Source organism: Variovorax sp. FG153 (assembly GCF_057809595.1).
In genome coordinates this window covers 166,796-272,985 of record NZ_JBMDKG010000005.1, presented here as the reverse complement: position 1 = coordinate 272,985, position 106,190 = coordinate 166,796, and the positions used below count along the sequence as shown (strand labels likewise).

Here is a 106,190-nt window from a genome sequence, read left to right as displayed (position 1 = left end):
GAGGCCGCAGGCCGGGGGACATTCGCGGAGGGGAGTACCCCGTCGGCGTGAGCCCCCTCACAACGGTAGAAAGCACGTTCCACCCTAAACCTCCAGCGTATCGAGCCGCGCAGTCCAGTCCCCGAGCGAATGCGTCACCAGATACGGATCGGGATACACGGCACGCGTAGCCTGCCGAACGATGGTGAACTGCCCCTGCGCATCCACACGCCCGATGCGCGGATAGAGACAGGTGTGGTGGTTCGACGGGTCGATCTTCACCCGCCCCTGCGGCGCATCGAACTCGGCCCCCAGGATGTGCGGCAGGATCTCCGCGATGCCGTCGCTGCCCGCCTGCGCGAAGGCATTGGCGTAGATGTGCATCTGGAAGTAGGCCGCTTCCCAGCACAGGTTGGGTACGCAGCCGTCGCCGAAGCGCGCGCGCAGTTGCGCCAGGCAGCGCTGGTTGGCCGGCGAGTCGATCGACTGGAAGTAGGGTGCCGCCGTGAAGTGCCCTGTCGCCACCCCGCGCCCCATCTGCGAGATTTCGGCCTCGGAGGTCGTGAGGCTCGCGATCGGCATGCGCTTCGGGTCGAAGCCGGCCTCGGCATAGGCGCGGTACAGGCTCGCGGTGGAGTCGCCCACCACCGTCGAGAAGATGAAGTCGGGCTGCTTGTCGCGGATGTCGGCCATGATGGCCCGGTAGTCCTTCTCGGTCGCGTCGAGCGCCGCATAGTGCTCGCCGAGTTTTTCGCTGCCGGGGCGCTGCATCACCAGCTCGCCCATGATCCGGTTCGACTCGTAGGGGTAGATGTAGTCGGAGCCGATCAGGTAGACCCGCGCGCCGAAGTTCGTCGTCATGAACTCCGCGAGCTGCACGCTGTTCTGGTTCGGCGCCGCGCCCGTGTAGATCACGTTGCCCGAATACTCGAAGCCCTCGTAGAGCGTCGGGTAGAACAGCAGCTTGTTCCACTTCTCGATCACCGGGATCACCGCCTTGCGGCTGCTCGACATGTAGCAGCCGAAGATCACGTTGACCCGGTCCTGCACGATCAGCTTCTCGGCCAGCTGCGCATAGCGCGCCGGGTTCGACTGCGGGTCGTGGCGCACGGCGACCAGCTCGCGGCCGTCGATGCCGCCGGCCGCGTTGATCTCCTCGATGCCGAGCAGCGCGCCCTGCAGCTGCGACAGGCCGATGGTCGAGGTGACGCCGGTTTCCGAATAGAGGATGCCGACGCGGATGGGATCCTTGTCAGCCATGGGCGGTCGTCCGTGAGGGGTGAGGGGCCGTCATGTCTTTTCTGTCTCGTGTGGAATTCGTTCGGGGCTCCACCCTATCGCAGTTCGATGCTTTCGTCAGTGGGCCGCGGCCAGCCGCGCGCTCATGCGCGCGAGCCGCGCCGGCAGGCTGCGCGCATCGTCGGCGATGCAATAGTTGCGCCAGCCGAAGATGCGCCGCACATAGGCGTCGGCCGCGGCATCGACCGCGATGCAGGCAGTGCGCACGCCCGCGCCGCGCGCCTCGGCCACCGCTTCGCGCGCATCCTCGACGAGGTACTTCGGATCGTGCACGTCGATGTCGGCCGGCGCGCCGTCGGTCACCAAAAGGATCGCGCGCTGGCCCGCGGGCTCGTCCTCGAGCAGCGCCGCCGCATGCCGCAGCGCAGCGCCCATGCGCGTCGAGTAGCGGCCGCGCACCGCGCCGATGGTCGCGCGCGCGGGCGGCGAGAGCGGCTGGCCGAACTCGAGCAGCCGGTAGTAGTAGACCTCGGCGCGCGTGTTCGACGAGAAGCCGTGCACCGCGAGCCGGTCGGCGCCGCGCAGCCGCGCGGCGGCGAGCATCAGCGCGGCCTGCTTCTCGATCTCGAGCAGCGACAGTCCGTGCGGGCCCGCATCGTTGGCCGAGGCCGACAGGTCGAGCAGCACCAGCACGCTCGATGGCCGCGGCGCCTTGCCGGGGCGCATGAACAAGCGCGCGTCGGGACGCAGCCGCTGGCGCCGCTCGACCAGCACCTCGATCGCCGCATTGAGGTCGATGTCGTCGCCCTCCCATTGCCGGCGCAGCCGGAGCCGGCGGTCGAGGTGGCGCGCGCGCGGCAGCGCCAGCGGCGGCAGGCTCTCGGCGCGCAGGGCGGCCTGTGCCTGCGCTGGCAGCAGGCCCTGCCACCCGGGAAGCTTCTCGATCACCGTGCACCAGTCGGGGCGCAGGCGCTCGAGGCGGCGGTCCCATTCGGGATAGGTGTAGCGGCCCAGCTCCATGTCGCCGAATTCGGGTGGCGCGCCGGCGGCCGCATCGCCCGCGTCGGAGGGCGGCGGCATGCGCGCGCCCGACTGCTGCAGTGCGATCGCCTCGTCGGGCGGTGGCGGCGTCGCGTCGGCGCCGAAGTCCCAGAGCCAGCTGTTGTCGTCGCGCCAGGGCGCGGGCACCGCGTAACCCTGAGGCTCGAAGCGCACGCGCATCTGGCCCAGGTCGTTGGCGAGGATCGAGGCGATCGCGCGGAAGGCCTCGTAGTCCGCGAGACCCGCGCGCGCCGCGGTGTCCTCGAACAGCCGGCGCGCCTTCTCGACCCAGTGGCTGCCGTCGTGCAGCTCGGGCCGCAGCAGCAGCCGGTCCATGCGCAGCAGCAGCGCCTCGAAGCGCAGGTCGAGCGGATCGGGCGCGGGCGGCAGCGCGTCGGCGAACCAGCCATGCAGGCCGGGGAAGTCGCGCACCAGCAGCCGCTCGACGCGCGCGTCCTCGATCGCCGACACCAGCGCGATGCCCATCGGCCGCAGCGTGTTCGCGCGGCGCGCGGGCGTCGAATGCCGCAGGTGCGCCACCGCATGCGCGACCATCGCGCGGCGCAGTGCCGGCGGGCTGTCCTCGGGAACCAGCAGCCGCCCGGCCGCGAGCACCGCGCGCGTGCCCGGCTTCGCGCCGGCCACCAGCGGCTGCACCTCGAGCGCCATGCCGGCGAGCCCGCGCGCGAGCAGCCCCAGCGCGGCGAAGCTGCCGGTGTCGCGCGTCATCCGAACTGGGCCTCGACGAAGCCCTGCAGCGCGCTCGCCATGTCGGGGTCGTCGGTCAGCGCGCGCGTCATCGTCATCTCGCAGCTCTCGCGCGGCGTCACGCCGTCGCGGATCAGCACGCCCGCGTAGATCAGCATGCGCGTCGACACGCCCTCGTCGAGCCCGCGGTGCTTGAGTTCGCGCGAGCAGTGCGCGACCGCCACCAGCTTCGCGGCCAGCGCGGTGTCGATGCCGGCCTCGTGCGCCACGATCTCGGCCTCGAGCACGGCGTCGGGGTAGTCGAACTCCAGCGCCGCGAAGCGCTGGCGCGTCGAGGGCTTGAGGTCCTTGGCGCTGCTCTGGTAGCCGGGGTTGTACGACACCACGAGCTGGAAGTCTGGATGCGCGCGCACCAGCTCGCCCTTCTTGTCGAGCGGCAGGATGCGGCGCGCGTCGGTCAGCGGATGGATCACCACCGTCGTGTCCTGCCGCGCCTCCACCACCTCGTCGAGGTAGCAGATGCCGCCATGGCGCACCGCCAGCGTCAGCGGCCCGTCGTGCCAGGCCGTGCCGTCGGCGTCGAGCAGGTAGCGCCCGACCAGGTCCGAGGCCGTCATGTCCTCGTTGCAGGCCAGCGTCACCAGCGGCCGGCCCAGCGACCACGCCATGTGCTCGACGAAGCGCGTCTTGCCGCAGCCGGTCGGCCCCTTGAGGATCAGCGGCATGCGGTGGCGCCAGGCCTGCCGGTACAGCGCCACCTCATTGCCCGCGGGCCGGTAGAAGGGCTCGGACTCGATGCGCCAGGCCGCGAGCGGATCGTGCACGGGTGCGTTCATGGCGTGTCGTGGCTCCCGCTCAACGGTGCTTCGCCGGCTCGTTCGGAATCCCCTCGATCGGGCATTCGGGCGTGCCCACCGTGCTGCGCGTGAACGACTCCACCATTTCGCGCGTGCCCTCGGGGTCGTTGATCCACTGGGTGTAGAAGTTGTAGGGGCAGGCCGCCACGCCCTTGTCGCCGTCGCCCGAGTTGATGGTGCCGGTGTAGCCGCGGTGCACCAGCTTGAACAGGTGGTTCTGCGACTGGCCGTTGCGCCGCGCGTCGCGGATCAGGCCCATCGAGAGCTCGGCGTAGTTGATGCCCATCTCCTCCTCGCCGCATTCGCCGAGCGTGCGGCCGTCGAAGCCGATCAGCGCCGAGTGGCCGAAGTACGAGTACACGCCGTCGAAGCCGGCCGCGTTGGCCACCGCCACGTAGGTGTTGTTCATGAAGGCCATCGCCTTCGACACCAGGATCTGCTGCTCCTTGGCCGGGTACATGTAGCCCTGGCAGCGGATGATGAGCTCGGCGCCGCGCATCGCGCAGTCGCGCCAGATCTCGGGATAGTTGCCGTCGTCGCAGATGATCAGGCTCATCTTCATGCCCTTGGGGCCTTCGCTCACGTAGGTGCAGTCGCCCGGGTACCAGCCCTCGATCGGCACCCACGGCATGATCTTGCGGTACTTCTGGACGATCTCGCCCTGGTTGTTCATGAGGATCAGCGTGTTGTAGGGCGCCTTGTTCGGATGCTCCTCGTGGCGCTCGCCGGTCAGCGAGAACACGCCCCAGACGTTGGCGCGCCGGCAGGCGTCGGCGAAGATCGCGGTCTCCTCGCCGGGCACCGAGGCGGCCGTGTCGTACATCTCCTTGGCGTCGTACATGATCCCGTGCGTGGAGTACTCGGGAAAGATCACCAGGTCCATGCCGGGCAAACCTTTCTTCATGCCGACCAGCATCTCGCCGATCTTGCGCGCGTTGTCGAGCACCTCGGCCTTGGTGTGAAGGCGGGGCATCTTGTAGTTGACGACCGCGACGCCGACGCAATCGTTGCTGCTCGAAATATCACCATGTCTCATGACGCTGCTCCTGAAGGGGTGGTTGGGAAGGGAAGGGGTTCAGACAGTGAGGAAAGAGCGGACCTTGTCCTGGTCGAGCGTGGCGCGCGCCTCGTCGTGCACCAGGCGGCCGCGGTCGATCACGAGGAAGCGGTCGGCCAGCGCGAGCGCGAAGCTCAGCACCTGCTCCGACACCACGATCGCGAAGCCGCGCTCGCCGCGCAGCACGTTCAGCGTCTGCGCGATCTCCTTGATGATCGAAGGCTGGATGCCCTCGGTGGGCTCGTCGAGGATCAGCACCCTGGGCTCGGAGATCAGCGCGCGCGCGATCGCCAGCATCTGCTGCTGGCCGCCCGAGAGGTTGCCGGCCTTGCGCTGCTTCATGTCCTGCAGCACCGGGAAGAAGCGGTAGAGGTAGTCGGGCACCGTGCGGTGGCCCGAGCGCGCGGCACCCGAGAGGATGTTCTGTTCCACCGTGAGGTGCGGGAACACCATGCGGCCCTGCGGCACGAAGGCCAGGCCATGCGCCACGCGCTGGTGGCTCGGCAGCCGGGTGAGCTCGGTGCCGTTCAGGCGGATGCTGCCGCCGCGCGCGGGCAAGAGGCCGATCAGCGACTTCAGCAGCGTGGTCTTGCCCATGCCGTTGCGGCCCATGACGGCGACCGCCTCGTCGGGCGCGACGCGCAGCGAGACATCGTGGATCACGTGCGACTCGCCGTAGGCGACATCGAGTGCGGAGACTTCGAGCATGCGTTGGGCTCCTTCAATGGCCGAGGTAGACGTCGATCACGCGCGGGTCGGCCTGCACCTCGGCGGCCGTGCCCTCGCTGAGCAGCCGGCCCTGGTGCAGCACGGTCACGCGGTGCGCGATGCGCTTGACGAAATCCATGTCGTGCTCGATCACCACCACCGACTTGCCCACCGAGATGCGGCGCAGCAGGTCGCCGGTCTGCTCGCGCTCGCGCGGGCTCATGCCGGCCACGGGCTCGTCGAGCAGCAGCAGCTCGGGCTCCTGCATCAGCAGCATCCCGATCTCGAGCCACTGCTTCTGGCCGTGGCTCAGCTGGCCCGCGCGGCGGTCGAGGCGCTCGAGCAGGAACACCTCGGTGGCCATCGCCTCGATGCGCTCGCGCAGCGCGCGGGTGCGGCGGAAGCTCAGCGACTGCCACAGGCCGTGCATGCGCGGCAGCGAGATCTCGAAGTTCTCGAGCACCGTGAGGTCCTCGTAGACCGAGGGCGTCTGGAATTTGCGGCCCACGCCGGCGCGCACGATCTCGTGCTCGTTCATGCGGCCCAGGTCCTGGCCGTTGAACAGCACCCGGCCCGCGCTGGGCCGGGTCTTGCCGCAGACCATGTCGAGCAGCGTGGTCTTGCCCGCGCCGTTCGGGCCGATGATCACGCGCAGTTCGTTGCGCTCGACCGAGAGGCTCAGGCCGTCGACCGCCTTGAAGCCGTCGAAGGAGACCGTGAGGTCCTCGACGCGCAGGATCTGCTCGTTCGAGGGCGGCACGGCCGAGGCCGCCTGCGGCAGGCCGCCGTTGGGCATCGCCAGCGTCGCGTTCATGGCGCGGCCTCCGCGCCGCGGCGGCGCAGCAGCTTCTCGCCCAGGCCCGCCAGGCCGTTCGGCATCGCCCACACCACGAGGATGAAGACCGCGCCGAGGAAGTAGAGCCAGCCCTCGGGGAAGGTCTCCGACAGGTAGGACTTGAGGAAGCCGATCAGGAGCGCGCCGATCACCGCGCCGGGAATCGAGAGCCGCCCGCCCACGGCCGCGTAGATCACCATTTCGACCGAGGCCACCACGCCGATCACGCCGGGCGCGATCAGCCCCACCTGCAGGCTGTAGAAGGCGCCCCCGATGGACGACAGCAGGGCCGCCACCGCGAACACGAAGGCCTTCATGTGCGCCGTGTTGTAGCCGCTGAAGCGCACGCGGTCCTCGCGGTCGCGGATGGCGATCAGGATCTTGCCGAAGCGGCTGCGCACGATCAGCAGCGCGCCCACCATGGCGAGCGCGACGGCCGCCACCTCGATGAAGTACATGGTCCGCTTGGCCGCGTCGCCCGCGATGTCCCACCCCAGCAGGGTGCGGAAGTCGGTGATGCCGTTGGCGCCGCCGGTGTCGCCCTGCTGGCCGATCACCACCACGGTGAGCGTGAGCGCCAGCGACAGCGTGACGATCGCGAAGTAAACGCCGCTCACGCGCCGCTTGAAGATCGCGTACGAGAACACGTAGGCGAGCACGGCGGGGATCGCGAGGATGCCGACCAGGGTCCAGCCCAGCGAGTGGAAGGGGATCCACCACGAGGGCAGCTGCTCGACGCTGCTCCAGACCATGAAGTCCGGCAGCTCGGGCGCCGAGGCCTCGAGCTTGAGGAACATCGCCATCATGTAGCCGCCGAGGCCGAAGAACAGGCCCTGGCCCAGGCTCAGCACGCCGCCGTAGCCCCAGGTCAGCACCACGCCGATCGCGACGAAGGCGAAGGCCAGGTACTTGCTCACGAGGTTGAGGCGGAACGGATCGAGCGTGGCCGGCAGCACCACGGCCAGCAGCAGCAGCACGGCCGCCAGCCCGACGAGGTCGCCGCGGCGTTGGGGAGAAAGCTTCATGCCCATGCGCTCAGCTCCTCGAGCGGGTCGCGAACAGCCCGTTGGGCCGCACGTAGAGCACCGCGATCACCAGCAGCAGGATCGTGGCCTTGGCCATCGAGCCGCTCATCAGGTACTCGAGCCAGGTCTGCGACTGCGCGATGGCGAAGCCCGAGAGCGCGGTGCCGATCAGGCTCTGCACGCCGCCGAACACCACCACGATGAAGGAGTCGACGATGTAGAGCTGGCCGGTGCCGGGGTTGGTCGAGCCGATCATCGTGAACACCGCGCCCGCGATGCCCGCCAGGCCCGCGCCCAGCGCGAAGGTCAGCGCATCGACGCGCTGCGTGTCGATGCCGACCGCGCCCGCGATCGCACGGTTCTGCGTCACCGCGCGCACCTTCAGCCCCCAGGAGGTGCGGTAGAGCAGCAGGTAGACGCCGATGGCGACGATGGCCGTCAGCCCCACGATGAACAGGCGCGTGAGCGGCAGCTGGATGCCCGGCGTCGGCTCCCACGCGCCGGCGAGCCAGGAGGCCAGCGGCACGCTGACTTCCTGCGCGCCGAACAGCGAGCGGTAGGCCTGCTGCAGCATGAGGCTCAGGCCCCAGGTCGCGAGCAGGGTGTCGAGCGGCCGGTCGTAGAAGAAGCGGATGAAGCCGCGCTCCAGCACATAGCCGAACGCGAAGGTCACGGCGAACGCGAACGGGATCGCGGCGAACAGGTAGAGGTCCATGAAGCCCGGCGCGTAGTGCTCGAAGAAGCGCGACGCCAGGTAGGTCATGTAGGCACCGAGCGCCATCAGCTCGCCGTGCGCCATGTTGATGACGCCCATCAGGCCGAACACGATGGCCAGCCCGATCGCCATCAGAAGCAGGATGGTGAACAGGCTCACGCCGTTGAACACCTGCATCACCGCGATGTCGAAGTTCATCGCGTTCAGACCTTCGGGAACGGGTTGGGCTCGACCAGCTGCGGCGATTCCCAGACGATGTCGAACTGCCCGTCGGGCCGCGCGCGGCCCACGCGCACCTTCTTCCACACGTGGTGGTTGGTGGCGTGCACGCGCACCGTGCCCTCGGGCGCCTCGATCTCCACGCCCGCGGCGGCGGCCGTGACCTTGTCGACCTCGAAGGACCTGGCCTTCTCCACCGCCAGCTTCCAGAGATGGACGCTGTTGTAGGCCACCTCCATCGGGTCGCCGATCACGCGGTCCTGGCCGTACCTGGCCTTGAAGGCCTTCACGAACTTCTCGTTGGCTGGCGACTTGATGCTCTGGAAGTAGCCCATGCAGGCGTAGTAGCCCGCGGCGTTGTCCTTGCCGATGCCTTCGATCTCGTTCTCCGACACCACGGTCGACAGCAGCACCTGCTTGGTGCCGTCGAGCCCGGCCGCGCGCAGCTGCTTGTAGAAGGCCACGTTCGAGCCGCCGACCACCGTGCTGTAGATGCAGTCGGGCCTGGCGGCCTTGATCTTGTTGATGATCGAGGAGAACTCGGTGTGGCCCAGCGGCGCGTATTCCTCGCCGAGCACCTTGCCGCCGGCCTTGGCGATCGCGGGCTTGGCGATCTTGTTGCAGGTGCGCGGATAGATGTAGTCCGAGCCCACGAGGAAGAAGTTCTTGCCCTTCTCGCGCGCCATCCATTCGACCGCCGCGATCACCGACTGCGTGGCTTCCTGCGAGGGATAGAACACGCGCTTGTCCTGCTCCTGGCCCTCGTAGTAGGTGGGATAGAACAGCAGGCCCTTGGCCTGGGCGAGCACCGGCAGCAGCGCCTTGCGCGAGGCCGAGGTGTAGCAGCCGATGATGGCCGCCACCTTGTCGCGCTCGAGCAGCTTGCGCGCCTTCTCGGCGAACACCGGGTTCTCGCTCGCGCCGTCTTCCACCACGGCCTCGATCTTCTTGCCGAGCACGCCACCGGCGGCGTTGATCTCCTCGATCGCGAGCTTCTCGGCGTCGACCAGCGAGGCCTCGGCGATCGCGATCGTGCCCGAGAGCGAATGCAGCAGCCCGAGCTTCACCGTGCCGCCGTCCTGCGCGAAGGCCAGCGGCGCCATGCCGCCCGCGGCACCCAGCACGATCATCGAGCCGCCGGTCTTCACGATCTGGCGGCGGTTGAAAGCGTTCGTCATGTCAAATTCCTTTGTGGTTGTGCGAGTCGTCAGGAAGATCCGACCTTCGGAACCGCGCTCGGGGTGTCTCCTCCCGCCACGCGGCCCTGCAAACGGGCGCTTCGTCGCCAGTGCTTTCGCTTCGGGCAAAGCTCCGCCAGCGGATGCATGCATCCGTTTCGACGAAAGCCCTGTTGCGACCGAAAAAACAAAAAGGCCCGAACCGGTGTTCAAACCGATTCGGGCCTTGTTGCCCGACACCTCGCTGGCAGCATTGGCAGCGGGCGTCGCATGACTGGTAACGATTGCTCGTTGCGGCGGATTCTTCTCAACCCGCGCCGGTCTGCAAATACGTTGTTGTGCGGATTGGCGTGGCGGCGGGGACTGTGCTATTTGCGCGCACAGGCGCGCCTGGGGCCACTTCGACGGAGGTCAGCGCGGCCGCGCGAAGTCCGCGTCGATCCAGGCCGAGGCGCTGGTGGCGCTGAGCTTGAACGAGGCCGGCACGTTCACGCGCGCGAGCTCGCTGTCGTCGGCGTCGTCGAAGGCGCTCAGCGTGGCCGAGGGGTTGTCCTCGTCGGGCACGATGGCCAGCGTGACGCGGATGCGCCGCTCGCCGGCGCTCACCGTCACGCTGCGGTTGAGCGTGGCGTGCAGCTGCTGCTCGTGGCGGCGGATCACCTCGGCCGCGGTCTTCACCAGCGTGGAGAAGGCGGGGCCGTCGAGCGGCTTGGGGTTCTTCTTGTCGCGGCCCATGGTCCAGGGGCCGACCAGCGCGGGCTCGGGATCGCCATGGCGCGTCATCTCGACGGCCCAGCCGTCGTCTTCCTCGTTCTTGATGATGCGGGCGGTCCAGCGCTCGTCGCGCCAGAGACGGTCCTGTTGCAGCGGGAGGGTGTCGTCGGATTCGGTGGTCGGGGTCGTGTCGGTCATTCGGGAGCGGAGGTTCTTGCGCGTGCCATTGTCCCCTGGCCGGCGATGTAGGCCTGCAGCCCCTCGGCCAGCGCGTCGAAGGCCACGCGGCAGCGCGGGCTCGCGCGCAGGTCCTCGTGCATCGTGACCCAGGTCTCGAGCTTCAGCGACAGCGCGCGCGGCAGCAGCCGCACCAGCGCCGGGCCGCGCCGCGCCAGCGCGACCTGGCACACGCCGATGCCGGCGCCCGCGCGTATCAGCGCCATCTGCGCGAGGTCGCTGTCGGTGCGCAGCGAGAAGGCGTCGCGCGTGAAGCCCTTGAAGGACTTGATCGCGTCGCGCACGAAGGCCGTAGGCTGGTCGTAGCCGATCAGCGTGTGGCGCATCAGCTCCTCGGCCGTGCGCGGCGTGCCGTGGCGCGCGAGGTAGTCGGGATGGGCATGGAAGCCCAGCTCGATGTCGCCGATGCGGCGCGCCACCAATTGTTCCTGGCGCGGGCGCACCATGCGCACCGCGATGTCGGCCTCGCGGCGCAGCAGGTCCTGCACGCGGTTGGTCGACACCAGCTCGACCTTGAGCGCCGGATGGGCCTCGCGCAGCTTCGCCACGATCGGCGGCAACACCTCCACCGCGACCACCTCGCTGGTCGATACCCGCACCACGCCGCGCACGCCTTCGCCCTGGCCGCTGGCCGCGCGCTGCAGCGAGGCGGCGGTGCTCTCCATGGCCTCGGCATGCGTGCGCAGCGCCAGCGCCACCTCGGTGGGCAGCAGCCCGACCTGCGAGCGCGTGAAGAGCACCACCTCGAGCGCTTCCTCGAGCGCCGCGATGTGGCGCCCGACGGTGGGCTGCGTGATGCCGAGCGCGCGCGCCGCGCCCGAGAGGGAGCCCTCGCGCAGCACGCCGAGGAAGGAGCGGTAGAGCTCCCAGCTGATGGTCCAGGTCATGCATAAATGTATGGCTGATGGCTCATGTTCGGCAATTCCATTCCAACCCCGGCCTGCCCAGAATTCATCCATCGATCACTGTTCTGGAGATGTTTCATGGCAAGCAACGACACGGTTCTGGTTCTGGGCGCGACGGGCGGCGTCGGCGGCGAGATGGCACGCCAGCTGCGCGACGCGGGATGGCGGGTGCGCGCGATGAAGCGCGGCGCGGTGCCGGAGCGGCGCGACGGCATCGACTGGGTGGGCGGCGACGCGATGGATGCGCGGGACGTGCGCGAGGCCGCGCGCGGCTGCGCCGTCATCGTGCATGCGGTCAACCCGCCCGGCTACCGCCGCTGGTCGGAACTGGTGCTGCCGATGCTCGACCACACGATCGCGGCAGCCAAGGCCGAGGGCGCGACCATCGTGCTGCCCGGCAACGTCTACAACTACGGCGCCGACGCCTTCCCGCTGCTGGCCGAGGATGCGCCCCAGCATCCGGCCACGCGCAAGGGCGCGATCCGGGTCGAGATGGAGCGCCGCCTCGAGCTGGCCAGCCGCGAGGGCGCGCGCGTGCTGATCGTGCGCGCCGGCGACTTCTTCGGTCCGAAGGCCGGCAACAACTGGTTCTCGCAGGGGCTGGTGAAGGCGGGGCAGCCGGTCACGGGCGTGAGCTATCCCGGCGACGCCGGCGTGGGCCACCTGTGGTCGTACCTGCCCGACGTGGCCCGCACCATGGTCGAGCTGCTGGCGCGGCGCGATCGGCTCGAGCCCTTCGCCAGCTTCCACATGGCCGGCCACTGGGACGCCGACGGCACGCGCATGGCCGATGCCATCCGCCGCGTGGTGGCGTGCCGCACCGGCACGCAGGTGCGCGTGTCGGCCTTCCCGTGGTGGCCGCTGCTGCTGGCCTCGCCCTTCGTCGCCACCTTCCGCGAGCTGCGCGAGATGCGCTACCTGTGGCGCACGCCCGTGGCCATGGACAACGCGAAGCTGGTGGCGCTGCTCGGCCGCGAGCCGCACACGCCGCTCGACGAGGCGGTCGAGGCCGCGCTCGAAGGCATGGGCTGCCTGCAGGCGGCGCCACGCGCGGCGCTGGCCTGAGCGCGGCGCGGGGGCGTCGTTTTCGACCATCGGGCCGGGATGCTGATAGCCTGAGTTGCCGCGCTCAGCCACCGCAACCCAGCCCTTCCTGCCATGCCCGACTTCCGCTCGCCCGACTTCCTGATCGGCCACGTGCAGCACACGCTCGCGTTCTACGATGGCCGCAGCCTCGATCCGAGCGGCGGCTTCTTCCACTTCTTCAAGGACGACGGCACGGTCTACGACCGCCGCACGCGCCACCTGGTGAGCAGCACGCGCTTCGTCTTCAACAACGCCACCGCCTGGCGCCGCTTCGGCCGGCCCGAGCATCTGGCGGCGACGCGCCACGGCCTCGATTTCCTGCAGCGCGCCCATGCGCATCCGCAAGGCGGCTACCTGTGGGAGCTCGACTGGCACCAGGGCCGTGCGCAGGTGCGCGACGGCACCCACTACTGCTATGGCCTGGCCTTCGTGCTGCTAGCGCATGCGCATGCGGCGATGGCCGGCGTGGACGAGGCACGCGCGGGCATCGAATCGACCTGGCAGCTGCTCGAGCGGCATTTCTGGGAGCCGCGCCACCAGCTCTATGCGAACGAAGCCACCGCCTACTGGGCCGTGTCTCCCTACCGCGGCCAGAACGCCAACATGCATGCCTGCGAGGCGATGATGGCGGCCTTCGAGGCCACAGGCGACGCGAAGTACCTCGACCGCGCGGCGACGCTGGCGCAGGCGATCGCGCTGCGCCAGGCCGACCTGACCGACGGCCTGGTCTGGGAGCACTTCCACGAGGACTGGTCGGTCGATGCCGACCACAACCGCGGCAACCGCGCCGACATCTTCAAACCCTGGGGCTTCCAGACCGGCCACCTGACCGAGTGGGCCAAGCTGCTGCTGCAGCTCGAGGGCCTGCTCGCCGGCCGGGGCGTGGAGACCGGCTGGATGCTGCCGCGCGCGCAGTCGCTGTTCGAGGCGGCGATGCGCCACGGCTGGGACGACGAGTTCGGTGGCCTGGTCTACGGCTTCGATCCCGAGGGCGCGCTCTACGACGGCGACAAGTACTTCTGGGTGCAGGCCGAGAGCTTCGCGGCCGCCGCGCTGCTCGCGGTGCGCACCGGCGAGCCGCGCTACTGGGACTGGTACGACCGGATCTGGGACTACGCCTGGCGGCACATGGTCGACCATCAACACGGCGCGTGGTTTCGCATCCTGTCGCGCGACAACCGCAAGCTCGGCGACGAGAAGAGCCCGGCCGGCAAGACCGACTACCACACGATGGGCGCCTGCCACGACGTGCTGCGCGCGCTCGGCGCCTGAAGCAATTCAGAACACCGACAGCCCCGTGCGCGCCACGAACATCTCGAGCGCCTTCATGCCCAGCAGCGAGTTGCCGGTGGCATCGAGCGCGGGCGACCATACGCTGAGCGTGAGCCGGTCGGGCACCACGGCCACGATGCCGCCGCCCACGCCGCTCTTGCAGGGCAGGCCGATCGAGAAGGCCACGTCGCCCGCGGCGTCGTAGGTGCCGCAGGTGAGCATCAGCGCGTTGATGCGCCGGGTCTGGCGCTCGCTGGTGATCGCGGCCTCGCCGTCGATCGGGTGCGCGCCGTCGCGGCACAGGTAGCCGGCGGCGCGCGCGAGCTGGCGGCAGCTCATGCGCAGCGCGCACTGGTGGAAGTAGGTGTCGAGCACCTCGGCCACGTCGTTGTCGAGCTTGCCGAAGCTCTTCATGAAGTTGGCCAGCGCCACGTTGCGAAAGCCGGTCTCGGCCTCCGAGCGCGCGACCTCCTCGTCGAAGCCCACGGGCTCGCCCGCCAGGCTGGCCATGAGCGCGAGGATGCGCGCCTTGGCGCTGCCGCCCTCGGCGCGCGCATGGCTCACGAGCCGGTCGGCGACCGCGATCGCGCCGGCATTGATGAAGGGATTGCGCGGCTTGCCCTGCTCGTTCTCGAGCTGCACCAGCGAGTTGAACGGATTGCCCGAGGGCTCGCGGCCGATGCGCTCCCACAGCGCGTCGCCCACGGCCTGCATCGCGAGCGTGAGCGTGAACAGCTTGGACACGCTCTGGATCGAGAACGGTGTGTCGGCATCGCCGGCCGCGGCCTCCTCGCCGTCGCAGGTGCGCAGCGCGATGCCGAACTGCCGCGCGTCGACGCGCGCGAGCGCCGGAATGTAGCTGGCCACCGTGCCGGCCTGGCCCAGCAGCGGTTGCATCGCGGCCGCGATCTCGTCGAGCACGGGCTGGAATCGGGTGGATGTCGCCATGTCGCTCGTTCCTTCAGGCGCGGCGCGCGCCGCCGCGGTTGACCAGCACGATGCCCACCGCCACGCCGGCCAGCGCCACCACCAGCTGCGGCGTGAGCGGCTCGGACAGCAGCAGCACGCCGAACACCAGCGCGAACAGCGGCGTGAGGAAGGTGAAGGAGGACATCTGCGTGGCCGGGTAGTGGCGCAGCATCCACATCCACGCGAGGTAGCTCGCGAAGGCGCCGATCACGGTCTGCAGCGCGATCGAGGTCCAGGCCCAGGCCGAGTAGTGCGTGCCCCAGGTCTCGCCGAGCAGCAGCGAGATCAGAGGGCAGACCGCGGCCGTCACGGCAACTTGGTAGAACAGCGTCTTCTCGGCGCTCGCGGTGGCGAGTCTGGTGGCGCGCAGCGTCAGCGTGGTCAGGCCCCACAGCATGCCGGCGGCCAGTGCCAGCGCGTCGCCGCGCAGCTGCGACGAGGAGGTGTGGCCGAAGCCTTCGCTGAAGGCCAGCACCACGGCCGCGAAGGCGATCGCGAGCCCGGCCCACTGCAGGCCGCGCAGCCGCTCGGCCGGCACCCAGCGCGGCAGGAACAGCGAGACCCAGAACGGCGCCGTGTAGAGGAACACCGTGAGCCGCGAGGCGCTGGTGAGCTGTAGGCCCAGGTAGATGCCCGCGAACTCTCCCGCGAACAGCAACCCCGCGAGCAGGCCGCCGGGCAGCGTGCCGTCGCGCTCGAACAGCGGCACCTTGCGCCAGGCGCACCACAGCCCCAGCAGCACGACCGCGCCGGCCATGCGCATCGAGGCCTGCCACATCGGCGGCACCTCGGCCACGGTGGTCTTGATGAGGATCTGCTGCAGGCCCCAGAAGGCGCAGCAGACGACGAGCAGGCCGATGGCGAGCGCGTCGAGGTGGGTTTTTCTCTGGATCATCTGTTGTTCGTTCTTCGCAAGGCGGCGCGCCCGCATCGCGCGGGGGCGCCGACGATCCTAGCGCGCGGGCGCTTCCCCGCTACCATCCGGGTTTCGTTCCCGGGTACCGCCCCTCCCGTTCCTGGTTCCGCATCCGGTATAGATGCGGGGCCCGGGAGGCATGCATGGGCATGCGGAATTTTTCGTGGCTGCTGCTCGCGGCCAGCATCGCGGCGGAGGTCGTCGGAACCATCGCGCTGCGTCACGCCGACGGCTTCACGCGCGCACTGCCCTCGGCCGTGGTGGCGGCGGCCTATGCGCTCGCGATCTGGCTCATGGCGCTGGCGGTGCGGCAGCTCGAGGTCGGCCTGGCCTACGCGGTCTGGGCCGGCGCCGGCACCGCGCTGATCGCCGTCTGCGGCGTCTTCCTGTTCGGCGAAGCAGTCACGCTCGCGCGCTGCCTCGGCGTGGCGATGATCGTGCTCGGCGTGGTCGTGCTCCACCTCGACCCGCGCTGACTCGATCCGCGCCGAGGCTTCAGCGCCCCGCGACCGGGTACGGCGGCTTGCCGCGCGTGCCCACCATCAGGTCGGGCACCACCGCCTCGACGTCGGGCAGCGCGCGCGCCGCGCGTTCGAGCTGGCGCGCCAGCGCGGGCGAGGGCACGCAGCCCTGCAGGTAGACCCAGCGCCGCTGCACCATGACCCACACGCTGCCCCGGCGCAGGCCCGGCACCGCCTCGAGCGCGGCGCGCACCTTGGGCGCGAGCGGCTTGTCGTAGCGGTAGGCGTTGCTGTCGCTGCATTTGCCCGCGAGCCAGCAGCTGGTGCCGCGCTCCAGCCGCGAATGGATCTGGATGCGGCGCTCCTCGGCCGTGTAGAACGGGCCTTCGGGTTCGGGGCAGCCCGGCAGTCCGGCCGAGACGCGGAAGAACGGATCGTCGAACCAGTTCTGCTTGGCGGGCGAGGCGGCGTCCTGCGCGTTCGCCGCATGCGGCGCGGCAACGGCGCACAGCAGGGCGAGCATCGACGCCGCGTGCTTCACAAGGGATGTTCCGTGTAGAAGCGGCCGCCGTGGAACAACAGCGGCGAGGCGCCGGCGTCGTGGCTGCAGCGCTCCACCTCGCCGACGAAGATCACGTGGTCACCCTCGTCGTAGCGGCTGCGGTTGAAGCACTCGAAGCTCGCCGCGGCGCCCGCGAGCACCGGCGCGCCGCCCAGGCCCTCGGTGAAGGCCACGTCGGCCCAGCGGTCGATGTCCTTGGTGGCGAAGCGCTCGGCCAGCGTCTTCTGGCTGGCCGCGAGGATGTTCACCGTGTAGTGAGAGCCGGCCCGCAGCGCGGCCATCGAGGCGGCGCTGCGCGACAGGCTCCACAGCACCAGCGGCGGCGACAGCGAGACCGAATTGAAGGAATTGGCGGTGAGCCCGACCAGCGTGCCGTTGGCCGCGCGTGCCGTGACGATGGTCACGCCGGTGGCGAACATGCCGAGCGCCGCGCGGAATTCAGCGGACGAGAAGGTGGGCGGCTGGGCGCGGCGCAAGGTGGTCACGAGGGAGCGGGAACGGTGGAGGGCAGGGGCCTATTCTGGCGCACCCGTCCTTCCCGTCCCCGGCGCGGCCGACATCACCTCGGTCACGAAGCGGGTGTAGGCCGCCGCGGCCGGCGAGGGCGTGCGGCCCGCGAGCCTGACCAGGCCGTAGTGGGTGCGCATGCCGTCGAGGCCCGCGATGGGCAATGGCACCAGCGGCTGGGTCTCGTGGCGGAAGGCCGGCGCATCGGGCGCCAGCACCACGGCGCGTGCCGTGAGCGCGAGATGGCGCAGGGTGCCGGTGTCGTCGCAGACCAGGTTGAACACGCCGCGGCCGGTACGCTTCGCCTGGCGCTCGAACTGCGCGGCCACGCGCGCGGGCAGCCTGGGTCCGGCGACCGGGTAGTCCATCGCCTGCTCGAGCGTGACCGAGGCCAGCCTGCGCAGCGGATGGCGCGGCTGCACGAAGAACGAGACCGGCACGTCGGGCAGTCGCATGGTCTCGAGGCCGCCCTGGCGCGCGAGATCGCGCGTGTCGGCGATGAACAGGTCGATCTCGCGCCGGTGCAGCCGCTCGGCCAGGGTGGCGGTGTCGGCCACCTCGGTGCGCACCGAGAGCTGCGGATGCCGCTGCACCAGCAAGGTCAGCGCCGCGCGCCCGAGCATGCCGGCCGCGAACGGCCCCAGGCCCACCTGCAGGCTGCCGGCGGCCAGGCCCTCGAGCTGCAGCACGTCCTCCTTGAGCTGGCGCGCGTCGATCAGCAGTTCGCGGGCGCGCGCCAGCACCAGCTCGCCGGCCTGCGTGAAGCGCACCGTGCCGTAGGCGCGGTCGATCAGCCGGACCTGCAGGCCCTCCTCGAGCGCCTCGATGCTGCGCGAGAGCGCGGGCTGCGAGAGGTGCGAGGCCTGGGCCGCGCGGCCGAAGCTGCCCTGCTCGGCGAGGGCGACGAGGTGCTGGAGCTGGCGCAGCTGCATCGTGATCTTGTGTTTTTCTTCAAATCGATCGACGTATTTTGCATTTGCCAATGGTTTGGGGGCTGCCCAGAATCGCGCCACTTTCCGCTTCGCGCCAGGCCGCACCATGCATCTCCTCCACGTCTTCCCACGCGCGCATCGCGCCGCCGCCGCCTGCACCGCGCTGGCCTGCGCCATGGCCTTCGCGCAGCCGGCAACGCCCCTCGCGCCCAAGCCGCCGGAGCCCGCCACGCTGGCCGCCAACGCCGAATTCGCGAAGACGCTGCCCTTCGCCGACCGGCGCGATTTCGAGGACGCGATGCGCGGCTTCATCGGCACCGTGCCCGACGCGCTGGTGCCCGGCGCCGGCGAGCGCCCGGCATGGAGCATGAAGCCCTACGGCTTCCTGCAGGCCGACGCGCCGGCCGACAGCGTCAACCCGAGCCTGTGGCGCCAGGCGCAGCTCAATGCGATCCACGGGCTGTTCCGCGTGACCGACCGGGTCTACCAGGTGCGCGGCTTCGACATCGCGAACATGACCATCGTCGAGGGCGACGGCACGCTGATCGTGATCGACCCGCTGCTCGCCGCCGAGACCGCGCGCGCCGCGCTCGCGCTGTACTACCAGCACCGGCCGCGCAAGCCGGTCGGCACCGTGGTCTACACGCACGGCCATGCCGACCACTTCGGCGGCGTCAAGGGCGTGGTCGACGAGGCCGACGTGGCGGCCGGCAAGGTGCAGGTGATCGCGCCCTCGGGCTTCATGGAGACCGCGGTGGCCGAGAACATCCTCGCGGGCAACGCGATGAGCCGGCGCTCGCAGTACCAGTTCGGCTCGCTGCTGCCGCCGGGCGTGCGCGGCCAGGTCGACACCGGGCTGGGCAAGGCGCTGGCGCGCGGCACCGTCACGCTGATCGCGCCCACCGCCACCATCGACAAGCCGACCGAGGAGCGCACCATCGACGGCGTGCAGTTCGTGTTCCAGCTCGTGCCGGGCTCGGAGGCGCCGTCCGAGATGCTGATGTACCTGCCGCAGTTCCGCGTGCTCGACATGGCCGAGGACGTGACGCACACCATGCACAACCTCTACACCATCCGCGGCGCCGAGGTGCGCGACGGCAGCCTGTGGTCGAAGTACATCGACCAGGCGCGCGTGGCCTTCGGCGACAGGACCGACGTGCTGATCGCGCAGCACCACTGGCCCACCACCGGGCGCGAGCGCATCGTCGAGCTGCTGAAGAAGCAGCGCGACATGTACAAGTTCATCAACGACCAGTCGCTGCGCCTGCTCAACCACGGCTACGCCGCGGCCGACATCGCCGAGACCCTGCGCATGCCCGCGAGCCTCGAACAGGAATGGTCGGCGCGCGGCTACTACGGCACCCTGCGGCACAACGCGAAGGCGGTCTACCAGAAGTACCTGGGCTGGTACGACGCCAATCCCGCCAACCTGAATCCGCTGCCGCCCGTGGCCCAGGCCCGCAAGACGGTGGAGTACATGGGCGGCGCCGAGGCGGTGATCGCGCGCGCCCGCGGCGATTTCGCCAGGGGCGAGTACCGCTGGGTCGCAAGCGCGATGAGCCAGGTGGTGTATGCCGATCCCACGAACCGCGCGGCGCGCGAGCTCGGCGCCGACGCGCTCGAGCAGCTGGGCTACCAGTCGGAGGCCGGCACCTGGCGCAGCGCCTACCTGGTGGGCGCGATGGAGCTGCGCAACGGCGTGCCGAAGATCCCGTCGGGCGGCACCGCCAACGCCGACACGCTCAAGGCCGTGAGCAACGACCTGTTCTTCGACTACCTCGGCGTGCGCCTCGATGCCGCGAAGGCCGAGGGCAAGCGGCTGGTCATCAACTGGAACTTCACGGATTCGAAGCAGCAGTTCGTGCTGACGCTCGAGAACTCGGCCCTGACCCACATCGCCGGGCGGCAGCCGGATGCCGACGCCACGGTGACGCTGAGCCGCGCCGCGCTCGACGCCGTGACGCTGAAGCAGACCAGCTTTCCGGCCGCGGTGCTGGCCGGCCAGGTGCGCATCGAGGGCGACCGCGCGAAGCTGGCCGAGCTGATGGCGATGCTCGACAGCTTCGAGCCGATGTTCCCGGTGGTGGAGCCGCGATGAACGCGGCTCAGGGCAGGTCGGGTAGCGGCATGCCGCCGACGACGACCTGGCCCAGCGCGTCCAGGTAGGTCTGCCAGAAGCGCGTGGGCTGCTGGCCCTTGCCGGGCCGGCCGAAGTCGCACACGCCGGTGGGGAAGGCGGCCTTCAGGCGCGACCATTGCGCGTCCGAGAACACCACCGTGCCGTAGCTCGCGCGGTCGAGCGGCGCGAGCTGGCACTCGAGCACGTCGCCCGTGATGGCCTCGCCGGCCGCCATGCGCGTCGAGCCATCGGCCAGGCCGGTGCATTCGAGCATCGAGAGCCCCGTGCCGTCGGCGCTGCCGCAACGGTCGTTGGCGCTGGCCGGGCGATGGGCGATCACCTTCTGCGCGAGCGGCGTGGCGCCGCCGTCCCGCTCGATCGCGCCGAGCCAGGCATCCATCGTGTCGTAGGCCTCGCGCTGGCTGCCGGCCTGGTACCAGATCGCCTGGTTGGCGTGGCCGCCGTTGGCGCGGTCGAGCCGCGCGCGCAGGGTCCACGAGCGGTGCTGGTGATGGATACCGCTGATGTCGAGCGTGCGGATGTCGATGATCGCCACCTGGCCCAGGCCGTTGGCCTGGTTGAACGAGCCCGAGCGGTACGAGGCCTCGATCGCGCCCGGGTCGGCCGCCACGCGCGGCGCCTGCGGAGCGTAGTCGATGGTGTGCGAGCCGATGTTCGCGTTGAGGTCCACGAACTGCTCGGCGCTGATGCGGCCCGCCTTCAGCGCGAGCAGGCCGTACTGCAGGCCCACGTTCGAGTAGGGCCGGTTGGCGAAGCCGTCGGGCCGCTTGCCGAAGATCGAGATCGCCGAGTCGGCCGAGGTGCAGCGCGCGCCGCCGGGGTTGAAGGTGGCGTCGTAGCGCGCGCCCGGGGGCGCGTCGCAGCCGCCGAGCGCGGTGGGCGAGGTGCCGGGGATGTTCGCGATGTTGGTCGCGTAGGGGTTCAGGTTGTTGTTGAACTTGTAGAAGTCGATCCACTCGGTGCACACGGCGGTGTTCAGGTGGCCCGAGGCGGCGGCCTGCTGGTCGGGCGTCCACGCGGTGGCGGTGCGGCCGAAGTAGTTGCGCAGCAGCGCGCAGTCCTCGACCTCGTTGCCGGTCGATCCCGCGTCGGGGAAGGAGGCGCCGACGATGATCCCCTGGTAGAGGCCCGGGTAGGCGTTGGCCATCCACTGCTGGGCGATGGCGCCGCCCGAGCTGCCGTAGCCGAAGGTGTAGCGCAGCTCGCCGTAGGCCTCGACGATGCGCTCCTTGGCCATCATCGTGGCCTCGGCCTGCACGGCGATGTTGCAGTTGTGGCCCGAGTCGTTGAGCGACACGGCCAGCACCGCGAAGCCGCGCGAGAGCGCATCGCGGTCGAGCACGCGCTGCGAGGACAGGGCGTTGGACTGGCCGTAGCCGTTGCCGCAGCCCGAGCCATGCTGGATCAGCAGCTTGCGGTTCCACGCGGCCTGCGGCTGCCACGGCGCCCAGGGCTTCGCGGGATCGAACAGCACCGCCACGTCGTAGTAGTCGCGGTCCTGCACGCCGGTCTCGATGCGCACCACGAAGGGCACGGTGCGGCCCTGGTCGGTGGTGGTGGTGGCGATGTCGGCCGGCGGCCGGGCCGGGTCGTAGGGCTGGAAGCCCGCGACGGCCGGATCGCTCGACAGGTACTTGAAGCTGTAGCTCACGGGGCGATTGCAGTCGGCGTCCTGCGCGCCGGCATCGCAGGCCCAGGGCTGGATCTGCGGGCCGTAGAGGATGCGCCCGCCGTTGGCGTGGTTGGTGATCACTAGCGACGACAGCGCCGTGTCGCCGGCGCGCGCGGTCAGCAGGTGGCGGCCCTCGCTCATGCCGGTGACCAGCCCCATGAAGCGCTCGCCGGGCCGCATCGCGAACGCGGACGACACGTCGGTGCCGTCGAGCTCGATGCGCAGCGCGCTCGCCGCGATGCCCGCGGCCGGCACGATCTCGACCAGCGCGTCGCCGCCGCTGACGAGGTCCGCGCGGTTCGACAGCACCTTGATGTCGGCCGCCTTGGTCGTCGTTGCGGGCGGCTGCGCGGGGTTGCCCGTGCTCGCGGGCGGAAGGCCCGCGAAGCGCGCGCCGCCATCGCCGCCCCCGCAGCCGGCAAGCAGCGCGCCGCCGCCGATGCACCACGCCGCCAGCAGCACGCCGCCGCGGCCGCTCCATGTCTTCTCGCTCATCGTGTCTCCAGGTATTGATTGGCGGCGCGATGCTAGGCAGCGCGCGCGGCCATGGCTTCCACGAAACGGCGCGGCTTTTCAGAATCTTGCAATTGCTTGCGGGCGCTGCGGGCAAACCTGCATGCCCGCGGCGGGCCGCGCGCCGGACACTCGTGTTTTCCCTCTCCGACAGAAAGACAAGACGCCCGTGCAGACCTTCGCCGAGCGATTCGACACCACGACCGCGTCCCGCACGAAGTTCGAACCCGAGGCGGTCCTGCTGCAGGACCAGGGCCTCTGGCCCGGGCTGCGGCTCGAGGAGTGGCGCGGCTCGGGCGGGGAGATGCCCGAGACCGTGCTGTTCCAGCACGGCGTGATGCTTCACCACGAGGCACTGACCTCCGCGCGCATCCACTGGTCGGGGCACCGGCCGGTGACGGGCGACTTCGCGCCGGGCAGCTTCGGCATCTTTCCCGCCGGGCTGTCGTACAGCGGGCATGCGCGCGGCCGCTGGCGCGGCGTGGTGCTGGGTCTGACGCCGGGCCTGGTGCAGGCGGTCTCGAGCTCGCCGGGCGCGAGGACGGTCGAGCTGGTGCCGGGCAACGGCATCCGCGACGGCTTCGTCTGGCAGGCCAGCCTCGCGCTCGCCGCCGACATCCGCGAGGGCTATCCGGGCGGCGCGATCTACGGGGAAAGCATCGCGGTGGCGCTGGCGGCCTACCTGCGGCGGCACCATGCGGCCGATCCGCGGCTGCAGGTCGAGCGCATCGATGCCGGCGACGCGCTGCGCCGGCGCGTGCAGCAGTTCATCCTCGACCAGTTGCACGAGAAGCTCACGCTCGCCGAGATGGCGGCCTTCGTGCAACTCGATGTCTATTCGTTCGCGCGCTGGTTCAAGCGCGCCTTCGGCATGCCGCCGCACCGTTACCTGATGGCCGCGCGGATCGCGCGCGCGAGGACGCTGTTGCTGCGCACCGAGCTGAGCCTGGTCGAGATCGCGCTGCAGTGCGGCTTCAGCAGCCAGAGCCACCTGTCGAGCGCGTTCCGGCGCTTCGCCGGCATCGCGCCCGGCAGCTACCGGGCGCGCGGGAGGGAATGAGGCGGCGGAGCTGCGCCGCTCACGCCTTCAGCAGCTGGAGCCGCACCAGGCTCTCGGCCGTGGCGACGATCGCTTCCTCGGCCGAGCGCGGATTCCATCCGAGCAGCCGCCGGGCCTTCTCGCTGGTGGCGTTCATGTTCACGCCGAGCATCGGCACGACGGCCTTCATGCGCGGATCGGTCTTCGCGCCGAGCCGCACCAGCCAGTTGGGCAGGGCCCGCGTCGACACCTTCTGCGCCGCCGCGCCCATGCGCTCGCGCAGGATGCCCGCCACGTCGGCCAGCCACAGGCTCTCGCCCGCGATCGCGAGGAAGCGCTCGCCCTTGCCGGCCGGATGCGTCATCGCGAGCAGGTGCAGGTCCGCCACATCGCGCACGTCGACGAAGCCCGAGTTGATCTTGGGCGAGCCGGGCTGGCCGTCCATCATTCCCTTGATGATCTGGATCGAGTGCGAGAAGTCGGCGCCGAGCGCGGGGCCCAGCACCGCGGTCGGGTTGACGGCCGCGAGCTCGAGGCCGCGGCCTTCCTTCTCGACGAAGGCCCACGCGGCGCGCTCGGACAGCGTCTTCGACTTCTGATAAGGCGCGACGTCGCCCGCGAGGTTGCTCCAGTCCTCTTCGTTGAAGGGCCGGTCCATCGGCCCATGGCCGACGCCGACCGCGCCGAAGGCCGAGGTGAGGACCACGCGCTTGACGCCCGCATCGCGCGCGGCGCGCAGCACGCGCAGGTTGCCGTCGACGGCCGGCCGGACCCAGTCCTCGTCGGTGGCATAGCTGCCCGATGGCGTGGGCGAGGCGCCGTGGATCACGTAGGTGCATCCCTTCGCGGCCTCGGCCCAGCCGGCGTCCGCGCCCAGGTCCGCGACCACGAAGCCCAGCCGCTCGCCCGGCTCGGCGCCGCCCGTCCTGAGGTGCTCGCGGACCTCCGCTTCCCGTGCGAGCGTGCGCACGGTCGTGCGGACGCGAAATCCCTGGGCCAGCAGTGCGAGGATGCAGTGCTGCGCGATGAAGCCGGTGCCGCCGGTGACCAATACCAAAGCCTGTTCCATGTCCGTTCCTTGTTCGTCCTTGATTCGAGATGGGGAACGATATTTCGAGGGGGTCGGACTGTGAATGCTTGGGAGTACGCTTTGCTTGCGCGATAGTACGAAGATGAGCGCCGATCCCTTCTCCGACATCCTCAAGCTGACCCATGCGCAGAGCCTGGTGACCGGCGGCTTCACGGCCGGCGGCACCTGGGCCATCCGTTTTCCGGCGCCCGACAAGATCAAGTTCTTCGCCGTCGTGAAGGGCCACTGCTGGGTCCGCATCGAGGGGGAGCCCGAACCCGCGCGCTTCGAGACCGGCGACGTGGGGCTGCTGTCGGCGCACCGCTGGTCGATCCTGTCCAGCGATCCCGAGGCCGAGCCCGTCGATGCCATGGGCCTGTTCTCGGGCGCGGGCCGCTCCTCGGCGCAGCTCGGCGACGGCAGCGAGTTCGCGCACATCGGCGGCCATGTGCTGCTCGATCCGGTCAGCGGGCCCTTGTTGCTGAATGCGCTGCCGCCGTGGATCCATGTCCGCGCGTCGGCGCCGCAGGCCCCGGTGTTCCGCTGGCTGCTCGATCACCTGATGGAGGAGCGCACGCAGGCACAGCCGGGTGCGCAGCTCGCCGCGGCCCAGCTCGCGCAGCTGCTGTTCATCCAGATCCTGCGCGCGCACCTGGGAACCTCGGGGCCGCTGGTCGCGGGCTGGCTGCGCGCCCTGAGCGAGCCGCGCATCGCGCCGGCCCTGCGGGCGATGCACGACGATCCGGCGCGGTCCTGGCACCTGGAGGAGCTGGCCAGCGCCTGCGCCATGTCGCGCACCACCTTCGCTTCGCACTTCAAGGCCGTGGCCGGCATCGCTCCGCTGGGCTACCTGACCGAGTGGCGCATGCGCCTGGCCGAGCGCGCGCTCGGCGAGGACGACACGCCGGTCGCGCTCGTGGCACAGAGCCTGGGCTACAGCTCCGAGAGCGCGTTCAGCCATGCCTTCAAGCGCGTCACCGGGAGTTCGCCGACGGCCTACCGGCAGGCGCTGCGCGCGGGGGCGAGCCGTGCCGTGGTGGAACTGCCGGGCCGCGAGGCGGTGCCGCAGGAGTCCTAGCCGAAGAACCAGTAGCAGACCGCGATCGCCGCGACCACCCCCGCCAGCTCGGCCAGCAATGCGCAGGCCACCGCATGCCGCGCGCGCTGGATGCCGACCGCGCCGAAGTACACGGCCAGCACGTAGAAGGTGGTCTCGGTGCTGCCCTGGATGGTGGCGGCCACGAGCGCGGGGAAGCTGTCGACGCCCTGGCTCTTCATGGTCTCGATCAGCATCGCGCGCGCCGCGCTGCCCGAGAAGGGCTTGACCAGCGCGGTGGGCATGGCGTCGACGAAGCGCGCGTCGAAGCCGCCCGCGTCGACCAGCCAGCGCAGGCCGTCGAGCGCGAGGTCGAGCGCGCCCGAGGCGCGCAGCACGCCGATCGCGCACAGCATCGCGACCAGGTAGGGCAGCAGGTTCTTCGCGATGTCGAAGCCTTCCTTGGCGCCCTCGATGAAGCATTCGTAGACCTTCACGCGTTTCAGCGCGCCGGCCAGCAGGAACGCGACGATCACGCCGAACAGCACGAGGTTGCCCAGCAGCGAGGAGAGCGCGGCGATGGCGGCGGCCGAGAGCGTGCCCAGCAGCGCCATGAAGCCGCCGAGCAGCAGCGCGCCCGGCAGCAGGTAGGCCAGCACCACCGGGTCCCACAGCTTGAGCCGCTGCGCCACGGCCACCGCGAGCAGCCCGACCAGCGTGGAGGCGCTGGTGGCCAGCAGGATCGGCAGGAACACCAGCGTGGGATCGGCCGCGCCCTGCTGCGCGCGGTACATGAAGATGGTGACCGGCAGCAGCGTGAGCGAGGAGGCGTTGAGCACCAGGAACAGAATCTGCGCGTTGGTGGCCGTGACCGGGTCGGGGTTGAGCCGCTGCAGCTCGCGCATCGCCTTCAGGCCGATCGGCGTGGCGGCGTTGTCCAGGCCCAGCGCGTTGGCCGCGAAGTTCATGGTGATCAGGCCCAGCGCCGGATGGCCGGCCGGCACGCCGGGCATCAGCCGGCGGAACAGCGGGCCGAGCATGCGCGCGAGCCAGCCCACGAGGCCGGCCGCCTCGGCGATGCGCAGGAAGCCCAGCCACAAGGTGAGGGTGCCGAACAGCAGCACCATGACCTCGACCGCGAGCCTGGCCATCGCGAACAGGCTCTCGACCAGCGCCGCGAAGACGGCCGGGTCGCCGCCGAGCAGCCAGCGGCCGAAGGCGGCCAGCGCCGCCACCAGGAAGAAACCCAGCCACAAGCCGTTGAGCACCCTTTTCTTACCCCTTTTCTTAGCCTTCTCTTACCCCGCATGCTGCCGTGCCGCCGCGCCGATCATAGGGGTGCCTTTCGTCATCGCCGCGAGCTACATTTCGAGCCATGCCCGCCACCCCGCTCCGCCGCCTCGCCGCGCTCGCCCTGTGCGCGACTGCATGGCTCGCGGGCTGCGCGAGCCTGCCGCCACCGCCACCCGAGAAGCCGCCGACCCTGGCCTTCACCGACGTGGCGCAGACCGAGCTGGGCCAGCTCGCCTACAAGGACGCGCCGGGCGGCAGCGAGACCCCGCTGTCGGGCTTCCGGCTGCTGCCCGAGGCGGCCTTCGCCTTCGACGCGCGCATCTCGCTGGCGCGCCATGCCGAGAAGTCGCTCGACGTTCAGTACTACCTGATCCAGAACGACGACGTCGGCCTGCTGTTCCTCAAGGAGCTGCGCGAGGCGGCCGCGCGCGGCGTGCGCGTGCGCCTGCTGGTCGACGACCTCTACACCGGCGGCGCCGACGAGGTCTTCAGCACCTTCTCGGCCTTCCCGAACGTGGAGGTGCGGCTGTTCAATCCACTGCCCTCGCGCGCGAGCTCGCTGGCCACGCGGCTGGCGCTGTCGATCACCGACTTCGGCCGCATCAACCACCGCATGCACAACAAGCTGCTGATCGCCGACAACAGCTTCGCGGTCTCGGGCGGGCGCAACATCGCCAACGAGTACTTCATGCGCAGCACGGCGGCGAACTTCATCGACATGGACGTGATCTCGTGCGGCCCGGTGGTGCGCAAGATGTCCGAGGGCTTCGACCGCTACTGGAACAGCCCGCACGTGCGCCCGATCGAGAACATCGCGCCGCTGGCCATGACGCCCGAGGCGGCGCAGCGCCGCTTCGACGAGATCGCGCGCACCGCCGTGCCCGACGTGCCGATCCGCCCGCGCGACATCCTCGACAAGTCGCCCGTGGGCGAACAGCTGATCACCGGCAAGCTCGACCGCTACTGGGCGCCGTTCACGCTGTTCGTGGACGATCCCGAGAAGATCGCGCGCAAGCCCGAGCTGGCCTACCGCGGCAGCGTGACCGAGGGCGCGCTCGGCGTCATCGACTCGGCGCAGCACGACGTGAAGATCGCCTCGCCGTACTTCATCCCGGGCGCGCGCGGCATGGCGCAGATGAAGAAGAACGTGGCCTCGGGCGTGCGCATCACGGTGATCACCAATTCGCTGGGCGCCACCGACGAGCCGCTGGCCTACGCGGGCTACGAGCGCTACCGCGCCGACATGCTGAAGATCGGCGTCAACATCTTCGAGATCGCGCCGCTGCTCAGCGGGCGCTCGGGCCAGTTCGGCGACTTCGGCAAGACCATCAGCCGGCTGCACGCCAAGCTCGCGATCGTGGACCAGGAGCGCTTCTTCGTCGGCTCGATGAACCTCGACCACCGCTCGGCCGCGGTCAACACCGAGATCGGGCTGGTGATCGACAGCCCCGACATGGTCAACGACTACGAGCGGCTGATGCGCACCACCGCGCGCGTCAACATCGGCTACCGCCTGCGGCTGGGGCCCGACGGCCGCCGCGTGCAGTGGCTCGAATATGACGACGCGGGCGGCGACATCGTCCACGAGGACGAGCCCGGCGAGTTCATCTGGCTGCGCTTCAAGAACTGGCTGCTGCTGCCGATCGTGGGCGAAGAGCTGCTCTGAAGGGCCGTCACGCCGCCCGTGCAGAATCCCCGGCGGCGGGCTCGCGCCGGGTGCCTTCACAGGGTAATAATTAAGTCTAAAGTCCCTGGCGCCTTCCGCTCCGGGCCCGATCCTTGCCGGATCGTCGCGGCGGCGATGCCCTGTCCCGTCTCTTCTTTCGAAAGCTTCACGGATGGACCTGACCGACGCGACCGATGCCGCTCCCGTCGACGATCTTGACGCCACCTTCGACCTGGCGCCGGTTTCGCTCTGGATCGAGGACTACAGCGCGCTGCGGCGCATGCTCGACGGCTGGCGTGCGCAGGGCGTGAGCGACCTCGTCGCCTTCCTGGCCGAGGACCCGCAGCGCGTGCGTGACTGCATGGCCTCGCTGAAGGTGCTGCGCGTGAACCGCCACACGCTCGAGCTGTTCGCGGCCGAGAGCCAGGCGCAGCTGCTGGGTTCGCTCGACAGCGTGTTCCGCGGCGACATGTCGGCCACCGTGGTGCACGAGCTCGACCAGCTCTGGCGCGGCCAGATGCGCTTCGAGAGCGAGACCGTGAACTACGCGCTCGACGGCCGCCGGCTCGACGTGCGGGTGCGCGCGCGCGTGCTGCCGGGCCACGAGGAGCGCTGGGACCGCGTGCTGGTGGCGCTCGACGACGTGACCGAACGCGTGGCGGCGCAGCGCCGGCAGGCCGAGAGCGAGCGCTATGCGCGCAGCCTGTTCGACCACTCGCCGGTGTCGCTGTGGGTGGAGGACTTCAGCGCGGTGCGTGGCCTGCTCGAGAACCTGCGCGCGCGCGGCATCACCGACTTCGCCACCTTCCTCAAGGTGCACCCCGAGTTCGTGACCCGCTGCATGCAGGAGATCCGCGTCATCGACGTGAACCACGAGACGCTGCGCATGTTCGGCGCGCCCGACCTGGGCACCTTGCTGGGCAGCCTGCCGCGCATCTTCCGCGACGAGATGCGCGAATCCTTCGCCGAGCAGCTGCAGGACCTGTGGAACCACAAGACGCTGCAGCAGCGCGAGGTGGTCAACTACTCGCTCGCGGGCGAGATGCTCAACATCCACATGCAGTTCGCGGTGCAGGAAGACCGCCTCGACAGCTGGGACCTGGTGCTGGTCTCGCTGGTCGACATCACCGCACGCAAGAAGGCCGAGGCCTACCTCGAGTACCTGGGCAAGCACGACGTGCTCACGCAGCTGTGCAACCGCACCTTCTATACCGAGGAGCTCAACCGGCTCGCGCGCAAGGGGCCGTGGCCGGTGTCGATCGTGGCGATCGACCTCAACGGCCTGAAGCAGCTCAACGACCAAGAAGGCCACGCCGCCGGCGACACCATGCTGCGGCGCATGGGCGAGGTGCTCGCCAAGGCGGTCGACGCGCCGTCCTGGCCCGCGCGCATCGGCGGCGACGAGTTCGCGGTGCTGATGCCGCAGACCGACGAGCGCGGCGCCGAGGCGATGCGCGAGCGCATCCTCGTGCTGCTCGAGCTCAACAACCAGTTCCATGCCGGCCAGAGCGGCCATGCGCTGAGCCTGGCGATCGGGCTGGCGACCTGCCATGCGGGCGATTCGCTCGAGGCCACGCTGCAGCGCGCCGACCGCGCGATGTACGCGGACAAGGCACTGCACTACAAGGACAGCGTGCACGAGCGCCGCGGCAGCTGAGACCGCGACGGAATTCCTAGACCGGCTGGTAATTCCGCGTGCGGGGTGTATGCCGGGCGACGCGCGAGACTAGAATTTCGGCATGACCGTTCCGACCGCCAAGCCTTCGTTCAAGGAGCAGATGCTGGCTGCGCGGGAAGAGGCCATCGTGCAGACCGCCAACCGGCTGCTGGCGCAGAAGGGCTTCGAATCGATGACGGTCGACGAGGTCGCGGCCTCGGTGGGCATCGCCAAGGCCAGCCTCTACAAGCATTTCCCGAGCAAGGAAGACCTGGCGGCCGCCGCGATGGTGCGGCTGATGCAGCGCACGCTCGACATGCTCGCGGCGCTGCCGGCCGACGAGCCGCCGATCGGCAAGCTGCGCGCCACGGTGCGCTGGGCGCTCGAGCTGCAGCTCGCGGGCGAGATGCCTTCGCTGCCGCACCAGAACTCCAGCCTGCGCGCGACCCTGCTGGGCAACCGGGGCTACATCGACCGCCTGGTGACCATCAGCGACACCCTCGGTGGCTGGATCCAGGCGGCCCAGGCCGACGGCTCGATGAATCCGAAGCTGCCCGCGATCGGCGTGCTCTACACGCTCTATGCGCGCGGCTGCGATCCGGTGCTGGGCTTCCTGCAGGGCGGTGGGCAGCACAGCGACGCGCAGATCGTCGAGCTGGTGCTCTCGACCTGCTTCGACGGCCTGGCTGCGCGTTAGAGCCAGTTGCCGGTGCCCTGCGGCATCTGGATCGTGGTGGCGGGATCGCTGCCGCCGACGAAGGCGCCGATCAGGATGCTGAGGATCGAGACGAACAGGCTCGCGAACAGCGCGGTCCAGAAGCCCGAGACCCGGAAGCCGCGCACCAGCGCCGCCACCAGCAGGATCATCAGCGCGTTGATCACCAGCAGGAACAGGCCGAAGGTCACCAGCGTGAGCGGCAGGGTCAGCACGATCAGCAGCGGCTTCACGACCGCGTTCGCCAGGCCCAGCAGCAGCGCCGAGATGACCAGCGCGCCGGTGCTCTCGAAAGTCAGGCCCTTGAAGATGTGGCTTGCTATCCAGAGCGAGAGCGCGGTGATGGCCCAGTGGATGAGGAAGGGAGCGAGGTTGTCGAGCATGCGCGGGCGGCCAGTGGCCGGAGGGCGGTTGTTGGAGGAGGAGTGCGGGCCATCATATCGGCGGCCCCCGGTTCAGCGGACCTCGATCAGCAGTTCGGGCTGGAAGCCCTCCTGCTCGCCCTTGCTGCGGTAGCCCAGCGGATTGGCCACCACGCGGCAACCGTCCTTCACGTAGTCGAAGGCGCAGTGCAGGTGGCCGTGCAGCCAGAGGCTGGCTTGCGGCAGCAGCTCGTCGAGCGAGTTGCAGAAGCCCGCCGTGCCGGGCGTGAGCCCGTAGCGCGGATCGGCGCTGGCCAGCGAGGGCGCGAAATGGGTGATGGCGACCGTGGTGCCGTCGAAGGGCTGGGCCAGCGCCTCGCGCAGCCAGGCCTGGCAGGTGAGCCCTTGCTCTCGCAATTCGGCCGACAGGAAGGGTGTGCCGTTGCGCCGCGAGGACATCTTCTCGAGGTAGAAATCGGCCGCGCGCATCGCCTTGCCGCGCTTCTTGAGCGCCTCGGCGAGGCCGTCGGTGGGCGTCACGAGCGCGTCGAAATCGGCCCACAGCGTGGTGCCGATGAAGCGGATGCCCTCGATCACCAGCGTTTCGCGCTCGAGCCAGAGGATGCCGAGCTCCTCGCACAGCGCGCGCAGCCGAACGTGGGTGTCGTCGAAATCGAGGTTGTCGTACTCGTGGTTGCCCGGCACGTAGATCACGGGCGTCGGCCAGCCCTTTTTGGGCGAAAACCGACCGAGGCCGAAGTCGGGATCCTCCAGGCGCGAGCCTTCCTGGTAGGAGCCCACGTCGCCCGCGAGCACCAGCAGGTCGGCGCCCGGCACGGGCTCGGCATGGAAGCGCGGATGGGATTCGAGATGCAGGTCCGACAGCAGCTGCAGTTTCATCAGGGTTTCTATCTAGGTGGATCAGCCTATGCGCATCACGCATAGATGTGGCATTTTTTAACTAGGGTTAACCCCTAATCTATGGGGCATCAACCACTGCAGCGCAGCCAAGAGCCGCGCACCATCATGTTCAGCCTCATTGCCCAAGTGGCACGTTTCTTCCGTTCCTCCGCCCATTCTGCGCCGGCCAGCCACGCCGCGGCGCTGATGGAAAGCGCCGACGTGCGCGCGGGTCTCGACGCCCACCACGCGCAGGAACTGCGCGGCGCGGCAGCCGCCTGGCTGCGCGTGGTCCGCTGAACGGCCCACTGCCGTTTCAACCGGGCACCTTCCGCCCGAGGATCGAGCCCGCGAAGGCTGCCGCCGCCGAGCGCAGCAGCGACTGCCGCAGCCATTCGTGCGAATGGGCGTGCTGGGCGCGCCGGTGCCAGATGGCATCCACGTGCACCGGCGGCTGGTCGAAGGGCAGGTCGCGCAGCACCAGCTGGTCGCCGATGCCCGTGACCGTCACGAAATGGCGCGGCAGTACCGTCAGCAGATCGGTGGTCGCGACCACCTGGCCGGCGGTGAAGAACTGGTTCACCGTCACCACGATGCGCCGCTCGCGCCCGAGGGCGCCCAGCGTCTGGTCGATGAAGCCGTAGGGCCGGCCCGAGAAGCTCACCAGCAGGTGCCGCGCGGCGCAGTAGCCGTCGAGCGTGAGCGGCTGCTCGGCCAGCGGATGGCCGCGGCGCATCACGCACACGTACTGGCCCAGGTACAGCCGCTGGGTCTCGAAGGGCACGCCCACGCCCGACTGGCCGCGCGCCGCCAGGCTCGCGATCACGGCCGGAAAGTAGCCGATCGCCATGTCGACCTCCTCGTGCTCGAGCATGCGGCGAGGGTCGCGCGTGGTCAGCGGCAGCACCCGCATCGAAATGCCCGGCGCCTCGGTCTCGGCGATCCGCACCAGGCCCGGCATCAGCTCGGCCGCGGTGGCATCGGCCATGGCCAGCAGGAAGGTGGTGTCGGCGGTGCCGGCATCGAACTCGCCCGGCGCCAGCGTGTGCTGCAGCTGGCGCAGCGCGTCGCGCACCGTGGGCCATAGCGCCAGCGCGCGCGGCGTGGGCTCCACGCCGGCACTGGCGCGGCGCACCAGTTCGTCGCCGAGCACCTCGCGCAGCCGCCGCAGCGCATTGCTCACCGCCGGCTGCGTGATCGACAGGTTGCGCGCGGCGCGCGTGAGGTTGCGCTCCGCCATCACCTCGTCGAAGACACGAAGCAGGTTGAGGTCGAGCGTGCGGAAATTGACGTCCATCAGTCTTGTGAATGATAAACATCAGAAAGATAAAGTGGAAAGTTACTAGGGCAAACCCTAATATCGAGCCATCGGAAATAGAAACACGCCTTGGAGGGCACCATGACCAGCTTCGTACACGTCGACCAACCCACCGTCCACCCCGGCGTCCAGCGCGCCGAAGTCCTGTTCGGACACCTGAAGGCCGCGCGCGGCGGCAGCAGCGCCCGTCCGCTGATCCTGCTCCTGATCGTCGCCATCGTCTCGGCCGTGCTCGTGGTGGCCGACACCATCGTCACCCACTGGGACGAAGGCGCGCTGCTCGCGGCCTGGGCCCTGGTCTGCGCCGGCGCCTTCGCGGTGATCGCCCTGTTCGCCGGCTCGCTGGCCAACGGTGCCAACAAGCTGGGCGCCGCCTGGCTGGCCGCCTCGCAGCGCCGTGCCGCGGCCCGCGCCGACGCCCGCTTCCTCGAAACCGCGCACAGCGACCCGCGCGTGATGGCTGAACTGCAGGCCGCCGTCTGGCGCCAGCAGTCGGAAGGCACGGCGAGCGTGGCCGACGCAGCCCGTATCGACGCACTGGCCGGCGCCGCCGCCCGTACGCAAGCGGCCCGCATGCCCACGCTGTACGAAGCGATGCGCCGCATGAACAGCTCGCGCTACTACTGAGCCCATCGCGCGATCGCGCCCACGAAAAAGCCGCCCTCGGGCGGCTTTTTCGCGTCTGGAGCGCACCCCTCGCGGGGCGCGTTCACGTCAGGCAGCGAGGCGCTGCTCGATCGCCGCCTTGGTCGCGGGCAGTTCCTTCGGCAGGTGATGGGCCAGTTGCTCGAACAGCTCGTCGTGCAGCTTGAGCTCGGCCTGCCAGGCGGCCTTGTCGATGCTGGTGACGGTGGCGAACTGCTCGGCGCTGAAGTCCAGGCCGGTCCAGTTGAGGTCCTCGTAGCGCGGGCTCACGCCGGTGATGTGGTCGACGCCGTCGGCCTTGCCTTCGATGCGGTCGATCATCCACTTGAGCACGCGCATGTTCTCGCCGTAGCCGGGCCAGACGAACTTGCCGTCGGCGCCCTTGCGGAACCAGTTGGTGGTGTAGATGCGCGGCAGCGTGGCGCCCGAGGCCTGCAGCTTCTTGCCCAGGTCGAGCCAGTGCTGGAAGTAGTCGCTCATGTTGTAGCCCATGAACGGCAGCATCGCGAACGGATCGCGGCGCACCACGCCCTGCTGGCCAGCGGCCGCGGCGGTGGTTTCCGAGCCCATGGTCGCGGCCATGTAGACGCCCTCGACCCAGTTGCGGGCCTCGGTCACCAGCGGCACGGTGGTCGAGCGGCGGCCGCCGAAGATGAAGGCGTCGATCTTCACGCCCTTGGGATCGTCCCAGGCGTCGTCGAGCGCGGGGTTGTTGGTGGCGGCCACGGTGAAGCGCGCGTTCGGATGGGCGGCCTTGGCGCCGGTTTCCTTGGCGATCTGCGGTGTCCAGTCCTTGCCCTGCCAGTCGATGCAGTGCGCGGGCGCGTCGCCCATGCCTTCCCACCAGACGTCGCCGTCGTCGGTCAGCGCCACGTTCGTGAAGATCACGTCGCGGTCGAGGCTGGCCATGCAGTTCGGGTTGGTCAGGTCGTTGGTGCCCGGGGCCACGCCGAAGTACCCGGCCTCGGGGTTGATGGCGCGCAGCGTGCCGTCGGCCTGGGGCTTGATCCAGGCGATGTCGTCGCCGATGGTCGTGACCTTCCAGCCGTCGAAGCCGGCCGGCGGGATCAGCATCGCGAAGTTGGTCTTGCCGCAGGCGCTCGGGAAGGCGGCGGCCACGTGGTGCTTCTTGCCCGCGGGGCTGGTCACGCCCAGGATCAGCATGTGCTCGGCGAGCCAGCCTTCGTCGCGGCCCATGTTCGAGGCGATGCGCAGCGCGAAGCACTTCTTGCCCAAGAGCGCGTTGCCGCCGTAGCCCGAGCCGAAGCTCCAGATCTCGCGCGTCTCGGGGTAGTGGACGATGTACTTGGTCTTGTTGCAGGGCCAGGCGACGTCCTTCTGGCCGGCCTCGAGCGGCGCGCCCACGGTGTGCACGCAGGGCACGAACTCGCCGTCGGCGCCCAGCACCTCGTACACGGCCTTGCCCATGCGGGTCATGATCTTCATGTTGACCGCGACGTAGGGGCTGTCGGACAGCTCGATGCCGATGTGCGCGATCGGCGAGCCCAGCGGGCCCATGCTGAAGGGCACGACGTACATCGTGCGGCCCTTCATGCAGCCGTCAAAAAGAGGCTGCAGAGTGGCACGCATCTCGGCCGGGGCCATCCAGTTGTTGGTGGGGCCGGCGTCTTCCTTGTTGGCGGAGCAGATGTAGGTGCGGTCCTCGACGCGCGCCACGTCGCTCGGGTCGGAGGAGGCGAGGAACGAGTTCGGGCGCTTGGCGGGATTGAGCTTCTGGAAGGTGCCGGCGTCCACCAGTTGCTGGCAGAGGCGGTCGTACTCTTCGTTGCTGCCGTCGCACCAGTAGATGGATTCGGGTTTGCACAGCGCGGCCATGTCGGCCACCCAGGCAATCAGCTTGGCGTTCTTGACGTAGGCGGGCGCCTGAATGCCAAGGCCCTTCGTGGGTGCGTTCATCGGAAATCTCCTAAGTTGAAAAATCGTCTTTCCGAACGGTGCGCCACGCCGCGGCGGCGTGGAGGTCCGTTTGAGAAAACGTTTCGGCTCGGGAGAGGAGGATGCGTCAGCGCGGGCCGCACGACCCGCGGACGAGAGCGCAAATGCCTGTCAGGCGAGGAAGACGGCGATCGATGCGAGCAGCAGCATCAGCACGCCGCCGGCGATCGGCAGCACGATCGGCATCAAGTGAACGATCGACTCGACCGTGTCTTGCTCGACGGCAGCGCCGTGCGCGGGCTCGACAGGAGTGGGGTGGGACATCGGGAATACCTCTGATACTTTGAATGACACGAACTGGTGGCATTTTACCGGTGGGGTGCATGCCCGCGGTCTAGGGGGTTGCGAGACCCCTGGAACCAGACGTAACCGGGGTCGGTCCTCAGTGCTGCTCCTGCGCCTCGAAGCCCGCGGCGGCCAGCGCTTCGAGCACGCTGGCCAGGTGTTCGCGGCCACGGGTCTGCAGCACCAGCTCGATGTCGACGTTCTGCGCCGCCAGCATGGTGAAGGCGCGCTGGTGGTGGACCTCGTCGACGTTAGCGCCCGCTTCGGCCACGGTGGCCGTGATCTGGGCCAGCGAGCCCGGCACGTCGCGCGCGCTGACGCGCACCCGCGCGAGCCGGCCGGCGCGCACCATGCCGCGCTCGATGATGGCCGCGAGCAGCAGCGGATCGATGTTGCCGCCCGACAGCACCAGGCCCACGCGCTTGCCCTTGAAGCGTTCGGGGTGGCGGATCAGCGCGGCCAGCCCGGCGGCGCCCGCGCCTTCGACCAGCGTCTTCTCGATTTCCAGCAGCATCAGCACGCCCTGCTCGATGTCGCCTTCGTCCACCAGCACCAGGTCGTCGACATGGCGCGCGATGATCTCGCGCGTCAGCACGCCCGGCGTGCCGACCGCGATGCCCTCGGCGATGGTGCTCTTGCCCTGCGGATGCTGCGTGCCCTGGACCGCGTTGACCATGGCCGGGAAGCGCGTGGTCTGCACGCCCACGATCTCGATGCCGGGCTTGAGCGCGCGCGCGGCCACCGCCATGCCCGCGATCAGTCCGCCGCCGCCGACCGACACCACCAGCGTGTCGAGCTCGGGCTCGGCCGCGAGCATCTCGAGCGCCACCGTGCCCTGGCCCGCGATGATGGCTTCGTCGTCGTAGGGATGCACGAAGGCCAGGCCCTCGCGTTGCGCGAGTTCGACCGCATGGGCGCGTGCCGCGTCGAGCGTGTCGCCGTACAGCACCACCTCGGCGCCGAAGCCGCGCGTGCGCTCGATCTTCACGCCGGGCGTGAAGCGCGGCATCACGATCAGCGCGCGCAGGCCGAGCCGCTGCGCGTGATAGGCCACACCCTGCGCATGGTTGCCGGCCGACATCGCGATCACGCCGCGGGTGCCGCTCTCCGACAGGTCGACCAGCTTGTTGCAGGCGCCGCGTTCCTTGAACGAGGAGGTGAACTGCAGGTTCTCGAACTTGAGGAACACCTGCGCGCCCACGATCTCCGAGAGCGTGCGCGATTCCACGCAGGGCGTGTCGAGCACCTGTCCCGAAAGGCGTGCCGCGGCACGGCGTATTTCTTCGATTTCGACCATGGCGCGCATTGTGGACGGAATCGGACACCAGGGTTTTTACCCTTTCGGCGTCTTCCCGAAGCCAAAAGTCTGCGTTATGGTCTGGCCGGTAATTCCCCTCTCTGGAGGTTCGTCCGATGGTCAAGCGTGCGGGTGTCGATGTGGTGGCTGCTGCGGTTCGCGGGCAGGCATTGCCGTCGCCCGGTCTCAAGGAAGCACCGGTGCTCGAGCTCATGTGCTCGCACTTCGTGCTCACGCTCGCCGCCAAGCAGGGGCCGCGCTTCAACGTGCGGCGCGACATCAACGGCCTGCTCTCGCTGACCGGCCGCCACCTGGTGTGGCCGGCCGCGGTGCTGCAGCGGCTGCGCGAATTCCTCGGCCGCCGCTGCGCGGGCAACGAGGCCTGGAAGGGCGTCGAGAGCCTCGACGGCCGCACGCTGCTCGAGCGCCACGGCGTCTGGCGCGGCCCGTACGAGGAAGGCACGCTGTTCTTCTACCTCGACGAGTACGCGAAGGACCAGCCCAAGGACCTGCTCTCGGTGCTGGCCGTCACGCGCGACTGGCTCACGCATGCGCTGCGCAAGCAGTCCACGCTGGTCGAGAAGAACATCGACGCGCTCGCGGGCCTGCTGCAGCTCAACAAGGCCGAGCGCGCGCTGCTGCTGTACGGCACGCTTGCGCGCTACCAGCGCGACCTGCGCTCGCTGCTGGTCGAATTCAAGGTCAACAACGCGCCCGAGGCCTATGCCGCGATCGCCGACATCGCGGGCGTGAACGCGAGCGAGGTCGGCGAGGCGCTGCGCGCGGGCTCGCGGCTCGAGCGCATCGGGCTGGTCGAGAACCTGATCTCCGAGCACAACATCACCGACCTCGCCGACCTGATGAAGGTCAGCGAGAAGCTGCCGCCGGTGCTGATGCGCGAGTACCGCGACCACAACGAGCTGATGGCCGTGTTCACGCGGCCCTCGGCCAAGAGCGCGCTGCTGCCCAACGACTTCTCCTTCGTCGACGAGGAGGTGCGCGTGCTCGTGACGCTGCTGCGCGCGGCGGTCGCGCGCAAGGAGCTCGGCGTGAACGTGCTGCTCTACGGCCCGCCCGGCACCGGCAAGACCGAGCTCGCCAAGGTGGTGGCGCAGGCCGCGGGACTCGAGCTGTTCGAGGTCGAGTACGCCGACCGCGACGGCAACTCGCTGTCGGGCCGCGACCGCTACCGCTCGCTGCAGATCGCGCAGGTCTTCCTCAAGGGCAGCGCCCAGGCCGCGCTGCTGTTCGACGAGGTCGAGGACGTGTTCCCGCCGATCAGCACCGAGGCCGCGCAGTACATGGCTCGCGCCGAGCAGATTCCCGCGCCGGCCAACGGCAGCGTCAGCGGCAAGGCCTGGGTCAACCAGATCCTCGAGGCCAACCCGGTGCCCACGCTGTGGGTCACCAACCGCATCGAGCAGATCGATCCCGCGTTCCGCCGCCGCTTCGCCTACCACCTCGAGCTCAAGTCGCCGCCGCCGGGCGCGCGCGAGCAACTGGTGAAGAAGACGCTCGAGGGCGTGACGGTGTCCGAGGCCTTCACGGCCAAGCTGGCCGGGCGCAAGGGCCTGACGCCGGCGCAGATCCGCACCGCGGTGCGCTTCGCGGGCCTGGCCCGGACCGATGGCGCCTCGGTCGAGGCGCTGATCGAGCGTCAGCTGCGCAATGCCGACCTCGCGCTGGGCACCACCGACACCGGCCGCGGCGAGCGCCGCACCGTGACCACCTACGACCTCGACATGCTCAACGTCGAGACCCGCTTCGAGATCCCGCGCGTGGTCGAGGCGCTGAAGGCGCGCGGCCACGGCACGCTGTGCTTCTACGGCGCACCCGGTACCGGCAAGACCGCGCTCGCCGAGCACATCGCCAAGGCCATCGGCCGGCCGCTGATCGTGCGCCAGGCCAGCGACCTCATGAGCAAGTACGTCGGCGAGACCGAGCAGAACATGGCCGCCATGTTCCGCGAGGCCGAGAGCGAGAAGGCCGTGCTGCTGCTCGACGAGGCCGACAGCTTCCTGCAGGACCGCCGCGGTGCCCAGCGCACCTACGAGGTCACCGAGGTCAACGAGATGCTGCAGGGCATGGAGCGCTTCAACGGCATCTTCGTGTGCACCACCAACCTGCTCGACCGGCTCGACCAGGCGGCGCTGCGGCGCTTCACCTTCAAGATCAAGTTCATGCCGCTGACCGCGGCGCAGCGCGAGCGCATGTTCGTGACCGAGGCGCTCGCGGGCGACGCCTCGCTGCTCGCGGGCGAGATCCGCGCGCGGCTGGCGCAGCTCGCGCAGCTGTGCCCCGGCGATTTCGCGGCGGTGAAACGACAGACCGATATCCTGGCGACCGAGTTCTCGGCCGCCGAGTTCCTCGACCAGCTCGAGGCCGAGCACCGCATCAAGCCCGAAGTGCGCGAATCGCGCGGCATGGGCTTCGTGCAGTAGCGGTCGCGCGCCGCCGGGGCGCAGCAAGAAGAAAGAAAGGCGGACGGGAGCCGCCATCACGCCGGGAGACACGCGCTTCCGGATTCAGACGTCCGTCCGCGTCCGCGGGCTCGAATGGGGGAGAGCTTCGATGAGGTTTCGTAACGCAGGCCGCGCGCGGCCACATGCCCGGGTCCCGGGCCCCTGGGCCCTGGCCGGTGCCCTGGCCCTCGCGGGGCTGCTCGCCGGTTGCGGCGGCGGGGGAGGGGGCGGAGGCGGCGGCTTTCCGATCGTTCCGGGCACCGGCAACCCCGGCACCGGCACGGGCGACGACGACACCATCGTGGCCTCGTCCAGCGTGGCCGGCCAGTGCGCCGCGCCGCGCGGCGGCATCAATCCGGCCACCGGCCTCGGCTACCCCGACCGCGCCGGCTCGCTCGCGATCGAGAAGCGCTGGGTGCGCGCCTGGATCGACGAAACCTATCTCTGGTACAGCGAGGTGCCGACCACGCTGAAGGCGGCCGACTACGCAACGCCGGTGGCCTACTTCAACGTGCTGAAGACGCCGGCCACCACGGCCTCGGGCCGTGCCAAGGACCGCTTCCACTACGTCTACGACACCGAGGTCTACCGCCAGCTGTCGGAGGCCGGCGTCTCGGCCGGCTACGGCATCGAGTTCGCGTTCGTGCGCAACTCGCGCCCGCGCGACCTGCGCGTGGCCTTCACCGAGCCGAACTCGCCGGCCGCCAACGCGGGCATCGCGCGCGGCGCCAAGATCCTCGAGATCGACGGCATCAGCGTGGTCAACAGCACCAACACCACCGCCATCAACAGCGCGCTGTCGCCCGCCACGCTCGGCGAATCGCACAGCTTCAAGCTCGAGGAGGCCGGCGGCGCCACGCGCACCGTCACGCTGGCCTCCGCGCGGATCACGCGCACGCCGGTGCAGAACGTGAAAACCGTCGACACGCCGAGCGGCCGCGTCGGCTACCTGCTGTTCAACGACCACATCACGACCTCCGAGGCGCAGCTGATCTCGGCCATGAACAAGTTCCAGGCCGACGGTGTGCAGGACCTCGTGCTCGACATGCGCTACAACGGCGGCGGCCAGCTCAACATCGCGAGCCGGCTGGCCTACATGGTGGCCTCGCCGACCGCGACCGCGGGCAAGACCTTCGAGCGGCTGGCCTTCAACAACAAGAACCCCTTCGGCCTGCAGCCGCCGCTGTTCTTCCTCGGCACCTCGCGCAACGGCCAGGCCCTGCCGCAGCTCGGCCTGTCGCAGGTCACGGTGCTCACCAGCCCCGACACCTGCTCGGCCAGCGAGTCGGTCATCAACGGGCTGCGCGGCGTGGACGTCAAGGTCAACCTCGTGGGCGGCGCCACCTGCGGCAAGCCCTACGGCTTCTATCCGCAGGACAACTGCGGCACCACCTACTTCGCGATCCAGTTCCAGGGCGTGAACAACAAGGGCTTCGGCGACTACGGCGACGGCTTCGCGCCCAACTGCACGGTGGCCGACGACTTCTCGCATGCGCTGGGCGATCCGAACGAAGGCCGGTTCTCGGCCGCGCTCGCGTTGCGCAGCACCGGCAGCTGCCCGGTGCCGGTCGCGGCCGCGGCGCGCGCGGCGCCCGAGCTCGAGAAGACGGACGCGGCGCAGGACGCGGGTCCGATGCTGCTGCGCTCGCCGCTGCGCGAAAACCGGCTGATCGAGACCGACTGACCCGCCAGCCCCCGGCGCCTTGGCCGCCGAACCTGGAAACGGGCCCATCGGGCCCGTTTTCGCTGGCCCGCGCGCGAAGTCCGCGCACCCTCCTCCTCGCGGAAAACCCCTAGGCCCCGGGCCTTGCCAGTGCCGTGCCGTCGCGCCCAGAATTTGGCAAACGTTTGCGCAAACGTTTTCGTTCGAACGCCGGTTCGATGGCTTCCCCCAGAAGACAACCACTATTCCAAGGAGAGAGAAATGCAGATGCCCAGAAGACGATGGATCGTGTCGGCCCTGTCGGCCGCGGTGCTCACCGCCTGCGGCGGCGGTGGCAGCAACGGCTTCGCGTTCGTGCCGACCGGCAGCGCGCCGCCGCCCCCACCCCCGCCGCCTCCGCCGCCACCCCCTCCGCCGGCGCGCAAGATCATCATCGACAGCGACTACAACACGATGAGCGACGACGGCCAGCTCGGCGCCATGGCCGCGCAGCTGCAGGCCGAGGGCAAGGTCGACGTGCTGGGCATCAGCGTGGTGTCGGGCAACAAGTGGCTGCGCCAGGGCGTGGCCGAGGCGCTGAAGTCGGTCGAGCGGCTCGGCGTGGGCGATCGCATCGGCGTCTACGTGGGCGAGAACTACGCGCTGAACCACACCAAGGCGGACATCGACGCCGAGATGAAGGCCGGCGCCGGCGGCGATGGCTACCTGGGCGCCTGGAGCTCGCCCGAGCCCAAGAGCGACGCCGACCTGGTGCCGATCCCCGACGGCTTCGCCACCCGCACCAAGGCGCAGGCCAAGGGCGCGGTCGACTTCCTGATCGATGCCATCAAGGCGAACCCGAAGCAGGTCAGCATCCTCGCGATCGGCCCGCTCACCAACATCGCGCTGGCCGCCAGGCGCGCGCCCGAGATCGTGCCGCTGATCAAGGAGATCATCTACATGGGCGGCGCGGTCCACGTGGCCGGCAACACGACGAAGACGGCCGAGTTCAACTGGTGGTTCGATCCCGACGCGGCGCAGTACGTGGTGCGGCTGCCGATCCCGCAGGTGGTGCTGCCGCTGGACGTGACCGACACCGTGCTGATGACCAAGGCCATCTACGACAAGATCGCGCACCCGGCCACGCCCACGCCGGTCACCGAGGTCTTCCGCAAGGAGTGGTTCGCGGACTCGTTCGAGACCAAGCCCGGCTACACCTCGAACATCTGGGACACGCTGACCATCGCCTACCTGCTCGACCCGAGCTACGCGACCGAGGTCAGCGAGGAGTACGTCGACGTGATCGCCAAGCCCGGCGATCCCGAGAACGGCCGCTCGGTCGGCTATGCCACGCCGCCGGCGGGCGTGCCGCTGCAGAAGATGAAGGTGGTGAAGAAGTTCGACAACGCGCGCTTCTACGACCTCTACGTCGACCTGCTCACGCGGCCGGTGCCGGTGAAGCTGCCGGTCACGAACTGAGGCCGTGGCGCGCGGTGGGTGGGCCGGCTAGAAGGCCGAGCACACCCGCAGCACCTCGCTGCCGTAGGCCTCGAGCTTCTTCGTGCCGATGCCGCTGATGCCCTTCAGGTCCTCGAGCGTGGCCGGTGCCCGCTCGGCGATCGCGGCCAGCGTGGCGTCGTGGAAGATCACGTAGGCCGGCAGGTTGTGTTCGCGCGCCACCTCGGCGCGCCAGGCCTTGAGCGCGTCGAAGCGCGACTGGCCCTGCGCGTCGAGCGCGGCCGCGGCCGGCGAGGGCGCGCCGCGCGCGGTCTTCTCGCGCCGCGACTTGCCGCCGCGTGCCGTCGGTGAGGAGATCGATTCGCGCAGCGACACCGTGGTCTCGCCGCGCAGCACCGCGCGCGAGCCCTCGGTGAGCTTGAGCGTGTTGTAGGCCTCGGCGTCGACCGCCACCGCGCCGATCGCGATCAGCTGGCGCAGCACGCCGCGCAGCTGCACCTCGCTGAATTCCGCGCCGAGCCCGAAGGTGCTGATGCGCTCGTGGCCGAACTGCTTGACCTTCTCGGTCTCCTTGCCGCGCAGGATGTCCATCACGTGGCCGGCGCCGAAGCTGATGCCGCTTTGCTGCTGCACGCGGTAGACCGTGGACAGCAGCTTGCGCGCCGCGTCGGTGCCGTCCCAGACCTGCGGCGGCGCGATGCAGTTGTCGCAGTTGCCGCAGGGCGTGCTCTGTTCGCCGAAGTAGCCCAGCAGGCGCACGCGCCGGCAGTCGCTGGCCTCGGCCAGCGAGAGCAGCGCGTCGAGCTTGCCGCGCATCACCTGCTTGAATTCCTCGCCGGCCGGGCTCTCGTCGATCATGCGGCGCTGGTTCACCACGTCCTGCAGGCCGTAGGCCATCCAGGCCTGGGCCGGCTCGCCGTCGCGGCCCGCGCGGCCGGTCTCCTGGTAGTAGCCCTCGATGTTCTTGGGCATGTCGAGGTGGGCCACGAAGCGCACGTCGGGCTTGTCGATGCCCATGCCGAAGGCGATGGTGGCGCACATCACGATGCCTTCCTCGCGCAGGAAGCGGTCCTGGTGCGCCTGGCGCACCGAGGCGTCGAGCCCCGCGTGGTAGGGCAGGGCGTTGATGCCCGCGTCGCGCAGCGCCACCGCCACGTCCTCCACGCGCTTGCGCGACTGGCAATAGACCACGCCGGCATCGCCCTCGTGCTCGCGCTCGATGAAGCGCAGCAGCTGCGTGGTGGCTTCCTTCTTCTCGACGATGGTGTAGCGGATGTTCGGCCGGTCGAAGCTCGAGACGAACTGCTGCGCCTGCTCGAGCTGCAGCCGCTCGACGATGTCGGCGCGCGTGAGCGCGTCGGCGGTGGCGGTCAGCGCGATGCGCGGCACGCCCTGGTAGCGCTCGTGCAGCACCGTGAGCGCGCGGTACTCGGGACGGAAGTCGTGGCCCCACTGGCTCACGCAATGCGCCTCGTCGATCGCGAACATCGACAGCTTGCCGCGCGCGGCAAGCGCGTCCATCAGCTCGAGGAAGCGTGGCGTGGTCACGCGCTCGGGGGCGGCGTACAGCAGCGTGACCTCGGCGCGCGCCATGCGGCGCTCGACGTCCTGCGTCTGCTGCCAGTCGAGCGTGGAATTGAGGAAGGCGGCGTCCACGCCGGCCTCGTGCAGCGCGCCGACCTGGTCGTGCATCAGCGCGATCAGCGGCGACACCACCACCGCGATGCCGTGCCCGGCGCGCTGGCGCGCGATCGCGGGGATCTGGTAGCACAGCGACTTGCCGCCGCCGGTGGGCATCAGCACCAGGGCGTCGCCGCCGCCGGTCACGTGGTCGACGATCGGGGCCTGCGGACCGCGGAAGGCGGCGTAGCCGAAGACCTCGTGCAGGATCTGCGCGGGGTCGGCGGAAGGTGAATTGGACAAGGCGGCGGGCTGGGTGGCGACGAAAGGGGTCGATTGTCGCCGCAGCGCAGCAGGCGCGCCGCCGCGGTCGCCCGGCCGGGTACGACCGCCCGTCGGTCCGGGCGGCCGGCGCGGCTGGCACGCCGTTTGCAAGCGGTCGGCATTCGCTTGAGATGCCTGTATAGACAGCATGCTGGTGCATGCATCGGGCGGTTCGCACCAATACAAGGTGCGCCCCGTGCCGGCTTGCACCGTTTCCGCCGCGGCTTTTTCGGGTTATCCTGTATATACAGGGGTGTTCAGGCGAATGACACTGCGGCCGCGTACCACGGAAAGCTCCGACGGGCGCTGCCAGCCGATTCAATTGACGCTTCACACGAACAGGAGGGCCTCGATGGCCAAGACAGTCGCAAAGATCGCCACGCTGCTGGCAGCCGGTGCATGCATCGCGGGCGCGGCCGGGGGCGCCGCCGCCCAGACCAAGATCACGCTCGGCATGTCGGGCTGGACCGGCTTCGCGCCGCTGTCGCTGGCCGACAAGGCCGGCATCTTCAAGAAGAACGGGCTCGACGTGGAGCTCAAGATGATCCCGCAGAAGGACCGCCACCTGGCGCTGGCCTCGGGCGCGATCCAGTGCGCCGCCACCACGGTCGAGACGCACGTGGCCTGGAACGCCAACGGCGTGCCGATCGTGCAGATCTTCCAGATGGACAAGTCCTACGGCGCCGACGGCATCGCGGTGCGCAACGACGTCAAGGGTTTCTCCGACCTCAAGGGCAAGACCGTCGGCGTGAGCGCGCCCGGCACCGCGCCGTACTTCGGCCTGGCCTGGATGCTGTCGAAGAACGGCATGAGCATCAAGGACGTGAAGACGGTCTCGCTCGAGCCCCAGCCGGCCGCCCAGGCCTTCGTCGCGGGCCAGAACGACGCCGCCATGACCTACGAGCCCTACCTGTCGACCGTGCGCGCCAACCCGCAGGCCGGCAAGATCCTCGCGACCACGCTCGACTACCCGATGGTGATGGACACCGTGGGCTGCGCGCCGACCTGGCTCAAGGCCAACGCCAAGGCCGCGCAGGCGCTGACCGACTCGTACTTCGAGGCGCTCGAGATGATCAAGTCCGACCCGGCCAAGTCCAACGAGCTGATGGGCAGCGCGGTCAAGCAGAGCGGCGAGCAGTTCGCCAAGTCCTCGGCCTACCTGCGCTGGCAGGACAAGGCCGCGAACCAGAAGTTCTTCAGCGGCGAGCTGACCCAGTTCATGAAGGACTCGGTGCCGATCCTGCTGGAGGCCGGCGTGATCCGCAAGGCGCCCGAGGACCTTGCCGCGACCTTCGACGCGAGCTTCATCAAGTAAGCCGCCCCGAGCCGCAACGACGAAGCGCCACGCATCGCCCGCCATGGAAGCGACGACCGCCATCCCCTCCGCGCCAGCCGCTCCCGCGGCGGCCTCCGTTCCCCCCGCCGCCGTGCGCGTGGCCGCCGCGCGGCGCCGCCGCGCGATGGCGCCGCTCGAACCCGTGAGCCCGCGTGCGCGCTGGATGCTCGGCGTCGGCTTCTTCGTGCTGTTCTTCGCCGTCTGGGCCTTCTTCACGCTCGGCGGCTTCGTCTCGCCGACCTTCCTGGCCAGCCCGGTCACGATGGTGCGCGAAGGCTGGCTGCTGTTCACCGAGTACAACTTCATCCAGGACATCGGCATGACGGTGTGGCGCGTGGTCGGCGGCTTCGTGCTGGCCTCGGTCATCGCCGTGCCGCTGGGCATCGCGATGGGCGCCTACAAGCCGATCGAGGCCTTCCTCGAGCCCTTCGTGTCGTTCTGCCGCTACCTGCCGGCCTCGGCCTTCATTCCGCTCCTGATCCTCTGGGCCGGCATCGGCGAGAGCCAGAAGCTGCTGGTGATCTTCATCGGCTCGGTGTTCCAGGTGATCCTGATGGTGGCCGTGACCGTGGGCAGCGCGCGCAAGGACCTGGTGGAGGCCGCCTACACGCTGGGCGCCAGCAGCCGGGGCATCGTGCGCCGCGTGCTGATCCCGGGCGCCGCGCCCGGCATCGCCGAGACCCTGCGCCTGGTGCTGGGCTGGGCCTGGACCTACGTCATCGTGGCCGAGCTCATCGGTTCCTCCTCGGGCATCGGCCACATGATCACCGACAGCCAGGCGCTCCTGAACACCGGCCAGATCATCTTCGGGATCATCGTCATCGGCGTGATCGGCCTCGTGTCCGACTTCGCCTTCAAGGCGGTCAACCGCCGCCTCTTCGCCTGGAGCACGCTGTGAGCGCCATCGTCAAGCCGGCCCAGTTGTCGATCCACGGCGTCTCGCGCACCTTCACCGGCACGCGCGGCCAGCGCACGCAGGCGCTGCTGCCGGTCGACTTCGAGGTGCGCGAGAACGACTTCGTCACCATCCTCGGCCCCTCGGGCTGCGGCAAGTCCACCCTGCTGCGCATCGTCGCGGGGCTCGACTTCCCGACCACCGGCGAGGTGCTGCTCGACGGCCAGCCGATCGAGGGCCCGGGCGCCGACCGCGGCGTGGTGTTCCAGAGCTACACCCTGTTCCCCTGGCTCACGATCGCGCAGAACATCCGCTTCGGCCTGCGCGAGCGCGGCATGAGCGAAGCCGAGCAGAAGGAGCGCAGCGAGTTCTTCATCGCCAAGGTCGGCCTGCGCGGCTTCGAGCACCACTATCCCAAGCAGCTCTCGGGCGGCATGCAGCAGCGCACCGCGATCGCGCGCGCGCTGGCCAACGACCCCAAGATGCTGCTGCTCGACGAGCCCTTCGGCGCGCTCGACAACCAGACCCGCGTGCTGATGCAGGAACTGCTGCTGGGCATCTGGGAGTCGGCGCAGAAGACGGTGCTGTTCGTCACGCACGACATCGACGAGGCCATCTTCATGGCCAACCGCGTGGCCGTGTTCAGCGCCCGGCCCGGCCGCATCAAGACCGAGATCGCGGTCGACTTCCCGCATCCGCGCCACTACACGATCAAGACCTCGCCCGAGTTCATGGAGATCAAGGCCCGGCTGACCGAGGAGATCCGCGCCGAATCGATGGCGTCGGCGGAGCATTGAGAGCGATGAAGCGCGACCTGCCGTCCTCCGCACCCAGCTCCGCCGGCGCGCCCGCGGCCGCACCGTCGCTCGCGCTCTACGCGCAGGTCAAGGACCACATCTCGCGCAAGATCCAGGACGGCACCTGGCCGCCCGGCCACCGGCTGCCGTCCGAGCACGAGCTGGTGGCGCAGTTCGCCATCTCGCGCATGACCGCCAACCGCGCGCTGCGCGAGCTCTCGGAGCAGGGCCGCATCGTGCGCGTGGCCGGCGTGGGCAGCTTCGTGGCCGAGAACAAGCCGCAGTCCACGCTGCTGCAGATCGCCAACATCGCGAGCGAGATCCGCCAGCGCGGCCACGACTACCACTGCGAGTTCATCGCGCTCGAGCGCATCGCCGCCTCGCCCGACATCGCCGTGTGGCTCGACCTGCGGCCCGGCGAGTCGGTGTTCCACACCGTCTGCCTGCACCTGGAGAACGGCACGCCGGTGCAGATCGAGGACCGCTACGTCAATCCGCGCGCCGTGCCCGAGTTCCTCGACCAGGACTTCTCGGTCGTCTCGCCCGGCGAGTACCTGGTGCGCAACGTGCCCTTCGACCAGATCGAGCACGTGGTCGACGCGGTGCTGCCCACCGCCGAGCAGGCCGAGCGCCTCGACATGCCGCCGGCCGAGCCCTGCCTGCTGCTGACCCGACGCACCTGGACCCGCGACCTGCCCGTGACGCTGGTGCGCTGCCTGCACCCGGCCTCGCGCTACCGGCTCGGCAGCCGCTTCCGCGTCGACGGCAACCAGGCCTTCGGCTGAATCCACGCACGCCATACCGGCCTTCGATTTTTTTCGCACCTACTTGTATATACAGGATCGCACCATGAAGCTTGCTCCCAACGCCGCCACCGAACCGCTCGTGCTCTCGCCCGGCGAGGTCGACCTGCCCGCGCTGCGCCGCATCCATGCGGGCGGCGCGCGGCTCGAACTCGCCGGCGCCGCGCGCGCCGGCCTGCTGGCCGCCCAGGCCACCGTGCGCCGCATCGTCGAGGCCGGCGAGGTGGTCTACGGCATCAACACCGGCTTCGGCAAGCTCGCGCAGACCATCATTCCGCCCGAGCGCCTGGCCGAGCTGCAGCGCAACCTCGTGCTCTCGCACAGCGTCGGCACCGGCGTGCCGCTGCCCGACGGCGTGGTGCGGCTGGTGCTCGCCACCAAGGCCGTGAGCCTGGCGCGCGGCCATTCGGGCGTGCGGCCCGAGATCGTCGACGCGCTGCTCGCGCTGTTCAACGCGGGCCTGCTGCCGCGCATCCCCAGCAAGGGCTCGGTCGGCGCCTCGGGCGACCTCGCGCCGCTGGCCCACATGGCCTGCGTGCTGATCGGCGAGGGCGAGGTCGGCACGCCCGAGGGCGAGACCATCGGCGGCACCGAGGCCATGCGCCGCATCGGCCTCGCGCCCTTCGTGCTCGGCCCCAAGGAAGGCCTGGCGCTGCTCAACGGCACGCAGGTGTCGACCGCGCTCGCGCTGGCGGGCCTGTTCGGCGCCGAGGACGTGTTCGCCGCCGGCCTGATGGCGGGCGCGCTCTCGCTCGAGGCGATCCAGGGCTCGATCAAGCCCTTCGACGAGCGCATCCATGCCGCGCGCGGCCAGCCGGGCCAGATCGCGGTGGCGGGCGCAGTGCGCGCGCTGCTCGAGGGCAGTGACATCGTGCCCTCGCACGCCGACTGCGGCCGCGTGCAGGACCCGTACTCGATCCGCTGCGTGCCCCAGGTCATGGGCGCCTGCCTCGACAACCTCGCGCATGCGGCGCGGGTGCTGCGCATCGAGGCCAACGCGGCCTCGGACAACCCGCTGGTCTTCAGCGACACCGGCGACGTGATTTCGGGCGGCAACTTCCACGCCGAGCCCGTGGCCTTCGCGGCCGACATCATCGCGCTGGCGGTGAGCGAGATCGGCGCCATCTCCGAGCGCCGGCTCGCGCTGCTGCTCGACTCGGGCCTCTCGGGTCTGCCGCCGTTCCTGGTGCGCGACGGCGGCGTCAACTCCGGCTTCATGATCGCCCAGGTCACGGCCGCGGCGCTGGCCTCCGAGAACAAGTCGCTGGCCCATCCGGCCAGCGTCGACAGCCTGCCGACCTCGGCCAACCAGGAAGACCACGTGTCGATGGCCACCTTCGCGGGCCGCCGCCTGGCCGAGATGGTCGACAACACCGCGGTGGTGGTCGGCATCGAGGCCATGGGCGCCTGCCAGGGCATCGAGCTCAAGCGCAACGCCGACAGCCCGCGCAGCTCCGCGCTGGTCGAGGCCGAGTTCGCCGCCATCCGCGAGCGCGTGGCCTTCATCGAGCAGGACCGCTTCATGGCGCCCGACGTGGAAGCCATGCGCCTGTGGGCCCGCCGCGGCGACTGGGCCGCGCCGCTGGCCGCCGTGCTGCCGAGCCGCGCCTGAACCTTCCCCCGATTCCTCGTCCGACCTTCCTTGCCATCGAAAGGACTCCCGCCATGAACGCACCCGACAAATTCATCGCCGCCAACGCTGCCACCGGCGCCGATCCGCGCCACGACCCCACGCGCGTGATCCGCGCCCCGCGCGGCAGCCAGCTGAACTGCAAGAGCTGGCTCACCGAGGCGCCGTTCCGCATGCTGCAGAACAACCTCGACCCCGAGGTGGCCGAGCGGCCGCAGGACCTCGTGGTCTACGGCGGCATCGGCCGCGCCGCGCGCAACTGGGAATGCTTCGACCAGATCCTCGCCTCGCTGAAGGAGCTCGAGGACGACGAGACCCTGCTGATCCAGTCGGGCAAGCCGGTGGGCGTGTTCAAGACGCACGAGAACGCGCCGCGCGTGCTGCTCGCCAACTCGAACCTGGTGCCGCAGTGGGCCAACTGGGAGCACTTCAACGAGCTCGACCGCAAGGGCCTCTTCATGTATGGCCAGATGACGGCCGGCAGCTGGATCTACATCGGCAGCCAGGGCATCGTGCAGGGCACCTTCGAGACCTTCGTCGAGGCCGGCCGCCAGCATTACAACAACAGCCTCGCGGGCAAGTGGATCCTCACGGCCGGCCTCGGCGGCATGGGTGGCGCGCAGCCGCTCGCGGCCACGCTCGCGGGCGCGGTCTCGCTCAACATCGAGTGCCAGCAGTCGAGCATCGACTTCCGCCTGCGCACCCGCTACGTCGACAAGCAGGCGCGCGACATCGACCATGCGTTCGAACTGATCAAGCAGCACTGCGACGCCAAGGAAGCGGTGTCGATCGCGCTGCTGGGCAACGCGGCCGAGATCCTCCCGGAACTGGTGAAGCGCGCGAAGGCCGGCGGCCTCAAGCCCGACCTCGTGACCGACCAGACCTCGGCGCACGACCTGATCAACGGCTACCTGCCCGCGGGCTGGAGCGTGGCGCAATGGCAGGCCGCGATGAAGGACGAGTCGCAGCATGCCGCGCTCAAGAAGGCGGCCGCGCAGTCGTGCGCGGTGCACGTGCAGGCCATGCTCGACTTCCAGGCCATGGGCATCCCGACCGTCGACTACGGCAACAACATCCGCCAGGTGGCCTTCGACGAGGGCGTGAAGAACGCCTTCGACTTCCCGGGCTTCGTGCCGGCCTACATCCGGCCGCTGTTCTGCGAGGGCAAGGGCCCGTTCCGCTGGGTCGCGCTCTCGGGCGATCCGGAAGACATCTACAAGACCGACGCCAAGATCAAGGAGCTGTTCCCCGAGAACACCCACACGCACCGCTGGCTCGACATGGCGCGCGAGCGCATCAGCTTCCAGGGCCTGCCCGCGCGCATCTGCTGGCTGGGCCTGGGCGAGCGCCACAGGGCCGGCCTGGCCTTCAACGAGATGGTGAAGTCGGGCGAGCTCAAGGGCCCGATCGTGATCGGCCGCGACCACCTCGACACCGGCTCGGTCGCCAGCCCCAACCGCGAGACCGAGGCGATGAAGGACGGCACCGATGCCGTGAGCGACTGGCCGCTGCTCAACGCGCTGCTCAACACCGCGGGCGGCGCCACCTGGGTCAGCCTGCACCACGGCGGCGGCGTGGGCATGGGCTACTCGCAGCATTCGGGCGTGGTGATCGTCTGCGACGGCACCGATGCCGCCGCCAGGCGCATCGAACGCGTGCTGTTCAACGACCCCGCCACCGGCGTGATGCGCCATGCCGACGCGGGCTACGACATCGCCGTGGCCACCGCGAAGAAGCAGGGCCTGAAGCTGCCGATGATCAAGGGCTGAGCATGGCCGGCGGCACGCAGCGCTTCTCGCGCGCCACCTTGCCCGTCACGCCGTGGAAGAACGGCGGCGGCACCACGCAGGAGATCGCCTGCTGGCCGGCTGGCGCCGGGCTCGAGGACTTCGGCTGGCGCGTGAGCATCGCCAGCATCGCGCAGGCCGGGCCGTTCTCGCGCTTCGCGGGCATCGACCGCAGCATCATGCTGCTCGAGGGCGATGGCGTGCGGCTGCGCTCGGCCGACGGCGCCATCGACCATCCGCTCGATGCGCCGCACCGGCCCTTCGCCTTCAGCGGCGACACCGCGCTCGACTGCACGCTGCTGGGCGGCGCCTCGAGCGATTTCAACGTGATGACCCGCCGCGGCGCCTGGCGCGCCGAGGTGCGCGTGCTCGACGGCGCCACGGCGCTCGAAGCCGCGCCGCATGGCGTGCTGCTCGCGCTGCGCGGCGGCTGGCGGCTCGATGCCGGCGGCGCGGCGTGCCGCGAGGGCGAGGGCCTGTGCTGGTCCGATGCCCCGCGCGGCTGGCAGCTCGAGCCCGAGGACGCGACGGCACGCCTCGTGGCCGTGCGCATCGTTCCCGCCTGAGGCCGCAACCCGAGACCACAGACCATGACCCTCTCCCATCCTTCCGCCGACGGCCTCTGGACCGGCCTGCGCCTCGCGCCGGGCGCCGCGCCCGGCATCGAATCGGACGATGCCGCCCTCGTCGTCGCGCAGGGCACGATCCGCTGGGTCGGCGCGCGCGCCGCGCTGCCGGCCGAGTACGCCGCATTGCCCGTGCACGACGGCGGCGGCGCGCTGGCCACGCCGGGCCTGGTCGACTGCCACACCCACCTGGTCTACGGCGGCCAGCGCGCCAACGAGTTCGCGATGCGGCTCGCGGGCGCGAGCTACGAGGAGGTGGCGAAGGCCGGCGGCGGCATCGTCTCCTCGGTGCGCGCCACGCGCGAGGCCGACGAAGACGCGCTGTTCGCCCAGGCCGCGCCGCGGCTCGAGGCATTGCTGGCCGACGGCGTCTGCGCGATCGAGATCAAGTCGGGCTACGGCCTCGCGCTCGCGCACGAGCGCAAGCAGCTGCGCGTGGCGCGGCGGCTCGGCGAGCACTACGGCGTGACGGTGCGCACCACCTTCCTCGGCGCCCATGCGCTGCCGCCCGAGTACGCGAGCCGCAGCGGCGAGTACATCGAGCGGGTCTGCCGCGAGATGCTGCCGGCGCTCGCGGCCGAGGGGCTGGTCGACGCGGTCGACGTGTTCTGCGAGCGCATCGCCTTCTCGCTCGACGAAACCGAGCGCGTGTTCCAGGCCGCCCGGGCGCTGGGCCTGCCGGTCAAGCTGCATGCCGAGCAGCTCTCGGACATGGGCGGCGCCGCGCTGGCCGCGCGCTACGGCGCGCTGTCCTGCGACCACATCGAGCACCTGTCGACCGAGGGCATCGAGGCGATGCGCGCGGCCGGCACCGTGGCCGTGCTGCTGCCCGGCGCCTACTACACGCTGCGCGACACCCACCTGCCACCGATCGAGGCGCTGCGCGCCGCGGGCGTGCCGATGGCGGTCGCTACCGACCACAACCCCGGCACCTCGCCCGCGCTGAGCCTGCTGCTGATGGTCAACATGGCCTGCACCCTGTTCCGCCTCACCGTGCCCGAGGCGCTGGCCGGCGTCACCCAGCATGCGGCGCGCGCGCTCGGCCTCGAAGCCTCGCACGGCGCGATCGCCGCGGGCCGGCCCGCGAACTTCGTGCTCTGGTCGGTGCGCGACGCGGCCGAGCTCGCCTACTGGTTCGGCCAGCGGCCCGTGCGCACCGTGGTGCGGCAGGGCCGCATCGCGGTGGGAGCCTCGGCATGACGCGCGCGCTGTTCGCGGCCGACGCGCTGCTGCCCACCGGCTGGGCGAAGAACGTGCTGCTGGCATGGAACGAGGCCGGCCAGCTCGTCGAGGCGAGGGCCGATGCCGACAAGCCGGCCGATGCCGACACGGCCAGCGGCCCCGTGATCCCCGGCATGCCCAACCTTCACTCGCACGCCTTCCAGCGCGCCTTCGCGGGCCTGACCGAGCACCGCGCCGAACAGCAGGACAGCTTCTGGAGCTGGCGCACGCTGATGTACCGCTTCGCCGCGCGCCTCGGCCCGCGGCAGATGGAGGACATCGCGACCTGGCTCTATGCCGAGATGCTCGAGGCCGGCTACACCAGCGTCTGCGAGTTCCAGTACGTGCACCACGACGCCGACGGCAAGCCCTATGCCGACGACGCCACGCTGAGCCGCGCGCTGCTGCGCGCCGCGCACAGGACCGGCATCGGCTTCACCCTGCTGCCGGTGCTCTACCAGACCAGCGGCTTCGGCGGCCTGCCGCCCAACGAGGGGCAGCGGCGCTTCATCCGTTCCACCGACTCGATGCTGCGGCTGCTCGAGGCGCTGAAGCCCGCCTGCGACGCGCAGGGCGCGCGGCTCGGCCTCGCGCCGCATTCGCTGCGCGCGGTGCCGCCCGAGGCGCTGCGCGAGGCGCTCGCCGGGCTCGATGCGATCGAGGCCGGCGCGCCGGTCCACATCCACATCGCCGAGCAGACCAAGGAGGTCGACGACTGCATCGCCTGGAGCGGCCAGCGCCCGGTGGCATGGCTGCTTGACCATGCGCCGGTCGACGCGCGCTGGTGCCTGGTGCATGCCACGCACATGGACGCCGACGAATACCGGCGCGGTGCCCGCAGCGGCGCGGTCGCCGGCCTCTGCCCGACCACCGAGGCCAACCTCGGCGACGGCCTGTTCGACTTCGCGGCCTGGCGCCAGCACGGCGGCGCCTGGGGCCTGGGCTCCGACAGCCATGCCTGCGTCGATGCGGCCGAGGAGCTGCTGATGCTCGAGTACGGCCAGCGCCTGCGCACGCGCCAGCGCAACGTGGGCGCGACCGCGGCGCAGCCACACGTGGCGACCGCGCTCACCCTGCAGGCGGTGCAGGGCGGCGCGCAGGCCGCGGGCCGCGCCATCGGCGGCCTCGCGGCGGGCCAGCAGGCCGACTTCGTGGTGCTCGATGCGCAACGGCTCGCGCTGCAGGGGCTGTCGGCGCCCGACATGCTGTCGGCGCACGTCTTCGCGAGCCACCGCACCAGCGCCATCGACGCCGTGTGGGTGGCGGGCCGCCCGCGCGTCGCCGCCGGGCGCCATGCGCTGCATGCCGAGGCCGCGTCCGCCTTCGTGGCCGCGCGCACCCAACTGCTTCAAGACTGAGGAACCCCATGCCATGACTTTCACCACCACCGAACCGGCCTTCCGCTTCCGCCAGGGCACGCGCCCGCTGCTGATCTCGATGCCGCACGTGGGCACCCACGTGCCGGGCGCGCTGCTCGCGCGCTTCACCGAGGAGGCGCGCCATGTGCCCGACACCGATTGGCACCTCGAGCAGCTCTACGACTTCGCCGACGCGCTCGGCGCCTCGGTGCTGGTGGCCACGCACTCGCGCTACGTGATCGACCTCAACCGTCCGCCCGACGGCGCCAGCCTCTACCCGGGCCAAAGCGTCACCGGCCTGTGCCCGGTCGACACCTTCGACGACACGCCGTTGTATGCCGCGGGCGACCTGCCCGGCGAGGCCGAGATCGCCGCGCGCCGCGAGGCGATCTGGCAGCCCTATCACGCGCAGCTCGCGGCCGAATTGGCGCGACTCAAGGCCGCGCACGGCACCATCGCGCTGTGGGACGCGCACTCGATCCGCTCGGTGCTGCCGCGCTTCTTCGAGGGCAAGCTGCCCGACCTCAACCTCGGCACCGCCGACGGCAAGAGCTGCGACCCCGCGCTCGCCGCCACCTTGCTGGGCATCGCGACATCGAATCCCGGCTACACCGGCGTGCTCAACGGCCGCTTCAAGGGCGGCCACATCACGCGCCAGTACGGCAACCCCGCGGGTGGCGTGCACGCGGTGCAGCTCGAGATGACGCAATCGAGCTACATGCAGGAGGCACTGCCGTTCGCCTACCTGCCCCCGGTGGCGGCCGGCGTGCAGCCGCAGGTGCGCCGCATGCTCGAGGCGGTGCTCGACTTCGTCGAAGGTCGCGGGTGAGCCGGGAATGAGCCGGCAATGAACACGGAGGCCTTTCTCGCCGCGCTCGACGAGGCGCTGGGCGCTGACCAGGTGCTGCGCGGCGAGGCCATCGCCGAGCGCCACCGCAGCGACTGGAGCGGCGTGGCGCCGGTGCTGCCGCTGGCGCTGGTTCGGCCGCGCGACACGCGCGAGGTGTCGGCCGTGCTGCGCCTTTGCAGCGAGCATCGCGTGCCCGTGGTGCCGCAGGGCGGGCTCACCGGGCTGGCCGGCGCGGTGGTGCCGCGCGCGGATGCGATCGCGCTCTCGCTCGAACGCATGAACGCCATCGAGTCGCTCGATGCCGCCGCCGGCACGCTGACCGTGCAGGCCGGCGCGACCCTGCAGTCGGTGCAGGAGGCGGCCGCCGCGCGGGGCCTGCTGTTCGGCGTGGACTTCGGCGCGCGCGGCTCGTGCCAGATCGGCGGCGCGCTGTCGACCAACGCGGGCGGCAACGGCGTGCTGCAGTTCGGGATGATGCGCGAGCAGGCGCTGGGCCTGGAGGTGGTGCTGGCCGACGGCCGCGTGCTGCCGATGCTGCGGCCCATGCTCAAGAACAACACCGGCTACGATCTCAAGCAGTTCTTCATCGGCGCCGAGGGCACGCTGGGCGTGATCACGCGTGCGCTGCTGCGGCTGCATCCGGCGCCGCGCGCCAAGGCCACGGCGCTGGTCGCGCTGCCGGACTTCGAGGCCGCGCTGGTGCTGCTGCGCCGGCTCGGCGCGCGCTTTCCGGGCGCGCTCGCGGCCTTCGAGCTGATGTGGCGCGACTTCGTGCAGACCTCGCTGCGCTGGCAGCAGCTGCGCGAGCCCTTCGACGCGGCGCATCCGCTGGTGGCGCTGGTCGACGTGGCCGGCGAGGACGAGGCCGCGCTGCGCGAGGCGCTCGAGGCGGCGCTGGCCGGTGCGATGGAGGAGGGCGCGGCGGTCGATGCCGCCATCGCCCAGTCGCAATCGCAGGCTCGCGCCTTCTGGAAGATCCGCGAGGCCACGGCCGAGCTGCCGGTGCACATGCATCCGCCGATCAACCTCGACGTGAGTCTGCCGATGGCCAGCATCGGCCGCTTCGCCGACGACTGCCGCGCGGCGCTCGATGCGCGCTGGCCCGGGCATCACTCGCTGTTCTTCGGCCACGTGGGCGACAGCAACCTGCACGTGACCACCGACGGCCAGGCCATCGGCGGCGAAGCCGAGGCCTTCGAGCGCCTGGTCTACGCGCAGGTCGAGGCCCGCGGCGGCAGCATCTCGGCCGAGCACGGCATCGGCCTGCACAAGAAGCCTTACCTGGGCGCGAGCCGCAGCCCCGACGAACTCGCCGCGATGCGCGCCATCAAGCAGGCGCTCGATCCCCTCCACCTGCTCAACCCCGGCAAGGTATTCGACCTGTGAACACGACCGCCATCCATGCCCTCGCGCGACCCGAAGTCGCGCCGCTGCCGGCCTACAACGCCGGCCTGTCCTCGGAGGCCGTGCGCGCGCGCTACGGCGTCGACCAGATCGCGCGGCTCGCGAGCAACGAGAACCCCTACGGCGCGAGCCCCGCGGTGGCGCGCGCGCTGGTCGACCTGGCGGCGCGCGCGGGCACCTACCCCGATGCCCACTGCACCGCATTGCGCGCCGCGATCGCCGAACGCAGCGGCGCGCGGCCGTCGGAACTGGTGATCGGCAACGGCTCGGAGGACATCCTCCAGATGCTGTGCCAGGCCTTCCTGGGCCCCGGCGACCGCGTGCTCACGCAGCGCCCCGCCTTCGGCCTGCACGAGATCTATCCGCGCATGATGGGCGCGCAGGTCGAGCTGCTGGCGCTCACGCCCGAGCTGGGCTTCGACATCGAGGCCTGGTGCGCGGCGCTCGCGCGCGGCCCCAAGCTGGTGATGCTGGCCAATCCCTCGAACCCGGTCGGCTGCATGTTCGACACGCGGGACTTCGAGCGCCTGCTGGCCGCCGTGCCCGCGGGCACGCTGCTGGTGGTCGACGAGGCCTACTACGAATACGCGCGGCTCGCGCCCGGTTACCCCGACGTGCTCGCGCGGCTGCGCGGCGAAGCGGTGGCCTTCCCGTGGATCGTGCTGCGCACCTTCTCCAAGGCCTGGGGCCTGGCGGGCCTGCGCGTGGGCTACGGCATCGCTTCCGACGCGGCGCTGGTGCAGCTGCTCGACCGCGTGCGCACGCCCTTCAACGTGAACCTCGCGGCGCAGGCCGCGGCGCTCGCGGCCTGGGGCGACGAGGCCTGCATGGCCGCGGCCGTGGAACAGACCGTGCGGCTGCGCGAAGCGCTGGCCGCGCAACTGCGCGCGCGCCACTGGCCGGGGCTGCGCATCGCGCCCTCGGCGGCCAACTTCCTGTTCATCGACCTGGGCCGGCCGAACGGGCCGGTCAACGAGGCGCTGCTGGCGCGCGGCATCATCGTCAAGCCGTGGAAGGAGCCGGGCTTCGAGCGCTTCATCCGCGTCTCGATCGGCGCGCCGCACGAGCTCGAGCGCTTCGTCGCGGCGATGGACGCGATCATGTCGAAGGCGCCATGAGGCTCTTTCGCGGCTGGGGCGTCGTCGCGGCGGCCCATGTGCTGCTGGCGCTGGTGTTCGGCGCTGTCGGCCTGGTCTACGTGCCGGCGGTGGCCGCGGTGCAGCGCTGGTTCGTGCGCCGGCGCAGCCGGGCCTTGGGGCTGGCGCTGGCCGGCACCGGGCTCGGCACCTTCGTCGGCCCGGTGACGGCCGGCGCGCTGCAGCAGCACCTGTCGTGGCAGGCCACGATGCAGCTGTTCGCGCTCGGCATCCTGCTGCTCGGCGGCGTGGCAGCCTGGGCGATCCGGGCCCGGCCGCAGGAACTCGGCCTGCTGCCCGACGGAGACCGGGTGTCCGCGTCGGCGGGCGCGCCCGTCGAGACCGGCCTGCGCTGGCGCGAGGCGGTGCGCGGCGCCTGCTTCTGGTGGTACTTCGCGGCCATCGGCTGGGGCTCGATCGGGCTGTTCGTCGCGCTGGTCCACGTGGCGCCGGCGGCGCAGGGGCTGGGCATCGGCGCGGCCGACGCCACCTTGCTGATCGGACTGATCGGCGTGGGCAACGTCGGCGGCCGGCTGGTGCTCGGCGGGCTCGGCGACCGGCTCGGCGCGCGCCGGCTGCTCTCGCTGCTCACGCTGGCGCTGGCCGCGCTGCACCTGCTGTGGTGGGCCGCCGGCGGCTTCGCTTCGCTGGCGCTGTTCGCACTGCTGTTCGGCGCGGCCAACGGCGGCTGCATCGCGCTTTACCCGGCGCTGGCGGCGCGCTGGTACGGCACGCGCGCGCTGGGCGCCATCCTCGGCACGCTCTACATCGCGGTCGGCGTGGCCGCCTCGATCGGTGCCAGCGCGGCCGGCCTGCTGTTCGACCTGCGCGGCAGCTACGACCTGGCCATCGTCGCCAGCGGCCTGCTGGCGCTGCTGTCGGTCGGCTGCCTGGCGCGCGCGGCCCGGCACGCGCCGACCTGAAGACTCGAAGACCCGAAGACCGCTTTGGCGGTGCGGCGCGGGCGCGTTTTCTACAATCCGGACCCATGAAGCCGATCGTCTACACCCGTGCCCAGCAACTGCCCGAGATCCTCGGGCGCCGCATCGCCATCCTCGATGGCGCCATGGGCACCATGATCCAGCGCTTCAAGCTCACCGAGGCCCAGTACCGCGGCGAGCGCTTCAAGGACTTCGAGCGCGACGTGAAGGGCAACAACGAGTTGCTGTCGCTGACCCGGCCCGACGTCATCTCCGACATCCACGAGGGCTACCTCGCGGCCGGCGCCGACCTGATCGAGACCAACACCTTCGGCGCGACCACCATCGCGCAGGAGGACTACAAGATGGCGCACCTGGCGCGCGAGATGAACCTCGAGTCCGCGAAGCTGGCGCGCGCCGCCTGCGACAAGTACTCCACGCCCGACAAGCCGCGCTTCGTGGCCGGCGCCCTCGGCCCGACGCCCAAGACCGCGAGCATCAGCCCCGACGTCAACGATCCCGGTGCGCGCAATGTCGATTTCGAGGCCCTGCGCGCCGCCTACTACGAGCAGACCGAGGCGCTGGTCGAGGGCGGCGCCGACGTGATCCTGGTCGAGACCATCTTCGACACGCTCAACGCCAAGGCCGCGCTGTTCGCCGTCGACGAGTACTTCGAGAACAGCGGCCAGCGCCTGCCACTGATCATCAGCGGCACCGTGACCGACGCCTCGGGCCGCATCCTCAGCGGCCAGACCGTGACCGCCTTCTGGCACAGCGTGCGCCATGCGCGGCCGCTGGCCATCGGCCTGAACTGCGCGCTGGGCGCGGCGCTGATGCGCCCCTACATCCAGGAGCTGGCGCGCGTGGCCGACGACACCTTCATCAGCTGCTATCCCAACGCCGGCCTGCCCAACCCGATGAGCGACACCGGCTTCGACGAGACGCCCGACGTGACCTCGCGCCTGCTGCACGAGTTCGCGGCCGAGGGGCTGGTCAACATCGTCGGCGGCTGCTGCGGCACCACGCCCGACCACATCGCGGCCATCGGGCGCGCGGTGTCGCCGGTGGCGGGGCGGCTGCTGAACAATGCGGCGGGGTTCTACAAGGAGGCCGCTTGAGCCCTTCGCGGACCGGGGCGCTCAGCCTTCGGCCGGCCAGGGGTTGAGCAACTTCGCGCCGCTTCTCTCGAAATCGCGCAGGTTGCGCGTGACCAGCGTGAAGCCGTGCGCCAGCGCCGTGGCCGCGATCATCGAATCGCGGTAGTCGCGCGGATCGGGAACGTGCATCGGCGCGCACAGCAGCGCGGCTTCCGCCCCGAAAGGAAGAATCCGGCCGTCGAAGGCTTCGCGCAGGGCGTCGAACCACCGGCGCAGCGATCCGCCCTGCGGCGGCGAGCGGCGCTCCATCCGCAGGATGCCCGTCTCGATCTCGAGCACGGTGATCGCGCTCAGGAAGAAGTGGCGCTGCGGGATCGAGGCCGCCCATTCGCGCACGGCGGGCGACGGGTTCGGCTTGCCATGCCGGAGTTCCGACACGACGTTGGTGTCGAGCACGTACATCAGCCGAGGTCCGGCGTCTTCGGCACGATCTGCGCGCGCGGCGGATCGAAGGGCTCGTCGCCCGTGATGGGCAGGCTGTCCATGAGGGCGAGCAAGGACTCCTCGGCTTCCCCGCTTTCGCGGCGGTAGTCCTCGATGCGCTGGAGCACGTACTCGGGCACGCCGCGGTTCGTGATGTAGACCGGCCCATGGGTGGCCGCACGCTTGGCGGCGGCCACGTCGCGGGTGAAGTCCCGGCTGGAAATGCTGGTGATGGTCATGGCAGCTCCCTGGTCTGGTTTGTTTGTATGTTATGACAATCAGCGGGCGCGCGTCAATCCACCCCCATCGACTTGGCTGCCACCCGCTCGCGCGAAATCAGCGCCACGAAGCGCTGCGCCCCCAGCCCCAGCGGCCTTTCGCGCGACCACACCACGTCCACCCACAGGTTCAGGCCGTTGCTGAGGTTCTCGAGCGGGATCTCGACCAGCGCGCCCGCCGCCACGTGCGGCCGCACGAAATTGCGCGGCAGCCAGCCCCAGCCGACGCCGGCGGTGATCAGGCTCAGGGCGGCCAGCGCGTTGTCGGTGCGCCAGAGGTGGCGCGCGAACACGCTGCGCGGGTCCATGGTCGCGACGAGGTCGCGGCCGGCGACCACGATCTGGCGGGTGGCGATCAGGTGCTCCTCGCGCAGGCGGCCGCCGGGCGCGGCGGCCAGCACGGGGTGGCCCGGCGCCATCACCGCGACCATGGTGTCGCTGCCCACCTCCTGGAAACCCTCGCGGCCGTCGAGGCTGGGCCGCTCGAACACCAGCGCGAGCTGGGCCCGGCCGCTGTGCAGCAGCGCCAGCGCGTCGGCCTGCGGCGCGGCCAGCACCTCGACCTGCAGCAGCGGGTACTCGTGCGCCAGCTCGGCCAGCGCGCCGCTCCAGGGCGCGGCCAGCAGCTCGGGCGCGATCGCCAGCGTGAGCCGTTCCTCCAGTCCCTGGGTCAGTGCCAGCGCCTGCGCGTCGAGCTGGCGCAGCTGCGCCGCCAGCGCGCGCGCCTGCGGCTCGAGCGAGCGCGCGGCGGCCGTGGGCCGGGGCTCGCGGCCCTTGCGGTCGAACAGCTGCAGGTCGAGCTCGGCCTCGAGGTGGGCGATGGCCATGCTGACGGCCGACGGCACGCGGCGCAGGGCGCGGGCGGCGGCCGAGAAGGAGCCGTGGTCGATCACGGCCAGGAAGACCTCGACGCTGTCGCTGGAGAAGCTCATGGCTGTTCTCGGATCGATCTATCAATAAAACTGAAATAAGTTGACTTTTTATATCAGCAGGAGACACATAAAGTCCAGGGATCGCAGTCACACAACAAGCCGAGAGAGAGTCCGTCATGCAGGGAATCCAGCGCCGCATCGTCTACATCACCCTCTACGAAGGGATCGCCATCGTGGCCGCCAGCGCCGGGCTGGCGCTGATGACGGGCGCCGGCCTCGGCCATTCGGGCGTGCTGGCCGTGGCGGCCTCGGTCATCGCGGTGATCTGGAACCTGATCTTCAACAGCCTGTTCGAGCGCTGGGAGGCGCGCCAGGCGGTGCGCGGGCGCAGCCTCAAGCGCCGCATCGCCCATGCCATCGGCTTCGAGGGCGGCCTGATCGGCCTGCTGGTGCCGATGTTCGCCTGGGGCCTGGGCATCTCGCTGTGGCAGGCGCTGGTGATGGACCTGGGGCTGGTGATCTTCTTCCTGGTCTACACCTTCGTCTTCAACTGGGCCTTCGACCGCGTCTTCGGGCTGCCGGCCTCGGCGGCGCCGGTCGCGCAGGCGGCCTGAACCCGCCGCGATAGACCCGCGCGCCGGCCGCGCCACCGGCAGCCGGTAAAATCGCCACCCCTTCCAAGGAGCGTTGCAGCGGCACCCGCCGTCAGGCTTGGAAGGCGCCTTCTCGCAGAACCTGCCCGGAAGGCCCGGTTGCAACGACGCTCACCTGACGTGTCTTCCCCTGCCCAGGTGAGCCCCATGAGCGATGTTCCCGCGCCTTCCGTTCCTCCCATGAAGCTGTCCGGCCTCGAGCCGGTGGCCATCGGTGAGGGATCCCTGTTCGTCAACATCGGCGAGCGCACCAACGTCACCGGCTCCAAGGCCTTCGCGCGCATGATCCTCAACGGCCAGTTCGAGGATGCGCTGGCCGTCGCGCGCCAGCAGGTCGAGAACGGCGCGCAGGTGATCGACATCAACATGGACGAGGCCATGCTCGACAGCAAGGCCGCGATGGTGCGCTTCCTCAACCTGATCGCCAGCGAGCCCGACATCGCGCGCGTGCCGGTGATGGTCGACAGCTCGAAGTGGGAAGTGATCGAGGCCGGCCTGCGCTGCATCCAGGGCAAGGGCATCGTCAACTCGATCTCCATGAAGGAGGGCGTGGACAAGTTCAAGCACGAGGCCCGCCTCGTGAAGCGCTACGGCGCGGCCGCCGTGGTGATGGCCTTCGACGAGAAGGGCCAGGCCGACACCTTCGCGCGCAAGATCGAGATCTGCGAGCGCGCCTACCGCATTCTGGTCGACGAGGTGGGCTTCCCGCCCGAGGACATCATCTTCGACCCGAACATCTTCGCGATCGCCACCGGCATCGAGGAGCACGACAACTACGCGGTCGACTTCATCAACGCCGTGCGCTGGATCAAGCAGAACCTGCCGGGCGCCAAGGTCTCGGGCGGGGTGTCGAACGTGAGCTTCAGCTTCCGCGGCAACGACCCGGTGCGCGAGGCGATCCACACCGTGTTCCTGTACCACGCGATCCAGGCCGGCATGGACATGGGCATCGTCAACGCCGGCATGGTCGGCGTCTACGACGACCTCGAGCCCGAGCTGCGCGAGCGCGTCGAGGACGTGGTGCTCAACCGCCGGCCCGATGCCGGCGAGCGCCTCGTCGAGGTGGCCGAGAGCGCCAAGAGCGGCGCCAAGGACGACAACAAGAAGCTCGAGTGGCGCGGCACGCCCGAGCAGCCGGTGCACGTCAACCAGCGGCTGTCGCACGCCATGGTGCACGGCATCACCGACTTCATCGTGGAGGACACCGAGGAGGCCTACCGGCAGATCCTCGCCAAGGGCGGCCGTCCGCTGCATGTGATCGAGGGGCCGCTGATGGACGGCATGAACATCGTGGGCGACCTGTTCGGCCAGGGCAAGATGTTCCTGCCGCAGGTGGTGAAGTCGGCGCGCGTGATGAAGTCGGCCGTGGCCCACCTCATCCCCTACATCGAGGAAGAGAAGCGCCAGGACGAGGCCGCGGGCCGCGACGTGCGCACCAAGGGCAAGATCATCATCGCCACCGTGAAGGGCGATGTGCACGACATCGGCAAGAACATCGTCACCGTCGTGCTCCAGTGCAACAACTTCGAGGTGGTGAACATGGGCGTGATGGTCCCGTGCCACGAGATCCTCGCCAAGGCGAAGGTCGAGGGCGCGGACATCGTGGGCCTGTCGGGCCTGATCACGCCGAGCCTGGAAGAGATGCAGTACGTGGCCGGCGAGATGCAGAAGGACGACCACTTCCGCATCAGGAAGATCCCGCTGCTGATCGGCGGCGCCACCACCAGCCGCGTGCACACGGCCGTGAAGATCGCGCCGCACTACGAAGGCCCGGTGGTCTACGTGCCCGATGCCTCGCGCAGCGTGAGCGTGGCGCAGTCGCTGCTGAGCGACCAGGCCGCGGCCTACATCGGCGAGATCAACGCCGACTACGAGAAGGTGCGCGCGCAGCACGCCAACAAGAAGCAGGTGCCGCTGTGGCCACTGGCCAGGGCGCGCGCCAACAAGACGCCCATCGACTGGTCGAGCTACGTGCCGCCCGTGCCCAAGTTCATCGGCCGGCGCGTGTTCCGCAACTTCGACCTGACCGAGCTCGCGAAGTACATCGACTGGGGCCCGTTCTTCCAGACCTGGGACCTCGCGGGCCCGTTCCCGGCCATCCTCAAGGACGAGATCGTCGGCACAGAGGCCGTGCGCGTCTACGGCGACGGCCAGCGCATGCTCAAGCGCCTGATCGAGGGCCGCTGGCTCAGCGCGAGCGGCGTGGTCGGCTTCTGGCCGGCCAACACCGAGAACGACGACGACATCGTGCTCTACACCGACGAGTTGCGCAGCGAGGCCGCGCTCACCTGGTACGGCCTGCGCCAGCAGACCGAGAAGCAGGAGATCGAGGGCACGATGCGCCCGAGCCGCTGCCTGGCCGACTTCGTCGCGCCGCGCGAGAGCGGCCTGAAGGACTACGTGGGCATGTTCGCCGTGACCGCGGGCCTGGGCGTGGAGAAGAAGGAGAAATACTTCGTCGACGACCTCGACGACTACTCCGCGATCATGCTCAAGGCGCTGGCCGACCGGCTGGCCGAGGCCTTCGCCGAGGCCATGCACCACCGCGTGCGCACCGACCTCTGGGGCTATGCGGCCGACGAGGCGCTGAGCAACGAGCAGATGATCGCCGAGCAGTACCGCGGCATCCGCCCCGCGCCCGGCTACCCGGCCTGCCCCGACCACAGCGTGAAGAAGCCGATGTTCGACCTCCTGAACTGCACGGACATTGGCATGAGCCTGACCGAAAGCCTCGCTATGATGCCGGCCGCCAGCGTGTCGGGGTTCTACCTCGGGCACCCCGACAGCACGTACTTCAACGTAGGCAAAATCGGCCATGACCAGCTGCAGGACCAGGCGGTGCGCCGCAAGGCGAGCGAGTCCGAACTGGAGCGGCTGCTGGCGCCCAACCTCTGACGGCGCGCGGCGGGCCCTTTCGTTCCCCCGCGCCGCCGCCATCCACGCCGCCCGCTCCGCGGGCCGGTGAACCGATCCAGGCTTTCGGGGGATTCCCATTCAGACACTGCTCTTCATCCTCGCGCACCACGCGGCGCTGGCCCTCTTCGTGGCCGGCGCCTGGGGCTTCGGTGCCACCGTGCTGGCGCGCTTCGGGGCGCCCGCGCGGCGCGACGCCTGGCTCGAGGGCGCGATCGCGACCACGCTCGGCGTCGGCCTGTTCATCGTCGCCCTCCAGGCGCTGGCGATCGCCGGCGCGCTGCGCCAGGGTGCGGTGCTCGCGCTGCTGGGCGCGGGCATCGTGCTGGCGCTGCTGCGGCTGCCCGGCTGGCGCCGCGAGCTGAAGGCGCGCGCCGCGCCCGCGCCCGCGCAGCCGGCAGCCACCCTCGGCGAGAAATGCGCGTTCGCCGCGCTGCTGCTCGTGGGCCTGCCCACGCTGTTCTCGCCGCTGGCCCCGCCGGTGGCCTTCGACGAGGTGATGTACCACCTGCCCTATGCGCGCCAGGTCGCGCAAAGCGGCACGCTGGGCGTCTACGAGTGGCTGCGCTACCCCTGGTTCCCCTACAACTACGACCTGCTCTACGCCGCCGCGCTGACGGTCTACGACGACGTCTTCACCCACTTCATCCACGGCCTCGCGGGCTGGCTGTCGGTGCTGATGATCCATCGCTTGGGCCGGCTGCATGCCAACCGCTACATCGCCTGCCTGGGCGCCGGCATCTGGCTCGCGCTGGGCGACTATCCCAACTCGTACATCGACATGGGCGTGGCGCTGTTCGTGCTCGCGGCCTTCGTCGCGCTGTGGTGGTGGGACGAGGGCCACGTGCTCGAACCGGCGCCCGGCGCAGCGCGCCACGGACGCGCGCGCTGGCTGCTGCTGGCCGCCTTCTTCCTCGGCGTGGCGGCGGGCTCCAAGTACCAGGCGCTGATCTTCCTGCCGCTGGTGGCGGTGTTCGTGGCGCGCCGCGAGCGCCGGCCGCTGCCGTGGCTCGCGGCCCTCGCGCTGTTCCTGGTGCCGTGCATCTACTGGTATGCGCGCAACTACCTGCAGACCGGCGATCCCTTCAACCCGATCGGCGCGCGTGTGTTCGGCTTCACCAACTGGAACATGGCCGACTACACGCAGCAGCTGGCCGACGTGCGCGACCACGCCAACATGCCCAACGGCCTGTTCTGGCCGCTGCTGCTGGTGCCGTTCAGCCCGCTGTGGCGCCCGGGCCCGGTGCGCGCGGCCTTCGTGTTCTGCCTCTACTCGCTCGCGATCTGGGTCGCGACCTCGCGCTATCCGCGCTACATGATGGCCTCGTTCCCGCTGCTCGCACTGATGGCCGCCGTGGGCTGGCACACGCTGCTGGGCTGGGCCGGCACCTTCGTGCGGCGCCGGCTGCCGGCGCTCGCGCGCGGCCGCACGCCGGGCGTCTTCGGCGGGCTGCTGATGGTGGTGCTCGCGGGCTTCGCGCTCGCGCATTCGGTGCGCGACGTGCGCATGATCTCGCCCACGCCCGCCTCGCGCGAGGCCTTCCTCGCCCAGCGCGTGCCGGGCTACGAGGTGCTGAGCCACCTGCGCGCCAACCCCGTGGGCCGGCTCTACCAGGTCGGCCTCAACGACTCGATCTACTTCGCGCCCAACCCGGTGTGGGGCGACATCTTCGGGCCGTTCCGCTACTCGGACTACCTGTACCTGCCGGCCGACCAGCTCGCGCGCAAGCTGGCCTCGCAGCAGTTCGGCTCGATCGTGATCCAGACCGCGCTCGCGCCCTATGTGCACACCAAGCCCGACTTCGACAAGTACTTCAGCCTGATCGTCGAGAAGGACGGTGTGAAGGCTTATCGCATACTCGCGCCCACACCATGACGACCGAAGCCCGCCTCGCCTCCCCTGCCGCCGCCATGCTTTCGCCGCTGCCGCCGGCCCTGCGCATCGCCGCGATCATCCCTTGCTACAACGAGGCGCTGGCCATTCCCAAGGTGGTGGCGGACTTCCGCGCCGACCTGCCCGAGGCGCAGATCCACATCTTCGACAACAACTCCACCGACGGCACGGCCGAGGTCGCGCGCGCCCACGGTGCGCAGGTGGTGCACGTGCCGCTGCGCGGCAAGGGCAACGTGGTGCGGCGCATGTTCGCCGACGTCGAGGCCGACATCTACATCATGGTCGACGGCGATGCGACCTACGATCTCTCGACGGTGCGCGAAATGATCCGCATGCTGGTCGAGCAGAAGCTCGACATGGTGGTGGGCGCGCGCGTCGACGACCAGACCGATGCCCAGACCTACCGGCGCGGCCATCGCCTGGGCAACCAGATGCTGACCGGCGCGGTCGCGGGCCTGTTCGGCGGCAGCTTCACCGACATGCTGTCGGGCTTTCGCGTGTTCTCGCGCCGCTACGTGAAGTCCTTCCCCGCGCTGGCCAAGGGCTTCGAGATCGAGACCGAACTCACCGTGCACGCGCTCGAGCTGCGCATGCCGTATGCCGAGGTGCCCTCGATCTACCGTTCGCGGCCCGAGGGCTCGGTGAGCAAGCTGTCGACCTACCGCGACGGCTGGCGCATCCTCGGCACCATCTCCAAGCTCTTCGTGAGCGAGCGGCCGCTGATGTTCTTCATGATCCTCGCGGGCCTGCTCGCGCTGCTGTCGCTGGGCCTGGCGATCCCGCTCGTCGTGACCTTCTGGGAGACCGGCCTGGTGCCGCGCCTGCCCACCGCGGTGCTGGCCACCGGGCTGATGCTCGGCGCGATGCTCGCGATGGTCTGCGGCGCGGTGCTGCACACCGTGACCATCGGGCGCCAGGAGGCCAAGCGGCTGCGCTACCTTGCCACGCCCGCGGCGGGTTCGCCGCCGTGGCATGACGGCACGCGCGGTTGAGATGGGGCAGGCCGGGCGCCAGTTCCTGCTGTTCGCCGTGGCCGGCGTCGTGGGCTTCGGCGTCGACGTGGCGGTGCTGTACCTCGCCGCGCCGCTCCTGGGCTGGTACGGCGCGCGCGTGCTGTCCTTCCTCGCGGCGGCCACCACCACCTGGGCGATGAACCGCAGCCTCGCCTTCGGCGACCGCCATTCGGACACCGCGCTGTGGCGCGAATACCTGGGCTATCTCGCGACCATGCTCGGCGGCGCCGTCGTGAACTACGGCGCCTACGTGCTGGTGCTGCATTCGGCGAGCGGCCGCTGGGCGCCGATGCTCGGCGTGGCCGCGGGCAGCGGCGCGGGCATGGGGGTGAACTTCCTCGCCGCGCGCTACCTGATCTTCAAGGCGCGGCGCGAGCCTTGAGGATCGGCGCGCCTCAGTGCGCGCCCGACACCACCACCGGAATCTCGGTCGCCGGCGGCGTGTTGCGGCTGCGGCCGCAGCGCACGATGCCGTCGATCATCACCATGCCCACGCCCGGGATGTCGCCGAGCTGCACGCTCTCGAGCAGGCCCGGCGCGGGCGAATGCTGCGCGCGGTCCATGAACACGAAATCGGCATCGCGGCCGACCTCGATCAGGCCGCAGTTGAGCTTGCGGATCTTCGCGGTGTTGCCGGTCGCGAAGCAGAACACCAGCTCGGCCGGGATGTTCGCGATCGACGACAGCATCGCGACCATGCGCAGGATGCCCAGCGGCTGCACGCCCGAGCCCGCGGGACCGTCGGTGCCGAGGATCACGCGGTGCGGGCACTTGAGCTCGAGCGCCGCCCTGGCGGCCGCGATCGCCACTTTCTCGTTGCCGTTGTGCACGATCTCGATCGCGCGCGAGCTCTTCTCGCAGAGCTCGCACACATGGGCCTCGGGCAGCGAGGTGTGGCCGCCGTTGATGTGGCCGATGACGTCGGCGTCGGCCTCGAGCACCACGTCCTTGTCGATCAGGCCCGAGCCCGGGATCGAGGGGCCGCCCGTGTGGATCGTGCTCTGGATGCCGTACTTGCGCGCCCAGGCCACCATCTCCTTGGCCTCGTAGCCGGCCTTCACCGAGCCCAGGCCGACCTCGCCGAGCAGGCCCACGCCGGCCTCGGCGAGTTCCTTGAAGTCGCTCTCGACCATGCCCTTCTCGATCACCGGCGCGCCGGCCAGCACCTTCACGCCGCCGGGGCGGAAGTTGTCGAAGGCGCGCTGCGCCGTGATGGCCAGGGCCTTCAGGCCCACGATGTCCTTGGGGCGGCCGGGCAGGTGCACCTCGCCGGCCGAGATCATGGTGGTCACGCCGCCGTGCATGGTGGAGTCGATCCAGCCGATCTGGCCCTGGCGCGGCGTCCAGTCGCCGAACACCGGGTGCACGTGGCTGTCGATCAGGCCGGGCGCGACGCAGGTCCGGCGCGCGTCGATGACGGTCTTCGCGCCCTCGAGGTCGCAGTCCTTCTGCTTGCCGATGGCGACGATCAGGCCATCGTTCACCACGATGGTGTCGGCGTCGAGGATGGGCTTGTCGATGTCGCCCGAGAGCAGCAGCCCTATGTTCTGGATGACGACCTTGCCCGACTTTCCGCTGCTCGCGATTTCTGCCATTTCGTGTTGTCCTCGTCGTGGGGGGGAGTGTTGTTGTCCTGCAGATCGTCCGCGCGCACGGTGCGCAGCACGGTCTCGATCACGAAGTCTTCCCAGTGCCTGATCGCGTCCGGCGACTCCAGCGGCTCGCCGAGGAAGGCCGTGAGCGTGTGGCGGTTGGAGGTGTAGAAATAGCCGGTGGACGCGATCAGCAGGTAGATGTCGCGCGCCACGAGGTCCTTGCGGAACAGCCCCTGGGCCGCGCCGCTTGCGAGGATCTCCGAGATGATCGCCACCGCCCGCGACGAATACTCGCGCGCGCGCAGCGACTTCGAGATGTGCCGGCCCTTGTGCAGGTTCTCAGTGTTGAGCAGCGTCACGAACTCGGGGTTCTTGCGGTAGTAGCCGAGCACGAAGCGGATCACCTCGGTGAGCGCCTCGACCGGGCGCGAGGCGTCGAGCGCGATCGCGGCCTCGGCGTCGTCCATGCGCTGGTAGATGCCCTCGAGCACCGCGATGAACAGGCCTTCCTTGCTGCCGAAGTAGTAGTAGATCATCCGGTCGTACGACTTGGCGGCCTTGGAGATCTTCTCCACGCTGCCGCCGTCGTAGCCGTACTTGGCGAACACCTTGGTCGCCGACTTGAGGATGCTGTCGCGCGTGGCCTGGGCCGCGGCCTCGCGCACGCCGGTGCGGCGCTGGGGCTTGGGCTTGGTGATGGAGCGGCTGTCGGCCATCGATCGCGCGGCGTCCTGCTTACTTTTCCGCGAAGGCGCGCTCGACGACGAAGTCGCCGGGCGTCGAGGTGTTGCCTTCCTTGAAGCCGCGCGCCTCGAGGATGTGCTTGAGGTCGACCAGCAGGCCCGGGCTGCCGCACAGCATCACGCGGTCTTCGGCGGCGTTGATCGGCGGCAGGCCGAGGTCGTCGGTGAGCTTGTTGCTCGCGATCAGGTCGGTGATGCGACCTTGGTTGCGGAACTCCTCGCGCGTGACCGTGGGGTAGTACAGCAGCTGCTTGGCGACCATCTCGCCGAGGAACTCGTGCTTGGGCAGGTGGTCGGTCACGAGGTCGTGGTAGGCCAGCTCGTCGACCTGGCGCACGCCGTGCACCAGGATGACCTGATCGAACTTCTCGTAGGTCTCGGGGTCGCGGATCACGCTCATGAACGGTGCCAGGCCGGTACCGGTGCCGAACAGGTAGAGGCGCTTGCCGGGCAGCGTGTAGTCGATGAGCAGCGTGCCGGTGGGCTTGCGGCCCACGATGATGGTGTCGCCCACCTGGATGTGCTGCAGCCGCGAGGTCAGCGGGCCGTCTTCCACCTTGATGCTCAGGAACTCGAGGTGCTCCTCGTAGTTCGGGCTCACGATGCTGTAGGCGCGCAGCAGCGGCTTGTCGTTGACGCGCAGGCCGATCATCGTGAAGTGGCCGTTGGAGAAACGCAGCGCCGGGTCGCGCGTGGTGGTGAAGGTGAACAGGCGGTCGGTCCAGTGGTGGACGCTCAGGACCTTCTCTTCGCTGAATGCACTCATACGGAACTCAATAGTGGTGAATGACGGGGGTTGGCTGAGCCGGGATGCACGCCCTTGGGGCGCCAGCTGCCGGCCGGCTCCGAACCCTCCATTGTCGTTGGTCGGAAAAACCCCGATGAACATCGCGAGAAAACACCATTGCAAGCATCGGGCCCGTTTGCTACATTGACCTTCAATGTAGTGAATGCAACATGAAAGTGTAGGGGATGCTACACAAACGAAAGCCCCGGCACAAGCGGACATGCGGCACGTTTGTTGCAAACCCCGCCACCACGATTTGCAGCCAACAAGAGGTCGCCCCCCGATGACGGAACACACGAAGACAGACGGACTGCCGGGCATGGACGTGCCGGTGGTCGCCGAGGCCGGCCCCGGCGGTTTCGGCAAGGCGCCGCTGCGCAACGAGCGCATGAGCGCGGCCAAGGTCGAATGCAATGCCTGCCCGGTGCTGTGCCAGATCTCCGACGGCCGCACCGGCGCCTGCGACCGCTATGCCAACCGCGAGGGCGTGCTGGTGCGCGTCGATCCCGTGGTGCTGCTGCGCCGCCAGCTCGCGAGCGATGCGCCCGCGCTGGTGGCTTTCGACCGCCCCGGGGCGGCTGCGGACGGCAGCGCGGCCGAGACGGCGCCGGCCGAATGGAATGGCGACCTGCTGCATGCCGACGAGGTCTTCGTCACCGGCGTCGGTTCCTCCACCACCTACCCCGACTACAAGCCCGCGCCCTTCATCGTCGCCTCGAAGGCGCAGGGCGTGGACATGGTCACCGTGGTCACCGAGGGCATCTTCAGCTACTGCAGCTTCAAGGTGAAGATAGACACCGACCGCTTCCTCGGCGCCGAGCAGGCCAACGTGCGCTACCGCGGCGAGGTGGTGGGCCACGTCACCACGGCCGAGTACGGCTCGCAGATGCTGTCGCTGGGCGGCGTGCACCACCTCACGGGCGGCAGCAAGAAGGAAGGCCGCATGACGGCCGAGCTGATGCAGCTGCTGGGCAACAAGAAGGCCATCGAATGCACCATCGACGGCGGCGCCAGCCTGGTGATCCAGGCCGGCAAGGCGCCGATCGTCAACGGCGTGGAAGAGCAGCGCATGCGCGTGGGCTGCGGCTCCGCGGCGGTCGGCATCTTCGCGCGCCAGTTCGCGGGCGTGGCCGACGAGGTGGTGGTGGTCGACGACCACATCACCGGCGTGCTGACCGAGCACCAGGCCGGCCGCTGCCTCGACATGCCGCCCTCGGGCATCCAGATGCTGGGCCGCAAGTCGACGCCGGGGCGCTACTTCCAGGTCGCCAATCCGGGCAACGGCTGGGGCGGCACCGACATCGCCGATCCGCTGTCGATCATCGAGGGCTGGGAAGAGGGCGTGGCCAAGCCCGGCCTGCGCCTGCTCATGACCTCGACCACCGGCGAGCATGCGCAGTGGTACGTGCTCGACGATGCGTTGCAGCCCGTCGAGCAGCCGATGCCGCCCGAGGTCAAGCGCATCGTCGAGCGCATCGGCGAGAACTGCGAACCCTCGCTGTGCACCGTGCTGTTCCTCGGCGGTGCCGGCGGCAGCCTGCGCGCGGGCGTGACCGAGAACCCGGTGCTGCTCACGCGCGCCATCAAGCGCGCGCTGGTCAACGTCACCTGCGGCGGCGCGCCGGCCTATGTGTGGCCGGGCGGCGGCATCACGGTGATGGCCGACGTCATGCGCATGCCCGACAACAGCTTCGGCACCGTGCCCACGCCCGCGATCGTCGCGCCCATCGAGTTCAGCATGCGGCGCACCGACTACGAGGCGCTCGGCGGCCACATGGAGCATGTCTTCCCGCTCGAGCAGGCGCTCGCGCGCGGTGCCTGGCAGGAAGACGGTGCGCCGCTCGCGCGCCAATGGCTCGTCATTGATGAAGCCAATCCCTGGCCCCTCGGTCACGCCCCCATGCTGGGATAACCATGTCCGCCCAACGCACGGCGCTCGACGAGCACCGCTGGCACTTCAACCACGGCCCGATCGACATCGTGGCCGAGGCGCACGGCGACCGCTACGCGGTGGCGGCCGCGCACGATGCGGCCTGGGCGCGCTTCGCGCACGTGCTCGACGAACTGGTGCACGAGCTGCCGCTGCTGCGCCTGCCGGTCACCGACAGGATGCGTCCGCGCGGCGTGGTGGCGCGCCGCATGTGGGATGCCTGCGCGGCGTTCGCGCCGACCTTCATCACGCCGATGGCCGCGGTCGCGGGCTCGGTGGCGCAGGAGCTGATCGCCTTCTACCAGCGCCCCGGCATCGAGCGCGCCTGGGTCAACAACGGCGGCGACATCGCCGTGCATCTGGCGCCGGGCCAGACGGCACGCGTGGGCGTCTACGCGGACCTCGCGCGCTTCGACTGGCGCGATGCCAACGGCCTCGTCGACACCGACGGCCAGTTCGAACTGCGCGCCGACCAGCCGGTGCGCGGCGTCGCCACCAGCGGCTGGCGCGGGCGCAGCTTCTCGCTCGGCATCGCCGACAGCGTGACGGTGCTGGCGGCCACCGCGGCGCAGGCCGATGCGGCCGCCACCGTGATCGCCAACGCGGTCGACGTCGACAACGAGGCGATCCGCCGCGTGCCCGCGAGCGAGCGCAAGGACAACAGCGACCTCGGCGACACGCTCGTCACCGTCGACGTGCCGCCACTGCCCCCCGCGCAGGTGCGCAGCGCACTCGATACGGGCGCGGTGTGCGCCCGGGTCCTGCAAAAAGGCGGGCTCGCATGGGCCGCTCTGCTCGTTTGCCAGGGGCAGTGGCGGCTGGTCGAGCCCTTATGCTCGAAGCCCCTCGAAGCAAGGCTTCCGCGCGCAGTTGGTTCAGTAATTGCTTAACGAAAAGCAAGGTTCTTTTTCATGATCGATATCCGCCGAGTCTTCACCCAGGTCGAGCACATCCACCACGAGTTCGGGCCGCGTGCCCAGACGCCGCTGGTGCGTGGTGCCATCGCCGCCGTGCTGACCAATCCCTTCGCGGGCCGCTACGAGCCCGACATCCTGCCGATGATGGGCCTGCTCGATCCGGTGGGCCTCGAGATGGCGCACAAGCTGCACGCCGCGATGGACGTGCCGCTCGAGCAGCTCGCCACCTACGGCAAGGGCGCCATCGTCGGCGCCGCGGGCGAGCTCGAGCATGGCGCGCTGTGGCACGTGCCCGGCGGCTATGCGATGCGCGAGCTGCTCGGCTGGAAGGGTGACCGCGTCGCCTATGCCAAGGGCACCGTCGACGAGAAGAAGACCGGCCAGCCCGGCAATGCGCTGTCGATCGTGCCGTCGACCAAGAAGGTCGGCGCGCCCGGCACCACGCTCGACGTGCCGCTGACCAACATCAACGCCAGCTACGTGCGCGGCCAGTTCGACGCCATCGAAGTGCGCGTGCCCGGCGCGCCCGCGGCCGACGAGATCGTGTTCATCCTCGCGATGAGCACCGGCTACCGCGTGCATGCGCGGGTCGGCGGCCTGCTCGCCGAGAACATCGCCAAGTGGGACGGCCTGCGCTGAGCCCGTGTACGAAGAGACAAGAAGAGAAGCCAAAGGAAATCCAGACATGACCGCCAACATCCGCAAGCTCGTCGTCCAGGTCGACGAAACCCGCAAGGAAATGGGCCGCGACATCGCGCCGCCCACGCGCCGCGCCGTCGCCATCGCCGTGATCGCCAACCCCTACGCGGGCCGCTACAGCGAGAACCTCGACGAGCTGATCGCGATCGGCGAGGAACTCGGCGCGCTGCTGGGCCAGAAGGCCGTGAAGGCGCTGGGCATCGAGCCCGGCCAGGCGCAGAGCTACGGCAAGGCCGCGATCGTCGGCGAAGGCGGCGAGCTCGAGCATGCGGCCGCGATCCTGCATCCCAAGCTCGGCGCGCCGCTGCGCGTGGCGGTCGAAAAGGGCGCGGCGCTCGTGCCTTCGGCCAAGAAGCTCGGCACCCTCGGCACCGCCATCGACGTGCCGCTGGGCCACAAGGACGCGGCCTTCGTGCGCAGCCATTTCGACGCCATCGAGGCCCGCGTCTCCGACGCCCCGCGCGCCGGCGAGATCGTGGTGGCCGTGGCGGTCACCGACAGTGGCCGCCCACTGCCGCGCATCGGCGGCCTGCAGGCCGGCGAGATCAAGGGCGAAGACGGCCTGCGCTGAGGCGACACTCCACCTTTCCACCGATTTTTCCCCCGTTCCTTTCCCGCTTTTCTCGAACCCCACCAGGAGCTTCCCGATGATCCCCTTGCGCCATGTTTTCAGCGCGGCTTCCGTCCTGACCCTGACCTGCGCCCTCGTTCCCGCGCACGCCCAGGGCGTGATCAAGATCGGCGAGATCAACAGCTACAAGGCGCAGCCGGCCTTCCTCGAGCCCTACAAGAAGGGCATGGAACTCGCGGTCGACGAGATCAACGCCAAGGGCGGGGTCAACGGCCGGAAGATCGAACTGATCAGCCGCGACGACAACGCGAACCCCGGCGACGCCGTGCGCGTGGCCGAGGAGCTGATTTCGCGCGAGAAGGTCGACGTGCTCGCGGGCGCCTTCCTCTCGAACACCGGCCTGGCGCTGACCGACTTCGCGAAGCAGAAGAAGTTCTTCTATCTCGCCGCCGAGCCGCTGACCGACAAGATCGTCTGGAGCAACGGCAACCGCTACACCTACCGCCTGCGTCCCTCGACCTACATGCAGGTCGCGATGCTGGTGCCCGAGGCCGCCAAGCTCAAGAAGAAGCGCTGGGCCATCGTCTACCCCAACTACGAGTACGGCCAGTCTTCGGTCGCGACCTTCAAGACCCTGCTGAAGGCCGCGCAGCCCGACGTGGAGTTCGTCGCCGAGCAGGCGCCGCCGCTGGGCAAGGTCGATTCGGGCAGCGTGGTGCAGGCGCTCGCCGATGCCAAGCCCGATGCGATCTTCAACGTGCTGTTCGGCGCCGACCTCTCGAAGTTCGTGCGCGAGGGCAACACCCGCGGCCTGTTCAAGGACCGTGAAGTGGTCAGCGTGCTGACCGGCGAACCCGAGTACCTCGATCCGCTGAAGGACGAGGCGCCCAACGGCTGGATCGTGACCGGCTATCCGTGGAGCGGCATCAAGACGCCCGAGCACAAGGCCTTCCTCGATGCCTACCAGGCCAAGTTCAAGGACTACCCGCGCCTGGGCTCGGTGGTCGGCTACAGCGCCATCCACTCGATCGCGGCGGGCATCCAGAAGGCCGGCGGCACCGACACCGAGAAGCTGGTCGCGGCCTTCAAGGGCCTGCAGCTCGACAGCCCCTTCGGCAAGATCAGCTACCGCGCGCAGGACAACCAGTCGACCATGGGCGCCTACGTGGGCAAGACGAAGAACGACGGCGGCAAGGGCGTGATGGTCGATTACGTCTACCTCGACGGCGCCAAGTTCCAGCCGAGCGACGACGAAGTCAAGAAGATGCGCCCCGCCGACTGATGCCGCTGCGCGCGGACCGCGGGCATCGCCCGAACGGTCCGCGCGTGCACGGCATGGGCAGCAGGTGGCACCACCACCGCGTCAGCCATGCGTCTCGGGCGCCTGGCGGGGGCGGGAGTTTCCAGTTCCTCGGGATCCTTGAATGAGCTTTTCAGGCTTCGTTGTTCAGTTGCTCAACGGGTTGGCCGGCGCCTCGTCGCTGTTCTTCGTGGCGGCCGGCCTCTCGTTGATCTTCGGCGTGACGCGCATCGTCAATTTCGCCCATGGATCCTTCTTCATGGTCGGCATCTACCTCGCGTACACGCTGGTCGACAAGCTCGGCGCGAGCCTGGGCTTCTGGCCCGCGCTGCTGATCGCGGCGGTCGCGGTCGGCGTGCTCGGCGCGCTGATCGAGGTGCTGCTGCTGCGCCGCATCTACAAGGCGCCCGAGCTGTTCCAGCTGCTCGCCACCTTCGCGCTGGTGCTGGTCATCAAGGACGCGGTGCTGTGGCTCTGGGGCCCCGACGAGCTGCTGGGCCCGCGCGCGCCCGGGCTCAAGGGCTCGGTCGAGATCCTCGGGCGCCAGTTCCCCTCGTACGACCTGTTCCTGATCGTGGTCGGCCCGGTGGTGCTGGGCCTGGTCTGGCTGCTGCTCACGCGCACGCGCTTCGGCACGCTGGTGCGCGCCGCCACGCAGGACCGCGAGATGGTCAGCGCGCTGGGCGTCAACCAGGCGTGGCTCTTCACCGCGGTGTTCGCGCTCGGCGCGCTGCTCGCGGGCCTGGGCGGCGCGCTGCAGCTGCCGCGCGAGCCCGCCACGCTCGAGATGGACCTCAACACCATCGGCGCCGCCTTCGTGGTGGTGGTGGTCGGCGGCATGGGCTCGCTGCCCGGCGCCTACGTGGCCGCGCTCTTGATCGCCGAGATCAAGGCCGTGTGCATCTGGCTCGGCGTGGTGCAGATCTTCGGCATCGACGTGTCCTTCTCCAAGCTCACGCTGATGGTCGACTTCCTCGTGATGGCGGCGGTGCTGGTGTGGCGCCCGTGGGGCCTGTTCGGCCGCGCGCAGGCCCCGAGCCGCTACGTCGGCATGCAGGAGGAACCGCTGCGCCGCGCCGGCAACCTCTACCTGGCCGGCGCCGCGGTGCTCGCGCTGGTGCTCGCCGCGCTGCCGGTGCTCACGGCCGGTTCGCCCTACACCCTGGTGCTGATGATCGACCTGCTGATCGCGGCCCTGTTCGCCGCCAGCCTGCACTTCATCATGGGCCCGGCCGGCATGCACTCGTTCGGCCATGCGGCCTACTTCGGCCTCGGGGCCTACGGCGCCGCGCTGCTCGCGCGTTCGCTGGGCCTGCCGATGGAGCTCACGCTGGTGGTCGCGCCGCTGGTGGCCGCGCTCGGCGCCTTCGTCTACGGCTGGTTCGCGGTGCGGCTGTCGGGCGTGTACCTCGCGATGCTCACGCTGGCCTTCGCGCAGATCACCTGGGCCATCACCTACCAGTGGGACAGCTTCACGGGCGGCAGCAACGGCCTCACGGGCGTCTGGCCCTCGGCCTGGCTGTCGGACAAGCGCGCCTACTACTGGCTCACGCTGGTGCTGGTGTCGGCCGGCGTCTGGTGGCTGCGCCGCGTGCTGTATTCGCCCTTCGGCTACACGCTGCGCGCGGGCCGCGACTCGGTGCTGCGCGCCGACGCCATCGGCATCGACGTCAAGCGCATGCAGTGGGCCGCCTTCGTCATCGCGGGCGCGGTGGCGGGCCTGGCCGGCGCGCTGTTCGCGTTCTCCAAGGGCAGCATCTCGCCCGAGACGCTGTCGGTCGGCAAGTCGGTCGACGGCCTCGTGATGGTGCTGCTCGGCGGCATCCAGACGCTCGCGGGCCCGGTGGTCGGCGCCGTCACCTTCACCTGGCTGCACGACACCGTGGCGCGCAACACCGACTATTGGCGCGCGATGCTCGGCGCCATCATCCTGATCCTGGTGCTGTTGTTCCCGCAGGGCATCGCGGGATCGATCAAGCAGCTCGTGGAGCGCCTGCGCGCGCCCAAGGAAGAGAAGGCCGCCGATGCGAAGCTCGAGGAGGTGAAGGCATGAGCCTGCTCAAGGTCCACAACCTCGGCAAGTCCTTCGGCGGCGTCAAGGCCGTCGATGGCATCAGCTTCGAGCTGCCCCCGGGCGAATTGCTCGCGCTGATCGGCCCCAACGGCGCCGGCAAGTCCACCACCTTCAACATGGTCAACGGCCAGCTCAAGGCCGACCAGGGTTCCATCACGCTCGACGGCCAGGAGCTCGTGGGCCGCAAGCCGCGCGAGATCTGGCGCATGGGCGTGGGCCGCACCTTCCAGATCGCCGAGACCTTCGCCTCGCTCACCGTGGTCGAGAACGTGCAGATGGCGCTGCTCTCGCACGACCGCAAGCTGTTCTCGATGTGGCGCCGCGCCGCCGAGCACCAGCGCGACCAGGCGCTGGCGCTGCTCGACCAGGTCGGCATGAAGTCGCAGGCCGACCGGCCCTGTAGCGTGCTGGCCTACGGCGACGTCAAGCGCGTCGAGCTCGCGATCGCGATGGCCAACAGCCCCAAGCTGCTGCTGATGGACGAGCCCACGGCCGGCATGGCGCCGAAGGAACGCAACTCGCTGATGGCGCTGACCAAGCAGCTGGTCATCGACCGCGGCATGGCCGTGCTGTTCACCGAGCACAGCATGGACGTGGTGTTCGCCTATGCCGACCGCATGATCGTGCTGGCGCGCGGCCGCCTCATCGCGCAGGGCAAGCCGCTCGAGATCCGCGACCACCCGAAGGTGCAGGAGGTGTACTTCGGCAGCGGCAAGACCTTCGAGAAGAAGGCGGCGGAGGTCGAATGAATACGGGAACCGGACGCAGAGGACGCGAAGATTTCGCGAAGGACGCGAAAAAGACCTTCAAAAGTTTTCCGGATTCCTTTCGTGACTTTTGCGAAATCTTCGCGTCCTCTGCGTCCGGCAGTCCGATCCCGATTTCAAACCCATGAACACCCAGCAATCCCTTCTTGAAGCCAAGGCCCTCTGCGCCTGGTACGGCGCTGCCCAGATCCTCTACGACGTCGACCTCGAGGTGCGGCGCGGCGAGGTGGTCGCGCTCATGGGCCGCAACGGCGCCGGCAAGTCGACCACGCTCAAGGCGCTGATCGGCATGCTCGGCAAGCGCCGCGGCGCGGTGCGCTTCCTGGGCCACGACATCTCGAAGAGCGAGCCGCACCATGCGGCGCGCCTGGGCCTGGGCTTCGTGCCCGAGGACCGGCGCGTGTTCACCGACCTCACGGTGATGGAGAACCTCGAGGTCGGCAAGCAGGCCGCGCGCCGCTGGGCCGACGGCAGCGAGGCGCCGCTGTGGACGCCCGAGCGGCTGTTCAAGCTGTTCCCCAACCTCGGCGAGATGCCCCACCGTCCCGGCGGGCGCATGAGCGGCGGCGAGCAGCAGATGCTGACCGTGGCGCGCACGCTGATGGGCAACCCCTACCTGGTGCTGCTCGACGAACCGTCCGAAGGCGTGGCGCCGGTCATCGTCGAGCAGATGGCGAACATGATCCTCGAGCTCAAGGCGCAGGGCGTGAGCATCCTGCTGTCGGAGCAGAACATGCACTTCGCGGAGCTGGTCTCCGACCGCGCCTACGTGCTCGAGAAGGGCCAGATCCGCTACCACGCCACCATGGCCGAGCTCGCGGCCAACGAGGAAGTGCGGCGCGCGTACCTGAGCGTCTAGTTGTCAGTTGTATGAGTCGGATGCGCCGTCGGGCGCATTCCTTGCAGGGTTTCGTTTCCATCAACGCAAGCACGGAGCACAGACCATGAACGACACGCACCGCAGACGCTTCCTCCAATCCACGGCCGCCCTCGGCCTGCTCGGCGCCTCGGGCGCGCTCTTCGCCGCCGGCGCGAAGATCAAGCCCGGCGACAAGGCCGTGCTGATCGTGGTCGACGTGCAGAACTGCTTCATCGACGGCGGCACGCTGCCGGTCAAGGGCGGGGCCGACGTGGTGCCGGTCATCAACCAGCTGGCGGCCTCGTTCCAGAACATCGTGGTCACGCAGGACTGGCACACCCAGGGCCATGCCTCGTTCGCGAGCGCGCACGCGGGCCAGAAGCCCTTCAGCAGCATCAAGCTGAACTACGGCAACCAGGTGCTGTGGCCCGACCACTGCGTGCAGGGCACCGACGACGCGGCGCTGCACAAGGACCTCAAGCTGCCGACCGCGCAGCTCATCATCCGCAAGGGCTTCCATGCCGACGTCGACAGCTACTCGGCCTTCGAGGAGGCCGACCGCAAGACCTCGACCGGCCTCGCCGGCTACCTCAAGGCGCGCGGCATCAAGACCGTGTTCGTGACCGGGCTGGCGACCGACTTCTGCGTCGCCTGGACCGCGCTCGATGCACGCAAGGCCGGCTTCGATGCCTACGTGATCGAGGACGCCACGCGCGCCATCGACCTCAACGGCTCGCTGGCCGCGGCCTGGAAGCAGATGAGCGCCAAGGGCGTGAAGCGCATCCAGTCGGCCGACATCCAGGGCGCCTGAGAAGCCCGGCGATGCGTGGCCCCGCCGCGCATCGACACACCACAACTGCGAGACAAGACGACCCCATGACGATTTCCCTCTCCAGGCGTTCCCTGGTGGCCGGCGGCGCGGCCCTCGCGCTCGGCCCCGGCCTGCTGGCCGCCGCGCGCGCCGACAACGGCGTGAGCGACGGCGCCATCCGCATCGGCCAGTCGGCCGTCTTCAGCGGCCCGGCCAAGGACTTCGGCATCGACTACCGCGCGGGCATCAAGCTGCACTTCGACCGCGTCAACAAGGGCGGCGGCATCAACGGGCGCCGGCTCGAGCTGGTGAGCTACGACGACGTCTACGAACCCGCGAAGACCGCGCTCAACACCGCGAAGCTGATCGACGAGGACAAGGTGTTCGCGCTCACGGGCTACGTCGCCACCGGCAACCTCGCGGCCGCGATGCCGCTGGCCGAGAAGGCGGGCGTGCCGATGTTCGCGCCGCTGGTGGGCACCACCTCGTTCCGCACGAAGACCAACCGGCTGCTGTTCCACGTGCGCGCGGGCTACGACCTCGAGCTGCGCAAGATCATCAGCCACCTGTCGACCATCGGCATCCAGTCGATCGCGGTGGTGCACCAGGACAGCGCCTTCGGCAAGTCGAACCTCGCCACCTGCGAGGAACTCGCGGCCGACTACAAGGTGAAGGTGGTCAAGACCTTCCCGCTGGCGATCGCCGCCGAGGACGCGAAGCCGGTGGTCGCGGGCCTCGCCGAGGCCAGGCCCGGCGCGGTCGTGATGATCATGGCCGGGCGCCAGGTCGAGGTCTTCATGCGCGACTACCGCGCGAGCGCGGGCGGCGCGCCGCTGTACACGCTGTCGGTCGGCATCACCGACGCGGCCGGCTCGGCGCAGCGGCTCGAGGGAAAGCTCGCGGGCCTGGTCACGGCCAGCATCGTGCCGCCGCCGCAGGCCGTGCGCGTGCCCATCGTGGCCGATTACCAGCGCGACCGCGCCGAGTTCGGCGAGAAGATCGACAGCTACACCGCGCTCGAGGGCTACATCGTCGCGCGCGTGATGGCCGAGGGCCTGCGCCGCGGCGGCAAGGCGCTCACGCGCGAGAGCTTCGTCGCGGGCCTCGAGAGCATCGGCAGCACGCGCTTCGGCGACTTCCCGATCGAGTACGGGCCGAAGAACCACAACGGCTCGAACTTCGTGGACCTGGAGATGTACACCCGTGACGGCCAGCTGCGGCGCTGAGGGCCGTGCCGAACCGCTGCAGCTGAGGGTCAACGGCCGCTCGCAGGCGCTCGCGGTGCCGCGCGAGGCCTCGCTGCTGCAGGTGCTGCGCAACGACCTCGGGCTCAACGGACCCAAGTACGGCTGCGGCCTCGGCCAGTGCGGCGCCTGCACGGTGCATGTCGACGGCATGGCCGCGCGCGCCTGCGTGATTCCCGCGCACGGCGTGGCGGGCCGCGCCATCACCACGCTCGAGGGCCTGGGCACGCGCGGCGACTGGCACCCGGTGCAGGCCGCCTTCGAGGAGGCGCAGGCCGCGCAGTGCGGTTACTGCCTCAACGGCATGGTGATGCAGGTGGCGGCATTGCTGGCGCGCGAGCCGGATGCCAGCGAGGCGCGCATCCGCAGCGAGCTCTCGGGCAACCTGTGCCGCTGCGGCACGCACATCGAGATCCTCGACGCGGCGCAGCGCGCGGCGCGCCGGCTGCGGGCGACGCAGCCATGACACGGCGCGCCGACCTGCCGCGCACGCGCGCGGAGTTCCTCGCCGCCGAAGGCGTGCTGCTGGTGGTGCGCGAGACCCCGCCGGCACCGCCGCCGGCCAGGGGCCAGCCGGCCTTCATCGCGGGCAATCCCGCCGAGGGCGACGAGGTGCTGCTCGCGGTGTGGGACGACGGCAGCGCCTCGGCGCTCAACGGCCACGTCGACCTCGGCACCGGCATCCAGACCGCGCTGGGCCAGATCGTGGCCGAGGAGCTCGAGCTCGGCATGCCCTGCGTGCGCGTGATGCTCGGCGATACCGCGCGCGCGCCCAACCAGGGCGCGACCATCGCGAGCGCCTCGATCCAGATCCATGCGCAGCCGCTGCGCCTCGCGGCCGCGCAGGCGCGCGCCTGGCTCATCGCGCGCGCGGCCGAGCGCCTGGGCGTGGCGCCCGAGGCATTGCAGGCGCGCAACGGCGTCGTGCGCGTGGCCGAGGCGCCCGACCGGCACCTGAGCTATGCCGCGCTCGTGGCGGGCCAGCGCACCGTGCTCAAGCTCGATGCCAAGGCGCAGCCCAAGGACCCGGCCGACTACCGCGTGGTCGGCACGCGGCAGGCGCGCGTCGACATCCCGGCCAAGCTCGCGGGCGAACTGGTTTTCGTGCACGACATGCGCGTGCCCGGCATGCTGCACGGGCGCGTGGTGCGCCCGCCCTACGCGGGCGCCGACCATGGCGACTTCATCGGCAACACGCTGGAGTCGGTCGACGAATCGTCGATCGCCCACATCCCCGGCATCCGCGCGGTGGTGGTGATCCGCGACTTCGTCGGCATCGTGGCCGAGCGCGAGGAGCATGCCGAGCAGGCGCTGCGCGAACTGCGCGTGCGCTGGAAGCCCTGGCCCGGCATGCCCGGCCTCGACGACCTCGCGCAGGCGCTGCGCGACAACCCCTCGACGCAGCGCCTGCTGGTCGACGAGGGCGACGTCGACGGCGCGATCGCGCGCGCCGCGCATCCGATGCCGCGCACCTATGTCTGGCCCTACCAGATGCACGCCTCGATCGGGCCGTCTTGCGCGCTGGCCGAATGGCAGCCCGAGGACGGAAGCGGCATGCAACTGCGCTGCTGGGCCGGCACGCAGAACCCGCACGTGCTGCGCGCCGATCTCGCGAAGCTGCTCGGCGTGCAGGACCTGCAGGTCGACGTGGTGCGCATGGAGGCCGCGGGCTGCTATGGCCGCAACGGCGCCGACGACGTGGCGGCCGATGCCGCGCTGCTCGCGCGCGCCGTGGGCGCGCCGGTGCGCGTGCAGCTCACGCGCGAGCAGGAGCATGCATGGGAGCCCAAGGGCGCCGCGCAACTGATGGAGATCGATGGCGGCCTCGCGGCCGACGGCAGCGTCGCGGCCTACGACTTCCAGACCTCCTATCCGTCGAACGGCGCGCCCACGCTCGCGCTGCTGCTCACGCGCACCCTCGAGCCGGTGGCGCAGGCCTACGAGATGGGCGACCGCACCGCGCGCCCGCCCTACGGCTACGACAACCTGCGCGTGAAGGTCAACGACATGGCGCCGATCGTGCGCGCCTCGTGGCTGCGCGGCGTGTCGGCGCTGCCGAGCTCGTTCGCGCACGAGTCGTACATCGACGAGCTCGCGACCGCGGCGGGCGTCGACCCGGTGCAGTTCCGGCTGCGCCACCTCGACGATCCGCGCGCGGTCGAGCTGGTGCAGGCCACCGCGCAGAAGGCCGGCTGGCGGCTGCGCACCGGCCCGCAGGAGAACGCCGAGGGCGGGCTCGGCCCCGGCGGCGACATCCTGTTCGGCCAGGGCTTCGCCTATGCGCGCTACGTGCACAGCAAGTGGCCGGGCTTCGGCGCCGCCTGGGCCGCCTGGGTGGCCGACGTCGAGGTCAACCGCCGGACCGGCGAGGTGCACGTGCGCCGCGTGGTGGTGGGGCACGACGCGGGCCTGCTGGTCAATCCCGCGGGCGTCGAGCACCAGGTGCACGGCAACGTGATCCAGACCACGAGCCGCGCGCTCAAGGAGCAGGTGCAATTCGCGCCGCAGTCCGGGCCGGCCGAGGGCGGCGAACGCCTGCCCGGCGTGCTGCCTTCGGGCGTGGTCGCGAGCCGCGAATGGGGCAGCTACCCGATCATCAACTTCCGCGAAGTGCCGGTGATCGAGGTGATGCACATGCCGCGGCCCGGCGAGCCGTCGCTGGGCGCGGGCGAGTCCTCGTCGGTGCCGGGCACGGCGGCGATCGCGAACGCGATCTTCGATGCGACGGGCGTGCGCTTCAGGGCGCCGCCGTTCACGCCGGAGACGGTGCTGGCGGAATTGAATCGCGGGCTGCTGCCTTCTCCTGCGGGGGACGGTGGGGCGGGGGGGGCGCAGCGGGGCGATGGCGAGGCCGCGGTGCCCCCATCCCGGCCTTCCCCCAGGGGGGGAAGGAGCAAGGCCGATGCGCCATGGCCGACGCGCAAGAGTCTGTGGGCCACGGGCGCCGCGCTCGTAGTCGGCGGCATCGGCGTCGTCGCGGGCCTGCTCGGCTGGCGCTCGGCGATCGCGCCGGTGTCGCTCACCGCGCCGGTCTACAGCGAGGCCACCATCGAGCGCGGCCGCGTGCTCGCGGCGCTCGGCGACTGCGCGGTCTGCCACACCGCGCCGGGCGGCGCGCCCAACGCCGGCGGCCGCGCGATGGACACGCCCTTCGGCACGCTCTACACCACCAACCTCACGCCCGATGCCGAGACCGGCCTCGGCCGCTGGTCCTTCAGCGCCTTCCAGCGCGCGATGCGCGAGGGCGTGTCGCGCGACGGCCATCACCTCTATCCGGCCTTCCCCTACACCGCCTTCGCGAAGACCAGCGACGACGACCTGCAGGCGCTCTATGCCTACTTCATGGCGATGCCCGCGGTGCGCGCCGAAACGCCGAAGTCCGAGCTCAAGTTCCCGTTCAGCCTGCGGCCGCTGATGGCCGGATGGAACGCGCTCTTCCACGATCCCGCGCCGCTCGCGCCCGTGGCCACGCAGAGCGCCGAGTGGAACCGCGGCGCCTACCTCGTCAACGGCCTCGGCCATTGCGGCGCCTGCCACACGCCGCGCAACGCGCTCGGCGCGGAGCAGGGCGGCAGCGCCTTCCTGTCGGGCGCGATGGTCGACGGCTGGGAGGCGCCGTCGCTCACGATGCGCTCGAAGTCGGCCATGCCCTGGGACGCCGATTCGCTCTACCGCTACCTGCGCGACGGCCACTCGCCGCGCCACGGCATCGCGGGCGGCCCGATGGCCGAGGTGGTGCGCGAACTCGGCGCCGTGCCCGATGCCGATGTCCGCGCGATGGCGACCTACCTCGCCTCGTTCAATCCCGAGCCCCTGCCCGAGGCCGCCGCGCAGGCCGAGGCGCGGCGCATCGTCGACACCGCGGCGCGCACGCAGGACCAGCTGCTCGGTCCCGCGCAGCGCATGTTCGACAGCGCCTGCGCCGCCTGCCACCACGACGGCGACGGTCCCACGCTGCTGGGCGTGAACACGCCGCTCGCGCTCAACGGCAACCTCGCAAGCGCGAAGCCCGACAACCTGCTGCGCACCATCCTCGATGGCGTGCGCCATCCCGCGACGCGCGACATCGGCTTCATGCCGGCCTTCCGCGACGCGCTCGACGACCGCCAGATCGCCGAGCTCGCGGGCTACATGCGCGCGCGCTTCGCGCCGCGGGAGCCCGCCTGGCCCGACCTGCAGGCCGAGGTCGCGCGCGTGCGCGCCGCGCCAGGGCACTGACAGCCGAATACGGGCAGCCGAACGCAGAAGGAAGACCAAGGGAGCGCAGAAGTCGCAGAAGAAGAGAGCCAATTTTTCTGGCTGTTCTTCCGCGACTTCTGCGCAACCTTCGCGACCTCTGCGTTCGGCTGTCCGCATTTCGCAAGCGCCCGCACGGCGCTACGATGCCCGCGCACTTCCACCAACAGAGACATCCACCGTCATGCCACTCGATCTCCAGACCACCACCAGCCTCCCGCAAGACGCCGACCAGGCCACCCTCGTGGGCCGTCTCTGGCAACCGGGCGTGGGCCCCGTGCTCGTGGCCGTGCAGGGCGATGGCCTGCACGATCTCTCGCGGCTCGCGCCCACGATGAGCGACCTGCTCGAGCTGCCGGAGCCGCCCGCCGATGCCGTGCGGCGCGTGCTGCGCGGCGGCCAGGCGCCGCGCATCGCGGCGCTGGCCGAGGTGCTCGCCAACAGCGATGGCGGCGCGCGCGACGAGGACCGGCCCTGGCTGCTCGCGCCCTGCGACCTGCAGGCCGTCAAGGCCAGCGGCGTGACCTTCGTCGCGAGCCTGCTCGAACGCGTGATCGAGGAACAGGCGCGCGGCGATGCATCGAAGGCCGAGGCCACGCGCGCGGCGCTCGGCGGCGTGCTCGGCGACAACCTCGCCGACATCGTGCCGGGCTCGCCCGAGGCGATGAAGGCCAAGGAGGTGCTGATCGCGCAGGGCGCGTGGTCGCAGTACCTCGAGGTCGGCATCGGGCCCGACGCGGAGATCTTCACCAAGGCGCCCGTGCTCTCGTCGGTGGGCACCGGCGCCGACATCGGCATCCATGCGGCCTCCGTGTGGAACAACCCCGAGCCCGAGGTCGTGCTCGCGGTCAACAGCCGCGGCGAGACGCTGGGCGCCGCGCTCGGCAACGACGTCAACCTGCGCGACTTCGAAGGCCGCAGCGCGCTGCTGCTCGGCAAAGCCAAGGACAACAACGCCTCGTGCGCCATCGGCCCGTTCATCCGCCTGTTCGATGCGCACTTCGGCATCGCGCAGGTGCGTCGCATCACGGTCGCGCTCGAGGTGCGCGGTCCCGAGGGTTTCGTGCTCGAGGGCTCGAGCTCGCTCGCGAAGATCAGCCGCGATCCGCTGGACCTCGTGGCGCAGGCCATCGGCATCCATCACGACTATCCCGATGGCCTGATGCTGTTCCTCGGCACGATGTTCGCGCCCACGCAGGACCGCCACGGCCCGGGCCAGGGCTTCACGCATTCGGTCGGCGACATGGTGCGCATCGCGGCGCCCGAACTCGGCGCGCTGGTCAACCGCGTCGCGCATGCCGACAAGGCCCCGCGCTGGACCTTCGGCATCGGCGCATTGATGCGCAACCTGGCCGCGCGCGGCCTCTTGCATTGAATCCTGTCATGGTGCGGTCATGCACCGTTAAGCCGTACTGTGTAACGATCTTGGAAGATGTACTTCTTTGTGATTCATAGACGGCACGATGACCTCAGATGTAGTTGACCGCCTCCTCGCTTCCACTCAAGATAACTAATGATTTGTTAATGTTTTGATTGGTTGAACGAGGGAGATCGGGTGTCGCAGGCAGAGATCGAGCTTTTGCAAAAGCCCGTCGAGGGCCCGCTTCCGTGCGGTGAGGATCTGGAATACGACGCCGATTTCATGGCGTTGCAGCAGGCAACGCTCGGCAAGCGCGAGCAGCAGTTCGGCAACACCATCATTCCGGCCGAGCCGCCCGACTGGACCAAGGTCGAGCGCATCGCCAAGCAGTTGTGCGAGCGCACGCGCGACCTGCGCGTGCTGGTGCCGCTCTCGCTCGCGTGGACCGAGAGCCGCGGCCTGCCGGGTTATGTCGAAGGGCTGCAGCTGGTCGACGTGGTGCTGCAGACCTTCTGGGACGACGTGCATCCGCGCGTGGTCGACGGTGGCGACGAGGACCCGCTGCCGCGCATGAACGCACTGGCCGCGCTGGCCGAGAGCGAAGGCATCGGGCGCAGCGTGCGCGATGCGCGCCTGCTCGACGACGGCGGCGTGACGATGACCTTGCGGCAGGTCGAGGCCCTGCTCGATTCGAGCAAGGCCGACCAGATCGACTATCCGGGCGGTGTGGGCCGCTTGCGCGAGGCCGCGCGCCGTGCGCACGACCACGACGCCCCGCCGATCGTCGCGCTGCGCTCGGCGCTCGCGCTGCTGCAGCGCATCCGCGAGACCTGCGAGCGCGCGCTGGGCCAGAGCTGGGCGCCCGACTTCTCGCGTCTCGAGCGTTCGATGCGCACGGTGGCGCAGTTGCTGCCCGAGAAGGCATTGCAGAGCGCGCTCGAGGCGCCACAGACCGCGCACCAGAGCCCGTCGGCGAGCGATGCGGTGGCGCCGGCCGCGTCGCCCGTCGCGGCCGCGACCGTTGCAAGTGGCGGTCCCGGCCTACGCGCAATCGGTATCAACGATATTGAAATAACGAGCCGCGAAGATGTGCAGGTGTTGTTGGAAAAGGCTTGCCGGTATCTGGAGCGCGCGGAGCCCAGCCATCCCGCGCCCCTGCTGATACGCAGGGCGCAGAAGCTGCTGGCGCTCAACTTCTTCCAGATCATCGAGGAGCTCATGCCCGAGGGACTGCAGAAGCTGGAGAGCCTGGCGGGCCGGCCACCGGGGACCGACGCATCGCAGTAGGCGCCGGCGGCCGGCGCATGCGGTCCGCACGCATTCGATCGAAGAATCAAGAGGAAGCTTTATGGCAGACAACCGTGTCAGGAACAGTGGTCAGAAGTTCATCGCGCGCAACCGCGCGCCGCGCGTGCAGATCGAGTACGACGTCGAGATCTACGGCAGCGAACGCAAGATCCAGCTGCCCTTCGTGATGGGCGTGATCGCCGACCTCGCGGGCAAGCAGGTCGACCCGATGCCCGACCTCGCCGAGCGCGAGTTCATGGCGGTGGACATCGACAACTTCGACGACCGCATGAAGTCGATCAAGCCGCGCGTGGCCTTCCAGGTGCCCAACACGCTGACCGGCGACGGCCAGCTCAACGTCGACATCACCTTCGACAGCATGGACGACTTCTCGCCCGCGCGCATCGCGCGCCAGGTCGACGCGCTGCAGCAGCTGCTCGACGCGCGCACCGAGCTGTCGAACCTGCTGTCCTACATGGACGGCAAGAACGGCGCCGAGCAGCTCATCGCACAGGCGCTGCAGAACCCGGCGCTGCTGAAGTCGCTGGCCACCAGCCCGAACCCCGCGGTGGCCAGTGCCATCGACGCGGCCGCGGAGAAGCCGGCGGGCACGCCGGGCAGTGCCGAGTAAGCGCGAGCCGATCACGTCGACAGGATCATCACCATGAGTACCGTGCAAAAACAATCCGCGCGCGCGCAGCAGACCGTCGAGGCGCTCGAGCCGAACGAGTTCTCCGACCTGCTCCAGCGCGAGTTCAAGCCCAAGACCGACCAGGCGCGCGAGGCGGTGCAGAACGCCGTCAAGACGCTGGCGGTGCAGGCGCTCGAGAGCTCCGTCACCATCTCCAACGATGCCTACCGCACGGTGCAGGCCATCATCACGGAGATCGACCGCAAGCTCTCCGAGCAGATCAACCAGATCCTGCACCACGAGGACTTCCAGCAGCTCGAGGGTGCCTGGCGCGGCCTGCACTACCTCGTGAACAACACCGAGACCGACGAGCAGCTCAAGATCCGCGTGATGTGCGCCTCCAAGCGCGAAGTCGCGCGCTCGCTCAAGCGCCACAAGGGCATCGGCTGGGACCAGAGCCCGCTGTTCAAGAAGATCTACGAGGCCGAGTACGGCCAGTTCGGCGGCGAGCCCTTCGGCGCGCTGATCGGCGACTTCCATTTCGACCACAGCCCGCCCGACGTCGAGATGCTCGGCGAGATGGCCAAGATCGCCGCGGCCGCGCACTGCCCCTTCATCGCGGGCGCCTCGCCGACCGTGATGCAGATGGAATCGTGGCAGGAGCTGTCGAACCCGCGCGACCTGACGAAGATCTTCCACAACACCGAGCACACCGCGTGGCGCTCGCTGCGCGAGTCGGAGGATGCGCGCTACATCGGCCTGGCGATGCCGCGCTTCCTCGCGCGCCTGCCCTACGGCGCGCGCACCAACCCGGTCGACGAGTTCGAGTTCGAGGAGGAGACCGACTCGGCCGCGCACAACCGCTACACCTGGGCCAACTCGGCCTACGCGATGGGCGTGAACATCAACCGCTCGTTCAAGCAGTACGGCTGGTGCACCTCGATCCGCGGCGTGGAATCGGGCGGCGCGGTCGAGAACCTGCCCACGCACACCTTCCCGACCGACGACGGCGGCGTGGACATGAAGTGCCCGACCGAGATCGCGATCAGCGACCGGCGCGAGGCCGAGCTCGCGAAGAACGGCTTCATGCCGCTGGTGCACCGCAAGAACTCCGACTTCGCGGCCTTCATCGGCGCCCAGTCGCTGCAGCAGCCGGCCGAGTATTACGACGCCGACGCCACGGCCAACGCGAACCTGGCGGCACGCCTGCCCTACCTGTTCGCCTGCTGCCGCTTCGCGCACTACCTCAAGTGCATCGTCCGCGACAAGATCGGTTCGTTCCGCGAGCGCGAGGACATGGAGCGCTGGCTCAACGACTGGATCATGAACTACGTCGACGGCAGCCCCGGCACCTCGTCGCAGGACACCAAGGCGATGAAGCCGCTCGCGGCGGCCGAAGTCCAGGTGGAACCCATCGAGGACAACCCCGGCTACTACGCCGCCAAGTTTTTTCTCCGGCCGCACTACCAGCTCGAAGGGCTCACGGTGTCTTTGCGGCTGGTTTCGAAGCTGCCGTCCAACAAGAAGGACAGCAGCTAATTCAACAGTGCCTCGATGGGGCACGCACAACTCCGGGGGTTAATGATGGCAGTAGACATGTTCATGCGCGTCGAAGGCGCGAACGGCGAATCCAAGGACTCGAACCACAAGGACTGGACGGATATCAAGTCGTTCGCATGGGGTGCGACGCAGCCTGGCAACATGGTGAGCGGCGGTGGCGGTGGCGTGGGCAAGGCCAGCTTCAACGACCTGCAGGTGCTCGCGCGCATCGACAAGGCGGCACCGTCCGTCATGAAGAACTGCGCCAGCGGCAAGCACCTGAGCAAGGTCGAGGTCTCGGTCTGCAAGGCCGGTGGCGGTCAGATCGAATACACGCGCGTGACGCTCGAGGAAGTGCTGGTCACCTCGGTGCAGTACACGGCCGAGCAGGGCAGCGACGCGGTGTTCGTGCAGTACGCGTTCCAGGCCGCCAAGGTCAAGCAGCAGTACTGGGAACAGACCGACAAGGGCGGCAAGGGCGCCGAAACCCAGCTCGGCTGGAACATCAAGGAAAACAAGGAAGCCTGATCTTCCACGGGCCCGGCCGGGCTCGCGGGCGGCGCCTCGGTGCCGCGCGCGAGCCGGTCTCCGGCTGACGGTCCTGGGCCGCCAGCCGAAGGCCGAGCGGCGAAGGCGGTGCATGTCGCCGTCATCCCGCGGCACAGGCCACGGTCCCGCGCAGCGGGTGCCGGCAGGCCACGAGCGATATCCAACCACCGACCATGGCGGCGGCCCTGGCTTCATCAGGGCCGGGACCGCGCATTGGCGAAACGACAGAGGAAGCTGCTTCATGGGCGATGCGTTTGCAGGACTGGGCGAGCGCTCGGTGGCCGAGCACACCGAGGGGATACAGCGGCAGATCCGCGCCGATCCCCAGAACGGCAGCCTGCGCCTCGCGCTGTGCCACTTCCTCGCGCTGCGCGGCGAGTGGCAGCGCGCCGAGGACCAGCTCAAGGCGGCCGTCAAGTTCGACCCCTCGTTCACGCCCGCGAGCGCCACCTGCTCGATGGCGCTGGCCGGCGAGCGCCAGCGCAGCGCCTTCTGGGCCGGCGACGCGGCGCGCGCGCCCGCGGTGCTCGGCGAGGGCACGGACTGGGTCGATGCGCTGATCGCGGCCGTCGCGCTGCCGGCCGACCGGGCCGACGAGGCCACGCGGCTTCGCGAGTCGGCGCGCGATGCCACGCCCGCGCTGCGCGGCCTGCTGCAGGCCGTGGACCGTTCGGGCGATGCGACGAGCGAAGTCGTCGATGGCGAGGCGCTCGAGCGCATCGACATCGACTGGCTCTGCGACGGCGACGCGCGCCTCGGTGCCGCGCTCGAGGTCATCACGCCCGCGGGCTATGGCTGGCTGCCGCTGCCCTCGGTGCGCCGCCTCAAGTTCCAGCGGCCGCAGCACCTGGTCGACCTGCTGTGGTCGCCGGTGCAGGTCGAGCTGGCCGATGGCCGCGCCCTGGCCGTGCTGGTGCCGGTGCGCTACGCGGGCGAGCTCGCCACGCTCGAGGACGGCCTCGCGCTCTCGCGCCGCACCGACTGGCTGCCGCTGCCCGGCGAGGCCGCGTTCGCGGGCGCGGGCCAGCGCACCTTGATCAGCGACGCGGGCGACCACGCGCTGCTCGAGCTGCGCACCATCGAGTTCGCGGCCGGGGAGGCCGCCTGATGGCCACGGCCGGCGCCTCCGCCTGGTCGGGCCTCGATGCCGAGGGCGAGCAGGAGAGCGTCGCGCGCGACCGGCTGCAGCCGGTGCTGCTCGACCGCCTCACCGACAAGCAGCCGAGCAACCGCCAGGAGCGCGCGGGCGCCTTCCTGATGAGCGGCAAGCTGCTGCGCGACTCGGTGCTGCGCGACCTGCAGTGGCTCCTGAACACCACCAACTTCGGCACCGCGCATTCGATCCAGAACATGCCGCGCGCGCGCCGCTCGGTCGTCAACTACGGCGTGCGCGGCTGGGCCGGCGGACGCATGTCGGAGGTCGACTTCGCCGACGTCGAGGCCGCGATCCGCACCGCCATCATCGACTTCGAGCCGCGCATCATGAAGGACAGCATCGACGTGCGCTGCGTGACCGACGCCACCGAGCTCGAGCACCACAACCTGCTGGCGCTCGAGATCCGCGGCACCCTGTGGTCGGTGCCTTATCCGATCGAATTCATCCTGCGCTCCGAATTGGACCTGGAAAGCGGCCACATGATGCTGCGCCCCACCGGAGGCCTCTGATGGACGCGCGGCTGCTCGACTACTACAACCGCGAACTCACCTACATGCACGAGCTCGGTGCCGAGTTCGCGCAGCGCTATCCGAAGATCGCGGGCCGCCTGGGCATGCGCGGCATCGAGGTCAGCGACCCTTATGTCGAGCGGCTGCTCGAGGGCTTCAGCTTCCTCACGGCGCGCATCCAGCTCAAGATGGACGCCGAGTTCCCGCGCTTCTCGCAGCGGCTGCTCGAGGTGGTCTATCCGAACTTCCTCGCGCCGCTGCCCGCCATGGGCGTGGTGCAGATCGACGGCAACCTCAACGAGGGTTCGCTGAAGGCCGGCTACGAGCTGCCGCGCCACACGATCCTGCGCGGCCGCATGATCAAGGGCGAGCAGACGGCCTGCGAGTTCCGCACCGGCCACGCGGTCACGCTGTGGCCGATCCGCATCGCCGAGGCCAGCCTGGGGCCGGTGCCGGCCGAGATCCTGCATGCGCTGCCGATCGTCGCGCGGCAGGCCAGGAGCGCGATCACGATCAAGCTCGAGGCCGTGGGCGGCGCGCGCTTCGCCGAGATGCCGCTGGAGCGGCTCGAGTTCTTCCTCTCGGGCGCCGAGCTGCATGCGCTGCGCGTGCTCGAGCTCGCGGTGCACCACTCGATCGGCACCGTCTGCCGCAGCGGCCCCGGCACCGCGGGGCAGGGCGCGCGCATCGTGCCGCTGGGCGAGGAGGCGATCCGCCACGAGGGCTTCGAGCCCGACCAGTCGCTCTTGCCCTACGACGCGCGCTCGTTCCAGGGCTACCGGCTGCTGCACGAGTACTTCGCCTTCCCCGACCGCTACCTGTTCTTCAGCGTCAACAAGCTGCGGGCCGCGGCCGCGGCGATGAGCGGCAACACGATGGAGATCGTGATCCTGCTCGACCGCGCCGACGGCGACCTCGAGCGGCTGGTCGACGCGCGCCAGTTCTCGCTGTTCTGCACGCCGATCGTGAACCTGGTGCCGCGCCGCAGCGACCGCATCCCGGTGGGGCCGGGCCAGCACGAGCACCATGCGGTGATCGACCGCACGCGGCCGCGCGACTTCGAGATCTTCACCGTCGAGCGCGTGGTCGGCCACATGAGCAACGGCTCCGAGGAGCGCGAGTTCCGGCCCTTCCTCGGCTCCTTCGCCTCCGACGACGGCGACTTCGGCGCCTACTTCTCGGTGCGGCGCGAACCGCGGCTGGTGTCGGACCGCGCGCGCGCGCAGGGCACGCGCACCAGCTACACCGGCAGCGAGGTCTACGTCTCGCTGGTGGACCAGCACGACGCGCCCTTTCCGCACAGCCTGCGCCACATCACGCTCGATGCGCTGTGCACCAACCGCGACCTGCCGCTCTTGCTGCCCACGGGCCTGGAGTCGGACTTCACGCTGCGCGTGTCGGCGCCGGTGCGCGCGATCCGCATCCTGCGCGGTCCCTCGCGGCCCTACCCGGCGCTGGCCGAGGGCGCGCTGACCTGGCGCCTCATCAGCCACCTGGGCCTCAACTACCTGAGCCTCACCGACGTCGATGCCGAGCAGGGCGCGGCCGCGCTGCGCGAGATGCTCGACCTCTACGGCAACCTCGCCGATCCCTCGGTGCGCCGCCAGATCCAGGGCGTGCGCTCGATGAAGCTGGCGCCGGTGTTCCGCCGCCTGCCCGAGCCGGGCCCGATCGTCTTCGGCCGCGGCGTGGAGATCGCGCTGAAGCTCGACGAGACCGCGTTCTCGGGCGCGAGCCCGTACCTGTTCGGCGCCGTGCTCGAGCAGTTCTTCAGCCGCCACGTGTCGCTCAACGCCTTCACCGAGTTCGCGCTGTCCAGCCTGCAGCGCGGCGAGATCGCGCGCTGGCTGCCGCGCATCGGACGCCGGCCCGCCGTATGAGCAGCACCACCGAGCTCCGCGAGGACACGGGCGCCGCGCAGCAGGCGCCGGCGGGCGACGCGGCGGACCGGGCGGTGGAGCACGAGACACGGGCCGAGGCGGCGCCGCCCGTGCGCGGCCTGCCGCAGGTCGACCCGGCGCTGTGGGCCGGCCTGCTCGAGCAGCCCTTCGAGCACGACCTCTTCATGCTGCTGCGCCGGCTCGACGCGCACGGCGACCATCCGCTGCTGGGCCGCGCGCCGCGCCCGCTCGACGAGCCGCTGCGCCTCGGCCAGGAGCCCTCGATGGCCTTCGCGCCCTCGAACGTCTCGGGCGTGGACGACAGCCGCGACGGCCCGCCGCAGATCTCGATCTACGGCTTCGGCCTGTTCGGCCCCAACGGCCCGCTGCCGCTGCACCTGACCGAGTACGCGCGCGAGCGCAAGCGGCACCACAACGACCACACGCTCAGCGCCTTCGCCGACCTGTTCCACCACCGGCTGATCCTGCTGTTCTACCGCGCCTGGGCCGATGCCCAGTCGGTCAACAGCCTCGACCGGCCCGACGGCCACCGCTTCGTCGAGTACGTCGCGAGCCTCATGAACATGGGGCAGCCCGGCCTCAAGGAACGCGACCGCATCGCCGACCATGCGCGCACCCACATGGCGGGCCACCTGGTGCGCCAGACGCGCAACCCCGAGGGCCTGATCCAGATCCTGCGTCTGTACTTCGACCTGCCGGTGCGCGTCGAGGAGTTCGTGAGCGACTGGGTGACCATCGACGAGCCGCAGGTCAGCCGCATCGGCCTGTTCGGGCGCAACCACCGGCTCGGCGCCGGTGCCACCATCGGCCTCGCCGTGCGCGACGCGCAGAGCAAGTTCCGCCTCGAGCTCGGGCCGCTGACGCTCGAGCAGTACCGCGCCTTCCTGCCCGGCAGCCAGCGGCTGCAGCAGGTGGTCGACTGGGTGCGCCAGTACGTCGGCATCGAATTCGCGTGGGAGCTGCGGCTCGTGCTGCGCAAGGAAGAGGCCGGCGGCATGCAGCTCAACGGCGGCCAGCGCCTGGGCTGGGGCAGCTGGCTCGGCACCCGCCTGTCCGACACCGACGCCGGCGACCTGGTGTTCGCGCCCGAGGCCCTGCATTCGCGTTCCGCAGCCACCGCTTCCCACACTTCCGCATCCTTCACCCAGGCCTCATGACCGACATCCGCCGCGTCTCGCTGTTCTCCAAGCTCAACCCGATGCTCTACAAGGCATTGGAGACCGCCACCGCCTTCGCCAAGCTGCGCGGCAATGCCTACGTCGAACTCGTGCACTGGCTGCACCAGATCCTGCAGCTGCAGGACAGCGACCTGCTGCGCATCGTCAAGCGCGCCGGCCTCAACCTCGACGCGGTCGAGCAGGACCTGGTGCGCGCGCTCGACCGGCTGCCGCACGGCGCGACCTCGATCAGCGACATCTCCGAGCACGTCGACAGCGCGGTCGAGCGCGCCTGGGTCTATGCCAGCCTGCGTTTCGAGGCCACCTCGATCCGCGGCGCCTACCTGCTCGCGGGCATCGTCAAGACGCCGGGGCTGCGCCAGGTGCTCTCGGGCATCTCGCGCGAGTTCGACAAGCTGGTGCCCGACGTGCTGATCGCGCAACTGCCGGCCTGGACCGAAGGCTCGCCCGAGGACGACTACGACATCGCGCCCGAACCGGCGACAGGTGGCGTGCCGGCTCAGGCCGGTGCCGCGCCGCAGGCCGCGGGCGGCTCGGCGCTGGCCAAATACGCGAGCGACCTCACGGCCAAGGCGCGCGCGGGCGAGCTCGATCCGGTCTACGGCCGCGACGACGAGATCCGCCAGATCGTCGACATCCTGATGCGGCGGCGCCAGAACAATCCGCTGCTCACGGGCGAGGCCGGCGTCGGCAAGACCGCGGTGGTCGAGGGGCTGGCGCAGCGCCTGGCCGCGGGCGACGTGCCGCCCTCGCTGCGCGAGGTCTCGCTGTGGGTGCTCGATCCCACGCTGCTGCAGGCCGGCGCGGGCGTGAAGGGCGAGTTCGAGCAGCGGCTGCGGCAGGTGATCGACGAGGTCGAGAAGAGCCCCAAGCCGATCGTGCTGTTCGTCGACGAGGTCCACACGCTGGTGGGCGCGGGCGGTACCGCCGGCACCGGCGACGCCGCCAACCTGCTGAAGCCCGCGCTCGCGCGCGGCCGGCTGCGCACCATCGGCGCCACCACCTGGTCGGAGTACAAGAAGTACATCGAGAAGGACCCGGCGCTCACGCGGCGCTTCCAGACCATCCAGGTGCAGGAGCCGACCGAGCCCAAGGCCGTGATCATGCTGCGCGGCATCTCGGCCGAGCTCGAGAAGCACCACGGCGTGCTGATCCTCGACGCCGCGCTCGAGGCCGCCGTGAGCCTGTCGCACCGCTACATCCCCGCGCGCCAGCTGCCCGACAAGGCCGTGAGCCTGCTCGACACCGCCTGCGCGCGCGTGGCGCTGAGCCAGCATGCGCTGCCGGCCGCGCTCGAGGACCTGCAGCGGCGCATCGAGGTGCTGGGCATCGAGTCGGGCATCGCGCAGCGCGAGGCCGCGATCGGCGTGGGCGAAGCGCAGCGCGTGCAGGACATCGCGGCGCAGATCGATGCCGCCCAGGCCGAACTCGCGACGCTCGAGCAAAGGCGCAGCGAGGAGAGCGAACTGGTCGAGCGCATCGTGGCGCTGCGCCGGCGGCTCTCGCCGGCCGCGGTGCCGGTGCAAGCCGAAGAGGTCGCCGAGGATGGCGATGAAGAAAGCGAAGCGGCGGCGCCCGCCGAGCCCGCGCCCGAACCCGAAGCCTCGCCCGAGCAGATGCGCGCCGAGCTCGACGCGGCGCAGCGCAAGCTGTCGCAACTGCAGGGCGAATCGCCGCTGATCCTCGCCGCGGTCGACGAACAGGCCGTGGCCACGGTGGTGGCCGACTGGACCGGCATCCCGATCGGGCGCATGGTGCGCGACGATGCGCAGTCGGTGCTGCGGCTCGGCGAGATCCTGTCGCAGCGCGTGGTCGCGCAGACCGATGCGCTCGACACCATCGCGCGGCGCATCCGCACCGCGCGCGCGCGGCTGGACAACCCCAACAAGCCGGTCGGCGTGTTCCTGCTGTGCGGCCCCTCGGGCGTGGGCAAGACCGAGACCGCGCTCGCGCTGTCGGAGGCGCTGTACGGCGGCGAGCAGAACCTCGTCACCATCAACATGAGCGAGTTCCAGGAGTCGCACACCGTCTCCACGCTCAAGGGCGCGCCGCCCGGCTACGTGGGCTACGGCGAGGGCGGCGTGCTGACCGAGGCGGTTCGCCGCCGGCCCTACAGCGTGGTGCTGCTCGACGAGATCGAGAAGGCCCACCCCGACGTGCACGAGATCTTCTTCCAGGTCTTCGACAAGGGCTGGATGGAGGACGGCGAGGGCCGCCACATCGACTTCCGCAACACCGTGATCATCATGACCTCGAACGTCGGCACCGACCTGGTCATGCAGCTGTGCGAGGACCCGGTGCTGCGCCCCGACCCCGAGCCGCTGGCGCAGGCACTGCGCGAGCCGCTGCTCAAGGTGTTCGCGCCCGCGCTGCTGGGGCGGCTGGTGGTGGTGCCCTACTACCCGCTGCATGCCGACGCGCTGCACCGCATCATCCGGCTGCAGCTCGACCGCGTGGCCGCGCGCCTGCAGGCCAACCACGGCATTACCTTGGGTTACACCGACAGCGCCGTGGAGCTTGTGGCGCGCCGGTGTACGGCCATAGAGTCGGGTGGACGGATGATCGATGCGATCCTCACGCACACCATCCTGCCGCGATTGAGCGAGGAAGTCATCGGCGCCACGGTCAGCGGGCGCAAGCTCGCGGGCGTCGAGCTCTCGGCGCAGGGCGACGACTTCCACTACGCGTTTACCGAAACCAGCTAAGCGAAGGGAGTCGCCATGGCCCGCGTTGTCACCGCCCACACACCGCTCGGTGAAGACCAGCTGCTGTTCCGCTCGATGCACGGTAGCGAGGGCCTGTCGCAGCTGTTCGAGTTCGAGGTCGACCTGCTGAGCCCGAACACCTCGGTCGACATGAAGGCCATGCTCGGCAAGCCGCTCACGCTCGAGATCAGGACGCTCACCGGCACACCGCGCTACCTCAACGGCCAGATCACGCGCTTCACGCTGGTCGGGCGCGACGCATCCTCGTCGCGCTACATGGTGTATCGCGCCTCGGTGCGCCCGTGGCTGTGGTATCTCACGCGCACCAGCGACTGCAAGATCTTCCAGAACAAGTCGGTGGTCGAGATCCTCGAGGAGGTGCTCGGCGAGTACGGCTTCGCGCTCGAGAAGAAGCTCACGGCCTCGTACCGGCAGTGGGACTACTGCGTGCAGTACCAGGAGACCGACTTCGCGTTCGTGAGCCGGCTCATGGAGCACGAGGGCATCTACTACTTCTTCAAGCACGAGAAGAACCAGCACACGCTGGTGCTGGCCGACGACATGAGCGCGCACGAGACGCTGCCCGAGTACCCGAGGATCAGCTATGTCTCGACCGACCGCGTGGGCGACCTGGGCCGCGAGGCCATCGACCAGTGGGAGGTGACCGAGGAGATCCGGCCCGGCACCTACGTGGTCGACGACTTCGACTTCAAGAAGCCCAAGGCCGACCTGCTCAACACGCGCAGCCAGCCGCGCGGCAACGACCACGGCCAGTACGAGATGTACGAATGGCTCGGCGGCTACAGCGATGCCGGCCAGGGCGAGCACTACGCGCGCATCCGGCTCGAGGAGGCGCAGGCCCAGGCCGAGCTCGACATCGGCCACGCCACTGTGCGCGGCATGGCGCCCGGCTACCGCTTCACGATGCAGAACGCACCGCGCGACGAGGACAACCGCGAGTACCTGATCGTCTCGGTGATCTACAGCCTGCGCGAGGGCGGTTATGCCTCGGGCAGCAACGAGGGCGACTACGGCTTCCAGTTCGGCGTGCAGCCGACCTCGTTCCCCTACCGCGCGCCGCGCGTGACGCGCATCCCGACCACCAACGGGCCGCAGACCGCCACCGTGGTGGGACCGGCCGGCGAGGACATCTGGATCGACAAGTACGGCCGCGTGAAGGTGCAGTTCCGCTGGGACCGCTACGGCCAGCGCAACGAGGACAGCTCGTGCTGGGTGCGCGTGTCGAGCGCCTGGGCCGGCTCGAACTTCGGCGCGGTCAACCATCCGCGCATCGGCCAGGAGGTGGTGGTCGACTTCATCGCCGGCTGCCCCGATCGGCCACTGATCATCGGCCGCGTCTACAACGCCGACCAGATGCCGCCGCTGGAGCTGCCGGCCAAGGCCACGGTCAGCGGCTTCATCAGCCGCACCATCAAGGGCGACGGCGAGCTGGCCAACCACTTCGTGATCGACGACGACCCGAGCAACGAGTCGATCAAGATCCATGCGCAGAAGGACTTCGTCATCGAGGTCGAGAACGACGAGACGCACACGGTGGAGGGCAACCGCACCACCCACGTCCACAAGAACGACGAGCTGACGGTGGACCAGGCGCGCACCACCACGGTCAACGAAGGCCTCGACCACGCGATCTACAACTCGGGCTCCAAGCTCGAGGTGACGAAGAAGACCGAGCACTTCTTCAACAACAGCATCGAGATCACGACCAAGGAAGGCGCCAAGGAGACGGTCGAGACCGGGCGCTCCGAGGTGCACGTGATGGCCGGCCTGCGGCAGGAGACCTTCGACCAGGCGCTGCACGTGGACGTGAAGGAGGGCATGACCGAGCACGTCAAGACCGGCGACTCCAGGCTGGAGACCTGGAGCGGCAAGCGCTTCGAGAGCTACAAGACCGGGTGGGAGCGCGACGTCCTGAGCGGCGGCGGCAAGGACACGATCAAGGACGGCCTCACGGAGACGATCGCGACCGGCGACCACACGTCCACCGTCTCGGCCGGCGACTACAAGGGCTGGGCCAAGAACGTGTCGATCGAGGCCGAGACGGACTTCAACGTCAAGGCCAAGAAGATCCTGCTGCACTCGACCGAGAAGCACACCAACAAGTACGACGGCAGCATCGAGACCGTGGCCGGCGGCAGCGCCACCACCAAGGCCACGAGCTACATCCGCTCGCAGGCGCCGCTGCTGTTCTCGATCGCCTTCGTGAACTCCTTCACCTACGCCTCGCTGTCGGAGACCTTCAACCTGGCGGCCACCAACATCGGCGGCGCGAGCTTCGACATCAAGGCCTACCGCTGGTCGAACCGCGCGCTGAACCAGAAGACCGAAACCAAGATCTCGATCGGCCCGATCTACGTGGACATCAAGATCCTGGTGCTGATCATGTGATGGCAGCGACCGCCGTGCCTCGCCGCCGTTCGATCCGGATCCTGGGCGCCGTGCTGGTGGCCGCGGGCGTGCTGCCGATGCTGATGCCGCTGGAGACCTTCTCGATGTGGCTGGCGCTGCCGTGCATCGCCGCGATCTTCGCGGGCTCGGCGCTGCTGTGCGGTGCCTGGGAACTGCTCGAGATCCGCCGGCGCGAGGCGCGCAGTCGCGGCTTCGACGCGCAGGCGCAAGGCGTGATCGTCGGCAGCGAGATCGGCGATGCCTACAGCGACACCAGCCCGCTGATGAACCTCACCGTGCGCTTCGCCGACCGCGGCGGCATCGAGCGCCAGGTCGGCGTGCAGCAGGTGGTGATGCTCAACGAGCTGCCGCTCTACGCGGTGGGACGCCCGGTGCTCGTGCGCTTCGCCTCCGCCTCGCCCGCCACCGACCTGGTGATCTCGCCGCTCGCCGGGTCGGCCGGCTTTTCCTTCTGATCCCGCGCCGGCATCGCGCGCTGCCTTCCCTTCCGAAGCCGACCCTTGAAGATCGTCAAGCCCTTTCGCCTCAGCCTGCTCACCCGCCCCTACCGCTGGCGCTCGGCCAACCACCTGGGCATCGCCGTGCTGGCCTGCGCCAGCCTGGAGGCCGAGCCGCGGCTGCAGCCCGAGCAGGAGCTCTGGCAGATGGCGGGCGAGGTGCTCGACCCCGGCAGCGTGCTCGACATGAGCATGCCCAAGGGCGAGGCCGAGGTGCTGGCCAGCGGCTTCGCCTACACCGCGCACCAGGAGGACAAGACCCGCTGCGCGGCGCGGCTGCGCGTGGGCACGGTCGACCGTTCGCTGGCCGTGTTCGGCGACCGCTTCTGGCTCGGCGGCCACATCACCGAGCCGGCCCCGTTCGAGCGGATGCCGCTCGACTGGCGCCATGCCTTCGGCGGCCCCGACGTGCCCGAGAACCCGCTGGGCCTGGGCACGGTCGACGAACTCGTCAACGGCGTGCAGACCTGCCGGCTGCCCAACGTCGAGGTGGTGGGGCAACAGATCCAGCGCCGCGGGCAGCGGCCGCGGCCGGCCTCGTTCTCGGGCTTGCTGCCCGATGCGCCGCAGCGCATGGCGCTGATCGGCACGCGCTACGACGACGCCTGGCTGCAGAACGGCTTCCCCGGTTTCGCCGACGACCTCGACTGGCGCTTCTTCAATGCCGCCGGTCCCGAGCAGCGCTTCGGCCAGCCGGCGCTGCCCGCGAGCGCGCCCTACGAGATCTGGAACATGCACCCGCACATCCCGGTGCTGCGCGGCCACCTGCCGCCGTGGCAGGCCGTGTGCCACCTCAACTTCGACAAGGAGGTCGGCGAGCTGCGCCGGGTCGAACTCGGACTCAGCACCGCCTGGTTCTTTCCCGACCGCGAGCGCGTGGTGCTGGTGTGGCACGGCTCGACGCCGATCCGCGAGGACGACGCGGCCGACGTGAAGCACATCATGCCGTCGCTCGAGCTGCCCGACGCGCCGCGCCCGCACGCGCACTACGCCGACGTGCTGCGCAAGCGCATCGATCCGGAGAAGAGCGCCTCCCACGTGCTGCGCGACAGCGACCTGGTGCCGCGCGCGCTGCTCGCGGAATGGACCGCGATGCGCATGCCCGACACCCTGGCCGAGCCCCTGCCGCGCAACCTGCAGGCCGGCATGCGCCGGCACTACGAGCAGCAGCGCGCCGAACTGCTCGCGCAGGGGCTGGATCCCGCCGACTACCTCGCGCCGCCGCCCGTGCCCGAGGTGCTGCCGGGCTTCGACGACCTGCCCGAGTACCTGGAGCGCGCCGAGGCGCAGGCGCAGCAGGCGCGCGAGCGGCTCGAGGGCGAGGTGGCGCGCGTCGAGGCCGAGCGCGCGGCGGCGCCCGCGGCACCGCTTCCGTCGGCCTTCGAGGAGGAGCAGGACGGCCAGGCCGACGAGGAGGCCGACCCGCCGGTGGAGACCGACCCGCTGAAGCTCCAGGGCCGCCTGTATTCGGCGCACCTGGCACCGGAGGCCTCGCGCGTGACCAGCTTCCGCGCCGCCAAGCTGCGGCGCCGGCTGGCCGCGGCCGCTCCCGAGGCGCGCCACTTCTCGAAGATGAACCTCAGCGGCGCCGACCTCTCGGGCATGGACCTGCGCGGCGCCGACTTCAGCCACGCGGTGCTGGCCGACGCGAACCTGCAGGGCGCGAACCTCGAGGGCTGCGATTTCTCCGAAGCCGTGCTCGCGCGCGCGCTGCTCACCGACACGCTGCTGGCGGGCAGCCGGCTCGACAAGGCCAACCTCGGCGGCGCGCACCTGCAAGGCTGCGACCTCTCGTCGGCGAGCCTGCGCGAGACCCTGTGCCACGGCACGCGCTTCACGGGCTGCAACCTGCGCGGCGCGCTGCTCGACCAGACCCAGCTGCACGAGACCGAGATGGCCGGGTGCGCCATGCAGTCCTCGCGCTGGACACAGGTCGCGCTGCGCCGCATGACGCTGCGCGACCTGGTGCTGGACCAGGCCGAGCTCAACCAGGTGCTGCTGCTCGAATGCAGCCTGGAACGCGTGTCGCTGAATGCCGCGCGGCTGGTGCGCTGCGGCTTCGTCACGGTCCGGCTGGTGGCGCAGGTCGACCTGTCGCATGCGCGCTTCGATGCCTGCAGCATCGCGCTGGGCAGTTCGTTCGCGGGCGTGACGGCGGTGGGTACCTTCCTGAAGCAGTGCGGCATGCGCGGCACCTCCTTCGCGGGCGCGGACCTGAGCGCGGCGCGGCTGGAGAACTGCGACCTGTCGGAATGCGACCTGTCGGATGCGCGGCTCGACGGCTTCGTCGCGGGCGAGAGCCTGTTCGTGCGCGCGAACCTCGCGCGCGCCTCGCTGCGCGGTGCCCACCTGATCGACGCCAATCTCTCGAAATCGAACCTGCTGGGCAGCGACCTGCGCGAGGCCAACCTGTTCCGCGCCGACGTGTCGCAGGCCTTCATCGATGCCACCACGCTGCTCGAGGATGCCTACACGCAGCATGCCAAGGTCTGGCCGCGGCGCGATCCGGAGGCCACGCCATGACCCTGGACGCATTGCTCGACGCGGTGCGCCACGGCGTGCAGCTGCAGGGCCTCGACTGCCGCGGCTGGGACCTGCGCGGGCTCGACCTGTCGGGCGCGCTGTGGGACCGCATCGACTTCACGGGCGCCGATTTCCGCGGCGCCGACCTCTCGGGCAGCATCCTCAGCCATTGCACGATGGCGGGCTGCGACTTCGCGGGCGCCAAGGGCGGGCAACTGCAGATGTTCCGCGGGCG

91 protein-coding genes and 1 riboswitch (1 of these 92 cut by a window edge) are annotated in these 106,190 nt (G+C 70.0%); of the genes, 59 read left to right on the top strand and 32 right to left on the bottom strand.

The window, feature by feature from the left end; genetic code table 11:
- Positions 1-84: 84 nt before the first annotated feature.
- The 11 genes from ACODT0_RS09135 to ACODT0_RS09085 form a co-directional block, all read right to left on the bottom strand.
- Positions 85-1,239 (bottom strand): ABC transporter substrate-binding protein, encoded by a 1,155-nt coding sequence (locus tag ACODT0_RS09135; protein WP_057592369.1) that lies wholly within the window; start codon positions 1,237-1,239, stop codon positions 85-87.
- 96 nt (positions 1,240-1,335) lie between these two features.
- Positions 1,336-2,988, bottom strand: coding sequence for a nitric oxide reductase activation protein NorD (locus ACODT0_RS09130; protein WP_489041100.1), 1,653 nt, complete (start codon positions 2,986-2,988; stop codon positions 1,336-1,338).
- Positions 2,985-3,803: a CbbQ/NirQ/NorQ/GpvN family protein gene (locus tag ACODT0_RS09125; RefSeq protein ID WP_057592371.1), complete on the bottom strand. Its 819-nt coding sequence runs from the start codon at positions 3,801-3,803 to the stop codon at positions 2,985-2,987. Before ACODT0_RS09125 ends, ACODT0_RS09130 begins: the two co-directional genes overlap by 4 nt.
- A 19-nt stretch (positions 3,804-3,822) precedes the next feature.
- On the bottom strand, positions 3,823-4,860 hold the full coding sequence (locus ACODT0_RS09120; protein WP_209540343.1) for an aliphatic amidase: 1,038 nt from the start codon (positions 4,858-4,860) through the stop codon (positions 3,823-3,825).
- Between the two features lie 39 nt (positions 4,861-4,899).
- A complete protein-coding gene (urtE, locus tag ACODT0_RS09115; protein WP_489041099.1) occupies positions 4,900-5,589 on the bottom strand; it encodes an urea ABC transporter ATP-binding subunit UrtE in 690 nt (229 codons plus the stop codon).
- A 13-nt stretch (positions 5,590-5,602) separates the two neighbouring features.
- The gene (urtD, locus tag ACODT0_RS09110; protein ID WP_261212072.1) at positions 5,603-6,385 is read right to left on the bottom strand and encodes an urea ABC transporter ATP-binding protein UrtD; all 783 of its coding nucleotides are present in this window, start codon (positions 6,383-6,385) and stop codon (positions 5,603-5,605) included.
- 14 nt (positions 6,386-6,399) lie between these two features.
- Entirely contained in the window at positions 6,400-7,449 is a 1,050-nt protein-coding gene (gene urtC / locus ACODT0_RS09105; protein WP_489041098.1) for an urea ABC transporter permease subunit UrtC, read from the bottom strand.
- 10 nt (positions 7,450-7,459) lie between these two features.
- On the bottom strand, positions 7,460-8,362 hold the full coding sequence (gene urtB / locus ACODT0_RS09100) for an urea ABC transporter permease subunit UrtB (protein WP_093343802.1): 903 nt from the start codon (positions 8,360-8,362) through the stop codon (positions 7,460-7,462).
- A gap of 5 nt (positions 8,363-8,367) precedes the next feature.
- Positions 8,368-9,561, bottom strand: a complete 1,194-nt coding sequence (gene urtA, locus ACODT0_RS09095; RefSeq protein WP_489041097.1) for an urea ABC transporter substrate-binding protein — start codon at positions 9,559-9,561, stop codon at positions 8,368-8,370.
- A gap of 411 nt (positions 9,562-9,972) precedes the next feature.
- Positions 9,973-10,473 (bottom strand): hypothetical protein, encoded by a 501-nt coding sequence (locus tag ACODT0_RS09090; RefSeq protein WP_422099560.1) that lies wholly within the window; start codon positions 10,471-10,473, stop codon positions 9,973-9,975.
- Complete coding sequence (locus ACODT0_RS09085; RefSeq protein ID WP_489041096.1) at positions 10,470-11,399, bottom strand: LysR family transcriptional regulator; 930 nt, start codon at positions 11,397-11,399, stop codon at positions 10,470-10,472. The genes ACODT0_RS09090 and ACODT0_RS09085 overlap by 4 nt, the downstream gene beginning before the upstream one ends.
- A gap of 96 nt (positions 11,400-11,495) precedes the next feature.
- Between ACODT0_RS09085 and ACODT0_RS09080 the strand changes: the two genes are divergently transcribed.
- Positions 11,496-12,482 (top strand): NAD-dependent epimerase/dehydratase family protein, encoded by a 987-nt coding sequence (locus ACODT0_RS09080; RefSeq protein ID WP_489041095.1) that lies wholly within the window; start codon positions 11,496-11,498, stop codon positions 12,480-12,482.
- 93 nt (positions 12,483-12,575) lie between these two features.
- Complete coding sequence (locus ACODT0_RS09075; RefSeq protein ID WP_489041094.1) at positions 12,576-13,775, top strand: AGE family epimerase/isomerase; 1,200 nt, start codon at positions 12,576-12,578, stop codon at positions 13,773-13,775.
- Between the two features lie 6 nt (positions 13,776-13,781).
- Here the strand turns inward: ACODT0_RS09075 and ACODT0_RS09070 are convergent, their stop codons facing one another.
- The gene (locus ACODT0_RS09070; protein WP_261212059.1) at positions 13,782-14,723 is read right to left on the bottom strand and encodes a glutaminase; all 942 of its coding nucleotides are present in this window, start codon (positions 14,721-14,723) and stop codon (positions 13,782-13,784) included.
- Positions 14,724-14,736: 13 nt separating this feature from the next.
- A complete protein-coding gene (locus tag ACODT0_RS09065) occupies positions 14,737-15,639 on the bottom strand; it encodes a DMT family transporter (protein WP_057592405.1) in 903 nt (300 codons plus the stop codon).
- Positions 15,640-15,809: 170 nt separating this feature from the next.
- Here ACODT0_RS09065 and ACODT0_RS09060 point away from each other — a divergent pair, with 170 nt between their 5' ends.
- Positions 15,810-16,136 carry a DMT family transporter gene (locus ACODT0_RS09060; RefSeq protein WP_261212057.1) on the top strand — a complete coding sequence of 109 codons (327 nt, stop codon included), beginning with the start codon at positions 15,810-15,812 and terminating at the stop codon, positions 16,134-16,136.
- Between the two features lie 19 nt (positions 16,137-16,155).
- Here ACODT0_RS09060 and ACODT0_RS09055 read toward each other — a convergent pair whose 3' ends face one another.
- Genes ACODT0_RS09055 through ACODT0_RS09045 form a run of 3 tightly spaced genes read right to left on the bottom strand, consistent with a single transcriptional unit; the run spans position 16,156 to position 18,122 of the window.
- Positions 16,156-16,662, bottom strand: coding sequence for a BON domain-containing protein (locus ACODT0_RS09055; RefSeq protein WP_261212055.1), 507 nt, complete (start codon positions 16,660-16,662; stop codon positions 16,156-16,158).
- Positions 16,659-17,168: a flavin reductase family protein gene (locus tag ACODT0_RS09050; protein ID WP_489041093.1), complete on the bottom strand. Its 510-nt coding sequence runs from the start codon at positions 17,166-17,168 to the stop codon at positions 16,659-16,661. The genes ACODT0_RS09055 and ACODT0_RS09050 overlap by 4 nt, the downstream gene beginning before the upstream one ends.
- Before the next feature lie 30 nt (positions 17,169-17,198).
- Positions 17,199-18,122, bottom strand: coding sequence for a LysR family transcriptional regulator (locus ACODT0_RS09045; RefSeq protein ID WP_489041092.1), 924 nt, complete (start codon positions 18,120-18,122; stop codon positions 17,199-17,201).
- A 106-nt stretch (positions 18,123-18,228) separates the two neighbouring features.
- Here ACODT0_RS09045 and ACODT0_RS09040 point away from each other — a divergent pair, with 106 nt between their 5' ends.
- The gene (locus ACODT0_RS09040; RefSeq protein ID WP_489041091.1) at positions 18,229-20,220 is read left to right on the top strand and encodes an alkyl/aryl-sulfatase; all 1,992 of its coding nucleotides are present in this window, start codon (positions 18,229-18,231) and stop codon (positions 20,218-20,220) included.
- A 7-nt stretch (positions 20,221-20,227) separates the two neighbouring features.
- Here ACODT0_RS09040 and ACODT0_RS09035 read toward each other — a convergent pair whose 3' ends face one another.
- Entirely contained in the window at positions 20,228-22,429 is a 2,202-nt protein-coding gene (locus ACODT0_RS09035; protein WP_489041090.1) for a DUF6351 family protein, read from the bottom strand.
- 187 nt (positions 22,430-22,616) lie between these two features.
- Here ACODT0_RS09035 and ACODT0_RS09030 point away from each other — a divergent pair, with 187 nt between their 5' ends.
- Entirely contained in the window at positions 22,617-23,507 is an 891-nt protein-coding gene (locus ACODT0_RS09030) for an AraC family transcriptional regulator (RefSeq protein ID WP_296729835.1), read from the top strand.
- 19 nt (positions 23,508-23,526) lie between these two features.
- Here ACODT0_RS09030 and ACODT0_RS09025 read toward each other — a convergent pair whose 3' ends face one another.
- Complete coding sequence (locus ACODT0_RS09025; protein WP_057592386.1) at positions 23,527-24,555, bottom strand: SDR family oxidoreductase; 1,029 nt, start codon at positions 24,553-24,555, stop codon at positions 23,527-23,529.
- 64 nt (positions 24,556-24,619) lie between these two features.
- Between ACODT0_RS09025 and ACODT0_RS09020 the strand changes: the two genes are divergently transcribed.
- A complete protein-coding gene (locus ACODT0_RS09020) occupies positions 24,620-25,633 on the top strand; it encodes an AraC family transcriptional regulator (RefSeq protein ID WP_489041089.1) in 1,014 nt (337 codons plus the stop codon).
- Here the strand turns inward: ACODT0_RS09020 and ACODT0_RS09015 are convergent.
- Positions 25,630-26,859, bottom strand: a complete 1,230-nt coding sequence (locus ACODT0_RS09015; RefSeq protein ID WP_057592388.1) for a nucleoside recognition domain-containing protein — start codon at positions 26,857-26,859, stop codon at positions 25,630-25,632. The genes ACODT0_RS09020 and ACODT0_RS09015 overlap by 4 nt on opposite strands.
- 107 nt (positions 26,860-26,966) lie before the next feature.
- Between ACODT0_RS09015 and ACODT0_RS09010 the strand changes: the two genes are divergently transcribed.
- The 3 genes from ACODT0_RS09010 (at position 26,967) to ACODT0_RS09000 (ending at position 30,904) form a co-directional block, all read left to right on the top strand.
- On the top strand, positions 26,967-28,550 hold the full coding sequence (locus tag ACODT0_RS09010; RefSeq protein ID WP_057592389.1) for a phospholipase D family protein: 1,584 nt from the start codon (positions 26,967-26,969) through the stop codon (positions 28,548-28,550).
- A gap of 172 nt (positions 28,551-28,722) precedes the next feature.
- Positions 28,723-30,207: a sensor domain-containing diguanylate cyclase gene (locus tag ACODT0_RS09005; protein ID WP_261212042.1), complete on the top strand. Its 1,485-nt coding sequence runs from the start codon at positions 28,723-28,725 to the stop codon at positions 30,205-30,207.
- Positions 30,208-30,289: 82 nt separating this feature from the next.
- Positions 30,290-30,904 (top strand): TetR/AcrR family transcriptional regulator, encoded by a 615-nt coding sequence (locus ACODT0_RS09000; protein WP_057592391.1) that lies wholly within the window; start codon positions 30,290-30,292, stop codon positions 30,902-30,904.
- Here ACODT0_RS09000 and ACODT0_RS08995 read toward each other — a convergent pair.
- Together ACODT0_RS08995 and ACODT0_RS08990 are read right to left on the bottom strand one after the other, a co-directional pair.
- Entirely contained in the window at positions 30,901-31,305 is a 405-nt protein-coding gene (locus ACODT0_RS08995) for a phage holin family protein (protein WP_057592392.1), read from the bottom strand. The genes ACODT0_RS09000 and ACODT0_RS08995 overlap by 4 nt on opposite strands.
- 72 nt (positions 31,306-31,377) lie before the next feature.
- Positions 31,378-32,184 carry a metallophosphoesterase gene (locus ACODT0_RS08990; protein ID WP_489041088.1) on the bottom strand — a complete coding sequence of 269 codons (807 nt, stop codon included), beginning with the start codon at positions 32,182-32,184 and terminating at the stop codon, positions 31,378-31,380.
- Positions 32,185-32,310: 126 nt separating this feature from the next.
- Here ACODT0_RS08990 and ACODT0_RS08985 point away from each other — a divergent pair, with 126 nt between their 5' ends.
- Positions 32,311-32,484 (top strand): hypothetical protein, encoded by a 174-nt coding sequence (locus ACODT0_RS08985; protein ID WP_172705418.1) that lies wholly within the window; start codon positions 32,311-32,313, stop codon positions 32,482-32,484.
- 16 nt (positions 32,485-32,500) lie between these two features.
- On the opposite strand, the gene ACODT0_RS08980 is transcribed toward ACODT0_RS08985, so the two are convergent.
- On the bottom strand, positions 32,501-33,481 hold the full coding sequence (locus ACODT0_RS08980; protein WP_489041087.1) for a LysR family transcriptional regulator: 981 nt from the start codon (positions 33,479-33,481) through the stop codon (positions 32,501-32,503).
- Between the two features lie 102 nt (positions 33,482-33,583).
- On the opposite strand from ACODT0_RS08980, the gene ACODT0_RS08975 reads away from it, so the two are divergent.
- Positions 33,584-34,129, top strand: coding sequence for a hypothetical protein (locus ACODT0_RS08975; protein ID WP_057592407.1), 546 nt, complete (start codon positions 33,584-33,586; stop codon positions 34,127-34,129).
- Positions 34,130-34,216: 87 nt separating this feature from the next.
- Here ACODT0_RS08975 and ACODT0_RS08970 read toward each other — a convergent pair whose 3' ends face one another.
- The 3 genes from ACODT0_RS08970 to ACODT0_RS08960 form a co-directional block, all read right to left on the bottom strand.
- Positions 34,217-36,064 carry a phosphoenolpyruvate carboxykinase (GTP) gene (locus ACODT0_RS08970; RefSeq protein WP_057592396.1) on the bottom strand — a complete coding sequence of 616 codons (1,848 nt, stop codon included), beginning with the start codon at positions 36,062-36,064 and terminating at the stop codon, positions 34,217-34,219.
- 150 nt (positions 36,065-36,214) lie between these two features.
- Complete coding sequence (locus ACODT0_RS08965; protein WP_172705419.1) at positions 36,215-36,367, bottom strand: hypothetical protein; 153 nt, start codon at positions 36,365-36,367, stop codon at positions 36,215-36,217.
- Positions 36,368-36,485: 118 nt separating this feature from the next.
- Positions 36,486-37,685: a threonine ammonia-lyase gene (locus ACODT0_RS08960; RefSeq protein WP_261212036.1), complete on the bottom strand. Its 1,200-nt coding sequence runs from the start codon at positions 37,683-37,685 to the stop codon at positions 36,486-36,488.
- Positions 37,686-37,801: 116 nt separating this feature from the next.
- Here ACODT0_RS08960 and ACODT0_RS08955 point away from each other — a divergent pair, with 116 nt between their 5' ends.
- The 3 genes from ACODT0_RS08955 to ACODT0_RS08945 all read left to right on the top strand — a co-directional run bounded on the left by ACODT0_RS08955 (position 37,802) and on the right by ACODT0_RS08945 (position 43,268).
- Positions 37,802-40,126, top strand: a complete 2,325-nt coding sequence (locus ACODT0_RS08955) for an ATP-binding protein (protein WP_057592398.1) — start codon at positions 37,802-37,804, stop codon at positions 40,124-40,126.
- 130 nt (positions 40,127-40,256) lie between these two features.
- A complete protein-coding gene (locus tag ACODT0_RS08950) occupies positions 40,257-41,831 on the top strand; it encodes a S41 family peptidase (protein ID WP_489041086.1) in 1,575 nt (524 codons plus the stop codon).
- Positions 41,832-42,077: 246 nt separating this feature from the next.
- Positions 42,078-43,268 (top strand): nucleoside hydrolase, encoded by a 1,191-nt coding sequence (locus tag ACODT0_RS08945; protein WP_489041085.1) that lies wholly within the window; start codon positions 42,078-42,080, stop codon positions 43,266-43,268.
- A gap of 27 nt (positions 43,269-43,295) precedes the next feature.
- Here the strand turns inward: ACODT0_RS08945 and recQ are convergent, their stop codons facing one another.
- Positions 43,296-45,170 (bottom strand): DNA helicase RecQ, encoded by a 1,875-nt coding sequence (recQ, locus tag ACODT0_RS08940; protein ID WP_489041084.1) that lies wholly within the window; start codon positions 45,168-45,170, stop codon positions 43,296-43,298.
- Positions 45,171-45,543: 373 nt separating this feature from the next.
- Here recQ and ACODT0_RS08935 point away from each other — a divergent pair, with 373 nt between their 5' ends.
- The 14 genes from ACODT0_RS08935 (at position 45,544) to ACODT0_RS08870 (ending at position 61,072) form a co-directional block, all read left to right on the top strand.
- The gene (locus tag ACODT0_RS08935) at positions 45,544-46,506 is read left to right on the top strand and encodes an ABC transporter substrate-binding protein (RefSeq protein WP_057593443.1); all 963 of its coding nucleotides are present in this window, start codon (positions 45,544-45,546) and stop codon (positions 46,504-46,506) included.
- Positions 46,507-46,549: 43 nt separating this feature from the next.
- Positions 46,550-47,425 (top strand): ABC transporter permease, encoded by an 876-nt coding sequence (locus ACODT0_RS08930; protein WP_082321716.1) that lies wholly within the window; start codon positions 46,550-46,552, stop codon positions 47,423-47,425.
- A 5-nt stretch (positions 47,426-47,430) separates the two neighbouring features.
- Complete coding sequence (locus ACODT0_RS08925) at positions 47,431-48,219, top strand: ABC transporter ATP-binding protein (protein WP_057593448.1); 789 nt, start codon at positions 47,431-47,433, stop codon at positions 48,217-48,219.
- 5 nt (positions 48,220-48,224) lie between these two features.
- The gene (gene hutC / locus ACODT0_RS08920) at positions 48,225-49,004 is read left to right on the top strand and encodes a histidine utilization transcriptional repressor HutC (protein WP_422099571.1); all 780 of its coding nucleotides are present in this window, start codon (positions 48,225-48,227) and stop codon (positions 49,002-49,004) included.
- A gap of 64 nt (positions 49,005-49,068) precedes the next feature.
- The gene (gene hutH, locus ACODT0_RS08915) at positions 49,069-50,634 is read left to right on the top strand and encodes a histidine ammonia-lyase (protein ID WP_413761855.1); all 1,566 of its coding nucleotides are present in this window, start codon (positions 49,069-49,071) and stop codon (positions 50,632-50,634) included.
- Positions 50,635-50,687: 53 nt separating this feature from the next.
- The gene (hutU, locus tag ACODT0_RS08910; protein ID WP_413761854.1) at positions 50,688-52,421 is read left to right on the top strand and encodes a urocanate hydratase; all 1,734 of its coding nucleotides are present in this window, start codon (positions 50,688-50,690) and stop codon (positions 52,419-52,421) included.
- A 2-nt stretch (positions 52,422-52,423) separates the two neighbouring features.
- Entirely contained in the window at positions 52,424-53,005 is a 582-nt protein-coding gene (locus tag ACODT0_RS08905; RefSeq protein ID WP_489041083.1) for a HutD/Ves family protein, read from the top strand.
- A gap of 24 nt (positions 53,006-53,029) precedes the next feature.
- Positions 53,030-54,265: an imidazolonepropionase gene (gene hutI / locus ACODT0_RS08900; RefSeq protein WP_489041082.1), complete on the top strand. Its 1,236-nt coding sequence runs from the start codon at positions 53,030-53,032 to the stop codon at positions 54,263-54,265.
- The gene (locus ACODT0_RS08895) at positions 54,262-55,644 is read left to right on the top strand and encodes a formimidoylglutamate deiminase (protein WP_489041081.1); all 1,383 of its coding nucleotides are present in this window, start codon (positions 54,262-54,264) and stop codon (positions 55,642-55,644) included. Before hutI ends, ACODT0_RS08895 begins: the two co-directional genes overlap by 4 nt.
- Before the next feature lie 13 nt (positions 55,645-55,657).
- A complete protein-coding gene (hutG, locus tag ACODT0_RS08890; protein WP_489041080.1) occupies positions 55,658-56,473 on the top strand; it encodes an N-formylglutamate deformylase in 816 nt (271 codons plus the stop codon).
- Positions 56,474-56,491: 18 nt separating this feature from the next.
- Positions 56,492-57,880 carry an FAD-binding oxidoreductase gene (locus ACODT0_RS08885; protein WP_489041079.1) on the top strand — a complete coding sequence of 463 codons (1,389 nt, stop codon included), beginning with the start codon at positions 56,492-56,494 and terminating at the stop codon, positions 57,878-57,880.
- Positions 57,877-59,016 carry a histidinol-phosphate transaminase gene (locus ACODT0_RS08880; RefSeq protein WP_489041078.1) on the top strand — a complete coding sequence of 380 codons (1,140 nt, stop codon included), beginning with the start codon at positions 57,877-57,879 and terminating at the stop codon, positions 59,014-59,016. The genes ACODT0_RS08885 and ACODT0_RS08880 overlap by 4 nt, the downstream gene beginning before the upstream one ends.
- Positions 59,013-59,957 (top strand): MFS transporter, encoded by a 945-nt coding sequence (locus tag ACODT0_RS08875; RefSeq protein ID WP_489041077.1) that lies wholly within the window; start codon positions 59,013-59,015, stop codon positions 59,955-59,957. The genes ACODT0_RS08880 and ACODT0_RS08875 overlap by 4 nt, the downstream gene beginning before the upstream one ends.
- 65 nt (positions 59,958-60,022) lie before the next feature.
- Complete coding sequence (locus ACODT0_RS08870) at positions 60,023-61,072, top strand: homocysteine S-methyltransferase family protein (protein ID WP_208510647.1); 1,050 nt, start codon at positions 60,023-60,025, stop codon at positions 61,070-61,072.
- A gap of 21 nt (positions 61,073-61,093) precedes the next feature.
- On the opposite strand, the gene ACODT0_RS08865 is transcribed toward ACODT0_RS08870, so the two are convergent.
- From ACODT0_RS08865 to ACODT0_RS08855, 3 genes are read right to left on the bottom strand one after another with little or no spacing between them, the layout of a single operon-like run.
- Complete coding sequence (locus ACODT0_RS08865) at positions 61,094-61,513, bottom strand: type II toxin-antitoxin system VapC family toxin (protein WP_057593431.1); 420 nt, start codon at positions 61,511-61,513, stop codon at positions 61,094-61,096.
- A complete protein-coding gene (locus ACODT0_RS08860; protein WP_057593430.1) occupies positions 61,513-61,773 on the bottom strand; it encodes a type II toxin-antitoxin system Phd/YefM family antitoxin in 261 nt (86 codons plus the stop codon). Before ACODT0_RS08860 ends, ACODT0_RS08865 begins: the two co-directional genes overlap by 1 nt.
- A gap of 53 nt (positions 61,774-61,826) precedes the next feature.
- Complete coding sequence (locus tag ACODT0_RS08855; RefSeq protein ID WP_057593429.1) at positions 61,827-62,744, bottom strand: LysR family transcriptional regulator; 918 nt, start codon at positions 62,742-62,744, stop codon at positions 61,827-61,829.
- A 116-nt stretch (positions 62,745-62,860) separates the two neighbouring features.
- Between ACODT0_RS08855 and ACODT0_RS08850 the strand changes: the two genes are divergently transcribed.
- The 5 genes from ACODT0_RS08850 (at position 62,861) to ACODT0_RS08830 (ending at position 69,539) form a co-directional block, all read left to right on the top strand.
- On the top strand, positions 62,861-63,298 hold the full coding sequence (locus tag ACODT0_RS08850) for a PACE efflux transporter (RefSeq protein WP_057593428.1): 438 nt from the start codon (positions 62,861-62,863) through the stop codon (positions 63,296-63,298).
- 59 nt (positions 63,299-63,357) lie between these two features.
- A riboswitch (S-adenosyl-L-homocysteine riboswitch) is annotated at positions 63,358-63,457 on the top strand.
- Positions 63,458-63,517: 60 nt separating this feature from the next.
- Positions 63,518-66,232: a methionine synthase gene (gene metH, locus ACODT0_RS08845; protein ID WP_489041101.1), complete on the top strand. Its 2,715-nt coding sequence runs from the start codon at positions 63,518-63,520 to the stop codon at positions 66,230-66,232.
- 148 nt (positions 66,233-66,380) lie between these two features.
- Positions 66,381-68,126 carry an ArnT family glycosyltransferase gene (locus tag ACODT0_RS08840; RefSeq protein WP_489041076.1) on the top strand — a complete coding sequence of 582 codons (1,746 nt, stop codon included), beginning with the start codon at positions 66,381-66,383 and terminating at the stop codon, positions 68,124-68,126.
- Between the two features lie 35 nt (positions 68,127-68,161).
- Positions 68,162-69,136 carry a glycosyltransferase family 2 protein gene (locus ACODT0_RS08835; RefSeq protein ID WP_057593447.1) on the top strand — a complete coding sequence of 325 codons (975 nt, stop codon included), beginning with the start codon at positions 68,162-68,164 and terminating at the stop codon, positions 69,134-69,136.
- Positions 69,117-69,539: a GtrA family protein gene (locus tag ACODT0_RS08830; protein ID WP_296742061.1), complete on the top strand. Its 423-nt coding sequence runs from the start codon at positions 69,117-69,119 to the stop codon at positions 69,537-69,539. The genes ACODT0_RS08835 and ACODT0_RS08830 overlap by 20 nt, the downstream gene beginning before the upstream one ends.
- Positions 69,540-69,552: 13 nt before the next feature.
- On the opposite strand, the gene ACODT0_RS08825 is transcribed toward ACODT0_RS08830, so the two are convergent.
- The 3 genes from ACODT0_RS08825 to ACODT0_RS08815 are packed head-to-tail and all read right to left on the bottom strand — an operon-like array spanning position 69,553 to position 72,261.
- A complete protein-coding gene (locus ACODT0_RS08825) occupies positions 69,553-70,752 on the bottom strand; it encodes an amidohydrolase family protein (protein WP_208507872.1) in 1,200 nt (399 codons plus the stop codon).
- A complete protein-coding gene (locus tag ACODT0_RS08820) occupies positions 70,698-71,468 on the bottom strand; it encodes a TetR/AcrR family transcriptional regulator (RefSeq protein WP_057593424.1) in 771 nt (256 codons plus the stop codon). The genes ACODT0_RS08825 and ACODT0_RS08820 overlap by 55 nt, the downstream gene beginning before the upstream one ends.
- Positions 71,469-71,487: 19 nt before the next feature.
- Positions 71,488-72,261: a ferredoxin--NADP reductase gene (locus ACODT0_RS08815; RefSeq protein ID WP_057593423.1), complete on the bottom strand. Its 774-nt coding sequence runs from the start codon at positions 72,259-72,261 to the stop codon at positions 71,488-71,490.
- Between the two features lie 304 nt (positions 72,262-72,565).
- On the opposite strand from ACODT0_RS08815, the gene ACODT0_RS08810 reads away from it, so the two are divergent.
- From ACODT0_RS08810 to ACODT0_RS08685, 26 genes are all read left to right on the top strand, one after another.
- On the top strand, positions 72,566-74,194 hold the full coding sequence (locus ACODT0_RS08810) for a 6-hydroxynicotinate reductase (protein WP_261212015.1): 1,629 nt from the start codon (positions 72,566-72,568) through the stop codon (positions 74,192-74,194).
- Between the two features lie 2 nt (positions 74,195-74,196).
- Positions 74,197-75,102, top strand: a complete 906-nt coding sequence (locus ACODT0_RS08805) for a UPF0280 family protein (RefSeq protein ID WP_489041075.1) — start codon at positions 74,197-74,199, stop codon at positions 75,100-75,102.
- 21 nt (positions 75,103-75,123) lie between these two features.
- Positions 75,124-75,768, top strand: coding sequence for an amino acid synthesis family protein (locus ACODT0_RS08800; protein ID WP_413761843.1), 645 nt, complete (start codon positions 75,124-75,126; stop codon positions 75,766-75,768).
- A 46-nt stretch (positions 75,769-75,814) separates the two neighbouring features.
- Positions 75,815-76,399, top strand: coding sequence for an amino acid synthesis family protein (locus tag ACODT0_RS08795; protein ID WP_057593419.1), 585 nt, complete (start codon positions 75,815-75,817; stop codon positions 76,397-76,399).
- A gap of 76 nt (positions 76,400-76,475) precedes the next feature.
- Complete coding sequence (locus ACODT0_RS08790; RefSeq protein ID WP_057593418.1) at positions 76,476-77,681, top strand: ABC transporter substrate-binding protein; 1,206 nt, start codon at positions 76,476-76,478, stop codon at positions 77,679-77,681.
- 142 nt (positions 77,682-77,823) lie between these two features.
- On the top strand, positions 77,824-79,752 hold the full coding sequence (locus ACODT0_RS08785) for an ABC transporter permease (protein ID WP_261212011.1): 1,929 nt from the start codon (positions 77,824-77,826) through the stop codon (positions 79,750-79,752).
- Positions 79,749-80,522: an ABC transporter ATP-binding protein gene (locus ACODT0_RS08780; RefSeq protein WP_489041074.1), complete on the top strand. Its 774-nt coding sequence runs from the start codon at positions 79,749-79,751 to the stop codon at positions 80,520-80,522. Before ACODT0_RS08785 ends, ACODT0_RS08780 begins: the two co-directional genes overlap by 4 nt.
- Before the next feature lie 142 nt (positions 80,523-80,664).
- Positions 80,665-81,399, top strand: coding sequence for an ABC transporter ATP-binding protein (locus ACODT0_RS08775; protein ID WP_261212007.1), 735 nt, complete (start codon positions 80,665-80,667; stop codon positions 81,397-81,399).
- An 85-nt stretch (positions 81,400-81,484) separates the two neighbouring features.
- A complete protein-coding gene (gene pncA / locus ACODT0_RS08770) occupies positions 81,485-82,210 on the top strand; it encodes a bifunctional nicotinamidase/pyrazinamidase (protein ID WP_057593414.1) in 726 nt (241 codons plus the stop codon).
- A 65-nt stretch (positions 82,211-82,275) separates the two neighbouring features.
- On the top strand, positions 82,276-83,436 hold the full coding sequence (locus tag ACODT0_RS08765; protein WP_413761841.1) for an ABC transporter substrate-binding protein: 1,161 nt from the start codon (positions 82,276-82,278) through the stop codon (positions 83,434-83,436).
- Positions 83,414-83,920 carry a (2Fe-2S)-binding protein gene (locus ACODT0_RS08760; RefSeq protein WP_489041073.1) on the top strand — a complete coding sequence of 169 codons (507 nt, stop codon included), beginning with the start codon at positions 83,414-83,416 and terminating at the stop codon, positions 83,918-83,920. Before ACODT0_RS08765 ends, ACODT0_RS08760 begins: the two co-directional genes overlap by 23 nt.
- Complete coding sequence (locus tag ACODT0_RS08755) at positions 83,917-87,672, top strand: molybdopterin cofactor-binding domain-containing protein (protein ID WP_489041072.1); 3,756 nt, start codon at positions 83,917-83,919, stop codon at positions 87,670-87,672. Before ACODT0_RS08760 ends, ACODT0_RS08755 begins: the two co-directional genes overlap by 4 nt.
- Positions 87,673-87,874: 202 nt before the next feature.
- A complete protein-coding gene (locus tag ACODT0_RS08750) occupies positions 87,875-89,065 on the top strand; it encodes a fumarylacetoacetate hydrolase family protein (RefSeq protein ID WP_489041071.1) in 1,191 nt (396 codons plus the stop codon).
- Positions 89,066-89,245: 180 nt separating this feature from the next.
- Complete coding sequence (tssA, locus tag ACODT0_RS08745) at positions 89,246-90,337, top strand: type VI secretion system protein TssA (protein WP_489041070.1); 1,092 nt, start codon at positions 89,246-89,248, stop codon at positions 90,335-90,337.
- 61 nt (positions 90,338-90,398) lie between these two features.
- Complete coding sequence (gene tssB / locus ACODT0_RS08740) at positions 90,399-90,968, top strand: type VI secretion system contractile sheath small subunit (protein WP_057593409.1); 570 nt, start codon at positions 90,399-90,401, stop codon at positions 90,966-90,968.
- A 33-nt stretch (positions 90,969-91,001) separates the two neighbouring features.
- Positions 91,002-92,507 carry a type VI secretion system contractile sheath large subunit gene (gene tssC, locus ACODT0_RS08735; RefSeq protein WP_057593408.1) on the top strand — a complete coding sequence of 502 codons (1,506 nt, stop codon included), beginning with the start codon at positions 91,002-91,004 and terminating at the stop codon, positions 92,505-92,507.
- A 45-nt stretch (positions 92,508-92,552) separates the two neighbouring features.
- Entirely contained in the window at positions 92,553-93,035 is a 483-nt protein-coding gene (locus tag ACODT0_RS08730) for an Hcp family type VI secretion system effector (RefSeq protein ID WP_057593445.1), read from the top strand.
- Positions 93,036-93,297: 262 nt separating this feature from the next.
- Positions 93,298-94,164 carry a type VI secretion system accessory protein TagJ gene (locus ACODT0_RS08725; RefSeq protein ID WP_489041069.1) on the top strand — a complete coding sequence of 289 codons (867 nt, stop codon included), beginning with the start codon at positions 93,298-93,300 and terminating at the stop codon, positions 94,162-94,164.
- Positions 94,164-94,721 carry a type VI secretion system baseplate subunit TssE gene (tssE, locus tag ACODT0_RS08720; RefSeq protein ID WP_057593406.1) on the top strand — a complete coding sequence of 186 codons (558 nt, stop codon included), beginning with the start codon at positions 94,164-94,166 and terminating at the stop codon, positions 94,719-94,721. Before ACODT0_RS08725 ends, tssE begins: the two co-directional genes overlap by 1 nt.
- Positions 94,721-96,601: a type VI secretion system baseplate subunit TssF gene (gene tssF, locus ACODT0_RS08715; protein WP_261211998.1), complete on the top strand. Its 1,881-nt coding sequence runs from the start codon at positions 94,721-94,723 to the stop codon at positions 96,599-96,601. Before tssE ends, tssF begins: the two co-directional genes overlap by 1 nt.
- Positions 96,598-97,779: a type VI secretion system baseplate subunit TssG gene (gene tssG, locus ACODT0_RS08710; RefSeq protein ID WP_489041068.1), complete on the top strand. Its 1,182-nt coding sequence runs from the start codon at positions 96,598-96,600 to the stop codon at positions 97,777-97,779. Before tssF ends, tssG begins: the two co-directional genes overlap by 4 nt.
- Positions 97,776-100,505 carry a type VI secretion system ATPase TssH gene (gene tssH / locus ACODT0_RS08705; RefSeq protein WP_489041067.1) on the top strand — a complete coding sequence of 910 codons (2,730 nt, stop codon included), beginning with the start codon at positions 97,776-97,778 and terminating at the stop codon, positions 100,503-100,505. The genes tssG and tssH overlap by 4 nt, the downstream gene beginning before the upstream one ends.
- A 15-nt stretch (positions 100,506-100,520) precedes the next feature.
- Positions 100,521-102,914 carry a type VI secretion system Vgr family protein gene (locus ACODT0_RS08700; protein ID WP_082321719.1) on the top strand — a complete coding sequence of 798 codons (2,394 nt, stop codon included), beginning with the start codon at positions 100,521-100,523 and terminating at the stop codon, positions 102,912-102,914.
- Positions 102,914-103,390: a hypothetical protein gene (locus tag ACODT0_RS08695; RefSeq protein ID WP_489041066.1), complete on the top strand. Its 477-nt coding sequence runs from the start codon at positions 102,914-102,916 to the stop codon at positions 103,388-103,390. The genes ACODT0_RS08700 and ACODT0_RS08695 overlap by 1 nt, the downstream gene beginning before the upstream one ends.
- 45 nt (positions 103,391-103,435) lie before the next feature.
- Positions 103,436-105,955 carry a DUF2169 family type VI secretion system accessory protein gene (locus tag ACODT0_RS08690; RefSeq protein ID WP_479671289.1) on the top strand — a complete coding sequence of 840 codons (2,520 nt, stop codon included), beginning with the start codon at positions 103,436-103,438 and terminating at the stop codon, positions 105,953-105,955.
- Positions 105,952-106,190, top strand: partial view of a pentapeptide repeat-containing protein gene (locus ACODT0_RS08685; protein WP_261211993.1) — the 5' portion only. It continues 811 nt past the right edge of the window; only the first 239 of its 1,050 coding nucleotides appear in the window; it begins with the start codon at positions 105,952-105,954; its stop codon lies beyond the right edge, outside the window. The genes ACODT0_RS08690 and ACODT0_RS08685 overlap by 4 nt, the downstream gene beginning before the upstream one ends.

Excerpts from the sequence above, each read along its gene's own strand:
- ACODT0_RS09135 (WP_057592369.1), bottom strand. The coding sequence starts at position 1,239 with ATGGCTGACAAGGATCCCATCCGCGTCGGCATCCTCTATTCGGAAACC.
- ACODT0_RS09130 (WP_489041100.1), bottom strand. The coding sequence starts at position 2,988 with ATGACGCGCGACACCGGCAGCTTCGCCGCGCTGGGGCTGCTCGCGCGC.
- ACODT0_RS09125 (WP_057592371.1), bottom strand. The coding sequence starts at position 3,803 with ATGAACGCACCCGTGCACGATCCGCTCGCGGCCTGGCGCATCGAGTCC.
- ACODT0_RS09120 (WP_209540343.1), bottom strand. The coding sequence starts at position 4,860 with ATGAGACATGGTGATATTTCGAGCAGCAACGATTGCGTCGGCGTCGCG.
- urtE (WP_489041099.1), bottom strand. The coding sequence starts at position 5,589 with ATGCTCGAAGTCTCCGCACTCGATGTCGCCTACGGCGAGTCGCACGTG.
- urtD (WP_261212072.1), bottom strand. The coding sequence starts at position 6,385 with ATGCCCAACGGCGGCCTGCCGCAGGCGGCCTCGGCCGTGCCGCCCTCG.
- urtC (WP_489041098.1), bottom strand. The coding sequence starts at position 7,449 with ATGAAGCTTTCTCCCCAACGCCGCGGCGACCTCGTCGGGCTGGCGGCC.
- urtB (WP_093343802.1), bottom strand. The coding sequence starts at position 8,362 with ATGAACTTCGACATCGCGGTGATGCAGGTGTTCAACGGCGTGAGCCTG.
- urtA (WP_489041097.1), bottom strand. The coding sequence starts at position 9,561 with ATGACGAACGCTTTCAACCGCCGCCAGATCGTGAAGACCGGCGGCTCG.
- ACODT0_RS09090 (WP_422099560.1), bottom strand. The coding sequence starts at position 10,473 with ATGACCGACACGACCCCGACCACCGAATCCGACGACACCCTCCCGCTG.
- ACODT0_RS09085 (WP_489041096.1), bottom strand. The coding sequence starts at position 11,399 with ATGACCTGGACCATCAGCTGGGAGCTCTACCGCTCCTTCCTCGGCGTG.
- ACODT0_RS09080 (WP_489041095.1), top strand. The coding sequence starts at position 11,496 with ATGGCAAGCAACGACACGGTTCTGGTTCTGGGCGCGACGGGCGGCGTC.
- ACODT0_RS09075 (WP_489041094.1), top strand. The coding sequence starts at position 12,576 with ATGCCCGACTTCCGCTCGCCCGACTTCCTGATCGGCCACGTGCAGCAC.
- ACODT0_RS09070 (WP_261212059.1), bottom strand. The coding sequence starts at position 14,723 with ATGGCGACATCCACCCGATTCCAGCCCGTGCTCGACGAGATCGCGGCC.
- ACODT0_RS09065 (WP_057592405.1), bottom strand. The coding sequence starts at position 15,639 with ATGATCCAGAGAAAAACCCACCTCGACGCGCTCGCCATCGGCCTGCTC.
- ACODT0_RS09060 (WP_261212057.1), top strand. The coding sequence starts at position 15,810 with ATGCGGAATTTTTCGTGGCTGCTGCTCGCGGCCAGCATCGCGGCGGAG.
- ACODT0_RS09045 (WP_489041092.1), bottom strand. The coding sequence starts at position 18,122 with ATGCAGCTGCGCCAGCTCCAGCACCTCGTCGCCCTCGCCGAGCAGGGC.
- ACODT0_RS09040 (WP_489041091.1), top strand. The coding sequence starts at position 18,229 with ATGCATCTCCTCCACGTCTTCCCACGCGCGCATCGCGCCGCCGCCGCC.
- ACODT0_RS09035 (WP_489041090.1), bottom strand. The coding sequence starts at position 22,429 with ATGAGCGAGAAGACATGGAGCGGCCGCGGCGGCGTGCTGCTGGCGGCG.
- ACODT0_RS09025 (WP_057592386.1), bottom strand. The coding sequence starts at position 24,555 with ATGGAACAGGCTTTGGTATTGGTCACCGGCGGCACCGGCTTCATCGCG.
- ACODT0_RS09020 (WP_489041089.1), top strand. The coding sequence starts at position 24,620 with ATGCTTGGGAGTACGCTTTGCTTGCGCGATAGTACGAAGATGAGCGCC.
- ACODT0_RS09010 (WP_057592389.1), top strand. The coding sequence starts at position 26,967 with ATGCCCGCCACCCCGCTCCGCCGCCTCGCCGCGCTCGCCCTGTGCGCG.
- ACODT0_RS09005 (WP_261212042.1), top strand. The coding sequence starts at position 28,723 with ATGGACCTGACCGACGCGACCGATGCCGCTCCCGTCGACGATCTTGAC.
- ACODT0_RS09000 (WP_057592391.1), top strand. The coding sequence starts at position 30,290 with ATGACCGTTCCGACCGCCAAGCCTTCGTTCAAGGAGCAGATGCTGGCT.
- ACODT0_RS08995 (WP_057592392.1), bottom strand. The coding sequence starts at position 31,305 with ATGCTCGACAACCTCGCTCCCTTCCTCATCCACTGGGCCATCACCGCG.
- ACODT0_RS08990 (WP_489041088.1), bottom strand. The coding sequence starts at position 32,184 with ATGAAACTGCAGCTGCTGTCGGACCTGCATCTCGAATCCCATCCGCGC.
- ACODT0_RS08985 (WP_172705418.1), top strand. The coding sequence starts at position 32,311 with ATGTTCAGCCTCATTGCCCAAGTGGCACGTTTCTTCCGTTCCTCCGCC.
- ACODT0_RS08980 (WP_489041087.1), bottom strand. The coding sequence starts at position 33,481 with ATGGACGTCAATTTCCGCACGCTCGACCTCAACCTGCTTCGTGTCTTC.
- ACODT0_RS08975 (WP_057592407.1), top strand. The coding sequence starts at position 33,584 with ATGACCAGCTTCGTACACGTCGACCAACCCACCGTCCACCCCGGCGTC.
- ACODT0_RS08970 (WP_057592396.1), bottom strand. The coding sequence starts at position 36,064 with ATGAACGCACCCACGAAGGGCCTTGGCATTCAGGCGCCCGCCTACGTC.
- ACODT0_RS08965 (WP_172705419.1), bottom strand. The coding sequence starts at position 36,367 with ATGTCCCACCCCACTCCTGTCGAGCCCGCGCACGGCGCTGCCGTCGAG.
- ACODT0_RS08960 (WP_261212036.1), bottom strand. The coding sequence starts at position 37,685 with ATGGTCGAAATCGAAGAAATACGCCGTGCCGCGGCACGCCTTTCGGGA.
- ACODT0_RS08955 (WP_057592398.1), top strand. The coding sequence starts at position 37,802 with ATGGTCAAGCGTGCGGGTGTCGATGTGGTGGCTGCTGCGGTTCGCGGG.
- ACODT0_RS08950 (WP_489041086.1), top strand. The coding sequence starts at position 40,257 with ATGAGGTTTCGTAACGCAGGCCGCGCGCGGCCACATGCCCGGGTCCCG.
- ACODT0_RS08945 (WP_489041085.1), top strand. The coding sequence starts at position 42,078 with ATGCCCAGAAGACGATGGATCGTGTCGGCCCTGTCGGCCGCGGTGCTC.
- ACODT0_RS08935 (WP_057593443.1), top strand. The coding sequence starts at position 45,544 with ATGGCCAAGACAGTCGCAAAGATCGCCACGCTGCTGGCAGCCGGTGCA.
- ACODT0_RS08930 (WP_082321716.1), top strand. The coding sequence starts at position 46,550 with ATGGAAGCGACGACCGCCATCCCCTCCGCGCCAGCCGCTCCCGCGGCG.
- hutC (WP_422099571.1), top strand. The coding sequence starts at position 48,225 with ATGAAGCGCGACCTGCCGTCCTCCGCACCCAGCTCCGCCGGCGCGCCC.
- hutH (WP_413761855.1), top strand. The coding sequence starts at position 49,069 with ATGAAGCTTGCTCCCAACGCCGCCACCGAACCGCTCGTGCTCTCGCCC.
- hutU (WP_413761854.1), top strand. The coding sequence starts at position 50,688 with ATGAACGCACCCGACAAATTCATCGCCGCCAACGCTGCCACCGGCGCC.
- ACODT0_RS08905 (WP_489041083.1), top strand. The coding sequence starts at position 52,424 with ATGGCCGGCGGCACGCAGCGCTTCTCGCGCGCCACCTTGCCCGTCACG.
- hutI (WP_489041082.1), top strand. The coding sequence starts at position 53,030 with ATGACCCTCTCCCATCCTTCCGCCGACGGCCTCTGGACCGGCCTGCGC.
- ACODT0_RS08895 (WP_489041081.1), top strand. The coding sequence starts at position 54,262 with ATGACGCGCGCGCTGTTCGCGGCCGACGCGCTGCTGCCCACCGGCTGG.
- hutG (WP_489041080.1), top strand. The coding sequence starts at position 55,658 with ATGACTTTCACCACCACCGAACCGGCCTTCCGCTTCCGCCAGGGCACG.
- ACODT0_RS08885 (WP_489041079.1), top strand. The coding sequence starts at position 56,492 with ATGAACACGGAGGCCTTTCTCGCCGCGCTCGACGAGGCGCTGGGCGCT.
- ACODT0_RS08875 (WP_489041077.1), top strand. The coding sequence starts at position 59,013 with ATGAGGCTCTTTCGCGGCTGGGGCGTCGTCGCGGCGGCCCATGTGCTG.
- ACODT0_RS08870 (WP_208510647.1), top strand. The coding sequence starts at position 60,023 with ATGAAGCCGATCGTCTACACCCGTGCCCAGCAACTGCCCGAGATCCTC.
- ACODT0_RS08865 (WP_057593431.1), bottom strand. The coding sequence starts at position 61,513 with ATGTACGTGCTCGACACCAACGTCGTGTCGGAACTCCGGCATGGCAAG.
- ACODT0_RS08860 (WP_057593430.1), bottom strand. The coding sequence starts at position 61,773 with ATGACCATCACCAGCATTTCCAGCCGGGACTTCACCCGCGACGTGGCC.
- ACODT0_RS08855 (WP_057593429.1), bottom strand. The coding sequence starts at position 62,744 with ATGAGCTTCTCCAGCGACAGCGTCGAGGTCTTCCTGGCCGTGATCGAC.
- ACODT0_RS08850 (WP_057593428.1), top strand. The coding sequence starts at position 62,861 with ATGCAGGGAATCCAGCGCCGCATCGTCTACATCACCCTCTACGAAGGG.
- metH (WP_489041101.1), top strand. The coding sequence starts at position 63,518 with ATGAAGCTGTCCGGCCTCGAGCCGGTGGCCATCGGTGAGGGATCCCTG.
- ACODT0_RS08835 (WP_057593447.1), top strand. The coding sequence starts at position 68,162 with ATGCTTTCGCCGCTGCCGCCGGCCCTGCGCATCGCCGCGATCATCCCT.
- ACODT0_RS08830 (WP_296742061.1), top strand. The coding sequence starts at position 69,117 with ATGACGGCACGCGCGGTTGAGATGGGGCAGGCCGGGCGCCAGTTCCTG.
- ACODT0_RS08825 (WP_208507872.1), bottom strand. The coding sequence starts at position 70,752 with ATGGCAGAAATCGCGAGCAGCGGAAAGTCGGGCAAGGTCGTCATCCAG.
- ACODT0_RS08820 (WP_057593424.1), bottom strand. The coding sequence starts at position 71,468 with ATGGCCGACAGCCGCTCCATCACCAAGCCCAAGCCCCAGCGCCGCACC.
- ACODT0_RS08815 (WP_057593423.1), bottom strand. The coding sequence starts at position 72,261 with ATGAGTGCATTCAGCGAAGAGAAGGTCCTGAGCGTCCACCACTGGACC.
- ACODT0_RS08810 (WP_261212015.1), top strand. The coding sequence starts at position 72,566 with ATGACGGAACACACGAAGACAGACGGACTGCCGGGCATGGACGTGCCG.
- ACODT0_RS08805 (WP_489041075.1), top strand. The coding sequence starts at position 74,197 with ATGTCCGCCCAACGCACGGCGCTCGACGAGCACCGCTGGCACTTCAAC.
- ACODT0_RS08800 (WP_413761843.1), top strand. The coding sequence starts at position 75,124 with ATGATCGATATCCGCCGAGTCTTCACCCAGGTCGAGCACATCCACCAC.
- ACODT0_RS08795 (WP_057593419.1), top strand. The coding sequence starts at position 75,815 with ATGACCGCCAACATCCGCAAGCTCGTCGTCCAGGTCGACGAAACCCGC.
- ACODT0_RS08790 (WP_057593418.1), top strand. The coding sequence starts at position 76,476 with ATGATCCCCTTGCGCCATGTTTTCAGCGCGGCTTCCGTCCTGACCCTG.
- ACODT0_RS08785 (WP_261212011.1), top strand. The coding sequence starts at position 77,824 with ATGAGCTTTTCAGGCTTCGTTGTTCAGTTGCTCAACGGGTTGGCCGGC.
- ACODT0_RS08780 (WP_489041074.1), top strand. The coding sequence starts at position 79,749 with ATGAGCCTGCTCAAGGTCCACAACCTCGGCAAGTCCTTCGGCGGCGTC.
- ACODT0_RS08775 (WP_261212007.1), top strand. The coding sequence starts at position 80,665 with ATGAACACCCAGCAATCCCTTCTTGAAGCCAAGGCCCTCTGCGCCTGG.
- pncA (WP_057593414.1), top strand. The coding sequence starts at position 81,485 with ATGAACGACACGCACCGCAGACGCTTCCTCCAATCCACGGCCGCCCTC.
- ACODT0_RS08765 (WP_413761841.1), top strand. The coding sequence starts at position 82,276 with ATGACGATTTCCCTCTCCAGGCGTTCCCTGGTGGCCGGCGGCGCGGCC.
- ACODT0_RS08755 (WP_489041072.1), top strand. The coding sequence starts at position 83,917 with ATGACACGGCGCGCCGACCTGCCGCGCACGCGCGCGGAGTTCCTCGCC.
- ACODT0_RS08750 (WP_489041071.1), top strand. The coding sequence starts at position 87,875 with ATGCCACTCGATCTCCAGACCACCACCAGCCTCCCGCAAGACGCCGAC.
- tssB (WP_057593409.1), top strand. The coding sequence starts at position 90,399 with ATGGCAGACAACCGTGTCAGGAACAGTGGTCAGAAGTTCATCGCGCGC.
- tssC (WP_057593408.1), top strand. The coding sequence starts at position 91,002 with ATGAGTACCGTGCAAAAACAATCCGCGCGCGCGCAGCAGACCGTCGAG.
- ACODT0_RS08730 (WP_057593445.1), top strand. The coding sequence starts at position 92,553 with ATGGCAGTAGACATGTTCATGCGCGTCGAAGGCGCGAACGGCGAATCC.
- ACODT0_RS08725 (WP_489041069.1), top strand. The coding sequence starts at position 93,298 with ATGGGCGATGCGTTTGCAGGACTGGGCGAGCGCTCGGTGGCCGAGCAC.
- tssE (WP_057593406.1), top strand. The coding sequence starts at position 94,164 with ATGGCCACGGCCGGCGCCTCCGCCTGGTCGGGCCTCGATGCCGAGGGC.
- tssF (WP_261211998.1), top strand. The coding sequence starts at position 94,721 with ATGGACGCGCGGCTGCTCGACTACTACAACCGCGAACTCACCTACATG.
- tssG (WP_489041068.1), top strand. The coding sequence starts at position 96,598 with ATGAGCAGCACCACCGAGCTCCGCGAGGACACGGGCGCCGCGCAGCAG.
- tssH (WP_489041067.1), top strand. The coding sequence starts at position 97,776 with ATGACCGACATCCGCCGCGTCTCGCTGTTCTCCAAGCTCAACCCGATG.
- ACODT0_RS08700 (WP_082321719.1), top strand. The coding sequence starts at position 100,521 with ATGGCCCGCGTTGTCACCGCCCACACACCGCTCGGTGAAGACCAGCTG.
- ACODT0_RS08695 (WP_489041066.1), top strand. The coding sequence starts at position 102,914 with ATGGCAGCGACCGCCGTGCCTCGCCGCCGTTCGATCCGGATCCTGGGC.